Origin of the sequence: Sphaerisporangium sp. NPDC005289, assembly GCF_040607455.1 — a bacterium.
Taxonomy (GTDB): Bacteria; Actinomycetota; Actinomycetes; order Streptosporangiales; family Streptosporangiaceae; genus Sphaerisporangium; species Sphaerisporangium rhizosphaerae.
The window spans coordinates 1-115,343 of record NZ_JBEXGS010000019.1; the positions used below are offsets into that span (position 1 = coordinate 1).

98 protein-coding genes, 1 tRNA gene and 1 pseudogene (1 of these 100 running past the window's edge) are annotated in these 115,343 nt (G+C 69.6%); 60 read left to right on the forward strand and 40 right to left on the reverse strand.

Translation table 11 applies throughout. The features are described from left to right. Positions 1-91: 91 nt before the first annotated feature. The gene (locus ABZT47_RS28255; RefSeq protein WP_354848404.1) at positions 92-649 is read right to left on the reverse strand and encodes a thioredoxin family protein; all 558 of its coding nucleotides are present in this window, start codon (positions 647-649) and stop codon (positions 92-94) included. Between the two features lie 308 nt (positions 650-957). Here ABZT47_RS28255 and ABZT47_RS28260 point away from each other — a divergent pair, with 308 nt between their 5' ends. Beyond that, positions 958-1,332, forward strand: coding sequence for a VOC family protein (locus tag ABZT47_RS28260; protein WP_354848407.1), 375 nt, complete (start codon positions 958-960; stop codon positions 1,330-1,332). Between the two features lie 208 nt (positions 1,333-1,540). Here the strand turns inward: ABZT47_RS28260 and ABZT47_RS28265 are convergent, their stop codons facing one another. Beyond that, positions 1,541-4,057, reverse strand: coding sequence for a DNA topoisomerase IV subunit A (locus ABZT47_RS28265; protein ID WP_354848409.1), 2,517 nt, complete (start codon positions 4,055-4,057; stop codon positions 1,541-1,543). A 234-nt stretch (positions 4,058-4,291) separates the two neighbouring features. Here ABZT47_RS28265 and ABZT47_RS28270 point away from each other — a divergent pair, with 234 nt between their 5' ends. Continuing rightward, a complete protein-coding gene (locus tag ABZT47_RS28270) occupies positions 4,292-6,547 on the forward strand; it encodes a DEAD/DEAH box helicase (RefSeq protein WP_354848412.1) in 2,256 nt (751 codons plus the stop codon). A gap of 79 nt (positions 6,548-6,626) precedes the next feature. Here the strand turns inward: ABZT47_RS28270 and ABZT47_RS28275 are convergent, their stop codons facing one another. Further along, a complete protein-coding gene (locus tag ABZT47_RS28275) occupies positions 6,627-7,520 on the reverse strand; it encodes a sugar kinase (protein WP_354848415.1) in 894 nt (297 codons plus the stop codon). Between the two features lie 153 nt (positions 7,521-7,673). On the opposite strand from ABZT47_RS28275, the gene ABZT47_RS28280 reads away from it, so the two are divergent. The 3 genes from ABZT47_RS28280 (at position 7,674) to ABZT47_RS28290 (ending at position 12,689) form a co-directional block, all read left to right on the forward strand. Further along, positions 7,674-10,451, forward strand: coding sequence for a GNAT family N-acetyltransferase (locus ABZT47_RS28280; RefSeq protein ID WP_354848418.1), 2,778 nt, complete (start codon positions 7,674-7,676; stop codon positions 10,449-10,451). A 520-nt stretch (positions 10,452-10,971) separates the two neighbouring features. After that, positions 10,972-11,562 (forward strand): DUF5998 family protein, encoded by a 591-nt coding sequence (locus tag ABZT47_RS28285; RefSeq protein WP_354848421.1) that lies wholly within the window; start codon positions 10,972-10,974, stop codon positions 11,560-11,562. Between the two features lie 323 nt (positions 11,563-11,885). Beyond that, entirely contained in the window at positions 11,886-12,689 is an 804-nt protein-coding gene (locus ABZT47_RS28290) for a sulfurtransferase (RefSeq protein WP_354848424.1), read from the forward strand. Between the two features lie 63 nt (positions 12,690-12,752). Here the strand turns inward: ABZT47_RS28290 and ABZT47_RS28295 are convergent, their stop codons facing one another. From ABZT47_RS28295 to ABZT47_RS28315, 5 genes are all read right to left on the reverse strand, one after another. After that, positions 12,753-15,038: a polysaccharide lyase 8 family protein gene (locus ABZT47_RS28295; RefSeq protein ID WP_354848427.1), complete on the reverse strand. Its 2,286-nt coding sequence runs from the start codon at positions 15,036-15,038 to the stop codon at positions 12,753-12,755. 208 nt (positions 15,039-15,246) lie between these two features. Then, entirely contained in the window at positions 15,247-17,865 is a 2,619-nt protein-coding gene (locus ABZT47_RS28300; protein ID WP_354848430.1) for a CHAT domain-containing protein, read from the reverse strand. Beyond that, the gene (locus ABZT47_RS28305; protein WP_354848433.1) at positions 17,862-18,554 is read right to left on the reverse strand and encodes a hypothetical protein; all 693 of its coding nucleotides are present in this window, start codon (positions 18,552-18,554) and stop codon (positions 17,862-17,864) included. The genes ABZT47_RS28300 and ABZT47_RS28305 overlap by 4 nt, the downstream gene beginning before the upstream one ends. Beyond that, entirely contained in the window at positions 18,551-19,096 is a 546-nt protein-coding gene (locus ABZT47_RS28310; RefSeq protein ID WP_354848436.1) for a sigma-70 family RNA polymerase sigma factor, read from the reverse strand. Before ABZT47_RS28310 ends, ABZT47_RS28305 begins: the two co-directional genes overlap by 4 nt. A 43-nt stretch (positions 19,097-19,139) precedes the next feature. After that, on the reverse strand, positions 19,140-20,168 hold the full coding sequence (locus ABZT47_RS28315) for a S8/S53 family peptidase (RefSeq protein ID WP_354848439.1): 1,029 nt from the start codon (positions 20,166-20,168) through the stop codon (positions 19,140-19,142). 203 nt (positions 20,169-20,371) lie between these two features. Between ABZT47_RS28315 and ABZT47_RS28320 the strand changes: the two genes are divergently transcribed. Beyond that, positions 20,372-20,866: a DUF3145 domain-containing protein gene (locus tag ABZT47_RS28320; protein WP_354848442.1), complete on the forward strand. Its 495-nt coding sequence runs from the start codon at positions 20,372-20,374 to the stop codon at positions 20,864-20,866. 188 nt (positions 20,867-21,054) lie between these two features. Here the strand turns inward: ABZT47_RS28320 and ABZT47_RS28325 are convergent, their stop codons facing one another. The 9 genes from ABZT47_RS28325 to ABZT47_RS28365 all read right to left on the reverse strand — a co-directional run bounded on the left by ABZT47_RS28325 (position 21,055) and on the right by ABZT47_RS28365 (position 29,514). After that, positions 21,055-22,461: a carboxyl transferase domain-containing protein gene (locus tag ABZT47_RS28325; protein WP_354848782.1), complete on the reverse strand. Its 1,407-nt coding sequence runs from the start codon at positions 22,459-22,461 to the stop codon at positions 21,055-21,057. Between the two features lie 33 nt (positions 22,462-22,494). Then, the gene (gene fabF, locus ABZT47_RS28330; RefSeq protein WP_354848445.1) at positions 22,495-23,727 is read right to left on the reverse strand and encodes a beta-ketoacyl-ACP synthase II; all 1,233 of its coding nucleotides are present in this window, start codon (positions 23,725-23,727) and stop codon (positions 22,495-22,497) included. Positions 23,728-23,806: 79 nt separating this feature from the next. Further along, on the reverse strand, positions 23,807-24,046 hold the full coding sequence (locus ABZT47_RS28335; protein WP_347632694.1) for an acyl carrier protein: 240 nt from the start codon (positions 24,044-24,046) through the stop codon (positions 23,807-23,809). A 73-nt stretch (positions 24,047-24,119) separates the two neighbouring features. Then, a complete protein-coding gene (locus tag ABZT47_RS28340; protein WP_354848785.1) occupies positions 24,120-25,067 on the reverse strand; it encodes a beta-ketoacyl-ACP synthase III in 948 nt (315 codons plus the stop codon). A gap of 5 nt (positions 25,068-25,072) precedes the next feature. After that, positions 25,073-26,017: an ACP S-malonyltransferase gene (locus ABZT47_RS28345; protein ID WP_354848448.1), complete on the reverse strand. Its 945-nt coding sequence runs from the start codon at positions 26,015-26,017 to the stop codon at positions 25,073-25,075. A gap of 117 nt (positions 26,018-26,134) precedes the next feature. Continuing rightward, positions 26,135-27,244 (reverse strand): helix-turn-helix domain-containing protein, encoded by a 1,110-nt coding sequence (locus tag ABZT47_RS28350; protein ID WP_354848788.1) that lies wholly within the window; start codon positions 27,242-27,244, stop codon positions 26,135-26,137. 128 nt (positions 27,245-27,372) lie between these two features. After that, positions 27,373-27,822 carry a DUF350 domain-containing protein gene (locus ABZT47_RS28355; RefSeq protein ID WP_354848451.1) on the reverse strand — a complete coding sequence of 150 codons (450 nt, stop codon included), beginning with the start codon at positions 27,820-27,822 and terminating at the stop codon, positions 27,373-27,375. Between the two features lie 86 nt (positions 27,823-27,908). Further along, positions 27,909-29,063, reverse strand: a complete 1,155-nt coding sequence (locus tag ABZT47_RS28360; protein WP_354848454.1) for a glutathionylspermidine synthase family protein — start codon at positions 29,061-29,063, stop codon at positions 27,909-27,911. Position 29,064: 1 nt separating this feature from the next. Further along, positions 29,065-29,514: a hypothetical protein gene (locus tag ABZT47_RS28365; protein ID WP_354848457.1), complete on the reverse strand. Its 450-nt coding sequence runs from the start codon at positions 29,512-29,514 to the stop codon at positions 29,065-29,067. Between the two features lie 167 nt (positions 29,515-29,681). Between ABZT47_RS28365 and ABZT47_RS28370 the strand changes: the two genes are divergently transcribed. Together ABZT47_RS28370 and ABZT47_RS28375 are read left to right on the forward strand one after the other, a co-directional pair. Further along, positions 29,682-30,713: a PHP domain-containing protein gene (locus ABZT47_RS28370; protein WP_354848460.1), complete on the forward strand. Its 1,032-nt coding sequence runs from the start codon at positions 29,682-29,684 to the stop codon at positions 30,711-30,713. A gap of 157 nt (positions 30,714-30,870) precedes the next feature. Beyond that, positions 30,871-31,545, forward strand: coding sequence for a WYL domain-containing protein (locus tag ABZT47_RS28375; protein ID WP_354848463.1), 675 nt, complete (start codon positions 30,871-30,873; stop codon positions 31,543-31,545). Between the two features lie 64 nt (positions 31,546-31,609). On the opposite strand, the gene aceE is transcribed toward ABZT47_RS28375, so the two are convergent. After that, positions 31,610-34,366, reverse strand: coding sequence for a pyruvate dehydrogenase (acetyl-transferring), homodimeric type (gene aceE / locus ABZT47_RS28380; RefSeq protein WP_354848466.1), 2,757 nt, complete (start codon positions 34,364-34,366; stop codon positions 31,610-31,612). 401 nt (positions 34,367-34,767) lie between these two features. Here aceE and ABZT47_RS28385 point away from each other — a divergent pair, with 401 nt between their 5' ends. Genes ABZT47_RS28385 through ABZT47_RS28400 form a run of 4 tightly spaced genes read left to right on the forward strand, consistent with a single transcriptional unit; the run spans position 34,768 to position 38,535 of the window. Further along, entirely contained in the window at positions 34,768-35,286 is a 519-nt protein-coding gene (locus tag ABZT47_RS28385; protein WP_354848469.1) for a hypothetical protein, read from the forward strand. Then, positions 35,286-36,338, forward strand: a complete 1,053-nt coding sequence (locus ABZT47_RS28390; RefSeq protein WP_354848472.1) for a peptidoglycan-binding domain-containing protein — start codon at positions 35,286-35,288, stop codon at positions 36,336-36,338. The genes ABZT47_RS28385 and ABZT47_RS28390 overlap by 1 nt, the downstream gene beginning before the upstream one ends. After that, positions 36,335-37,321 (forward strand): ABC transporter ATP-binding protein, encoded by a 987-nt coding sequence (locus tag ABZT47_RS28395; protein WP_354848475.1) that lies wholly within the window; start codon positions 36,335-36,337, stop codon positions 37,319-37,321. The genes ABZT47_RS28390 and ABZT47_RS28395 overlap by 4 nt, the downstream gene beginning before the upstream one ends. Continuing rightward, the gene (locus ABZT47_RS28400) at positions 37,318-38,535 is read left to right on the forward strand and encodes an ABC transporter permease (RefSeq protein ID WP_354848478.1); all 1,218 of its coding nucleotides are present in this window, start codon (positions 37,318-37,320) and stop codon (positions 38,533-38,535) included. Before ABZT47_RS28395 ends, ABZT47_RS28400 begins: the two co-directional genes overlap by 4 nt. Before the next feature lie 29 nt (positions 38,536-38,564). Here ABZT47_RS28400 and ABZT47_RS28405 read toward each other — a convergent pair whose 3' ends face one another. Then, on the reverse strand, positions 38,565-39,227 hold the full coding sequence (locus tag ABZT47_RS28405; protein ID WP_354848481.1) for a response regulator transcription factor: 663 nt from the start codon (positions 39,225-39,227) through the stop codon (positions 38,565-38,567). Continuing rightward, positions 39,224-40,894: an ATP-binding protein gene (locus ABZT47_RS28410; protein WP_354848484.1), complete on the reverse strand. Its 1,671-nt coding sequence runs from the start codon at positions 40,892-40,894 to the stop codon at positions 39,224-39,226. Before ABZT47_RS28410 ends, ABZT47_RS28405 begins: the two co-directional genes overlap by 4 nt. Positions 40,895-41,016: 122 nt before the next feature. Between ABZT47_RS28410 and ABZT47_RS28415 the strand changes: the two genes are divergently transcribed. From ABZT47_RS28415 to ABZT47_RS28445, 7 genes are all read left to right on the forward strand, one after another. Then, complete coding sequence (locus ABZT47_RS28415; protein ID WP_354848487.1) at positions 41,017-41,211, forward strand: DUF1918 domain-containing protein; 195 nt, start codon at positions 41,017-41,019, stop codon at positions 41,209-41,211. 10 nt (positions 41,212-41,221) lie between these two features. Then, a complete protein-coding gene (locus ABZT47_RS28420; protein WP_354848490.1) occupies positions 41,222-41,629 on the forward strand; it encodes a secondary thiamine-phosphate synthase enzyme YjbQ in 408 nt (135 codons plus the stop codon). 135 nt (positions 41,630-41,764) lie between these two features. Beyond that, on the forward strand, positions 41,765-42,193 hold the full coding sequence (locus tag ABZT47_RS28425; RefSeq protein ID WP_354848493.1) for a DUF3052 domain-containing protein: 429 nt from the start codon (positions 41,765-41,767) through the stop codon (positions 42,191-42,193). 287 nt (positions 42,194-42,480) lie between these two features. Continuing rightward, a complete protein-coding gene (locus tag ABZT47_RS28430) occupies positions 42,481-42,939 on the forward strand; it encodes a peroxiredoxin (RefSeq protein ID WP_354848496.1) in 459 nt (152 codons plus the stop codon). A 114-nt stretch (positions 42,940-43,053) separates the two neighbouring features. Further along, entirely contained in the window at positions 43,054-43,329 is a 276-nt protein-coding gene (locus ABZT47_RS28435) for a hypothetical protein (RefSeq protein ID WP_354848499.1), read from the forward strand. 409 nt (positions 43,330-43,738) lie between these two features. After that, entirely contained in the window at positions 43,739-44,812 is a 1,074-nt protein-coding gene (locus ABZT47_RS28440; RefSeq protein ID WP_354848502.1) for an ROK family protein, read from the forward strand. A 37-nt stretch (positions 44,813-44,849) separates the two neighbouring features. Next, positions 44,850-44,924 (forward strand) — tRNA-Val (locus ABZT47_RS28445). Between the two features lie 508 nt (positions 44,925-45,432). Here the strand turns inward: ABZT47_RS28445 and ABZT47_RS28450 are convergent. The 10 genes and pseudogenes from ABZT47_RS28450 to ABZT47_RS28495 form a co-directional block, all read right to left on the reverse strand. Beyond that, positions 45,433-46,599, reverse strand: a complete 1,167-nt coding sequence (locus ABZT47_RS28450) for a tyrosine-type recombinase/integrase (RefSeq protein ID WP_354848504.1) — start codon at positions 46,597-46,599, stop codon at positions 45,433-45,435. Then, positions 46,596-46,952, reverse strand: coding sequence for a helix-turn-helix domain-containing protein (locus ABZT47_RS28455; RefSeq protein ID WP_354848505.1), 357 nt, complete (start codon positions 46,950-46,952; stop codon positions 46,596-46,598). The genes ABZT47_RS28450 and ABZT47_RS28455 overlap by 4 nt, the downstream gene beginning before the upstream one ends. Beyond that, the gene (locus ABZT47_RS28460; RefSeq protein WP_354848508.1) at positions 46,924-47,697 is read right to left on the reverse strand and encodes a DUF2637 domain-containing protein; all 774 of its coding nucleotides are present in this window, start codon (positions 47,695-47,697) and stop codon (positions 46,924-46,926) included. The genes ABZT47_RS28455 and ABZT47_RS28460 overlap by 29 nt, the downstream gene beginning before the upstream one ends. Positions 47,698-47,899: 202 nt before the next feature. Further along, positions 47,900-49,672, reverse strand: a complete 1,773-nt coding sequence (locus tag ABZT47_RS28465) for a ParB/RepB/Spo0J family partition protein (protein WP_354848510.1) — start codon at positions 49,670-49,672, stop codon at positions 47,900-47,902. A gap of 258 nt (positions 49,673-49,930) precedes the next feature. Next, complete coding sequence (locus ABZT47_RS28470; protein WP_354848513.1) at positions 49,931-50,329, reverse strand: hypothetical protein; 399 nt, start codon at positions 50,327-50,329, stop codon at positions 49,931-49,933. A gap of 778 nt (positions 50,330-51,107) precedes the next feature. Then, positions 51,108-51,707: a transposase gene (locus ABZT47_RS28475; RefSeq protein WP_354848516.1), complete on the reverse strand. Its 600-nt coding sequence runs from the start codon at positions 51,705-51,707 to the stop codon at positions 51,108-51,110. Between the two features lie 101 nt (positions 51,708-51,808). Continuing rightward, complete coding sequence (locus tag ABZT47_RS28480) at positions 51,809-52,729, reverse strand: ISL3 family transposase (protein ID WP_354848519.1); 921 nt, start codon at positions 52,727-52,729, stop codon at positions 51,809-51,811. Between the two features lie 233 nt (positions 52,730-52,962). Then, entirely contained in the window at positions 52,963-56,424 is a 3,462-nt protein-coding gene (locus ABZT47_RS28485; RefSeq protein WP_354848521.1) for an AAA family ATPase, read from the reverse strand. After that, positions 56,421-57,656, reverse strand: a complete 1,236-nt coding sequence (locus tag ABZT47_RS28490; protein WP_354848524.1) for a DNA repair exonuclease — start codon at positions 57,654-57,656, stop codon at positions 56,421-56,423. The genes ABZT47_RS28485 and ABZT47_RS28490 overlap by 4 nt, the downstream gene beginning before the upstream one ends. A gap of 282 nt (positions 57,657-57,938) precedes the next feature. After that, positions 57,939-58,834: pseudogene (locus ABZT47_RS28495) on the reverse strand (IS5 family transposase). Between the two features lie 152 nt (positions 58,835-58,986). Here ABZT47_RS28495 and ABZT47_RS28500 point away from each other — a divergent pair. The 3 genes from ABZT47_RS28500 (at position 58,987) to ABZT47_RS28510 (ending at position 61,540) form a co-directional block, all read left to right on the forward strand. Continuing rightward, positions 58,987-59,301 (forward strand): hypothetical protein, encoded by a 315-nt coding sequence (locus ABZT47_RS28500; protein WP_354848527.1) that lies wholly within the window; start codon positions 58,987-58,989, stop codon positions 59,299-59,301. Between the two features lie 349 nt (positions 59,302-59,650). Continuing rightward, positions 59,651-60,334 carry a hypothetical protein gene (locus ABZT47_RS28505; RefSeq protein WP_354848530.1) on the forward strand — a complete coding sequence of 228 codons (684 nt, stop codon included), beginning with the start codon at positions 59,651-59,653 and terminating at the stop codon, positions 60,332-60,334. A 459-nt stretch (positions 60,335-60,793) separates the two neighbouring features. Further along, positions 60,794-61,540: an abortive infection system antitoxin AbiGi family protein gene (locus tag ABZT47_RS28510; protein WP_354848532.1), complete on the forward strand. Its 747-nt coding sequence runs from the start codon at positions 60,794-60,796 to the stop codon at positions 61,538-61,540. A gap of 96 nt (positions 61,541-61,636) precedes the next feature. On the opposite strand, the gene ABZT47_RS28515 is transcribed toward ABZT47_RS28510, so the two are convergent. The 5 genes from ABZT47_RS28515 to ABZT47_RS28535 all read right to left on the reverse strand — a co-directional run bounded on the left by ABZT47_RS28515 (position 61,637) and on the right by ABZT47_RS28535 (position 64,855). Further along, the gene (locus ABZT47_RS28515) at positions 61,637-62,071 is read right to left on the reverse strand and encodes a helix-turn-helix domain-containing protein (RefSeq protein WP_354848535.1); all 435 of its coding nucleotides are present in this window, start codon (positions 62,069-62,071) and stop codon (positions 61,637-61,639) included. 104 nt (positions 62,072-62,175) lie between these two features. Beyond that, positions 62,176-62,865 (reverse strand): C40 family peptidase, encoded by a 690-nt coding sequence (locus tag ABZT47_RS28520; RefSeq protein ID WP_354848538.1) that lies wholly within the window; start codon positions 62,863-62,865, stop codon positions 62,176-62,178. A 323-nt stretch (positions 62,866-63,188) separates the two neighbouring features. Continuing rightward, entirely contained in the window at positions 63,189-63,686 is a 498-nt protein-coding gene (locus ABZT47_RS28525; RefSeq protein WP_354848540.1) for an MAB_1171c family putative transporter, read from the reverse strand. A gap of 52 nt (positions 63,687-63,738) precedes the next feature. Further along, positions 63,739-64,071, reverse strand: a complete 333-nt coding sequence (locus tag ABZT47_RS28530) for a hypothetical protein (protein ID WP_354848543.1) — start codon at positions 64,069-64,071, stop codon at positions 63,739-63,741. 352 nt (positions 64,072-64,423) lie between these two features. Beyond that, the gene (locus ABZT47_RS28535; protein WP_354848546.1) at positions 64,424-64,855 is read right to left on the reverse strand and encodes a helix-turn-helix domain-containing protein; all 432 of its coding nucleotides are present in this window, start codon (positions 64,853-64,855) and stop codon (positions 64,424-64,426) included. Between the two features lie 262 nt (positions 64,856-65,117). Between ABZT47_RS28535 and ABZT47_RS28540 the strand changes: the two genes are divergently transcribed. The 13 genes from ABZT47_RS28540 (at position 65,118) to ABZT47_RS28600 (ending at position 80,511) form a co-directional block, all read left to right on the forward strand. Further along, positions 65,118-65,441, forward strand: a complete 324-nt coding sequence (locus ABZT47_RS28540) for a hypothetical protein (protein ID WP_354848549.1) — start codon at positions 65,118-65,120, stop codon at positions 65,439-65,441. An 18-nt stretch (positions 65,442-65,459) separates the two neighbouring features. Next, on the forward strand, positions 65,460-66,209 hold the full coding sequence (locus ABZT47_RS28545; protein ID WP_354848551.1) for a hypothetical protein: 750 nt from the start codon (positions 65,460-65,462) through the stop codon (positions 66,207-66,209). 52 nt (positions 66,210-66,261) lie between these two features. Then, a complete protein-coding gene (locus ABZT47_RS28550; protein ID WP_354848553.1) occupies positions 66,262-67,749 on the forward strand; it encodes a hypothetical protein in 1,488 nt (495 codons plus the stop codon). A gap of 3 nt (positions 67,750-67,752) precedes the next feature. After that, complete coding sequence (locus ABZT47_RS28555; RefSeq protein ID WP_354848556.1) at positions 67,753-69,309, forward strand: SCO6880 family protein; 1,557 nt, start codon at positions 67,753-67,755, stop codon at positions 69,307-69,309. A gap of 218 nt (positions 69,310-69,527) precedes the next feature. Further along, positions 69,528-70,808, forward strand: coding sequence for a type VI secretion protein (locus ABZT47_RS28560; protein ID WP_354848559.1), 1,281 nt, complete (start codon positions 69,528-69,530; stop codon positions 70,806-70,808). 1 nt (position 70,809) lies between these two features. Continuing rightward, a complete protein-coding gene (locus tag ABZT47_RS28565; RefSeq protein ID WP_354848562.1) occupies positions 70,810-72,675 on the forward strand; it encodes a TraM recognition domain-containing protein in 1,866 nt (621 codons plus the stop codon). Beyond that, a complete protein-coding gene (locus tag ABZT47_RS28570) occupies positions 72,659-73,474 on the forward strand; it encodes a hypothetical protein (protein WP_189163234.1) in 816 nt (271 codons plus the stop codon). The genes ABZT47_RS28565 and ABZT47_RS28570 overlap by 17 nt, the downstream gene beginning before the upstream one ends. 102 nt (positions 73,475-73,576) lie before the next feature. Then, positions 73,577-74,590 (forward strand): DnaB-like helicase N-terminal domain-containing protein, encoded by a 1,014-nt coding sequence (locus ABZT47_RS28575; RefSeq protein ID WP_354848566.1) that lies wholly within the window; start codon positions 73,577-73,579, stop codon positions 74,588-74,590. Between the two features lie 75 nt (positions 74,591-74,665). Further along, entirely contained in the window at positions 74,666-74,926 is a 261-nt protein-coding gene (locus tag ABZT47_RS28580) for a hypothetical protein (RefSeq protein ID WP_354848569.1), read from the forward strand. Continuing rightward, positions 74,923-76,644, forward strand: a complete 1,722-nt coding sequence (locus ABZT47_RS28585; RefSeq protein ID WP_354848572.1) for a sigma-70 family RNA polymerase sigma factor — start codon at positions 74,923-74,925, stop codon at positions 76,642-76,644. Before ABZT47_RS28580 ends, ABZT47_RS28585 begins: the two co-directional genes overlap by 4 nt. Before the next feature lie 21 nt (positions 76,645-76,665). Then, complete coding sequence (locus ABZT47_RS28590; protein WP_354848574.1) at positions 76,666-78,351, forward strand: hypothetical protein; 1,686 nt, start codon at positions 76,666-76,668, stop codon at positions 78,349-78,351. Positions 78,352-78,669: 318 nt separating this feature from the next. Further along, positions 78,670-79,218 (forward strand): NUDIX hydrolase, encoded by a 549-nt coding sequence (locus ABZT47_RS28595; RefSeq protein ID WP_354848577.1) that lies wholly within the window; start codon positions 78,670-78,672, stop codon positions 79,216-79,218. Positions 79,219-79,500: 282 nt separating this feature from the next. Beyond that, entirely contained in the window at positions 79,501-80,511 is a 1,011-nt protein-coding gene (locus ABZT47_RS28600; RefSeq protein ID WP_354848580.1) for an NAD-dependent epimerase/dehydratase family protein, read from the forward strand. Here ABZT47_RS28600 and ABZT47_RS28605 read toward each other — a convergent pair. Beyond that, entirely contained in the window at positions 80,508-81,860 is a 1,353-nt protein-coding gene (locus tag ABZT47_RS28605; RefSeq protein ID WP_354848583.1) for a hypothetical protein, read from the reverse strand. The two genes, ABZT47_RS28600 and ABZT47_RS28605, sit on opposite strands and share 4 nt — an antisense overlap. A gap of 589 nt (positions 81,861-82,449) precedes the next feature. Here ABZT47_RS28605 and ABZT47_RS28610 point away from each other — a divergent pair. The 15 genes from ABZT47_RS28610 to ABZT47_RS28680 all read left to right on the forward strand — a co-directional run bounded on the left by ABZT47_RS28610 (position 82,450) and on the right by ABZT47_RS28680 (position 100,284). After that, positions 82,450-82,638: an FxLD family lanthipeptide gene (locus ABZT47_RS28610; RefSeq protein ID WP_354848586.1), complete on the forward strand. Its 189-nt coding sequence runs from the start codon at positions 82,450-82,452 to the stop codon at positions 82,636-82,638. 62 nt (positions 82,639-82,700) lie between these two features. Beyond that, positions 82,701-84,728, forward strand: coding sequence for a lantibiotic dehydratase family protein (locus ABZT47_RS28615; protein ID WP_354848589.1), 2,028 nt, complete (start codon positions 82,701-82,703; stop codon positions 84,726-84,728). Next, positions 84,725-85,786, forward strand: a complete 1,062-nt coding sequence (locus ABZT47_RS28620) for a lanthionine synthetase C family protein (protein ID WP_354848592.1) — start codon at positions 84,725-84,727, stop codon at positions 85,784-85,786. Before ABZT47_RS28615 ends, ABZT47_RS28620 begins: the two co-directional genes overlap by 4 nt. A gap of 36 nt (positions 85,787-85,822) precedes the next feature. After that, positions 85,823-87,865 (forward strand): methyltransferase, FxLD system, encoded by a 2,043-nt coding sequence (gene fxlM, locus ABZT47_RS28625; RefSeq protein WP_354848595.1) that lies wholly within the window; start codon positions 85,823-85,825, stop codon positions 87,863-87,865. Between the two features lie 16 nt (positions 87,866-87,881). After that, positions 87,882-89,009, forward strand: a complete 1,128-nt coding sequence (locus tag ABZT47_RS28630) for a hypothetical protein (protein WP_354848598.1) — start codon at positions 87,882-87,884, stop codon at positions 89,007-89,009. Positions 89,010-89,230: 221 nt separating this feature from the next. Continuing rightward, complete coding sequence (locus tag ABZT47_RS28635) at positions 89,231-89,833, forward strand: NUDIX domain-containing protein (protein WP_354848601.1); 603 nt, start codon at positions 89,231-89,233, stop codon at positions 89,831-89,833. Continuing rightward, complete coding sequence (locus ABZT47_RS28640) at positions 89,830-90,150, forward strand: hypothetical protein (RefSeq protein ID WP_354848603.1); 321 nt, start codon at positions 89,830-89,832, stop codon at positions 90,148-90,150. The genes ABZT47_RS28635 and ABZT47_RS28640 overlap by 4 nt, the downstream gene beginning before the upstream one ends. Before the next feature lie 549 nt (positions 90,151-90,699). After that, a complete protein-coding gene (locus ABZT47_RS28645; protein WP_354848606.1) occupies positions 90,700-92,139 on the forward strand; it encodes a hypothetical protein in 1,440 nt (479 codons plus the stop codon). Continuing rightward, on the forward strand, positions 92,139-92,951 hold the full coding sequence (locus tag ABZT47_RS28650) for a hypothetical protein (protein WP_354848609.1): 813 nt from the start codon (positions 92,139-92,141) through the stop codon (positions 92,949-92,951). Before ABZT47_RS28645 ends, ABZT47_RS28650 begins: the two co-directional genes overlap by 1 nt. Continuing rightward, positions 92,952-97,601: a hypothetical protein gene (locus ABZT47_RS28655; RefSeq protein ID WP_354848612.1), complete on the forward strand. Its 4,650-nt coding sequence runs from the start codon at positions 92,952-92,954 to the stop codon at positions 97,599-97,601. It begins immediately after the preceding gene. Further along, entirely contained in the window at positions 97,598-98,695 is a 1,098-nt protein-coding gene (locus tag ABZT47_RS28660; RefSeq protein WP_354848615.1) for a Wadjet anti-phage system protein JetD domain-containing protein, read from the forward strand. The genes ABZT47_RS28655 and ABZT47_RS28660 overlap by 4 nt, the downstream gene beginning before the upstream one ends. 72 nt (positions 98,696-98,767) lie before the next feature. Then, positions 98,768-98,905, forward strand: a complete 138-nt coding sequence (locus ABZT47_RS28665) for a hypothetical protein (protein WP_354848618.1) — start codon at positions 98,768-98,770, stop codon at positions 98,903-98,905. After that, positions 98,902-99,570, forward strand: a complete 669-nt coding sequence (locus tag ABZT47_RS28670; RefSeq protein WP_354848621.1) for a YdcF family protein — start codon at positions 98,902-98,904, stop codon at positions 99,568-99,570. Before ABZT47_RS28665 ends, ABZT47_RS28670 begins: the two co-directional genes overlap by 4 nt. A 16-nt stretch (positions 99,571-99,586) precedes the next feature. Further along, positions 99,587-99,952 carry a WbqC family protein gene (locus ABZT47_RS28675; RefSeq protein WP_354848624.1) on the forward strand — a complete coding sequence of 122 codons (366 nt, stop codon included), beginning with the start codon at positions 99,587-99,589 and terminating at the stop codon, positions 99,950-99,952. A 53-nt stretch (positions 99,953-100,005) separates the two neighbouring features. Further along, positions 100,006-100,284, forward strand: coding sequence for a hypothetical protein (locus ABZT47_RS28680; RefSeq protein WP_354848791.1), 279 nt, complete (start codon positions 100,006-100,008; stop codon positions 100,282-100,284). 19 nt (positions 100,285-100,303) lie between these two features. Here the strand turns inward: ABZT47_RS28680 and ABZT47_RS28685 are convergent, their stop codons facing one another. After that, the gene (locus tag ABZT47_RS28685; protein WP_354848627.1) at positions 100,304-101,008 is read right to left on the reverse strand and encodes a haloacid dehalogenase-like hydrolase; all 705 of its coding nucleotides are present in this window, start codon (positions 101,006-101,008) and stop codon (positions 100,304-100,306) included. A 95-nt stretch (positions 101,009-101,103) separates the two neighbouring features. Here ABZT47_RS28685 and ABZT47_RS28690 point away from each other — a divergent pair, with 95 nt between their 5' ends. The 10 genes from ABZT47_RS28690 (at position 101,104) to ABZT47_RS28735 (ending at position 112,971) form a co-directional block, all read left to right on the forward strand. Next, entirely contained in the window at positions 101,104-102,312 is a 1,209-nt protein-coding gene (locus tag ABZT47_RS28690) for a helix-turn-helix domain-containing protein (protein WP_354848630.1), read from the forward strand. Positions 102,313-102,413: 101 nt separating this feature from the next. Continuing rightward, entirely contained in the window at positions 102,414-102,863 is a 450-nt protein-coding gene (locus ABZT47_RS28695) for a hypothetical protein (protein ID WP_354848633.1), read from the forward strand. A 109-nt stretch (positions 102,864-102,972) separates the two neighbouring features. Further along, the gene (locus ABZT47_RS28700) at positions 102,973-103,779 is read left to right on the forward strand and encodes an SAM-dependent methyltransferase (protein ID WP_354848636.1); all 807 of its coding nucleotides are present in this window, start codon (positions 102,973-102,975) and stop codon (positions 103,777-103,779) included. Between the two features lie 412 nt (positions 103,780-104,191). Beyond that, on the forward strand, positions 104,192-105,181 hold the full coding sequence (locus ABZT47_RS28705) for an ABC transporter substrate-binding protein (RefSeq protein WP_354848639.1): 990 nt from the start codon (positions 104,192-104,194) through the stop codon (positions 105,179-105,181). Further along, the gene (locus ABZT47_RS28710) at positions 105,178-106,248 is read left to right on the forward strand and encodes a methyltransferase (protein ID WP_354848642.1); all 1,071 of its coding nucleotides are present in this window, start codon (positions 105,178-105,180) and stop codon (positions 106,246-106,248) included. The genes ABZT47_RS28705 and ABZT47_RS28710 overlap by 4 nt, the downstream gene beginning before the upstream one ends. A 200-nt stretch (positions 106,249-106,448) precedes the next feature. Continuing rightward, a complete protein-coding gene (locus tag ABZT47_RS28715; RefSeq protein WP_354848644.1) occupies positions 106,449-109,298 on the forward strand; it encodes a Helicase associated domain protein in 2,850 nt (949 codons plus the stop codon). Beyond that, entirely contained in the window at positions 109,295-110,191 is an 897-nt protein-coding gene (locus tag ABZT47_RS28720) for an endonuclease/exonuclease/phosphatase family protein (RefSeq protein WP_354848648.1), read from the forward strand. Before ABZT47_RS28715 ends, ABZT47_RS28720 begins: the two co-directional genes overlap by 4 nt. A 133-nt stretch (positions 110,192-110,324) precedes the next feature. Beyond that, positions 110,325-111,704, forward strand: coding sequence for a cytochrome P450 (locus tag ABZT47_RS28725; RefSeq protein WP_354848651.1), 1,380 nt, complete (start codon positions 110,325-110,327; stop codon positions 111,702-111,704). Then, on the forward strand, positions 111,701-112,783 hold the full coding sequence (locus ABZT47_RS28730; RefSeq protein WP_354848654.1) for a cytochrome P450: 1,083 nt from the start codon (positions 111,701-111,703) through the stop codon (positions 112,781-112,783). The genes ABZT47_RS28725 and ABZT47_RS28730 overlap by 4 nt, the downstream gene beginning before the upstream one ends. Then, complete coding sequence (locus ABZT47_RS28735; RefSeq protein ID WP_354848794.1) at positions 112,780-112,971, forward strand: tyrosine-type recombinase/integrase; 192 nt, start codon at positions 112,780-112,782, stop codon at positions 112,969-112,971. The genes ABZT47_RS28730 and ABZT47_RS28735 overlap by 4 nt, the downstream gene beginning before the upstream one ends. On the opposite strand, the gene ABZT47_RS28740 is transcribed toward ABZT47_RS28735, so the two are convergent. From ABZT47_RS28740 to mobF, 3 genes are all read right to left on the reverse strand, one after another. Continuing rightward, positions 112,968-113,783: a hypothetical protein gene (locus ABZT47_RS28740; protein ID WP_354848657.1), complete on the reverse strand. Its 816-nt coding sequence runs from the start codon at positions 113,781-113,783 to the stop codon at positions 112,968-112,970. The genes ABZT47_RS28735 and ABZT47_RS28740 overlap by 4 nt on opposite strands. A gap of 161 nt (positions 113,784-113,944) precedes the next feature. Further along, the gene (locus tag ABZT47_RS28745) at positions 113,945-114,190 is read right to left on the reverse strand and encodes a hypothetical protein (protein WP_354848660.1); all 246 of its coding nucleotides are present in this window, start codon (positions 114,188-114,190) and stop codon (positions 113,945-113,947) included. A 312-nt stretch (positions 114,191-114,502) separates the two neighbouring features. After that, a protein-coding gene (gene mobF, locus ABZT47_RS28750) for a MobF family relaxase (protein WP_354848664.1) crosses the window boundary here: on the reverse strand, positions 114,503-115,343 show its end. It continues 3,362 nt past the right edge of the window; 841 of the gene's 4,203 nt are visible here — the last part of the coding sequence; its start codon lies beyond the right edge, outside the window — the gene reads right to left on this strand; the stop codon is at positions 114,503-114,505.

Below are 115,343 nucleotides of genomic sequence, written 5' to 3' on the forward strand. Positions count from 1 at the left end.
AGAACCCCAAACCCTTCGTATGGACCAAGACCGCCGAAGAGATCCTCGAATCACTCGCTAAATATTTGGGACGGATTTCTGGCGCATGACACTAGTCGTTCCCCGGCTTCCACTTGATGCCGCAGCCGAGGCTGGGGTTCTGCGGGCCGGGAACCGGCAGTCCGGCGAGCACCGCGTCGATGGCGCGGCGCAGCGAGGAGCCGGTCACCGGAACCTGGTTGGACGGCCGCGCGTCGTCGAACTCGCCGCGGTAGGCCAGGCGGCGGCCGGCGTCGTAGAGGAAGAAGTCCGGCGTGCAGGCGGCGTGGTAGGCCCTGGCCACCTCCTGCGACTCGTCGACCAGGTAGGGAAAGCCGAAACCGGCGCGCTCGGCCTGCTCGGCCAGGTGCTCGGCGTCGTCGTCGGGGTAGTTCACCACGTCGTTGCTGCAGACGGCCACCGTGGTGACCCGGCCGCTGTAGTCGGCGGCCAGCGCGCCGATGCCCTTCTCGATGCGGCGCACGTAGGGGCAGTGGTTGGACAGGAAGACCACCAGCGTCGCCGGGGTCTGCCGGAGCCCGGCGAGCGACACGCGGCCACCGTCGACGGACGGCAGGTCGAACTCGGGTGCGGGGGTGCCCAGCGGCACCATGAACGAGGTGACGGCCATGCCGCCATTCTCCCGCACCGGCCCGGCCGAGATCCCCGTCCGCACCGGCCCGGCCGGGATCCCTGTCGGCGCCGGCCCGGCCGACATCCTCGTCCCCACCGGATCGGCGGGATCCCGTCCCTCTCTCGCTCGCCGCCGCCGGGTCCCGCTCCCGGGACGCCGTTTGACCTTCTCCCGTCGGGTAGGCGGGTCACGGCCGCGCTCGGTCGAGCCGGCCGGACAGGTGAAAACGAAATGCCGGTTCCGGCGACACCACTGTAGGGCGCTCGCTGGTGCCGCACGGGTACGGCGGAGAAACGGGAGTGACAATGGCGGAGATCGCGCGCTTGCGGAATATCGTGCTCGACTGTCCCGACCCCAGGGCGCTGGCCGAGTTCTACGCGTCCGTGATCGGCTGGAAGGTCGCCCACGAGGACGACGAGTGGGTCAGCCTCAGCGACGGCGGCCAGGTCAAGCTGTCGTTCCAGCGGGCCGAGAGCTACCAGTCGCCCAACTGGCCGAGCGCCGAGCATCCCCAGCAGGCGCACCTGGACCTCACCGTGGACGACCGCAAGCAGGCCGAGATCGAGGTGCTCGCCCTCGGCGCCGTCAAGCACCCGCACCAGCCCGGCGAGTTCGACGGCGACTTCACCGTCTTCCTCGACCCCGCGGGCCACCCCTTCTGCCTCTGCGACGCCGGCTGACCCTTCCGCGCGCCGGCCGGCCGGCGCGCGGCTCACCGCCGCCCCGGCCCCGGCCGCCCCGGTTTCACGCCGAGGAGCGGCCGAGCCCGGCTCAGGTTGACGCCGAGAAGCGGCCGAGCCGGCTCAGGTTGACGCCGAGAAGCGGCCGAGCCTGGAACCCCTCACGCTCATCTCACCGGGCCGCCGGCGGGCGTCCGGCGGCCGGCGCTCAGGGCGTCTCGGCCGCGTCCAGGGACCGCCCATCGGCGGGGGAGGCGTCCAGGTCGTCGTCCGCGGCGCTGCCGAGCGCTCCGCCGATGGCGGCGACCGGAGCGCTCAGGCGCACGCCCGAGCCGTCGCGGCGTCCCAGCTCGACCGGCAGCTCGACCGGCTTGCCCGTGGACGACACGGCCTTGATCGGGGCCGGGCCCGCCCAGGCGAGGATGAGCACGTCCTCGCCCTTGAGGAAGCGCTGGGCCCGCACGCCGCCCGTGGCGCGGCCCTTGGGCGGGTACTCGGCGTAGTCGGAGACCTTGGCGCCTCCGATCTCTGTGCCGGGCAGCGCCGTGGCCGCACCGGCGACGGTCACCACGCGGGCCTCGCGCGCCGGGTCGACGACGCCGAACCAGACGACCTTCGCGCCGCCGTCCAGCCGGATGCCGGTCATGCCGCCGGCCGGGCGCCCCTGCGGGCGCACCGACGAGGCGGAGTAGCGCAGCAACTGGGCGTCGGAGGTGATGAACACCAGGTCGTGCTCCTCCGAGGTCAGCTCGACGGCGCCGACCACGCTGTCGCCGGGCTTGAGGCCGATGACCTCGAAGTCGTTGCGGTTGGCCGGGTACTCGGGCACGACCCGCTTCACCATGCCCTGCGCGGTGCCCAGGGCCAGCCCCGCGCCTTCCGGGTCGAGCGAGCCGAGGCCGACGACCAGTTCGCCGGCGTTCAGCGTCACGTACTCGCTGACCGGGTGGCCGCCCGACAGCGACGGCGGGCTCGCCGACGGCGGCAGCGTCGGCAGGTCGACCACCGACACCCTGATCAGGCGGCCGGCGGAGGTCACCACCCCCACCTCGCCGCGCACGGTGGAGCGGACGACCGAGACCAGGACGTCGTGCGCCGAGCGTTCGTCGCCCGACCCCAGCGGCGAGGCGTCCGCGGTGCGGGCCAGCAGGCCCGTCGAGGACAGCAGCACCTGGCACGGGTCGTCGGCGACCTCCAGCGGGATGGCGCCCGGCGCCGTCACCGGGCCGCCTTCCAGCAGGACGGTGCGGCGAGGGGTGCCGTAGGTCTTGGAGACCTCGGCCAGCTCGTCGGAGACGACCTTGCGGAGGCGGTCCTCCGAGGACAGGATCGCGGTCAGCTCGGCGATCTCGTCCTGCAGGGTCTGCCGTTCGCGCTCGAGTTCCAGCTTGTCGTAGCGGGTGAGGCGGCGCAGCGGCGTGTCGAGGATGTAGTTCGCCTGGATCTCCGACAGCTCGAAGATCTGCATGAGCCGCGAGCGCGCCTCGGCGGAATCCTCCGAGGAGCGGATGACCTGGATGACCTCGTCGATGTTGAGCAGGGCGATGATGAGGCCGTCGACCAGGTGCAGGCGGTCCTCGCGCTTGCGCCGGCGGTAGGTGGAGCGGCGGCGCACCACCTCGATGCGGTGGTCGACGTAGACCTGCAGCAGCTCCTTCAGGCCCAGCGTGCGGGGCTGGCCGTCGACCAGCGCCACGTTGTTGATGCCGAAGGTCTCTTCCATCGGGGTGAGGCGGTAGAGCTCGGCGAGCACGGCCTCGGGGTGGAAGCCGTTCTTGACCTCGATGACCAGGCGCAGGCCCTTGTGCCGGTCGGTGAGGTCCTTCAGGTCGGAGATGCCCGAGAGCCTCTTGGAGGTCACCAGTTCCTTGATCTTGGTGATGACCCGCTCGGGGCCGACGTTGAAGGGCAGTTCGGTGACGACGATGCCCTTGCGGCGCGGGGTGACCTGCTCGATGGTCGCCTTGGCCCGCATGCGGAAGGTGCCGCGGCCGGTCTCGTAGGCGTCGCGGATGCCCGCCAGGCCGATGATCGACCCGCCGGTCGGCAGGTCGGGGCCCGGCACGAACCGCATCAGCTCGTCCAGGGAGGCGTCCGGCCTCTTGATCAGGTGGCGGGCGGCGGCGACGACCTCGACGAGGTTGTGCGGGGCCATGTTGGTCGCCATGCCGACCGCGATGCCCGCCGCGCCGTTCACCAGGAGGTTGGGGAAGGCGCTGGACAGGACCGTCGGCTCGGTCTCCTGGCCGTCGTAGTTGGGCTTGAAGTCGACGACGTCCTCGTCGATCGACTGGACCATGAGCATGGCCGCGGCGGCCAGGCGCGCCTCGGTGTACCGCATGGCGGCCGGCTGGTCGTCGGGCGAGCCGAAGTTGCCGTGGCCGTCGACCAGCGGCAGCCGCATCGAGAACGGCTGCGCCATGCGCACGAGCGCGTCGTAGATCGCGGTGTCGCCGTGCGGGTGGAGCTTGCCCATCACGTCGCCCACGACGCGGGAGGACTTGACGTGCCCCCGGTCGGGGCGCAGGCCCATCTCGCTCATCGAGTAGAGGATGCGGCGCTGAACCGGCTTCAGACCGTCGCGCGCGTCGGGAAGGGCGCGCTGGTAGATCACGGAGTAGGCGTACTCCAGGTAGCTGGTGCGCATCTCGGTCGAAACGTCGATGTCGACGATTCGCTCCTCGAAGTCCTCGTCTTGCGGGGGCGTGGTAGTCCGTCGGGCCATATCGAACATTGTGCCGAAGCCCAGAGGCACTCCGCGACACGAAGCCCTTTTACCTCCCGGCGCACCGCGGATCCCTGGCGCCTTTCCCTCCGCCCTTCCAACCTGCGCCACCGCCGTTCCACCGCCGCTTCACCGCCGTTCCACCGTCCGGGGACGGCGCCTGAGGGGCGTGGGTCGTCCACAGGCGTGGCGCGGGCGGCCGGAAAGGTCGCCCGGACCTGATAGCAAGGAGTCATGGTTGACGACAGTGGCCTGCGGGCCGAGGCCGAGCTGAAGCTGCGGGAGCTCGCGGGCGATCACGCGGCTCTGCGCGATGACCAGTGGTCCGCCATCCGGGCGCTGGTCGTCGATCGGCGGCGCGCGCTCGTGGTGCAGCGCACCGGGTGGGGCAAGTCGGCGGTGTACTTCATCGCGACCGCCCTGCTGCGGACGCGGGGCGCGGGGCCGACGGTGATCGTCTCGCCGCTGCTCGCCCTGATGCGCAACCAGATCGCCGCCGCCGAGCGGGCGGGCGTCCATGCCGCCACGATCAACTCGGCGAACATCGACGAGTGGGACACCGTCCACGCCGAGGTCGAGGCCGGCGAGGTCGACGTGCTGCTCGTCAGCCCCGAACGGCTCAACAACCCCGACTTCCGCGACTTCATCCTGCCGAAGCTCGCGGCCGGGGCCGGCCTGGTGGTCGTCGACGAGGCCCACTGCATCTCCGACTGGGGCCATGACTTCCGTCCTGACTACCGCCGGCTGCGCACCCTGCTGGCCGACCTCCCGCCGGGCGTGCCGGTGCTCGCCACCACCGCCACCGCCAACGCCCGGGTCACCCGCGACGTCGCCGAGCAACTGGGCACCGGCTCCTCCGCCGGCGCTCCTTCCGGCGCCTCCGGTGCCCTGTCCGGCGCCCCATCCGATGTCATGTCCGGTGCCTCGTCCGGCGCCTCATCCGATGTCGTGTCCGGTGCCTCGTCCGATGCCCTCTCCGACGCCTCGTCCGACTCTTCGCCGCAGGCGCCTTCCGGCGCGTCCGACGGCGGCACGCTCGTGCTGCGGGGCCCGCTCGAGCGCGACAGCCTCCACCTCGGGGTCGTCCGGCTGGGCTCGGCCGAGCAGCGGCTGGCCTGGCTCGCCGAGACGCTGCGCGACCTGCCGGGCTCGGGCATCATCTACACCCTCACCGTCGCCGCCACCCAGGAGATCGCAGCCTACCTGCGCGACCAGGGGCACGAGGTGGCGGCCTACTCCGGCCAGACCGACCCGGCCGAACGCCTCGCCGCCGAGCAGGCCCTGCTCGGCAACCGGCTGAAGGCCCTGGTCGCCACCTCGGCCCTCGGCATGGGGTTCGACAAGCCCGATCTCGGCTTCGTCATCCACGTCGGCGCGCCGGCGTCGCCGGTGGCGTACTACCAGCAGGTCGGCCGGGCCGGGCGCGGGGTCGAGCGGGCCGAGGTGATCCTGCTCCCCGGGCCGGAAGACCGCGACATCTGGGCCTATTTCGCCTCGCTGGCGTTTCCCCCCGAGCCGGTCGTGCGGGCCACGCTCGACACCCTGGCCGCAGGGGGCATGATGTCCACGGCCGCGCTGGAGACCCGGGTCGATCTCAGTCGCAACCGGCTCGAGATGATGCTGAAGGTCCTGGACGTGGACGGCGCCGTCAAACGGGTCAAGGGCGGCTGGCAGGCCACCGGCCGGCCGTGGGCGTACGACGCCGACAGGTACGCCCGGGTCGCCGCAGAGCGGGCGGCCGAGCAACGCGCCATGCTCGGCTACATCTCCACCACCGAGTGCCGCGAGGAGTATCTCCGCCGTCACCTGGACGACGCCACCGCCAAGCTCTGCGGCCGCTGCGACAACTGCACGGGCGCGCACCGTCCGGTCGAGATCGCCTCCGCCGCCGTCCACCGGGCCCGCGAGCGGCTGCACCGCCCGGGCGTGGAGGTCGAGCCGCGCCGCCAGTGGCCCACGGGCCTCAAAGAGCTCGGCCTGTCCGGCCGCATCCGCCCCGAGATCGCGGCCGAGCCGGGGCGCGCCCTCGGCCGGCTCACCGACATCGGCTGGGGCAACGTCCTGCGGCGGCTGCTGGCCGAGGGGGCGCCCGACGGGCCGGTGCCCGACGAGGTGTTCGACGCGGTGGTCGCGGTGCTGAGCGCGTGGCGCTGGGCCGAGCGCCCGGTGGCGGTGGTGACCATGCCGTCCGCGGCCAGGCCGGTGCTGGTCTCCACCCTGGGTGAGCGGCTGGCCGCCATCGGCCGGCTCCGCCACCTCGGCTCCCTGGCCTACCGGCAGGGCCCGCCCGGCCGCCAGCACAACAGCGCCCAGCGGGTGCGCGCGCTGCGGGGCACACTGGCACCGCCGGAGGCCGATCTCGCCGGCGGCCCGGTGCTGCTCGTGGACGACCGCGTCGACACGGGGTGGACCATGACCATCGCGGCCGCCCTGCTCCGCCAGTCCGGCGCCCCGGCCGTCCTGCCCCTGGCCCTCGCCACCACCAACTGACGGAGATGCCAGAGACGCGGTCAGGAGACGCCGAGGCGTGGGTGGGAATGGTCGGTGCCGGAGGTGTGCGTGGCGGGGGTCAGAGGCGGGGGCGGGCGCCGAGGTTGCTGATGGCCTTGGCTGCCAGGGCGTTGCCCGCGGCCAGCGCGTCGGCCGGCTGCTTGCCCTCCAGCCACGGCTGCAGGAAGCCCGCGGTGAAGGCGTCGCCCGCGCCGGTGCCATCGACGATCCGCTCGATGTGATCGGCGGGCGCGCGGACCGGCTCGGGCCGGTTGTTGGTGTACCACAGGGAGCCCTCGGCGCCCATCTTGATCACGACCTGCGGGAACCAGGCGGTGAGCACCTTGGCGGCGGAGGCGGGGTCGTCGCGGCCGGTCAGCACCTTGGCCTGGGCGTCGTTGGCGAACAGCAGCTTGGCGCTGTGGGTCCACTCGAGGAACGGTTCGGCGCCGGTGCGCTCGAGCGGGGCCGCCGAGGCGCAGTCGATGGAGATCGACATGCCGGCGCGGCGGGCGTGGTCGAGCGAGGCCAGCCCGGCGTCACGCGAGCCGTCGTTCAGCAGGGTGTACCCCGAGACGTGCAGGTGACCGCCCTGGGCGAACAGGTCGCGCGGCAGGTCTTCGGGGGAGAGCGCGGCGTTGGCGCCCGGGTCGGACAGCAGGGTGCGCTCGCCCTTGTGGGTGACGAGCACGACGCAGGTGCCGGTCGGCCGTTCGGGATCCATCACGAGGCGGGCGTCCACGCCGTACCCCATGAGCTCCATGTCACGGTTACGGCCGGTGATGTCGGCGCCGCGGCGGCCGACGAACGCGACCTCGGCGCCCTCGACGGCGAGCCAGGACGCGATGTTCGCCCCGGAGCCGCCACCGTGCATGGTGACGACGGCCGGAGTGTCGCTTGCCCTGGCGAGAGGGTAGCGGGCGCGTGCGACCGCATCGGTCATCAGATCGCCCACCACGACAACCCGGGTCATGATGTCACCACCTTGCTGGCACTACAGGAGGCTGCTGACAGAAAACCTAACAGCTTCAAGCCGGGGCGTGGGGCATAGAGCGGACACCCGTGCACAGTCGATGCACAAGCGTTGCCCAACGAATCGGACAGACAGCCGCTTACCCTCATCAATGTGGAACCTCACTACCCGGCCCACTGGGAGGCCGACGTCGTGCTCGCCGACGGGGGCACCGTACACGTGCGTCCCATCCGGCCCGAGGACGGCGACATCCTCCGCGCCTTCTACTCCCGGCTGTCTGAACAGTCGATCTACTTCCGGTTCTTCGGCCCGCGTCCGCGGCTGTCGGACCGCGAGGTGGCCTGGTTCACCACCGTCGACTACGTGGACCGGGTGGCGATGATCGCGACCCTCGGCACCGAGATGGTGGCGGTCGTCCGCTTCGACCGCCTGGACCGGCAGGACGCGGCCGAGGTGGCGTTCCTCGTCGAGGACGCCCACCAGGGCAGGGGCGTCGCCTCGGTGCTCATGGAACACCTGCGGGCCGCGGCGCGGGAACGCGGCATCAGGTCCTTCATCGCCGACGTGCTTCCGGCCAACAGCCGCATGATGGCGTTCTTCCGTCACGCGGGCTACACGGCGCAGAGCCAGTTCGAGGACGGCGTCGTGCGGATGACCCTGGACCTGGCGACCACGGAGACCTCCCGCGAGGTCACCATGGCACGCGAGCACCGGGCCGAGGCTCGCTCGATCGAGCGGCTGCTCACCCCCACCTCCGTCGTCGTCGTGGGCGCGGGCCGCGAGGCCGGCGGCATCGGCCAGACCGTGCTGCGCAACCTCCTCGGCGCCGACTTCAACGGTCCGGTGTACCCGGTGCACCGCGAGGTGCGCGCGGTCGCCGGCGTCCGGGCCTACAAGAGCGTCTCGGCGATCGACGGTGACGTGGACCTGGCCGTGGTCGCCGTCCCCGCCGACGCCGTGCTGGACGTGGTCGAGGAGTGCGCGGAGAAGGGCGTCAGGGGCCTGGTGGTCGTCTCCTCCGGCTTCGGCGAGACCGGACCCGAGGGCCGTGCCCGACAGGACGAACTGGTGCGCATCGCCCGCGCTTACGGCCTTCGCGTGGTCGGGCCGAACTGCCTGGGCATCGCCAACACCGACCCCAAGGTCCGCCTGAACGCCACCCTCGCCGCCCGGCTGCCCGGCAGAGGGCGGGTCGGCTTCTTCAGCCAGTCCGGCGCGCTCGGCACCGCGCTGTTGCAGCGGGTGGCGCAGCGGGGCATGGGCATCTCGACGTTCGTGTCCGCCGGCAACCGGGCCGACGTGTCCGGCAACGACCTGCTGCAGTACTGGGAGCAGGACCCGGCCACCGACGTGATCCTGCTCTACCTGGAGTCGCTGGGAAACCCGCGCAAGTTCGCCCGGCTGGCCCGGCGGACGGCCCGCGAGAAGCCGATCGTCGTCGTCAAGAGCGGCGGCGTCACCCAGGGCGTGCCGGTCGGGCACGCGGCCCCGGTGCTCGGGCTGCCGGACACCGCGCTGACCGCGCTCTTCGAGCAGGCCGGGGTGATCAGGGTGGACGACCTCGCGCAGCTCTTCGACGTCGCGCAACTGCTCGCCTACCAGCCGCTGCCCGAGGGGCCGAGGGTCGGGGTGGTCAGCAACTCCGACGCGATGGCGCTGCTGGCCGTGGACGCGTGCGTGGCGGCCGGGCTGGAGCCGTGCCCGCCGGCCAACCTCGGCGCCCGCGCCGGGGCCCTGGACTACCGCCGGGCGCTGGCGGACATGGACTGCCAGGTGGACGCCATCGTCGCGATCTACATGCCGCCGGTGCCGGGAAACGCCGCCGAGGTCGCGGCCGAGCTGGTCCGGGTGGCCGAGGAGACCGGCAAGCCGCTGCTGGCCACCTTCGAGGGCCGCATGGGGATGCCGGAGGAGCTGCGCGTCCCGGGGGAGGGCGGCGACCCGGGCAAGGGGTCCATCCCGTCCTATCCGGCCGCCGAGGAGGCCGTGCGCGCCCTGGCCCACGTGGTCCGCCACGCCCTGTGGCGCCGTACGCCGCCCGGCACGCCCCCCGGCCTGCCGGACGTCGACACCGCTGCGGCCAGGGCGGTGGTCGACCGCGTGCTCGCCTCTCCCGAGGCGCATGACGGCGCCCGCGGACAAGACCGGCAGGAGCCTTCACGGCGGCCGCCCGAGGAGGGGGCCGCCGATGGGGAGACCACCCCGCCACAGGGGCCGGCGTCCCTGGTCGCCCGCGAAGGGCCGGCGGCGTCGCCGGTCGCCGGGGCGGTGGAGGCCGACGCCACCGAGTTGCTCGCCTGCTACGGGGTGCACGTCTGGCCCTCACGGATCGTCTCCTGCTCGGAGGAGGCCGTCGAGGCGGCGCGGGAGCTGGGCTGGCCGGTGGTGGTGCGCGCCGACGACCCGGAGATCTCCCACCGGGCGGGCACGGTGCGGCTCGGCCTGTCCGACGCCGGCGGCGTCCGGCTGGCCTACGACGACCTGGCGGCGCGGCTCGGACCCGGGGTGAGGCTGTCAATCCAGCGGATGGCGCCCCAGCCCGCCGTGGCGACCGTGGTCAGGGCCGTGGACGACGCCGACTTCGGCGCCGTCGTGTCCTTCGGGCTCGGCGACATCACGGCCCGGCTGCTCGGCGACGAGGCGTTCCGGCTGGCGCCGCTCACCGCGGAGGACGCCGCGGCGCTGGTGCGGTCGGTCCGCGCCGCGCCGCTGCTGTTCGGGCGCCACGGGTACCCGCCCGTGGCGGTCGGCGCGCTGGAGGACCTGCTGATCCGGGTGGGACGGCTGGCCGACGAGCTGCCGGGAGTGGTGCGGCTGGTGCTGGACCCGGTGCTGGTGGGGGAGTCGGGGGTCAGCGTGGTCGGCGCCCGCGCCCTGCTGCGGGGCGGCGTCGGCCCGCGCCCGGACCGGGGCCCGCGCCGTCTCCGATGAGCCGGACACCTCCGGCGAAGAGGTCCGGCTGGACGGCTCGCCGGCCCCGGCCGCCCCCCCGCATCGCCTGAGGAGTGATGCCCACCGCCCGTCGTCGCCCGAGGAAGCCCCCATCGCCGAGGAAGCCCCCCTTCGCCTGGGGAAGCCGACGCCCGCCCGCTGTCGCTTGAGGGAGCCGACGCCGCCTGCCGTCTCTTGGGCAAGCCGTCGTCGCTCGCCGTCGCCGGGGCTCGCCCGCCCGACCGCCCGCCGTCGTCTGGAGGCGCGGCGCCGTCGGCCTCGTCCGGGGGCGCGGTTCCGCCGGCCGTCGCGCTGTTCGTTTCACGACCGGACGCCGCGCGAGCCACGCTCGCCCTGAGCGTAGAAGGCCGCCCGTGGAAGTGACGGCGGACGTCTGCTGTGGTGGAAGCGGCGGATGGTCGCCGATCGAGGCGCGGCGCGGGCTCTCCCAGGCCGAAGGGCGCCCAAGGTGAGCGCCCATGAGGTGAAACACCGTGCCGAGACAGGGCAGGATGGACCCATGAGGGAAACCCGAGTCTCGGCCGCTGGTTTGCGCGAGGCTATCGAACGCAGCGGTTACTACCCCGATCTCGTGGCCGACGCGGCGGAATCCGCGCTGGGTAAGGAGCAGGTGACGGCGTTCGTCGTCCACCATGAGGCCACATTCGACCCTGCGATGGAGGTCCGCAGGCATGTCACCGTCGTGATCCTCTCACCCACGCGGCTCCTGGTGTGCCACACCGACGAGCACCCGCCCGCCGATGGCATGCCCACCTCTCACGCCTCCACCACCACCGAGGCGGTGCGCCTGAGCCGCGTCCAGTCGGTGGCGGTCACTCGGGTGGTCCCCGACCCCGCGGCGTACGTGCCGGGGGTGCCGCCGACCGAGGTGACGCTCACCATCGGCTGGGGCGCCATCTCCCACGTCGATCTCGAGCCGGCCACCTGCGGAGATGAGAACTGCGAGGCCGACCACGGGTACACCGGCGCCATCACCGCCGACGACCTCTCGCTTCGCGTGAGCGAGGCCGCCGACGGACCGGAGGCCGTCGGCAACGTGCTGGCCTTCGCCAAGGCCCTGTCCGAGGCGACCGCCCGCTCGGCGAGCTGACACCCTTCGGCGCCCGCGCGGCGCCGGCCGCGCGCGGCGCCGCCCGCCCGGACCGCCGGGACCGCCGAGGTCCCGGCCCGTCCCGGCGGGCGGGCCACCGTGACGCCTCCGTAGGGGTGCCACAGACGACACGCCGATCACCTGGTGCGGCGGACGCCCGGCGTGGTTGACTCCGGGAACGCGGGCCGGTGACCTTCTCACCACCGGTGACGGCCGCGACCAGCAGGGGGCGAGCCGGAGACCGGCCACCACACGCACACGAGAAGGAGGCAAGGGGCTACCTCCCATGGCCGACACGGCAGGGCGTCCGCCCCGGAATTCCCATGAGCCCGTTGATCAGTCCTGGTGACCTTGGCGACGCGACGATCCTCGATGTGCGGTGGCGGCTGGTAGGCGCGCCCGGCATCGACTCCTACCGCGAGGGGCACCTCCCCGGCGCGGTCTTCTGCGACCTGGACCGCGACCTCGCCGCCCCGCCCGGCGCGGGCGGCCGCCACCCGCTGCCGGACGCCGGCGCCTTCCAGGAGGCCATGCGCCGCCTCGGGGTGTCGGCCTCGCGAAGGGTCGTGGTCTACGACGAGGCCGACTCCACGGCGGCGGCCCGCGCGTGGTGGACGCTCCGCTACTTCGGGCACCCCGATGTGCGCGTGCTCGACGGCGGCTACCACAGGTGGGCCGAGGAAGGCCACCCGGTGACCAAGGAGGAGCCGGCCGTCGAGCCCGGCGACTTCACCGCCCGTCCGGGCGGGATGCCGATGCTGGACGCCGCGCAGGCGGGCGCGCTGGCCGGGGAGGGGGTGCTGCTCGACGCCCGGGGCGCCGAGCGGTACCGCGGCGAGGTCGAGCCGATCGACCCGGTCGCCGGGCACATCCCCGGCGCCGTCAGCGCGCCCACGATGGAGAACGTGGACCCGTCGGGGCGGTTCCACCCCGCCGAGTTCCTCCGCGAGCGCTTCATCTCCTTCGGGGCCCTGCCCGAGGTGCCGGTGGGCGCGTACTGCGGCTCCGGCGTCACCGCCGCCCACGAGGTGCTGGCGATGGAGATCGCGGGCGTCCACGCCGCCCTGTACGTCGGCTCCTGGTCCAACTGGGTCGCCGACTCCTCCCGCCCGGTCGAGAAAGGCTGACCGCCCGGGCCCGGCGCGTCCGTACGGCGGCCCGTCCGCCGTACAGGGCCGGCGCACCGGCGGCTAGCCGAGGCGCACGGTGATCGTGTGGGAGGCGCCTTCCCGGTCCGCGAGCCGGCCGAGGCCGAGGGTGAGCGCCGCGCCGGTCCGCGCGCCGGTCACCAACGGGTGCCCGTGGAGGACCTCCGCCACCGGGCGGCGCCAGGTGACGGTGAGTTCCGTGAGGTCCCGGCGGGGGTCGGCCACGGTGACCGTGGCCGTGCCGTCGCCGGGCTCCCTGACCAGGACGGCGCACGGCGCGGAGGCGGACAGCCCGCCCGCGGCCCCGGCGTCCCAGAAGTTGACGGCGGTGATGCCGAGCGAGGGGACGTGGACGCCCTGCAGGCGCGGGGTGTTGGCGAGCACCTGTGCCCAGCCGGGGTCGGCGGCGCGGGCCCGCGTGGTCGCGAGGCTCGCGCCCGGCAGGAGCAGGTACACGTAGCCCGCCGAGACGGGGTCAACCCCGTGGTCGAGCCACAGCGTCACGTAATCCCGTTCGGCCGGTTCGGCGCCCTCGCTTCGTCGTCGCTCTCGCGCCGTGCGCAGGGGCGCGCCGCCGGGCAGCACGTAACCACCATGCTCGGTCAGATGCGCCCAGGTGGCCTCCACCATGAGCGCCGCGCCGGTGCGGCGGTTGTCGACGATCGTCTCGACCGGGACGCCGTCGCGGGAGGTGATCCCCGCGCCCAGGCACACCACGGCGTCGTCCAGGAACACCCAGGACTTGAACGCCTCCATCGTGCTCTCCAGGCCGTTCAGATGCTGGCCGACCGTGGCGTACACGCCGTCGGTCGCGCCGCCCACCCAGCGCCCCGGCGGGCAGGTGTCGCCCCATCCCTCGCCGGCGCCGTCGGCCAGCCGCCGGGTCGAGACGGTCGTGCCGGGCAGCCGATAGGGGTCCACGGTCGGCCAGAAGGAGTCGGAGTACTGGTCGCCATGACCCTCGGCCCACCAGTAGAGCATCCCCGAGCCGGTGTGCCAGCCCCGCAGGTTCTCGCCGTTGCCGTGCTCGTAGTGGCCGATGCGCGAGGAGGCCATGCTCAGCCCCGCGCACCAGCCGGGCCTGCGGTGCACCGCGCGGGCGCTCATCGCCATCAGCCGGTGCCCGACCGGCTCCGCGGCCGCCGGGACGGCGTCGTCGGCGAGGACCGCGGACAGGCGGGCGTGGAAGCCGAGGTCGACCGCCTCGGCCGTGCCGAGCATGGGCACGCAGGTGTCCCGCAGCGCCCACCCCTTCACCATGGCCCGCCAGCGCGCCCGTTCGGCGGCGGAGGCGGACTCACCGAGCAGCAGGGTCGCGGCGGCGATCTCGTGCCCCCTGCCGTGGTCGCCGTACGGCCTCCTGGCGACGCCGCGTCCGCGCACCATGTCCATGCAGAAGCCGTCGTGCACCACCGGTGCGAACGAGTTCTCGACGCTGTCGAAGATCACCTGCGCGTTCGGGTCGTCGATCTCCCAGGGAGATCCGCGCAGCACGGCGAACAGCGTCGCCAGGCCGGACAGCAGCGATGCCCCGTACGCGCCCTGGTAGGGGACGTAGGTGTGCTGGATGAAGGAGCCGTCCCGGTAGAACCCGTCACCGTCGCGGACGTAGGGGAAGACGGGGGACAGGGCCGAGACCGCCAGGGCCGCCTTGCGCGGGTCGGACCTCAGCATGGCGCGCAGCAGCATGACCACGCACAGGTCCACGCGGTTGGCCCCGGTGCTGGTGCCGCTGTAGGAGGCCAGACGGCGCTCGGGGACGAAGTGATCGACCGCGTCCCTGAGTGCCCTGCTCTGCGCGTCGGTGAGGTGGGGGCCGATCAGGACGGCCGCGTCCAGCAGTCGCTTCGGGACGCCGATCTGCCAGTGCCACCAGTTGCCCACCTCCTCGGCGTCCGCCGCGTACACGCGCCGCCGGTAGTGGTCGATGCCCGCCGCCACCGCGGCGGCCAGGCCGGGGTCGCCGGTCAGCCCGGTCCCTGGCAGGGCGTAGGCGCGGGCCATGGCGCGCAGCCGCTCAAGGGTGGAGACGAACGACGGGAACGGCCGGTCCGGCCACACCCACGCGTCGGCGGGCGCCATGGCATCCCGGTGCCGTGCGGCCCGCGCCCCGAGGGCGGCCAGCCGGGCGCGGTACGGCTCGGCCGCGGGATCGAACCCCGTCCCGGCCGTCACCTCGCGCCACCGTCGCCGCAACCGGGCGAAATGACCGGCGAACAGAGCGGTGAGGGCGCCTTCCCCCACCGGCCCCGCCGACCCCGGGACCACGAGCCCGGCCGCGACCATCCCGCCGAGCCGAAGAAACGACCGCCTGCTCCGCCCTCCCACGCATGGATTATGACCTGATCTTTCGACCTTTACGGCCCTTCCCGGCTCGATGCCCGGCACGTGGCCCCTGTCCGGCGAGATCCGGCGACCGTCGTCTCGACGGGCCGTGCAGGGGAGGGACGCGGCGTCCTGGAGGAAGAACGGCTTCTCGGCGGCCGTGTGGCCACAAAGGGCGGCGCCCCGGTGTCGTGCGTGTAGGGAGTGCCCCTCATCGGTCGTGCGACCGGAGGGGGTGGCCGAGGGAGCCGAAGCAGGCGAACCCGTGCACGCCGGTGCGCTCCGACGCGATGGCCAGCGCCTCGGCGGGAGCGTGCCCGCGCACCAGCAGCTCGTGCAGCAGCGTCATCAGGGTCAGCGCCTCCTCGTCGCGCACGGGGACCAGTCCGGCGATCACGCAGGCCGAGCCCTGGTCGAGGAAGGCGCCGGCCAGCCCCAGGGCGGTCCCGTCGACCGGCGCGTGGGCCATGCCCGCGTCACAGGCCGACAGCACCACCAGCCACGGTGTCCGGCGCAGTCCCAGCAGGTCGTACGCCATCAGCGCTCCGTCGTCCAGGGCGATGCGCGACAGCAGCGGGCTGCGCGCCGAGAAGAACCCGTGGGCGGCGATGTGCACGACCTCGGCCCGGCCCAGCGCGGCGAGCACGCCGGCCGTGGTGGCGGCGACGCGCACCGCCGTGGCGGCCGGGTCACCGGGCGGCCGGCGGGTCGTCGCGGTGCGGGCGGCCTCCTGGTAGGCGCGGACGACCCTCGCCGCCTCGGTGCCCGCGTGCTCCAGCCCCGGCCCGGCCACGGCCGCCACCAGCGGCGCACCCACCACAACAGGGCCGGCGACACCGTCGGACGGTGGTACCGGCGCGGGGGACGGCCGGACGCCGGAGGGCGGGGCAGGGTGGCGGGAGGTGGCGGTGAGCCAGGCGCCGGCGCTGGCGGCGACGCACAGGGCCCGGCCGTGCAACGGCGGCAGCGTCGCCCATGGGAGCGTGTGAAGCGCTCCGGCCGGCACGATCACCAGTGGGCGATCGGCGATGTCGGCGGCCAGCGGGTCCACGAGCCGTGCCGCGAGGGCCCCGGCCTCCACCGCCACCCCGGGCGTGCCGGAGCCGGTGTCGCGCAGGCCGGCTCGCCGCAGGCCGTACCGCAGCCGGATCGTCGCCTCGGCCGCCTCGGTGTAGGAGCCGAGCGACCGCAGCACGCGATGTTCGGCGGTGACGACCACGGCGGCGAGCAGGTCGTCGTGGCGCACCAGTTGCACCAGCGCGGCGCCGCCCAGCGCGGCGCGCAGGTGATCGATCGGCATGGCCTCCCCGGCGTGCCCCCGGGCGACCGCGCGGCAGTGCTCGGCCCAGCCGAGGACGGTGTCCGGCCGCCCGTCACGCAGGGCCAGCGACAGGCCGAACGCGGCGAGCCGCTCACCCGCCCGTACCGCGTGCGCCCGCACTCCGGGGTCGTTCAGCCGCTCGCTGCCCGCGGCGGCCTCCCGAAGGCCCTCGCGGAGCGCGGAGAACGCGGCCGGCGGATCGCCCCGGAGACTGTGCCGGAGCGCCACCGCATGATGGCGCACGACCCGATGCGCCCTCCCCGCCGCCGGCGCCCCGTTGATGACGAACTCCAGATCGCCCTCCACCACATCCGACACCGGACCTCCGGCGTCGGTGGGCCCGGCCGTGGTGAGCTCCGCGGCGGTGAGGCGGAGGGCGGCGGCGGGGGCGGGCCATCCGTGGGCGGCGAGCCGGGCGGCCAGGGAGCGGGCCTCCTCCGCCAGCCGTGGCGACGGCCGCTCGACGGCGATGCGCGAGCGCAGGATCACTTCCTCGGCCAGCGGGACCCAGGCGTCGCGGCCTTGGCCGTCCAGCTCGCGGGCCGCCGCCTCGGCGGCCGCCCGCGCCTGGTAGGGGTCGCCGACGAGCAGTTCGACCTGCGCCAGCAGCAACCGTGACTCGGCCAGCGCGACCAGGGCCCCGGTGGCGGCGAGGTCGGGGACGGCCTGCCTGAGCAGCGCGCGGGCCTCCCCGGGGAGATAGGCGGCCAGCAGCGCGCCCGCGAAGTCGGCGCGCATGGCGGCGAGCCGTTCGGGATATCCCGTCAGCGCGCGCTCGGCGGCCTCGTAGCCGGTGAAGGCGGCCTGGACGTCCCCGCGCCGGGCGGCGACGAACGGCACGTTGGCCTCGGCGAGGGTGGCGATGTGATCGAGCCCGGCGTCCCGGGCGAGGGCCGCACAGGCGGACAGGTCGCGTGACGCCGCGTCGTAGTCTTCGAGGAAGGTGTGCGCGAGGCCCCGGTTGAGCAGCGCGCCCGCCAGGAAGCGGGGGTCGCCGGCTCCGGTGAGCCGTTCGACGGCCCGGTCGCAGTGCGCCACCGCCTCCCCGGGCCGGCCGAGGCGCACCAGGGCCACCGACCGCTGGACGCCGAGCCGCGCGGCGTCCAGGCCGCCGAGGCCGTCCTCGGCGAGGTCGGCGACGCGCAACGCGCCGACGGGGTCGCCGAGTTCCGTGCGGACCGCGACCAGCGACATCCGCGCCTGGGCCGCGCGTCCGGGCAGGTCGCGGGCCACGCGGACCGCCTGGTCCAGATGGTCGGCGGCGGGCCGGAGGTCTCCCAGCTCGCGCGCGGCCAGGCCGAGCGCCCGGTGGGCGATCGACTCGGCCTCCCGGCAGCCCCACGCCCTCGCCATGTCGAGAACGGCTAGCGCGTCCCGGCGCGCCCGTTCGGGGTCGGCCCCCGAACCCTCGACCGCCCGCTCGGCCGCCGCGACCAGGTGGCGGTACTCGGGCGGCTCGGTCGAAGGGCGGCTGAGGGGGGCGGTCGTCGTCAGAGGGTCGGGGGTCATGGGCGGACGCACTGCCAGCGGGTGGCCACGGGTGGGGCGCCGGTGCGGTGGTACACGACGCTCACCCATCCGTGGGGCAGTCCTGTGGTGGCGAACTCCCCCGTCTCGGTGGGGAGGCGCATCTTGCTGACGTGGGGTGTCCTGATCTCGACGCGGGCCCCCGTGCCCGGGGCGGGGAGCACCTGGCCGGCCAGGTCGAGATGGGAGTCGCAGACCGTGATCTCGACGTCGATGGTGAGCTCCTCGGCGGCGAAGCGCAGCAGGCGCGGCTCTCCCTCGGACGCGTGCCCGTCGGAACGCACCCCGGCCGGCGGCCTGGCCCGCGCGAACGGCGGCCGGACGCCGGAGACGGGCGGCCGGGTGCCGGACGGCGGCGGCCGGGTGCCGGAGAAGGGCGCCGCGCCGAGCGGGCGGCCGAACCGGGGCGCGGACCTCCCCTCGCCGGGTGATCCTGGTGGACGGCCGTCGAGCAGGCGATGGACCTCAACCGGGGAGACGTCCCGGTGCGGCGGCGAGACCTCGGCCTCGGGCCCGGGTGGCGAGTCGTGGAGTGGGACCAGGTCGGCGATGACGGCGTCGGGCAGGCGCAGGGCGTGGACGGCCTGAGCGTCGGTGATGACATGGGCCGGGACGGGATCGGCGCCGGCCGCGAGACGAAGGGCGGCCAGCAGGTGGTCGTCGTCGGTCATCGCTGGTCCTCCACGAGTGATCTCAGGCGCTTGAGGCAGCGGATGCGGGTGGGGCCGATGCTGCCGATGGGCATGCCCAGCCGCCGGGACAGCTGGGCGTAGCTGGCGTCGGGCGCCAGGACGATCAACCGCACCAGGGCCCCGCACGGCCGGGGCAGGGTGTCGACGGCCGCCCAGAGCCGCCGTCCCTGGTCGTCGCTGAGCAACGCCGCGACCGGATCGCCGCCGCCGGAGGCCGGCGGATCGGCGCCGCTGGGGGGTGGCAGGTCGGTGGGCAGGCCGGAGGGCCGGGCGCCCGCCCTCGCGCGCCCGATGCGCATGGCCTCGTGCCGGGTGGTGGTGATCAGCCAGCCGCCGACGCGCTCGGGGTCGCGGATGGTGTGCCCGCTTTCGAGCAGGCGCAGCCAGGCGGCCTGGACGGCGTCGCCCGCGTCGGCGGGGTCGAGCCCGGTGGCCCGGGCCACGGCCCACATGCGGTGCCCGAAGCGGGAGACCAGGTCGCGCCAGGCCGTCTCGTCGAGGAGGTCGAGGTCGTATGACATGGGAACACTTCGCGTGATGGGGGAATTACACTCGGTGATCAGACTAGCGAGGACCGGCGACATGGACCCCGAGATCGGGAAATCGGGTGCCGGTGGCGTGCAGGATCTGGTGTGCCGCCTCGCCGGGCGGCATGCGGCGTGCGGCGGCGGCGATGGCCCCGCCCACGACGGCGGCCGCGAACGACGTACCACTCCACATGGCATAGCCGTCGAATGGGTGAAAGTCCACGAAACTGCTGGTCAAGGCCTCGCCACGCGCGCACGCGTCCACCCAGGGGCCGTAGGCGGAGAAGCGGGCCCGGGTGACCTCGGCCGAGTCGAGGGCGCCCACGGCGATCACTCCGGGCAGTGCGGCGGGCCAGAAGGGCCGCGAGGAGGCGGTGTTGCCCGCGCAGGCGACGACCACGGTGCCGGTGAGCGTGGCCAGAGCGCGTTCCACCAGAGGCGACGCCCGGTCGTCGTAGGTGTGGCAGCCGAAGGACAGCACCAGCACGTCGACGGGCGCCTCACGCAGGGCGCCGAGGGCGCGCAGCACGCCGGCCTCGTCGCCCACGCCGTGGCTGTCCAGAGCCCGCACGACGCGCAGCCGGATGCCCGGCGCCTGGCGCAGCAGCAGCCCCGCGATGAACGTGCCGTGCCCCGCCTGGCCGTCGAGAAGGCCGTCGCCGTCGGCGTCGAGGACCTCGCCCGGCTGGCCGGGGAACCAGTCGGCGCCGGCGAACCAGGGGTGCGGGGCGAGGCCGGTGTCCAGCACCGCGGCCGTCACCCCGGACGGCTCGCCGCCGCCCAGGGCGAGGGCGGGCGCGGGACGCGGGGCGCCGGAGGGGCCGCCGAAGAACAGCGGCTGCCCCACGACGACATGGTTGGGCGAGGCGTCCTGCCCCCTTTCACGCAACGAGGTGGCGATCTCGCACGGGTCCGCCCCGTGCGACAGGCGCAACAGGAACAGTCCGTCGGTGTGGTGCGCCGACTGGGTCCACCGCCCGGCGGCGTCGGGGGAGCGGGCGAGCAGCTCGCCCGGGCGGATGAAGGCGCGGCGGCCGGGGAGGTGTTCGACGGCCTGCACGTTCACGGGGGGACTCCTTATAGGGAGCGCATAGGGACGGCAATCACGGGATGCATCTTTCCCTATGCGGAGAGTTGCCAAGCGTGATTAGGTATGACCCGGCTCTGGTGCCCCGCCACGACGGACGGTAGTCTCTCCCTCAGTCACTTGTGATCATCCCAGTATGAGGACGTTGGGGAAGGCGCACCTCGTACGAAACGGGAGGTCCGGTGTCTGCTCGTGGCGTGCTGTACGTCCACTCGGCTCAGCCCGCGCTGTGCCCGCACATCGAATGGGCGGTCGCGGGTGTCCTTGGCATACCCGTCGACCTGTCGTGGACCCCTCAGCCAGCCCAGCCTGGCACCGTGCGCACACAGGCCGAGTGGGAAGGTCGTCCCGGCGCGGCCGCGGCGATCACGTCGTCCCTCATGGGCTGGCAGCGCATCCGTTTTGAGATCACCGAGGATGCCTCGCCGGGCGTGGACGGCTCGCGGCATGCCTACACGCCGACGCTCGGCGCCTACACGGCGATGATCGGCGTGTCCGGCGACATCATGGTGCCCGAGGACAGGCTGCGCAACGTGATGCTGATGGCGGCGCAGGGCCGGGTGGTCCTTGAGGAGGAGCTCGACAAGCTGCTCGGCAAACAGTGGGACGAGGAGCTCGAGCCGTTCCGGTACGCCGGCGACGGCGCCCCGGTCCGGTGGCTGCACGCGGCGGTGTGACGCGGCGGTGCCGTCCGGAGTCCCACTGACATGGCGGGCGGCGGCGAACAGCAGGTTCGGCTGCCACTCGGCCGCCGGGAGGCCGGCGGTGTGACGCGGCGATGTGAGAGGGTTCCGCAACCGGAACGCCGGTGCGGATCCTTCTTCGTGAGGCCCGGTGAGCCTCGGAAAGCAGGGGCCGTTCCCGGCTACAGCGGGATGTTGCCGTGGGCGCCGCGTGCGGGGGTGGCCTGGGCGAGGACCCTGGCGATGGCGCCGCGGGTCTCGGCGGGCTTGATGACCTCGTCCACCACGCCGATCTGGATGGCCCGGTCGAGGCCGCCTGCGATCTTCTCGTGCTCCTCGGCGAGCCGCGCCTCCACGGCGGAGCGCTCCTCCTCGGGGGCGGCGGCGATCTCGCGCCGCTTGAGCACGCGCACGGCGGCCAGGGCCCCCATGACGGCGACCTCGGCGGTCGGCCAGGCGAACACCCTGGTGGCGCCCAGCGCCCGGGAGTTCATCGCGACGTACGCCCCGCCGTAGGCCTTGCGGGTGACCAGCGTGACCCGGGGCACCGACGCCTCGGCGAAGGCGTGCAGGAGCTTGGCGCCGCGCCGGACGACGCCGTCGTGCTCCTGGCCGACGCCGGGAAGGTAGCCGGGGACGTCCACCAGGACGACCAGCGGCACCCCGAAGGCATCGCACATGCGCACGAACCGGGCGGCCTTCTCGGCCGAGGCGGAGTCGAGGCAGCCGGCCAGCCGCATCGGGTTGTTGGCGATGACGCCGACCGTGCGGCCGCCGAGGCGGCCCAGCGTGGTGACGATGTTGGGCGCCCACTTGGGGTGCAGCTCCACCCCGGGCTCGTCCAGCAGGCCGGTGACCAGGGGGTGCACGGAGTACGCGCGGCGCGCCCGGTCGGGCAGCAGGCCGGAGAAGTCGACGTCCTGCACCGACTCGGGGCGCAGGCGGCCCTGGTGGCCGAGCAGCACGGCCAGGCGGCGTGCCTGCAGCAGGGCCTCGCCGTCGGTCTTGGTGACGACGTGGACGACGCCGCTGCGCCTGCTGTGCGGCTCGGGGCCGCCCAGGGCGGCCATGTCGATCTGCTCGCCGGTGACGCTGCGCACGACGTCGGGGCCGGTGACGAAGATGCGGCCCTGGTCGGACAGGATCACCAGGTCGGTGAGGGCCGGCCCGTAGGCGGCGCCGCCGGCGGCCGGGCCGAGCACCACGGAGATCTGCGGGACCAGCCCCGAGGCGCGGGTCATCGCGGCGAAGACCCGGCCGACGGCGTGCAGGGACTCGACGCCCTCGGCGAGCCGGGCGCCGCCGGAGTGCCACAGGCCGACGACCGGGACCCGCTCGCGGACCGCGACGTCGTAGGCGTGCACGATGTGCTCGCAACCGGCGGTGCCCATGGCACCGCCCTGGATCCGCGCGTCGCTCGCGAACGCCACCACCGGCACGCCCTCCACGCGCCCCATGGCGGCCAGCGTGCCGCTGCGGTCGTCGTCGGGGGAGAGCGGCTGGACCGTGCCCTGGTCGAACAGGGCGGTCAGACGCGCATGCGGATCGCGAGGGTCGGCAGGCTGCTGTTCGTGAGCCTGGGCCGTCACCCCGTCGTCGAGCACGGTCACGGGCTCTCCCACTCAGGCGCTGGTGAAGGCCACGGCGACGTTGTGCCCGCCGAAGCCGAACGAGTTGTTGATCGCGGCGATCTGGCCTTCGGGGAGCTTGCGCGGCTCGCCGCGCACGATGTCGACCTCGACTCCTTCGTCGAGGTCGTCGATGTTGATGGTGGGCGGGACCACGCGGTCGTACAGGGCCTTGATGGTGAAGACCGACTCGATGCCGCCGGCGCCGCCGAGCAGGTGTCCGGTGGAGGACTTGGTGGCCGTCACGAACGGGTGGTCACCGATGATCTCCTGGATGGCGACCGCCTCCACGACGTCGCCCGCGGGGGTGGAGGTGGCGTGCGCGTTGACGTGCAGGATGTCGCGTCCGGTGAGCCCGGCGTCCTCCAGCACCTTGCGGGCCGCGCTGCGGATGCCGGCGCCCGTCGGCTCGGGCTGGGCGATGTGGTGGGCGTCGGAGGAGTAGCCGACGCCGGCGGCCTCGGCGTAGATGCGCGCGCCGCGGGCCAGGGCGTGCTCCTCGGACTCAAGGACGATGATGCCCGCCCCCTCGCCCAGGACGAACCCGTCGCGGCCGGCGTCCCAGGGACGGGACGCGTGCGAGGGGTCGTCGTTGCGCGTGGACATGGCGCGCATGGCGGCGAAGGAGGCGATGTTCAGCGGGTGGATGGCGGCCTCGGTGCCGCCGGCCACGACGACGTCCGCCCGTCCCGTCCTGATCATCTCCATGGCGTAGCCGACGGACTCGGCGCCGGTGGCGCAGGCGCTCACGGTCGCGTGGACGCCGGCGGTGGCGCCGAGTTCGATGCTGATCCATCCGGCCGAGCCGTTGGGCATGAGCATGGGGACGGTGAAGGGCGACAGCCGCTGCCAGCCCTTCTCCTTGTAGGTGTCGTAGGCGGCCAGGATCGTGGTGATGCCGCCGATGCCGCTGCCGACGACGACGCCGAGCCGGTCGGGCGCGACCTTCGGCGTCCCGGCGTCCCGCCAGGCCTCGCGGGCCGCGATGAGCGCGAACTGCTCGGCACGGTCCAGGCGGCGGGCCTCGGGGCGGGGCAGCACCTCACCCGGTTCGACGGCGACCTTGGCGGCGAACTTCACCGGCAGGGTGTCGACCCAGTCCTCGGTGAGGGGCCGCACGCCGGACTGCCCGGCGAGGAGCGCCGACCAGGACGAGGCGACGTCTCCGCCGAGGGGCGTTGTCACGCCGAGCCCGGTGACAACGACACGTACTCGATCTCTGCTCACGTGGGGCGCTCCTTGTGGTTCGAGGTGAAGCGTGGGGGGCTCAGACGCCCGGTCGTGCGGCCGGACGCCTGAGGTGGATCTAGTTCTGGATGAAGTTGATGACGTCCTTGACGGTCTTGAGGTGCTTGAGCTGGTCGTCGGGGATCTCGACGCCGAACTCGTCCTGCGCGGCGACGGCGATCTCGACCATGGAGAGCGAGTCGATGTCGAGGTCGTCCACGAAGTTCTTCTCGGGGGTGACCTCGGTCGCCGGGATGCCCGTGATCTCGTTGATGATCTTGCCGAGGCCCGCGAGGATCTCCTGCTCGGTCAGTGCCATGTCGCGATTTCTCCTTGGATTCGGGTGCTTCTCTTGGTGTGTACGGCGCGCCGTGCGGGCCTTCCGTACAAGCTCAGGGGATCTCTATCACTTGGCCGGCGTAGGTCAGGCCCGCGCCGAAGCCGAGCAGCAGCGCCAGGCCGCCCGACTGGACCTCGCCGCGCTCGATCATGCGGCTCAGGGCCAGCGGGATCGAGGCCGCCGAGGTGTTGCCCGCCAGGACGATGTCCTTGGCGATGACCGCCTTGTCCGCGCCGATCTTGCGGGCGATGGCCTCGATGATGCGCAGGTTCGCCTGGTGGGGGACGAAGGCCGCCAGCTCGGAGGGGTCCACGCCGGCACGCTCACACGCCTGCCTGGCGACCGGGTGAAGCGCGGTGGTGGCCCAGCGGAACACCGTCTGGCCTTCCTGGTGGAGGAAGGAGTCGCGGTCCCTGACGATGATCGCGTCGGACTTGTCGCCGGCGCTGCCCCAGACGACCGGCCCGATGCCCGGGGTCTCGGAGGGCCCGACCACGGCCGCGCCGGCGCCGTCTGCGAAGATCACGCAGGTGGCACGGTCGGTCCAGTCGACCCACTGGGAGAGCTTCTCGGTGCCGACGACCAGCACGTTGGTGGCAGAGCCCGCGCGGACGGCGTCGCCCGCGGCGGCCAGGGCGTAGCAGAAGCCGGCGCAGGCGGCGTTGACGTCGAAGGCGCCGGGGGAGTCGATGCCCAGGCGGTGGGCGACGCGGGCGGCGGCGTTGGGGATCTGCGCCTCGAGGGTGCAGGTGGCGACGACGACCAGGTCGATCTCGTCGGCCGACAGCCCGCTGGCGGCCAGCGCCTTGCCGCCGGCCTGCACGGCGATGTCGATGTCGGTCTCTTCGGGGCCGGCGACCCGGCGTTCCTTGATGCCGACGCGGCTCTGGATCCACTCGTCGTTGGTGTCGATGGTCTTCGCCAGGTCATCGTTGGTGACGACGCCGGCCGGCTGGTATCCGCCGAAGGCGAGCACCCTGGCGCCCGGGGCGCCTCGCATGATCCTCACTGGCCGGTCTCCTTGCTGATAAGGGCGCGTGCGGCCTCGAGGTCGCCGGGGGTCTTGAGCGCGACCGTCGCGACGCCGGGCAGCGCGCGCTTGGCCAGGCCGGTGAGCGTGCCGCCGGGCAGCAGCTCGATGACGGCGGTGACGCCGAGCCCTGCCATGGTGGCCATGCACAGGTCCCACCTGACCGGGCGGGCCACCTGGTCGACCAGCCGCCGGACGAACTCGCCGCCGCCGGCGACGGCCTGGCCGTCGGCGTTGGACAGCAGGGTCGCGCGCGGGTCGCCGGGGGTGACGCCGGCCGCCTCCGACCGCAGGTGCTCGACGGCGGGCGCCATGTGGCGGGTGTGGAACGCTCCGGCCACCGACAGCGCGCGAAGCCGCGCCCGCGCCGGAGGCTCGGCCGCGAAGGCGGCGAGCTGCTCGGTGGTGCCGGCCGCGACGATCTGCCCGGCTCCGTTGATGTTGGCCGGGGTGAGGCCGTGCCGCTCGATGGCCGACAGGACCTCCTCCTCCGCGCCGCCGAGCACGGCCGTCATGCCCGTCTCGGTGACGGCGGCGGCCTTGGCCATCGCCTGGCCGCGCTGCGCGACCAGGCGCAGGGCCTCCTCCGGGGTGAGGACGCCGGCCAGGGCCGCGGCGGTGAACTCGCCGACGCTGTGCCCGGCGAGCACGTCCGCGGCGGGCGCCGTCCCTGCGGCGCCGTCACCCTCCGTGGCCGGCAGCACCTCGGCGACGGCGAGGCCGGCGGCCACGAGCAGGGGCTGGGCGACGGAGGTGTCGCGGATCTCCTCCGCTCCCGCCGTGGTGCCGTAGGAGATCAGGTCGAGGCCGACGACGTCCGACCACGCCGACAACCGGTCGCGCAGACCGGGGATCTCGAGCCACGGGGAAAGGAAGCCGGGAGTCTGGGCGCCTTGCCCGGGAGCGACGATGACGAGCACAAAATCCACCATGCCCTGTAGGAGTTCACCACACTGCTAATGATCCGTACGAACTTTGTCGGTGGGTCTTTGTAGGAATCCTCTATCAGAGGTTTCCGGACCGTTACCGAACCCTGGTTAGGTCGCGGTTGCCCGCGAGAGCCTGCCGAGGATCAGGCCGACCTGCAGAGTGAAGGCCGACCGGCCCTCGGTGGGCTGGTAGCCCGTCAGTTCTGTGATCTTTTTCAGACGGTAACGCACGGTGTTCGGGTGGACGAACAACAGACGGGCCGTGGCTTCCAAAGATGTGCCCTGCTCCAGGTAGGTCGCCAGTGTGTCGAGCAGCGGAGTGCCCTCCAGGGGCTTGTACACGTTCTCGATGAGCTGCTCGCGGGCGTCGGTGTCGCCGTCGATGGCCCGCTCGGCGAGCAGATCCTCGGCGAGCACCGGGCGGGGGGCGTCCGGCCAGCCCTGCGCCGCCCGCAGGCCGGCGACGGCCGCGCGCGCGGAGCTCGCCGCCGCGTGCAGGTCGGGCACCTCGGGACCGATGACGATGGGCCCCGGGCCGAAGCGCGGCACCACGTGCCGGGCGGCGTCCTTGATGCTGTCGGCCCCGCCCACGATGACGATCAGGCGGTCGCCCTGCACCCCGGCCAGCAGGTCGTGGCCGAGCCTGCGGCCCTTGTCGCGCATGCCGTCGATGACCGTCTGGGGGTCGGCGTCGGGGGCGTAGCCGGCGAGCACGACGACGGGGGAGGAGGTCCAGCCGAGCGCCGCCGCCCACGAGTGCAGCCCTTCGTCCACCTCGCCGCGGACCAGCGCGTCCACGATGAGCGCTTCCAGGCGGGCGTCCCACGCGCCGCGCACCTCGGCCTCGCGGGCGTAGACGTGGGCGGCGGCGAAGGCGACGTCGCGGGTGTAGCGCAGCATGGCCTGGCGCAGCAGCTCCTCGCCGCCGGGCGCCGCGAGCTCCTGAACCTCGGCCTCGACCACCTCCACGACGATGCGCACCAGGTCGACCGTCTGCTGCAGCGAGACCGACCGCTTCAGCTCGCGCGGAGCGGTGCCGAAGATCTCGATGCTCGGCGTCGGCCTGCCCTCGTCGGCGTGCTGGAACCACTCGACGAAGGCGGCGATGCCCGCCTGCGCGACCAGCCCGACCCATGAGCGGTCCTCCGCCGACAGGGCGCGGTACCACGGCAGCCTCTCGTCCATGTGGGTCATCGCGGCGGTGCCGAGACTTCCCATCGCCCGCTCCAGCCGTCGTGCGGTGTCCTCGCGTACCCGGTCATTCACATCCCTAGGGTGCCAGGTCAGCGTGAGTGCGACAGCCGGAGGTGCGGTATGTCACCGCCGGTGCGGCGCGCGGTGAGAGGTCAGATCACCGCGACGGCGGTGATGAGCCCGATCGCCACGTGGGTCACGGCGAGCAGGACGGCGCCCGGCTGCAGCCCCGGCTCGCGCACCAGGTCGCGCACCGAGATGCCGGCCACCCGGTCGAACAGCAGCATGCCCAGGGCCTGCACGACGATGCCGGTGACGCCGAACACCAGGGTGGCCAGCAGCCCTTCCTGCAGGGCGCCGCCGGAGGACCAGATGGACGCCGCGACGATGAGGCCGACGGCGGACAGCCCCGACGAGGTGAGCAGCGCCGCGTTGGGGTTGCGGTCCTGCTGGATCACCTTGCTGAGCCGGCCGGGGGTGGCCAGGTCGATCACGTAGAAGCCGGCGATCATCAGCAGGACGCCCAGGACCGCGTACGCGAGGATCGCGAGGGCTCCTCGGCCGAGCGCCTCCCCGAGGGGACCGGCGAGCGCGATGGTCATGTCTTGTGCTCCTTGGGCTGTGTCAGGCGGGGGGTGGGGACGCCGCGCGGGCCGCCCTCGGGGGCGGCGGCGCGGCGGTCACGGGGTCAGAGGGCGATGCGGTGCGGGACGAACGAGGAGGTGTCATCGGTGATCAGGCCCGAGGTCTCCCGGATGCCGAGCCCGGCGGCCTCGTCCCCGACGACCCAGGCGCCCAGCACCGGGCGCCAGCCGTCGAAGTCGGGCAGCGCGCGGAACTCCTGGTAGACGTAGCCCTCGGCGCCGTAGTCGCCCTCGGTGCTGTGGGCGCCGTCCGGGGTGACGACGCGCATGCTCGCGCCCTCGCGGCCGAGCAGGGGCTTGGCGATGTGGGCGGGCAGGTCGCGCGGGCCGTCCAGGTAGGCGGGGAGCAGGTTCGGGTGGCCGGGGTGCAGCTCCCACAGCAGGGCCAGCAGCGCCTTGTTGGACAGCAGCATCTTCCACAGCGGCTCGATCCAGGTCATCGAGACCTGCCCGCGCACGGCCCGCGGCCCGAACGGGTCGGCGACCGCCCACTCCCACGGGTAGAGCTTGCACAGCGTGCGGATCACCCGGTGCTCCATGTCGACGAAGCGCAGCGCCCGGGAGTCCCAGCCGATGTCCTCCATGGCGATGGCGACCGTCGCCCGGCCGGCCTGCTCGGCGGTCTCCTGCAGGTACCCGAGCGTCATGGCCTCCTCGCCGGTCTCGTCCATGTTGGTCCAGGCGAAGTGCGCGGGGCCGGTCTGCAGCGGCAGCTCGCGCCACCGGTCGACCAGGCGTTCGTGGATGGAGTTCCACTGGTCGTCGGCGGGGTGGACGTCCTTGAGCCAGAACCACTGGACCAGCGAGCTCTCGACGAGGCTCGTCGGGGTGTCGGCGTTGTACTCCAGCAGCTTGGCCGGCCCCCGCCCGTCGTAGCGCAGGTCGAAGCGACCGTACACGTGCGGGTCGCGGCGCCGCCAGGACGCCTCGATCTCCGGGGCCACCCACTCGGGGATCGCGAAGTCGCGGTAGCGGCCGGCGGCGACCACGTGCTCGACGGCCGCCAGGCACATGGCGTGCAGCTCCTCGACCTGGCTCTCCAGGGAGAGGACCTCCTCCATGGTGAAGGCGTAGTGCACGCCCTCGTCCCAGTAGGGCCGGTCGAGGCCGGACGGGTGCGCCGAGCGGTGGTAGGCCAGGCCCTGCGCCTCGATGGTCTTCTCCCAGCCGTCCCGCCGCGCGGACCTCTGCCTGCGCACCTCAGCTTCCCCCGACGCCGCGGCCGCCGAAGCCGCCGCGCTGGAGCACGGCGCCCGATCTGCTGCTGACGTGGGCGTTCGGCGGCCTGACGGTCGTGCCGCGCAGCACCCGGCCGGCCTGCCTGACGCCCCCGTAGTACCAGCCGAAGGCGCCGCGCGACCCGTAGTAGCCGGAGCGGTGGTCGTCGCAGTGGTCGTCGTCCACGACCTGGTAGGACCCGTCGGCCGTGCGGCTGCGCAGGTCCACGCAGTCGGCGGTGACCTTCTCGGCGAAGGTGCCCTGGGCGGCGCAGAAGCCGACCACCAGGGTGGAGAGCAGTCCCATCGTGCCCAGCGTGATCGCGGTGGAGGACAGCTTCCTGCCGCCGGGCGGCGGCGTCGCCGCGGACCTCGCCGCGTCTTTCGCCAGCGGATGTGGCGGTCGTACGGGCTTGGGGCGGGGTGTCGCCATCGGGGTCCGTCTCTCGAAAAAGTGTGCAAAGCCTACGTTTGCCCGGTTAACGCGGCAAGCGCGGCAGAAGTTTCTGATGCCTGATGAACAGCGTTATTTCAGTGCTTATCGGACCACAGGCCGTGCGACGCGGGAACGCTGGGTAGATTCGCAGCTGTGGAGCAGCAGTGGAACCGGTAGAAGCGCTGAAGCGCATCGCCTTCCTCCTGGAACGGGCCGGCGAGCCGACCTACCGGGTGCGGGCCTTCCGCGGCGCCGCCTCCGCCATCGGCGACCTCCCGCGCGACGAGCTCGCGCGGCTCGCCCGCTCCGGCGGGCTTCAGGAGCTCAAAGGCGTCGGCAAGGTCACCGCCCTGGCGATCACCGAAGCCCTGGACGGGCACGTCCCCACCTATCTGCGCCGCCTGGAGGACACCGCCGGCCTCGACCTGGACGAGGCGACGGCCGCCCTGCGCGCCGCCCTCAAGGGTGACCTGCACAGTCACTCCGACTGGTCCGACGGCGGCTCGCCCGTCCAGGAGATGGCCGAGGCCGCCCGCGGGCTCGGCCACGACTACCTCGCCCTCACCGACCACTCGCCGCGGCTCACCGTCGCCCGCGGCCTGTCCCCCGAGCGGCTGCGCGAGCAGCTCGACCTGGTCGCCGGGCTCAACGACAAGCTCGCGCCGTTCCGCATCCTGACCGGCATCGAGGTCGACATCCTGCCCGACGGCTCGCTCGACCAGGAGCCCGAGCTGCTCGACCGGCTCGACGTGGTGGTCGCCAGCGTCCACTCCAAGCTGCGCATGGACGCCGGCGACATGACCCGCAGGATGGTCACCGCCATCGCCGACCCCCGCGTCGACGTCCTCGGCCACTGCACCGGCCGCATCGTGCGCGGCGACGGCCGCCGCGGCGGCCTGCGGCCGGAGTCGGCGTTCGACGCCGAGATCGTCTTCGAGGCGTGCCGCAGGTTCGGCGTCGCCGTCGAGATCAACTCCCGGCCCGACCGGCTCGACCCGCCCAAGCGGCTGCTGCGGCTGGCCTACGAGATGGGCTGCCTGTTCTCCGTCGACTCCGACGCCCACGCGCCCGGGCAGCTCGAATGGCAGCACTTCGGCTGCGAGCGGGCCGCCCGGTGCGGCGTCGAGCCCGCCCGCGTCGTCAACACCTGGACCCTCGACGCCCTGCTCGACTGGACCGCCGCCGCCTCCGGCTGAACCCGCAGGGGCGCTCCAGCGCTCCTGCCGAGCTTCTCCATGGTGGCCAGGGTCGCGGCCGGCATGGAGACGGCCGCACGCGGCCGGACCGCCCGGCCCGCCCGGCCCGCCGGGCGCGTGCGGCGCGAATGTCGGTGCCCCGGCGTAGGTTCGGGATGTGAACCGTACCGATCGGCTCTACGCCCTCATCGAGGAGCTGCGCGCGATCTCCCCCCGGTGCCGGTCCGCACGGGAGCTGAGCGAGCGATTACAGGTGGGCGCCCGCACCGTCGAGCGCGACATCGAAGCGCTGCGCGCCGCCGGCGTGCCCGTCCGCGCCGAGGACGACGGCTACGCCCTCGACGAGCCCGCCGCGCCCTCGCCCCTCGACCTCACCTCTGACGAGGCGGTGGCCGTCGCCGTCGCCCTCAGCAGGGCCGGAAGGCGTCCCCTGGCGGGCGGCGCCCGCAGCGCCCTGCGCAAGCTGATCGCCGCGACGCCGCCGCCTGGCGCGCCCGCGGCGCGGCCTGCCGCGACCCCCGGCGGGCGGGCCGCGGTCGCCCGGGTCATCGACGAGGCGCTGCTGCACCGGCGGGTGCTGCGCATCACCTACGACGCCAAGTCGGGCGAGACGACCGAGCGCGATGTCGAGCCCGGGGTGTTCATCGGCGGGCGCGGCGGCTTCTGGTACCTGGTGGCGTGGTGCCGTCTCAGGCAGGACGTCCGGGTGTTCCGGCTCGACCGCATCGCGAGCGCCGCGCTCACCGAGGAGGAGGCGCTGCCCCGCCCGTCCCTGGAGGAGTACGCTCCGCGCATCCCCGACCTGATCGCCCAGGACCAGACCCCCGGTTGAGCACCACCGCGGCGGGCCCTCGCGCGAAGTCGCGCGAGGGCCCGCCGGAGACGCCGCTGAAGGGTCAGACCCCCATGGACTGCGTCTCGTTGCTCTCAGGGGTCGCCTGGGCGACGACCTCGGTGACGCCGTTCTTCAGGTGGTAGCGCGCGATGGCCTCGCGCAGCACCTCCTGCTTGACCTCGCCCCGCCTGGCGAGCTCGGTGAGCACCGCCAGCGTGATCGACGCGGCGTCCACGTGGAAGTGGCGGCGCAGCGCCGAGCGGGTGTCCGACAGGCCGAAGCCGTCGGTGCCCAGCGAGGTCCAGTCGCCGGGGACCCAGCGGGAGATCTGGTCGGGGACCGCGCGCATGTAGTCGCTGACGCCGACGAAGGGGCCACGTGCCGTCGAGAGCACCTGGGTGACGTAGGGCACCCGCTGCTCGGCCTCGGGGTTGAGCAGGTTGTGCTCGTCGCACGCGAGCGCCTCGCGGCGCAGCTCCGACCACGACGGCGCCGACCACACCGCGGCCGCCACCCCCCACTCTTCGGCCAGCAGGCGCTGGGCCTCCAGCGCCCAGCGGCCGGCCACGCCGGAGGCCAGGATGTTCGCCCGCGGGCCCTCGATGTCGGGGGCCGCGGCGAAGCGGTACAGGCCCTTGAGCACGCCCTCGGCGTCCAGGCCCTCGGGCTCGGCCGGCTGCGGGTAGGGCTCGTTGTAGACGGTGAGGTAGTAGAAGACGTCCTCGGGCTGCTCGCCGTACATGCGCCGCAGGCCGTCCTGGACGATGTGGGCGATCTCGAACGCCCACGCCGGGTCGTAGGACACGGCGGCGGGGTTGGTGGAGGCGATCAGCGGCGAGTGGCCGTCCTCGTGCTGGAGGCCCTCGCCGTTGAGGGTGGTGCGGCCGGCCGTCGCGCCGAGCAGGAAGCCACGGCTCATCTGGTCGCCCATCGCCCACATCTGGTCGGCGGTGCGCTGGAACCCGAACATCGAGTAGAAGATGTAGATCGGGATCATGTGCTCGCCGTGGGTGGAGTAGGCGGAGCCGGCGGCGATGGCCGACCCCATGGACCCCGACTCGCTGATGCCCTCGTGCAGGATCTGACCCTCGGTCGACTCCTTGTAGGACAGCAGCAGGTTGCGGTCGACCGCGTCGTAGGTCTGCCCGTGCGGCGAGTAGATCTTGGCGGTCGGGAACATCGCGTCGAGACCGAAGGTGCGGGCCTCGTCCGGGATGATCGGGACGAAGCGCGAGCCGATCTCCTTGTCGCGCATGAGGTCCTTGAGCAGGCGGACGAAGGCCATCGTCGTGGCGACGTTCTGCTTGCCCGAGCCCTTCTTCAGGTCGGCGTAGACCTTGTCGCCGGGGAGCTTCATCGGCTTGGCCCGCATGACGCGCTTGGGCAGGTAGCCGCCCAGCGCCGCGCGCCGCTCGCGCATGTACGCGATCTCCTCGTCGTTCTCGCCCGGGTGGTAGTACGGGGGCAGCTCGCCCTCGAGGTCCTTGTCGGGGATCGGGAGGTAGAGGCGGTCGCGGAACTCCTTGAGCTCGGCCTTGGTCATCTTCTTCATCTGGTGCGTGGCGTTGCGCGCCTCGAAGTCCTTGCCCAGGGTCCATCCCTTGATGGTCTGGGCGAGGATGACCGTGGGCTGCCCGACGTGCTCGCGGGCGGCCTTGAACGCCGCGTACACCTTGCGGTAGTCGTGGCCGCCGCGCGACAGCTTGCGGATGTCGTCGTCGGACAGGTGCTCGACCATCTTGCGCAGGCGCGGGTCGTCGCCGAAGAAGTTCTCGCGGATGTACTCGCCGGACTCGACGGAGTAGGTCTGGAACTGGCCGTCAGGGGTGGTGTTCATCTTGTTGACGAGCACGCCGTCGACGTCGGCGGCCAGGAGCTGGTCCCACTCGCGGCCCCATACGACCTTGATGACGTTCCAGCCCGCGCCGCGGAAGTACGACTCGAGCTCCTGGATGACCTTGCCGTTGCCGCGCACCGGCCCGTCGAGCCGCTGCAGGTTGCAGTTGATGACGAAGGTGAGGTTGTCGAGCTCCTCGCGGGAGGCGAGGCCGATGGCGCCGAGCGACTCGGGCTCGTCCATCTCGCCGTCGCCGAGGAAGCACCAGACGTGGCTGCGACTGGTGTCCTTGATCTTCCGGTTGAGCAGGTAGCGGTTGAACCGCGCCTGGTAGATCGCCCCGATCGCCCCGAGGCCCATGGAGACCGTGGGGAACTCCCAGAAGTCGGGCATGAGGCGGGGGTGCGGGTACGACGGCAGGCCCTGGAAGCCCTGGGACAGCTCCTGGCGGAAGGCGTCGAGCTGCGACTGGTTCAGGCGGCCCTCGAGGAAGGCGCGGGCGTAGATGCCCGGGGCGGCGTGGCCCTGGATGAACACCTGGTCGCCCGACTCGCCGTGGTCCTTGCCGCGGAAGAAGTGGTTGAACCCCACCTCGTACAACGACGCGGCTGAGGCGTAGGTGGCGATGTGGCCGCCGACGTTGGTGCGGGCGTTGGCCCGGGTCACCATGACCGCGGCGTTCCACCGGATGTAGGCCCTGATGCGCCGTTCGACGTACTCGTCGCCCGGGAACCAGGGTTCGCGCTCCGGCGGGATGGTGTTGATGTAGTCGGTGCTCCGCAGCCCCGGCACCCCGACCTGGTGTTCTCGGGCCCGCTCGAGCAGGCGCAGCATCAGGTAACGGGCTCGGGTGCGACCCTCGGTCTTGACGACGTTGTCAAGCGACTCGAGCCACTCCTGGGTCTCGCTTGGGTCGACATCAGGCAGCTGGCTGGGTAGGCCGTCGCTGATGATCGAGAAACGCTGGCGTCCGGAAGCCACTGGGTCTCGCCTTCCGAGGATGGACGGGTAAGCCTCTTCTTCGTGGTCTAGGTCGTCTTCCATCCTGGCTGCTTACTCCGGAAAGTGCATCTCTACCGTCCGGTAACCAAGATGTCCCTGCTGGCAGGGCGACATATGGCCTAGACCATCGATCGCAGGACGATGTTCGCGGGACGTAACAAATCATAACGATCCGGGGGTCGGTCCAGGTCACCCCTGGGGGACCCCTGTAGGCCCCCGTTCCTCCCTGCCTCCCCCTCCGGAGGGAGTTCCAACCCCGCTCGCGCGCGATGTGCGGCACGGCCCCCGCCGCGAGCCTTGGAAGCGCCACCTCGCCGGCCGCCGCGCGCCCGAGCCGGGCCGCGGCGCCGGCCCCGACCTCCGACAAGGCCAGGGATCCCATGATCAGACGAACCACCGCGTTGCTCGCCGTCGCCGCCGCGCTCGCCGGATGCGGCTCCGGGCAGGGAACGCCGGCCGCCACCTCGGCCCCCACGGCGACCCCCGGGCGACTCGCCGTCTACCGGGAGCTCACCCAGTGCATCCGGACCCACGGCATGCCCGGCTTCCCCGACGTGATGCCCGACCCGCGCACCGGCAAGATCACCCTGCCGCCCGGCACCCGCGAACCCACCGCCGCCGTCATGCGGGCATGCCGGTCCATCGCCGACCGCCTCCCGCCCGAGGGCAGGTCCCGGCCGCCGGTGACGGCCGCCGACGCGGCGAAGCTCCGCCGGTTCGCCGCGTGCATGCGCTCCAACGGCCTGCGCGACTGGCCCGATCCCGACGCCGACGGCGACTTCCCGCTGTCCAGACGCCTGCTGGGCCTGGGCAAGAAGGGCATGAAGCGCCAGCTCGAGGCCTGCAAGGAGCACTTTCCCGCGAACGGGTTCTCGGTCAAGAGCCCGGAGGGCTCCTGATGGCCGGCGCGCTGCGGGCGTCGCTCGCCGGGGCCGTGGTGCTGGCCCTGGCGGGCGGCGGCTGGGTCCTGCTGCGCGACACGCCGGCGGCCCCCGCCGCCGCGCCCGTCGCCACCGGCACCGTCCCGGTGACCGTGGGCGACGTCGCCGCGCGGGAACTGGCGAACGGCACGCTCACCTACGCGGCCACCTACTCGGTCAACGGCGCGGGGGGCGTCCTCACCCGGCTGCCCAAGCTCGGGGCGAGGATCACCCGCGGCCACGCCGTCTACGAGGCCGACGGCGGCAGGGCCATCCTCATGTACGGCCCCCGCCCCGCCTGGCGGGCATTCGCGCTGGGGATGACCTCAGGGGCGGACGTCGAGCAGCTCGAACGCAACCTGCGGGCGCTCGGCTACACAGGCTTCACCGTGGACCGCACCTATGGCCTGTCGACCTACTACGCCGTCCGCAGGTGGCAGCACGACGCGCACCTGCCGGTCACCGGCGCCGTGCCGCTGGGACAGGTGGTGTTCCTGCCGAGGCCCCTGCGCGTCACCGGCCACGACGCCCAGGTCGGCGACGCGGCCGGCGGCCGCGTCCTGCACGGCACCAGCGCGGTGCCCATCGTGTCGGTCCAGCTCGACCCGAGCATGGCGCCGAGGGTCGGCAAGGGGGACAGGGTCACCGTCATCCTCCCCGACGGCCGCAGACGCGGCGGCCAGGTCGCCACGATCAGCACGGTCGCCGTCACCCCGGACCAGCCTCAACAGGACACCGACCCCGCGCAGTCGTACGTGCCGATCACCATCACGCTCTCGGGCAGGCCGGTGCGGGCGCTGGACCAGGCCGTCGTGCAGGTCGAGATCACCGTGGAGCGGCACAAGGACGTCCTCACCGTGCCGATCCTCGCCCTGCTCGCCCAGCCCGGCGGCAGGTTCGCGGTCGTGACCGTCCAGGGGAGCCGCCGCACGACCGTCCCGGTCGAGACCGGGCTGTTCGACGAGACCGAGGGGACCGTCGAGGTGACCGGCGTCCCCGAGGGCGCCCAGGTGGAGGTGCCGAAAGAATGACGCCCGCACGCACGCCGCGCCCCCCGGCCGGGGCGGCGCCACCTGAGGGCGGGCCGTCCGCGGACCGGGCCCGCCCGGTCGGCGACCCGGGGAACAGGGACGTCGCCTGGACCGGGCCGGTGCTGGAACTGGCCGGCGTCCGCAAGGTCTACCCCGGCGAGCCCCCCGTCGAGTCGGTGCGCGGCGTCACGCTGAGCGTGGCCGCGGGAGAGATGGTCGCCCTGCTCGGCCCGTCCGGGTCGGGCAAGTCGACGCTGCTCCACCTCATGGCCGCGCTCGACCGCCCCACCTCCGGCACCGTACGGCTGTCCGACCACGCTGTGGAGTCCTGCGGGGACCGGCGGCTCGCCGGGCTGCGCGCCCACCACGTCGGCGTGGTCTTCCAGCGGTTCTTCCTGCTGGAGAGCCTGAGCGCGCTGGAGAACGTCGCCACCGGGCTGCTGTACCGGGGCGTGCCCGCCGCCGAGCGCCGCCGCCTGGCCGCCGACGCGCTCACCAGGGTCGGGCTCGGGCACCGCGTCCGGCACCGCTCGGCCAAGCTGTCCGGCGGCGAGCGCCAGAGGGTCGCCATCGCCCGCGCGCTGGTCGGCCGGCCGTCCATCGTCTTCGCCGACGAACCCACCGGCAACCTCGACTCGGCGAACGGCAGGGAGATCGTCGCCCTCCTGCGCGAGCTCAACGAACAGGGAACCACTTTGATGATCGTCACGCACGACGCCGGGATCGCCGCCGCCTGCCCCCGGCGGATCGACCTGCGCGACGGCCGGGTCGTCGGCGAGCACCACGACGACGCCCCACCGCACGGGGCCGGCGGGCCGTACGGGGCCGGTGGACTCGACAGGGACGCCCCGCCTCGCGGGGACGTCGTGCCGGGTCGAGACGCCGTGCCTCGCGGGGACGTCGTGCCGGGTCGAGACCCCGTGCCCGGCGGGGACGTCGCACCACGCGGGGACCGCGGGCCGCGCGGGGACGGCGTCCGATGAGGGGCCCACGTCCGGCGGCCGGCGCCCCCGCCGGCCGGTTGCGCGCCGTGGACCTGCTCGCGGTCGGGACGCTCGGGCTGCGCGCCCGCAAGACCCGCGCCCTGCTCTCCGCGCTCGGCATCGCCATCGGCATCGCCGCCATCGTCGCGGTCCTCGGCGTCACCCGCTCCAGCCAGGCGGCGCTCCTGGAACAGATCGACCGGCTCGGGACCAACCTGCTGACCGTGGCCAACGGCCGTGACCTGGGCGGCGCCGAGGCCCTGCTGCCGGTCGGCGCCACCCGCATGCTCCGCCGCGTGGACGGCGTCACGGGCGTCGCGCCCACGACGCAGCTCACGGACAAGAACGTCTACCGCAACGACCACGTGCCGGAGGGCATGACGGGCGGCCTGGCCGTGCGGGCCTGCGACACCACACTGCTGGCCACCCTCGACGGACGGGTCCGGCAGGGCCGCTTCCTGGACGCCGCCACCGCGGGCTACCCCGTCGTCGTGCTCGGCCACCAGGCGGCCCAGACCCTCGGGATCAGCCGCGTCGACGCCTCGACGCGCGTCTGGATCGGCGGCCACTGGTACACCGTCTCCGGCATCCTGGACCCCCTCGTCCTGGCCCCGGAGATCGACCGGTCCGCGCTGGTCGGCTTCCCGGTGGCCGCGCGGCTGCTGGGCTACGACGGTCACCCCAGCCGGCTGTACGTCCGCGCGCGGCAGGAACGCGTGGAGGCCGTGGCCGGCCTGCTCGCGCCGACCACCAACCCCGTCCACGCCGAGCAGGTCCAGGTGGTCCGTCCCTCGGACGCGCTCACCACGCGCGTGGCCGTCGCCGCGTCCTCCGCCACGCTGTTCCTCGGGCTCGGCGCCATCGCGCTGCTGGTCGGCGGCATCGGCATCGGCAACATCATGGTCATCTCGGTGCTGGAGCGCCGCGGGGAGATCGGCCTGCGCCGGGCCCTCGGGGCCACCCGCCGGCACGTGGCCGGGCAGTTCCTGACCGAGTCGCTGGTCCTCGCGGCCATCGGCGGCGCCGGGGGAGTGGCGATCGGCTGCCTGTTCACCCTCGTCCTGGCCCGCACCCGGGGCTGGACGGTGCTGGTGCCGCCGGAGGGGCTGTGGGGCGGCTTCGGGGTCGCCGTGGTCGTGGGCGCCCTGGCCGGCCTCTACCCGGCCCTGCGCGCCGCCCGCCTGCCCCCCACCGAGGCCCTGCGCACCACCTGACGGGGTCGTCGCACCTCTGGACGGGGGCGCTACTCCTTCGGGGTCTCCGGCTCCAGCGCCTCTTCCAGGGGGACCAGGCCGTGTTGCAACCCGAAGATCGCCGCCTGGGTGCGGTCGGCGACGCCCAGCTTGGCCAGGACGCTGGACACGTGCGTCTTCACCGTCTCCTTGCCCAGTGAGAGCGCCCGCGCGATCTCGCTGTTGGAGCGGCCACGCGCGAGCGCGGTCAGCACCTCGCGCTCGCGCGGGGTCAGGAAGTCCAGCGGGGTGCGCCGTTCCCCGCCGCGCACCTGGCGCACCAGCAGCGCGGCGACGCCCGGCGCGAGGACGCTGCCCCCGTACGCGGCCGCCCGCACCGCCTCGACCACCCGGTCCACCGCGGTGGTCTTCGGCAGGTAGGACAGCGCGCCGAGCCGGACGGCCGCCACGACCCGCTCGTCCTCCTGGAAAGAGGTCAGGACGATCACCGCCGGCCGGTCCGGTCCGAGGCGCCGCAGCACCTCCAGGCCGTCCATGCCGGGCATCACCATGTCGAGCAGCACGACCGACGGCCGCACCGCGCGCACGGCGGCCAGGGCCTCGGCCCCGTCGCCGCACTCGCCGACGACCTCGATGCCCTCCTCCTGGTCCAGGACGAACCGCAGTCCCTGCCGCACGACCTCGTGGTCGTCGACGATCAGCACCCGGATCACGGCGCCTCCGCCGCCGGCGCCGCACACGGGACGGGCGGCGCGGACGGGGCCGGCGGGAACGGCGGCACGCCGAACGCGAGCACGGGCGGCCCGACGGGGCGGACGGGCAGGGACGCGCGGACCACCGTGCCGGCGTCCGGCCCGCTGGTGACCGAGAACCGGCCGCCGAGCTCCTCCACTCTCTCGCGCATGAGCCTGAGCCCCATCCCGTGGCTGAGCGAGGGGCGCGAGGGGTCGAATCCGCGGCCGTCGTCGCTGACGACGATCTCGGTCTCGCCTCCGGCGCGCCGCAGCCGCACCTCGATGGCGGTCGGCGCCCCGTGCCTGATCGCGTTGCCGACGGCCTCCTGCGTGAGGCGCAGCACCGCGTGCTCGGCGGCCGGGGTGAGCGGCACCGTCTCGAGCGACGCGCGCATCGTGATCCCGAGACGTGTCTGGTAGGCGTTGCACAGTTCCCGCAACGCGGGGACCAGGCCCGCGTCCTCCAGCGCCACCGGGCGCAGCTCCAGCAGCAGGGCCTGCATCTCGCGCATCGTCCGGGCGGCCGTCCGCTCCATCGTCTCGGCCTCGCGCCGCAGCTCCTGCGGGGCGGCCCTGCGCATGCCCGCCGCCAGCAGGCTCAGGGAGAACAGGTCCTGGGAGATGGAGTCGTGCAGTTCGCGGGCGATGCGCGTCCGCTCGGCCTGGCGCGCGTCGGCCCGCGCCGAGCGCCGTTCGGCCTCCACGGCCGCTCCGAGCCGCTCGGTCATCCGGTTGAACCCCGCCTCCAGCTGCCCGACCTCGTCGGCGCCGCGGACGCCCACCCTGTGGCCGAAGTCCCCCCTCGCCACCGCCGTCGTCACCTCGGCCAGCCGGGTGATGCGGCCGATCAGCCGGCGGGTGCTCAGCATGCCGAACACCACGCCCACCGGCACGACCAGCGCCAGGACCAGCGCGCCGGGCGCGAGCAGCGGCACGGTCGCCTTGGCCGAGGCGGTCGCCTCGTCGAGGTCGGGCGGCGCCTGCACATAGACGTATCCGACCGTCTGCGGCGCATTGCCCTTCCCGGACGGCTCCCAGGGGCCGGTCTCGTCTTCGACGACCACGGAGTCGCCGTCCGCGAACAGCTTCAGGGTCCCGCCGGCCGACGGGCCGAAGACCGGGCTGATCCACCACGCCGCGGCCCCGGCCGCCGTGTCGCTCTTCCCGCCGAGGCCCTGGCCGCCGGTGGGCAGCCGCACCGGCAGCCGCCCGCGTACCGGGTAGGAGGCCGTCGCCGTGCTGGTGATGATCACGCCCTGGGCGTCGAGCAGGACCTCGACCGGGACGCGGTCCGCCTTCCCCGTCACCCTGCGGAGCGGCACGCTCTGCTCGGCGTCCCGTGCCGAGCCGCCGAACCCGGTGAGGCCGTAGGACGACTTCACCGCCCTGGCCAGCAGGTGGGGCAGGTCGTCGCCGGGCGACACCGTGGCCAGCTTGGCGGCCGTCGCGCTCAGGATCTTCGCGTCCTTGCCGGCCTGGTCCTGCAGGCGTGCCACCAGGTCCGACCCGCTCGCCGAGGAGATCACGAGCCCGAGGAGGACGGCCTCCACGATGAGCACGGCCGCGGTGGTGACCAGGACATAGGAGGCCGCCGTGCGCGCCCGGAGCCCCAGCCGCCCCGTCCTCCGGAGCCAGAAGCGCCACATCCTCGCAGAGTAACGTTTCGGTCTTTATTTCCCCTCCCTCCGCCGGGGGAGGGTCTCTCCCTCTTTTCGCCGGGAACGAGCCGTATGAGTCTGGAAGCGGCCGTGAGGAAGGAGGGATCTTCGTGTACGCGACCATTGGGGACCGGCTCCTCGTCCACGGGAACGCTGTGGGAGAGAGGGACCGGCCCGGCTTGATCATCGAGGTGCGAGGGCCGGACGGATGCCCGCCGTACGTCGTGCGTTTCGACGACGGACACACCGGGTTGGTGTTTCCCGGGCCGGATGCGGTTGTCGTCCCAGTTCAGCGGGGATCATAAGATCCGTCAGGTGAGATCTCAGACGTTCGAGGTGAGGACCGGGAACAAGGAACGGGTGCACGACATCACCCGGCAGTGCGAGGAGTTCGCGCGCTCGTGCGGGGGAGACGGTCTGCTGAACGTCTTCGTCCCGCACGCGACGGCGGGGGTGGCGGTGCTGGAGCTCGGCTCCGGCAGCGACGACGATCTGCTGAACCTGCTGGACGATCTGCTTCCGGCCGACGACCGATGGCGCCACGCCCACGGCTCGCGCGGTCATGGCAGGTCACACGTGATGCCGGCGCTCATCCCGCCGTACGCGACCGTCCCGGTCCTGGGCGGGCGGCTGGAGCTGGGAACATGGCAGTCGATCGCCATCGTCGACCTCAACGTCGACAACCCGGAACGGCGTGTACGTTTGTCGTTTTTGTCGGACTAGCAGATAACGGTGCGGGTCACCGGTCGTGGCGACCGTTGACGACGATGGGTCACAGCGTGTGGACTGTGCCGAAGCGGCCTCACAGGGGCCGGGTAAACCGCGTAACGCGGGGCCATTCAAGCAGGAGGGATAAACGTGAGCGCGACCGCGGGTCAGGCGCAGGGCGAGCGCGGCCTGGCCGAGCGACTCGGTCTGAAGCCGGGTCAGGTGGTGCAGGAGATCGGCTGGGACGAGGACTCCGATGAGGAGCTTCGCCAGTCGATCGAGGAGCTGACCGGCAACGAACTGGTCGACGAGGACTCCGAAGAGGTCATCGACGTCGTGCTGCTGTGGTGGCGCGACGGGGACGGAGACCTGTTCGACGCTTTGAGTGATGCGATGGCCGGGCTGGCCGACGGCGGCCAGATCTGGCTGCTGACCCCGAAGGTCGGACGAGACGGTCACGTCGAGCCGAGCGACATCGGGGAGGACGCCGCCACGGCGGGTCTTTCGCAGACCAGCAGCGTGAGCGCGGCCCGCGACTGGTCGGGCACGCGACTGGTCACTCCCAAGGGCCGCCGATAGCCCACCGGCCGTCGCCAGGGTCTCCGGCCGTCTCCATGACGTCCGGGACGTCGTCGTAGTGGCCGGGTGCCGGGCTCCGATCACCGGGGGGTGTCCGGAGCGGCCGGCCGTTCCCACGCGACCGGTCCCGTCGGGTCCGTCACGACGCCGCCGCAGCTCAGCGACTCCGCTTTCCCCTGCCGTACGGCGCACACCGGCCGTACGGCAGGCCCGATGCGCTCGCCGTGCTCGACGCGCGTTCATCTTCTATGCACCTTCTAGGCGTTTTCGGCGGGGAAAGGACCGGCATGGCGGTCGACGTGGGAGACAAGGCGCCGGACTTCGAGCTGAAGGACCAGCACGGCACCCCAGTACGGCTGGGCGACCTTCGCGGTCACCGGGTGCTGCTCGTGTTCTACCCGCTGGCCTTCAGCGGCATCTGCCACGGCGAGCTGTGCGCGATCCGCGACGAACTCGTGACCTCCGTGCCCGATGATGTACGGGTGCTGACCGTGTCGGTCGACTCCCTGTTCAGCCAGCGGGCGTGGGCCGACAAGGAGGGCTTCACCTTCCCGATGCTGTCGGACTTCTGGCCGCACGGCGAGGTTGCGCAGGCGTACGGTGTCTTCGATGAGCAGGGGGGTCGCGCCCTTCGCGGCACCTTCCTCATCGACGGCGAGGGCGTGGTCCGGTGGAAGGAAGTCAACCCGGTGCCCTCGGCGCGCGACATCTCCGGGTACCGCAAGGTGCTCGACGAATTCTCATGAACCGCGCCGGGCGGCGGCCCGGCGAAGACGGAGGCGGTGGCGACGATGCCCTGCTATCGGTGCGGCGTCCGGCAGACGGACCCGGTCCGGGGCGCGAGCCCTTGGCGCCGCGGCGTGCGGCGTGAACGGCAGGTGCTCATCTGCCCGTCCTGCCAGCGCGAGCACGACCTCGATCTCGACCTCGACCGCTGCGGGTCGTGCGGCTCCACCAAGCTGATCTGCAGGCTCGGCGAGGTCGAGTGCCGCTCCTGCGGCGCCGTACGGCTCGCCGACGGCGAGGACGCCGATCCGGACGACCGCCCGTCCCTGGTGCGCGCCGGCGCCCCCGGCCTGTCCGAAGAGGTGGAAGCAGCCCTCAACCGAGTCCTCGGCCGCCGCCCCTCCCCGTGACCCCGCCGGCCCACGCGCTACGGCCACACCAGTCGCAGCACGTACGGATCGGCTGCAGTACAGAGGAATCGGTCACAGTACGGACGGATCAGCCACGGTACGGGCGGACCAGTCACGGTACGGGCGGACCAGTCACGGCATAGGCAAACCCGTCGCCGTACGGGTGGACCGGCCATGATACGGGCGGACCGGTTCGCCTTACGGGTGGACCGGTGACGGTACGGGCGGACCAACCGCCGCATCACCTCCCGTGGTTTTGACTCATGCACCCATTTGGGCAAAACTGCGCGTGAATGCGCATTTCACTGGGCCGTCCGGCGGCCCGCCCGGCCGCGGAAGTGGGGAAGAACCCGGTGCTCGAGTCCAGCCACCAACCCGTCCACCGGAGCGTCGGCGTGGGAGCGGCGGCATGAGTCCCAAGGCCTACGTCGTCGCCCTCGATGTCGGCGGCACCTCCATGAAAGGCGGGCTCGTCACCTCCGGCGGCGAGGTACTGCTCACCGACCGCCGCCCCACCCCCCGCGACGAAGGCCCCCTGCGCGTCATCAAGGCCATCCGCGCCTTCATCGACCATCTCGCCGAATCGGGCCGAGCCCTCCTCACCTCCACCGATCCCTCCCACCTGTACCCCGCCGGAACGCCGTCCCCCTATGGCGCGCCGTCCATCCATGGTGCGCCGTCCGGGATCGGGCTCGCCGTGCCCGGGCTGGTCAACACCGACACCGCCCTCTACTCGGCCAACATCGGCTGGAGAGACGTGCCGGCCACCGACTTCACCTCACTCGACGTCCCCATCCGGCTCGGACACGACGTCCGCACCGCAGGCCTGGCGGAACGGATCCTCGGCGCCGGCCGATCGGAGCCGGACTTCCTGTTCCTCCCGATCGGCACTGGTATCGCCGGCGCGTCCATCGTGCACGGCGAGCCGTACGGCGGGTCCGGAGGGTGGGGAGGCGAGATCGGCCACATCCCCGTGTTCCCCGACGGCGAGCGCTGCGCCTGCGGCCAGATCGGCTGCCTGGAGACCTACGCCTCCGCCGCCTCGGTGGCCCGCCGCTACTCCGAACGCCTCAGCCGCGCGGCCTCCGTGCGTCCTTCGACGCCGCCGCCCACCGGAGCCGGTCCGGCCGCCGAGGACGTCGTGGCGCTTGCCATGCGTGGCGACCCCCACGCCTCTGCCGTCTGGGACGAGGCCCTGGAGGCGCTTTCCATCGCCCTGGCCTCCTACACCCTGCTCCTGGACCCCTCCTCGATCGTCATCGGCGGGGGACTGGCCGAGGCGGGCGCGGCGCTCTTCGACCCGCTGGGCGAGCGCCTGCAGTCCAGGCTGGCCTTCCGCCCCGCTCCTCCGCTGCGCCACGCGGCACTGGGCGTCAACACCGGGATGCTCGGCGCCGCCCTCCTCGGCTGGCAGGCGGCCGGCGTCCCCGACGCGGGATCCACCTGGGCGCTCAATGTGCTCAGGTCCCCTTCCGTACCGTAAGGTGTAGCCCACCCGCCCTTCACGACCAAGGGCACCCGGGCGCTTAGCTCAGCGGTAGAGCACTCGCCTTACAAGCGAGGGGTCACTGGTTCGAACCCAGTAGCGCCCACCAGCCAAAACGCCCCGTCTCTGATCTAGGAAACGGGGCGTGGGTGACTAACTGGGTGACTAAGGATTTCGGGCCTCGGGAAGATACCGACCCTGGCCGCCGTGTCCTCCTGGATGACCGGCATGGCATGGTCTGCCCAGACACTTTCGGTGATGGCATTGGTGCAGTGCGGTCAGCAGAAGGCCTCCGGCCGGCTGCCGGGTTCCGGGACGGGTCCGTCGACGCGGATGAGCGTGTCAGGTGGGTGCCGGGTGCTGTCGCCGGACATGCCATTCACATGATCGGGGTCAGTCAGGCCCGCGTCGTGGTCAGCGTGCCATTACCGTGCCATTAGCCATGCGGTGAGACGGTCGGGTGCCCTACCCGAGTTGTGCTCGCCCGCAGCTCATGGCCGTGCCGCGGGACGCGGGCTCCTCACCAGGCGAGGATGGCTGCCTTCCATCGAAGGGCTACTTGCGACAACGCCCCGTTCCTGATCTCAGGAACGGGGCGTGGAAGACAGGCTGGGAGGCTACGGGTTTTCGGGCATCGGGAAGATCCCGTCCATCGCCCGTGCACCCTCCTGGATGACGGGGCTGATCTGGTGGCGGTAGACGGTCTCGGTGACGACGGTGTTGGAGTGTCCGACCAGCCGGGAGATGTCCTCGATGGGGATGTCGTGGTCCGACAGCAAAGACACGAAGCTGTGCCGTAGCTCTCTGGGTGCCCAGTCCTTTCCGTTGAGTCCGGCATCGTCGAGCACCTTCCGGAAGTCGCGCCGCATGTTGTGGGCAGAGACGGGGGAGCCGCTGCTGGTCGAGAAGATCAGTTCGCGTGTGCCGTCTTGGGCTTGGTGCAGGGTCTTCAGTGCCTCCACGCAGCGTTTGGGCAAGGCGAGGCTGCGGCGGGATCTTGGTGTCTTGGTGTCGCCCTTCTTGCGTACCGAGCGCCAGACGTAGACGGCGAAGTCGGTGTGGTCCCAGCCGGCCTCGCCCACCGGCAGCCACGCCTGGGCCTGCTGGTCGTAGGTGACGACGTGACTCCAGGCGATCGCCCGTACTTCTTCGGTTCGCGCTCCGGACAGCAGGGAGACCACGATGTAGGCACGAATGCGTGGCGGCGCGGCGTCGGCCGCTTTCAGGACGGCTTCGGCCTGGGTGAGGGTCAGGGCCTTGGAGGGCCGGCCTGCTCGTCCTTCGGGTATCTCGCACAGTTCCACGACGTTGCGCTTGACCTTGTCGCGGCGCATGGCGTTCTTCACCGAACGGTTGAGGATGTTGTGGATCAGCTTGAGCGATCGGGTGGAAAGTTCGCCGGCCTTGCCCTGCAACCATCGGTCGACGTCTTCCACGGACAGCTCGCGGAGCTTGCGGGCGCCCAGGTGAGGGATCACATGGTTGCGGGCGTAGATCTGGTACATCTTGATCGTCGATGTGTCTCGTCCGTGGAGGCCGTTCTCCAGCCAGTAAGTCACCGCGTCTTTCACGGTGTAGTTCGGTGGAAGGGTGGGCTGGCCGTCCTCATGGTCCCTGATGATCTCCTTCAGCTTGTTCTTGGCTTCGGTCTTGGTCTTGCCGGTGGCCTTCTTCACGATGCGTTTCCCGGCGGCGGTGTAGCCGAGGGTCATGGTCGCGATCCAGCGTTGCCGTGCCTCGTCCCAGCGCAGGCCGCCGTCTCCTCGGCTGCGTCGCGTGGTCATGAGTTCTGCGCCTCTTGTTCCAGGAGCACGATGTAGTCGGTGATGGCCGAGGAGGGGATGAGCCGGGTGCGGCCCTGGGTGACTGAGCGGAGGCGCCCGGCCCTGATCAGTTCGTAGATCACGCTGCGGCTCAGGCTGAGCATCCGCATGGCATCGGAGACGCGATACAGCCGCGGAGTGTCCAGTGTCAGGCCACTCGTCTGGCGATGGCTGCGTGGCGGGGGTGGAAGGGGGGTTGTGATTGTGGCGGTGCGATGGATGCGGTGGTCGGTCAAGCTGGCTGCCTCCGGCATGCTGAGGTGAATGAATTGTCGATAAATATACTCATATATATGTCGCGTGTTGAGCAGCATGCCCGTTTTGCGTGGTGGTGCTGGTGGGCTGGGCCAGGACGGCGTGGATCCGTGTCGCCTTGGGATGGCCGATCCGCAGGTCGCGTTTGATACGGCGAATGGAAGGGATCTCGCCGTCGCTGAGCTCGTCGGTGTAGAGCGTGATCGCCGCGCGGACGTCCGGATCGAGGATCGGTGGCGGGGCGGCTGGAGCGGCGTCGTCGGGTGGGCGTGTAGGAGCAGGTTGTTCCGTTGTTCGGGAGGCGGGCGCATGGTCGGTCGTCCGCTGCGTGGAGGTGGGGCGGCCGTCTCGCAGGAGGCGGATCAGCAGCTCGAAGGAGCCGACCGCGACCAGGGCCGGCCAGCCGGCGACGATGGCGCCGACGATGCCGTGTCCGAGACCGTTGGCGACGTTGGCGCCGACGGTGGCGCACACGCCGATGACCAGCAGGCCCCAGGCGTGCCAGGGGGCTCTGCGGCTTTTGCGGGTGTAGTGCAGGATCACCAGGGAGCAGGTGGCGACCAGCCCGTCGACGGTGAGTGGGAGGGCTTGGGCGGTGGCGCCGATCTCCCCGTAGTGGGTGACGAGCCGGTAGGCGTGTCCGTAGCTGATCACGGCGGCGATACCGGTCACCACGAGGACGGAGAATGCCGCTCCCCAGCGGATCAGGCGGTCTCCGGTGCTCTCGGTGGCGGTGCCGCGGCGCGGGAGCACCGGTTCTGCGATGGGGACGGCTTCTGTGGGCTGTGCGGGGTCGTTGGTCAAGCAGGCGCTCCATGGGTTCGGGACAGGGGAGGAGCTCCCGGCGGCCCGGGAGCGGTTGACGGCGTGTTCGGGATCGGGACGGGGAATGGTTCCGATGGCCTCTGGGCCGGAGGACGGCCCGGAAGCGGGTTATGGGGAGGGCCGAGCGGCAGAGGACGACCGGGTGTGGTGCTGCCGCCCTCTGCCGGCAAGCCATGTGGAGTTATGCGGCTTTCGCCTGCACGTCATCGGTGTCGGCCTCGTCGGACCGGACCTCGGCCATCGCGATGTCCGAATCCGTGGCAGCGTCCAGTTCAGCAGCGGTGTCCGGCGCCGATGACCGGTACGAGGAGCGGGCGTTCACGCCGGTTGCACCGGGTGCCGGTTCGGACATGTCGAGAGGCGGGTCGTCGTGCTCGTCGTGCGATTCCGGTGCGGTGGACACCGCCCCGGATCTGGTCTCCTCGGTGGTGGTCTCGTCGGAGATATCTTCGGCGGGATTGTCACCGCGGTAGGGCACACCGTCGGCGACGGCCTTCTCGATCGGGCTGGGCTCGTAGCCGTGTGAGGCGCCGATCTCGGTGATGAACCGCAGCCAGGCGCCGGCGTCGGTTCGGGTGCAGGGGGAGTACTTGTCCTCGCGCCAGGTGTTGCGTCGTTCGCCGTCTCCGGTGATCTCGCGTTCGTAGGCGGTCGCGATCGGTGCCAGGGCGATCATCCAAAGGCCCTGCTGGCTGCTCTTGGCGACGTTCAGGGCGGTAGGGCTGCCGAAGGTCTCGAACACCTGCGTGTGGCGGGCTCCAGCCAGTGCGCGGCACAACGGTTCCGGCATGGTGACCAGTTGCTCGGTTACGAAGCGGGCGATGGTGGCCGCGACGTTCTTGGGTGGGGTCTTGTGCGCCAGGAACTCGCGCAACCACTGCTGGCGCACCGTGGCGGCGGCGGCCCACGCCTTGTTCCCCTCGACCACGATCTTGCGCTCGACGGCCGGCTTCACCGGCTGCGCGGTGGGCGTGGGTTCCGCCGGGGGCGGCGGGTTGGTGGTGCCGGTCTCGGCGAACACGTGGCCGTAGGCGACCGGGTCCAGGCAGTAGTGATTGGGAGAGGCTCCGGTCCAGGGGGCAAGCCATGCGCCCCGGCCCGGACAGGTGGCGTGCGCGTCGGCGTCCATCTCCTGGTCGCCGTTCATGAGCCGGCGCAGTGGCATGGCGCCGTCGGGTAGGTCGGCGGTGATCGTGATCCCGGACTGCTCCAGCTCCGCGATCATCTTGGCGCGGCGGGCCTTGGCCTCCCGTTCGTCCAGCAGGCGTTGCACGGTGTACTTGAGCGGGCCGTACCACCTGCGGTGGATGGCCTCCAGCGCTTCGGGGTCGTCCTCGAACGGCTTGAGCAGCGCGAGTTCCTCCAGCGTCCACTCGTAGTCCATCCCCGCGGCGAGCTGCTTGGCCGCGCCGCCCAGACCGCCGGCCCGTACGCCGGCCTTGACCTCGCGGGAGGACAGGCCGGTCACCCTGCGGATCTGGGTCCGTGTCATCCCGGCCTGCGCCGCTGAGAACAGCGCTTGCGCCTCCTCGTGCACCGACAGGCTCGTGCGGAATCTGCTGGTGATGAGCATGTGCAGGTACTGCAGGCCCTCGTCGTCGGCGGTGTCGGTGGAGAAGAAGTACGGCACGGCGGGCAGGCCGACCTTCAGGGCGGCGTCCAGGCGGACGTTGCCGTCCACTACCCGGTACCCGCCGTCCGGCTCGACGGTGATCTCCAAAGGCGTGATGATCCCGGCCGCGGCGACCGACCGGCAGAACTCCTCACTGGCCTGCCGATCCTGGCGGACGTTGCCGGGGTGGGCTACCAGCAGGTCAACCGGGATCATCGGCCGCTCGGTATAGACGGTTTCCCCACCTCGCGCGCCCTCGCCCTCAGAGGTGGGTGCGGCCGGGATGTCGACATCGGCGACCGGGACATCCACGATGTCGGGACTGACGGCCACTTCGTTCATGCGCCCTCCACAGGCTCATCGAGCCGGGCCGACCAGCCGATCGCGGCGGCTGGGGGACACGAGGTCCGGTCCCTGCCCGGCCCGATGTCACCGCGACGCACGCGGCCGGGAACGCAACCCGGCGGTCCCGGCACGGCCAAGATGTTGTCCGACGAAGGAGGAGAAGATCTTTGGCCGAGCCGGGACGAGCGCAGCGAGAGCCGGTTGCGGGCACGGCAAGGACGTCGCACTCTCACAAGCCGGGCAGGAGACCCGGGTTCACCCGCGCATGCTCTGGCCGGCGCCACTGGAAGGGCTGTCGCCGGGAAAGTACGATGGCGGCGAGTTCTCCTGCTCCGCGCTGAGGTCTCGGTCCTCGCAGGAGACGATCAGTGGCTGCCGGTGAATCACGGCGAAGACGGGAGTCGAGGGACCGGCGTAGGCGCCGGTGATGTTGTAGCCGATGTACTCCTCGGCTTCCTCCTCATCCATGCCCCAGCTCATGAGGACACGGACGCACAGGGACAGGTCGTACAGGGCGACGACCCGATGGGAGGTGCCGAACCAGCCTTCCGCCGTGCCGATCAGCGCGTCCTCCAGGCCGTCGGCCAGCAGCGCCTCACCGTCGCTACGCTCGACCAACTCCTGGCGGATGTCGTCGAAGGAGAGGTCAGTCATGCGCCCCTCCGTCTTTGCGCCGCTGCCGGGATCGATGCACCGGATGACCGGCACACCCCTGCGGAGCCAGTGCCAACGGCAACCCGCTCCTGACATCGAAGGGCTGCCCCGTCATCACTGCGGCCTGAAGCTGGTCCCGCAGCTCCCGCGCCGCCGCGAGAGAGTGGAACAGCCGGAGCCGCCGATGGCCGGCCACGGTCCAGCACACCCGGTGTACTGGACCGCGCCGCCCCTCATGACGGCTGATCCAGCCGCAGATCCAGATCTTGTACGTGACCCCCTGCTGGCGGCCACGAGAGTGAAACGTCGAACGGTCGATGGGGGATGCATTCATGGTGATAACAGCTCTCTCCTGGATAGGGCCTGCCCCAGAGCAAAGCCGCACGCCGACCCCCACAGGTGAAGGGACACGGCGAACTTGCCGCCGTCGACGCGACGACTCCGCTTCTATACCGATGTTACTTGCTTGCCCTTAATTTATACTGAGATATATAGACTGGTCAATGACACCCCGGGCGAGGCGGGCGGAACCCATCCCCGTACGCAGGGTCTGTCCAGAGGCCAACGGCTCTGTCGCAGATTCGGTGGTGACGGAAGGTTCTACTGCCTCACAGTGAGTCATGCTTGATCTTGACGTGCTTGTGAGCGCAGTGTTCTCGGGGTTGTCGCCGCTGGTGGTGAACGATGTGCAGGACGAGGGTGAGCGAATCCGGGTGCTTGCGCGTCTCGACGACGGCTGAATGCTGGCTCTGGCACTGATTCCGTGCGTTGACCCGCCTCAGTCGGCGAGGAGGATGCGTTTGCGCAGGAGGTCGGGGTTGGCTCGGCCATACATCTGGCGTTTGAGCATCTTGATGCGGTTGACGTGGCCCTCGACCTTTCCTGAGCTGTGAGACAAGGTCAGGCCGGCTTTGGCGGCGTCGAAGTCGCGGCGTAAGCCGGTGACGAAGGAGTGCAGTTCCGGCAGGTCGTCGGCCTGGACCCGGTTCATCCACCGCTCAAGGTGGCCGCCGCGAAGATTCATCATCATGTCGGCGAAGGCCCGGACGTGATCGCGGACGGCGGCCAGCGCCGGGCAGGCAGCGGTCAGGGCCCGCAGGTGCTGTTGCTCGTTGGTGTCGAGGTCATCGGGATTGCGCAGGAACCAGCCGGTGGCTTGGCGGACGGTGGGCGGCGGCGAGGGCCGCAGACTCACCGTGGTCTGGGCCCTCCAGGGCCGCAGATACTGGCGGACCGTGGTGGGCCTGCCGCGGTAGCCCATGGCTTTGATCTCCTGATAGAGCTGTTCGGCGTTGGTGCAGCCCTGCTCCCAGCGGTGCCGCAGGTAGACGGCGAACTCCTCCACCGCCCGGGGACGCTTGCCGGTGCCGTCGTTCACCAGCAGCTCCTCTGGGCTGCTCGCGCGGGCGAAACGCCGGATGGTGTTGCGGGCCAGCCCGAGTTCGTGGGCGATCGCTCGCAGGCCGCGGCCTTGGGCGATCAGCTGGTGGACCAGGGTGTGCCGGTGGCGGGTCCGATCGGCCAGACGGCCGGCCCGCGGCTCGGTGTGAGCGGCCCCGGCCGGCAGGTGCGCGGTGGTCGATGCCCCGGCAAGGGAATGTCGATGGGCCGGGTGGCGGGGGTGAGGTCGCGTAGGTGGTGGCGATGCTTGGCGATGGCGCGCTCGACGGCGTCGCCGAGGTTGCGCCACATATGCCAGCGGTCGGCAACTTGGATCGCCTGCGGTGCACCCCGGGTGGCGCCATCGGCGTAGCACCCGGCCCGGTCCCGGCAGACGACCTGCACACCGGGCCGTCTGCTGAGCCACGCGGCCAGCGCGTCCGCTGATCGCTCCGGCAGCATGGCGACCGGCCGGCTGGTGGTGACGTCGATCAGGATCGTGCTGTAGGTGTGGCCGCGGCGCAGGGCGAAGTCATCCACTCCGAGCACCTGGGGACCATGTCCCGACTGCGGGTCGGGCAGGGATCGAACCAGCCTGATCAGCGTCATTCGGTTCACCGCTGCCGCCAGGCGGTGGGTGAGCCGGGCACCGGCCCGGCCGCCCAGCGCCAGGCCGATCGTCTGCAGCAGGCTCCGCAGCGGGGCGCTGTAGCGGCCGTAGTGGACGGTCAGCCCGGGTACCTGCTCGGCGAAGGTCTTCTTGCCGCACTCGTCGTTACCGCACCAAAACCGCAACACCCGCAGGTGAAGCACCGTCTGGTGGCCGCTTACCGCGGTGTCGCACACCCGCCGCCCATAGCTGCTGTGCACGCGCTGGGAGACCATCCCACACTGCGGGCAAGCAGCCTGTGACGTCCTGGTCCTGGCCCGGATCCGTACCGATCTCCCCGACCGGCCCATATGGTCGATCTGCAGGCAGGCCAGGTGAGGGAACAAGACCGTCAGTAACTCCGAGGTCATCACCCAGCATGATCAGCAAGGCTGGCAGTCGACCGGCGGAAGATCACGAAATTGGTGCCAGAGCCAGGATTCAGCCGTCGTTGAGACTTGATCAGCCATGGTCACAGGTACGACGTGGCCGGTGCCTTCGGGCACTCCGCTACCCCGTTTCTATAAGCCACATTCGCGTGGGGTGAACTGGCTATCCTCGCCCGGCTGAGGAATCAGCTGGGCTCTTCATGTTCGTCGAAGTCTCAGCCGCTCGCGGTCATGGCGGGCGCGAAGCGCGGCAGTCGGTGCACGTGTAGGCGGTCGCTGGGAAGTTCTGCCTGAGCGAGTTCGGCCAGGTGGTCGTGGTGGGTGAAGACGATCGTCTGGAACCGGTCGGACATCTTGTCCAACACTCCCAAGGCGGCACGGGTTCGTTGGTCGTCGAAGGTCATGAAGATGTCGTCGACGATGAACGGAAGTGTGCGATTTTCCTCGGAGTAGCGCTCCAAAGAAGCCAGCCGCAGCGCCAGGTAGAGCTGGTCACGAGTGCCCTCACTGAGTCGGTCGGCGGTCAGCAGCTCAGAACCGCGTCGTGCCAGTACGATCGGTGAATCCCCGTCCTCGTCGAGTTCCAGTCCGCCATAGCCGCCGAGCGTCAGATGCTCGAACAGCAGGCTCGCCCGCGTGAGCACCGGGTCCTGCTGCGCTTGCCGATACTCCTCCATGCAGGACAGGACGATGTTCCGGGCAACCTGCAGTCGGAGGTACTCCTCGCTCTCCTCTAGAAGCGCGGCCGCAGTGGTCTCTACGCTCGCGGCCGCCTGTATGGCGGTGGCGGAACCATCAAAGCTGGCGAACTCAGTCTTCTTCTCGCCGAGTAGTTGGGACTGGCGGGTCCGTTGGTCGTCGAGGTCGGTGACGTGATCGGTGACTGTGAGAAGTCGAGCCTTGAGTTGGTCCTCGTCGGTTTCGGGGATCTCCGCCATGAGCGTTTCGGTGTTGGTCGGAAGCGCCGCGGTGACCTCAGCGAGGCTCGCCTGTAGATTTCTGTGGGATTCACTCCGTTGGACGGCTTCGCTGAGGGCGTCGATGCCGTCCACCCCAGACCTTTCACACAGCTGCGCGAGTTCGGTCCGCAACCCCTTGAGGGCCTCTCTAAGGTCACGGGTCGCGGTATGTAGGTCGGCCTGATCGCCGAGAAGAACGGCTCGCCGATCCACTATGGAACGGTTCTTTTCGGCATCCCGGTAAAGACTGCCCACAAGCTGGTGACGTTCGATCTCGTCGGTCGGCATCGCACGACCGCAGGCGGAGGCGGTGGCCGCAAGCAGTGAGTGGAACCGGTCAAGTGCGGTGGCGGCTTTCTCAGAGTCACGCTCGTTCTTGGCCGCATCCGATACCCAGGTGGCAACTTGTCCGAGCCGTTCCAGATCGGTGAGGGCGGCGGCGGTGTCCCGGTCTGTTGGCAGACTGGCCTGCTCGAGCAGCTTGTGCCAAGTGGTCTCCCAGCCGGCCAGGCTCCGTTCGTGCTCGGCGACTTCGGCTTCGGCGGCAGCGAGCTCCTCGCGGGCCGCGACAAGCTGGCCTTCATGCGCGTCGTGCGTACGTGCCAGTTCGTCCTGCTCGGCCAGCCGCTGCTCGGCGACCTCGCGTAGTTCGGGAAGTTCTGCCAAAGCATTTTCAGCTCCCAAGGACGGAACCTCCTCCCGCGACCTCAGCACTTCACGGAGCCGTGTGATGTGCAGGGCGGCCTGCTCCCGCAAGGAGGAGAGGCGAGCTCGGGCGTCACCCAGTTCCCCGAGACTTCCGCGGAGTCTCTCGACACCGTCCAATGTGGATGCGGCGCCACCGAGCTTGGGCGCGGGGCCCGGAAACCCTTCCCACAGGCGGTCCCATTCTGCGTCCAAGCAGTCGGCCCGGTTGTCCTGGGCAGCGTGCTCTTCGTCGAGTGCGGCCAGCGCCTTCTCGTCATGGCCGATCTCGAGTTCCAGCCGGTAACGGTCGGCGATCCGGGACGCGTCCCGACGCATCCGGTCGGCGATCTGGTCGGTACGGTCGAGGGCCAGTTCGAAATCTCCTGCTCGGTCGTGCTGCCCGTCGCGGATCACGAGCCAGAGCTCATGCCGGACGGACCTAGCCTCCGCGAGCTCTGCTTCGGTGGGGGGCGGGTCACCGCTCAGCAGGGTTGCCAGGTTGACGCGCTTGCCATCCAGCCTGGCGATCAATGCTTTCCGCTGCTTGGCCAGCTCGCACCCGTCCCGCTTCAGGTCCTTGCGCGCCTCCACGTGCTCGTCGATCTCAGTCCGGGTGGGCACGGTCATCGCGTCGACATGCTGTGCCGGGATTCGCAGCTCCAGCAGTATTCGCTCGACGATGCTGTCTAAACGCCGGACGTCTTCGTCGGCAGCGGCCATGCGGGTGAGCAGGTCTTGGGGAACGGCGTTGAGCGCAGCATGGAGCGGCTTCGTATCTTCAAGCGTGGCAAGCTCGCTGAGCCGCTTCTCCGCCGTCTCCAGGTTGCGTCGGCGCTGGTCTACCGCCTTACGGTCCCGCGCTAGGGCCGTGTCGATGGCGGTGCGCTGGTCGTGCAGGTCTTGGATACGTCTCTGCACTGACGTGGGCACCGTGTAGAGGTTGGTGTCGTCCAGCGTCGCGTCCACATGGACCTGGGTGAGAGCGGAGAGTGCCTGGTCACGGAGATCCGTGACGGTGTCGGAGGAGTTCGCGAGCCGTTCGGCGGCTTCCTGAGCCGCCTTGCGCTCCTGGTAGAGGGTGTCAATCGCGTCCTGTGTGGAGAGGAGATCGTCGTCGACGACCAGTTCCTTCAGTTCGCCCACGACATCATCGAGGCGCCGCTGCGTGTCAGCCAGTTTGTTCTCCGCCAGCCGCAGGTCCTCGCGCAGCTGGGGAAGGCGTACGGCGATCTCCGCCGGGGCGATCGCCCCGGCGGCTTCCAGAGCATTGAGGTCGGCTAGCAGGGCGGTTCGTCGGTTGAGTGCCGGTAGCGCCCCGACAAGCCGCTCCACACGGGATTGCTCGCTCCTGAACTGCTCCAGTTCCTTGGTGAGCGCGTTCAGGGCTTGCTCGGCGTCCTTGACCTCCTGCTCCCTGTCGAGGTACTCCTGCGGGCGCAAGGTTGCCGCGCGGACCCGGTTCTGCGCCTGCTTCAACTCGGCCAGGAGGGCGTTAATCCGGGGGTTCTGGCCCCGCCGCTTGTAAAGGTCGCCCAGACGCTCGTCGATCGTGCGCAGAGCGTCGGACAGGCGGCCTCCCGACCGGGTGGCGGCCAGCGCCTGCTTGAAGTCTCCGCCTCCGCGCGCCAGTGCCTCACCTCCCCGCCGCAGCTCGGCACTGCCTAGAGCGAACACCGAGGTGAAGGTTGACCGGTCGATGCCTCCCAGCATCGTGTTGAGCACCGACTGGTCGAGCGGCTCTCCGTCGATGCGGCGGAGCGGCGTCTTGCGTGCCTTGACCCTGATGAACTCCAATGCGGTACCCGCTGAGCCCCGCACCAGCGCACTCAGCTGTAGCGCGGCCTTGTCATGGACGAAGTCGTAGCGCGATCGTTCGTCGATGCCATAGAGGAGCTGGTCGAACGCGTGCAGCGCGGTCGACTTGCCGGCCTCGTTCGGCCCGGCGATCATGTGGATGCCGGGTGCCGACAGATCCAGCACCATCCCGCTGAAGGGGCCGAACGCGATCAGGTCCAGCCGGTCGACTCTCATCGGGTTCGTCCCTCCGTGAGCATGGATTCCAGCAGATCGATGGCGTCGTCGCCGAGGCGCCGCAGCCACTCCGGGTCATTGGGGAGGATCCCGTCCTGGTTGTGCTTGTCCGGCGGTAGCTGAGGGTAGAGAGGGTCCTCGGTGACCATCCGCTGCAGAGCGGCGGTGTCCGAGCGGAGCGCCGACGCCGTACGCCGGAGATCGGCGAGCAGCCCCATGGTGCCTTCGCCGGGCGTCTCGGGCAGCCGGGTCTCGATGCGCACCTTCTCCACCCACAGGTCGCCGAGGTCGTTGGCGACTGAACGGATCTCGTTGACGAACTGATGCCGTCCGTTCCACAACTGGAGGTGAGCGCTGCTGCGGCCCACGAGGCTGACCCGTATGGCCTGCAGCTTGCCGGAGGGCAAGCCTTTGAGCTGGGTCTGCACAAGATCTGCGACGGCATCGAGATCTCCGGCCAGCGAGACGTCGATGCGCAAATGCTCCCAGCGTGCCACGTCAAGGTCGTGATGGACGGCGGAGCGCACGCGCAGGTCGTCGCCGACCGTGACCACGGTGCAGCCCTTCGGTCCTGTCTCCCGGGCATGGCGGCCCTGAATGTTACCGGGGAAGACGATCCACGGATCCTCCTGGACGACCTCGCGGTTGTGTACGTGGCCGAGGGCCCAGTAGTGGTATCCCTTTCCCGTGAGGTGATCCACCGTGCAGGGGGCGTACCTGTCGTGGCCGTCGCGGCCGTTCAGTGCGGTGTGCAGCAGCCCGACGTTGAAGAGATCCCGGCAAGGAGGGGGATAGCCGAGGGCGAGGTTGTCGGTGATGTCCCAACGGGGGAAACCCTGCCCGTGCACCGCCAGCCCGATCTTCTCATCGCGTACGGTCTCCGGCGCTTCGACGTCGAGCATGCGCACGTTATCCGGTAGCGGCAGCCGACGGGTCATCTTGTTCTGCGCGTCGTGATTCCCTGAAACGAGGTAGACGGTGATGCCCTGCGCACGCAGCAGTGACATCTGCTTGCCGAAGAACAGCCCGGTCTGGAAGTCGGGCCAGTCGCCGTCATAGATGTCGCCGGCGAGGAGGACACCGTCGACCGACTCTGAGATCGCAAGCTGAACGAGGTTCTCCAACGCCCGCCGAGAGGCGATGCGCAGTTCCTCGGCCGGTGCGCCCTCGTACACTGACAGGCCACGGAGCGGGCTGTCGATGTGAAGGTCGGCGGCGTGGATCAGTTTCACGCGTTCTCCTCCGGAACTGGTTGATCCTCTGATGATGACGTGTACGTAAGGTGGAGGTGGGGCGGTAGGGGATATTGATGGGTACGTTCCAATGAGGCGCGACTAGGTGAAATGTGAGCTGCCAACTGTGTGAGGCATCCTGGTCTGTCGTGGCAATGGCCAGGAAGTCAGTCCCTGTGAGGGGTGCGCGCTCATGATCAAGGACCAGGAACGTACCATCTGGTGCCTTGGTCGAGTAGATGTGGGGAGGCCGCTCGTCGCTAGGGCCTGTATCGAAGCCGGTCAGAGCCATTCGTTGATCGCGGCGACGAGGATCGTGGCTTGGTAGCGCACGGCGAGTTTGTCGTAGCGGGTGGCCACCGCGCGGTGGCGTTTGAGTCGATTGATACCGCACTCGACAGCATGGCGCTGTGTGTAGAGCTCGGGGTCGAAGATGGGTGGCCGCCCGCCCTTGGATCCCTTGGCTCGACGGTTGGCGTCCTGGTCAGCCTTGCTGGGAATGGTCGCCTTGATGCCGCGCCGCCGCAGGTAGGCACGGTTGGCTGTGGAGGTGTAGGCCTTATCGGCCAGGACGCGGTCCGGGCGCGTGCGGGGAGGTCCGCCGCCCAAGCGGGGCACCCGGATGCCGCCAATGACCGCGGTGAACTGCGGGCTGTCGCCGCGCTGCCCGGCGGTCAGCACGATCGCCAGCGGCTTGTACCCCTGCTCGCAGGCCAGATGTAGTTTGGTGGTCCACCCGCCGCGGGAGCGGCTCAGTGCGTGATCGGCCGGTTCGTCACCGTCCCGGCCACCCGGCGGCTCGGCCTGCAGGTCCCCCTTATCCGTGCGCCCGCGGCGTGCTGATGCGCGCGGGCGACCGTGGAGTCCACGCTGACATCCCAGGTGATCTGCCCGGCCGCGTCCGCCCGCGCCTACAGCGCGGTCATGATCTGCTGCCAAGTGCCGTCTCGCTGATAGCGCCGGAACAGGGCGTACACCGCTGGCCAGGATCCGTAACAGGCAGGCACGTCGCGCCAGGGCGCGCCGGCCCGGACCCGCCAGCGGATCCCGTCGATCAACTGCCGTTTGCTGAACGACGACGGCCGCCCTGAGCGTTTCGGTGCAGGTAGCAGCGGTTCCAGCACCGCCCACTGCGCATCGGTCAGGTAGAACCGCCTCGTCACCGCTAAGGTGGCCAACGAGGTCTCCGGTATTCAGGTTGTTCTTGGTCGATCAACCCTCTTACCGGAGACCTCATTCGTTGTCGATCTCCATCGCCCCACACGAGCTTCGGAACGGCAGAGCCGCCACAGCAGGCTTTGATACAGGCCCTAGTTGAGAAGATGAAGACGTGACCTACAACCCAGACGGCGACCCCGTCGCGTTCAATCCTACTGACCTCGACTCGGTGGACGCCTGGCTAAACAACCCGGTCGTGAACGCGCTAGATGAAGATCTCGGACGACAGTTCCGTACGCTGCCACCAGAGCAACAGCTGGCCGAACTCGCCCCAGAGTTGGAGAAGGCGCAGGCCCAGTACGAGCACCTCGCTGGCACCATCGCTGGAGCGCCCGCCGACGATCCCCGCCGGTTCCTGCTCATGATGATGGGTGGCCAAGTAGAGAACATCCGCGCGCGGATGAACGAACTCGGCGGCAGCGTCTAGCGTCGGTGATGTGCGGAACGAGATCAATACCTTCTTCAGCCTTGCCCAGGCGTCGGTGCTTGATCACGGGGGATCCAGAACCTCCGACCCTACGGGCTGACACGAACAAGCTGTCGTAGGCGATGATGGTCGGATGTCGAACGCCTCACCTAGCACTGGGCCGATTGAGCATCGCCCCCCTAAAGAAGGCACTATCAAGCAACTGTATGGAACCGCATGGAGGTGCGGGGAGCCTTCCTGCGCAAAGCCCCTATATCGCCTGAACGATGACACCGGGGAGTACATCCTCAACAGTAGGATCGCCCACATCCACGCCCGTAGCCGGGGCGGCCCACGCTGGGACCCGGACATGTCCGAGGAGGCTAACCGGGACGCGTCGAATTTGATTCCACTGTGCGAGACGCACGCTTGGGAGATTGATCAAACTCCGCAGCACTTCACCGCTGACATGCTGCGCGAGTGGAAGAGGGAACAACTCGCCGAGTATCAGACTCTGCAACGTTCCTGGACGCTGACTGACGCCGAAGTGACCGAAGTTTTTACAGTGTCCTTCACCAAGATGCTGGAAGAACGGCTCCTCAGCGGCATCTATGCGGCTGCGGAATCCGCTCGGCAAGAGAACCGACATCAACGACAGCGGTCGCTCATTGCAGACATGGTCCATGCCGCCAATAGCTGGACCGATACCTTACAGATACTCACCCTCAGCACCGCAGGCAATCGGTGGAGGATGAGCGACATTATCGAATGGGCGAACACCGATAGTGGGCGTGCGATGGCGAGTAACATGGAGCTCATCAAGACGAACGCACGAAAGCTACGCTTCGAAACAAGGCACCCTGATTTGCTGGCGGCACTCGATGCTGCGCAAACTGCCGTGGGCAACCCCGAGATCTTTGATCCGATCTGGAGTGGATCTGCTAGCAAAGCCGAGGCGCGGGCAGTCATCTACCAACATCTCAACCATGTCAAACGAGTCTTCCTAGATCTCGAAGAGATCGGGATCGCGGTACTGGCCGACCCGCCACCATAGACCACTTGTATCCGGCCTCCAGTCGGTATATCTGGTCCCACTGTGAGGTGGCGCGGTTTGTACACAGAGGTGACGACGTTGTTGAGGCGTTTCGACATGTAGAACGCCGGCCCGGGAATGTCGCAGGGTTGGATCACGTCCGCGGGCCGGACGGGCATTTGAGGTCGGTGGGTGTCATTGTCCCAGGGCATGCCGGATGTGGCCGTCACCGAGCACGAATACGCCGGTAAGACCATCCGAGCGGCCTGTTCAGCCTCCCCGAGGCCGCCCACCTCGCCATGATCTCCAAGTTGGACCGCATCGGTACCGAGCGCGGATACGAATTCCCTGACGTCGCCCTGGTCAGGTTCGGCGCCATGTTCGACCCCGACCAGAACGCCACCCCAAGCCGTTCAGCTGCCTTGTCGGAGGGGGCCACATCGGATGCTGGGGTACGGGGGAAACGCCGAGTGGCGCGACATGTCGGAGTACCTGGTCCACCTGACGGTACAGGAGGCCCTCCAGGAGATCCTCGACATCGGAGTGGTCCGGCCAGGGCCGTCGGCGGTCGGCGCCGCGACCAATCTCACCGAGCTCAATGGAACCCAGCACGCAGTCAGCCTGTCGGAGATTCCGCTGGACCGGCTCGACCGGCTGGTCGCACGGCACGGGGCGTACGGCATCGCTTTCACCAAGACCTTCATCAAACAGCAGCGCGGAGCTCCGGTCTGGTACCTGGCCCGCGACACTGAGGGCTTCGCTGCATTCAAGGAACTCGTCCGCACCCACGTGATGGGCGGGGTGAACCCCGCCCATCCGCTATGGAAGCTGACCCCGCTTGTTGACTACCCGGGTGTGGGGGAAACCTGGCGCTACGAGTTCGAATGGGAACGTGAATGGCGCATCGTCGGCGATCTGCCTTTCACCTGGTACGACGACGTGGGGTTCGTTATCGCTCCCGATGCCGCCCACGCCGCGCTACGAGATATGGACCTATGCGCGACGCGCCGGATGACGTCCTGCCACCATTCATTGACCTCACCTGGGAACTTCCTAGACTCCAGCAGGCGCTTGCCGTCCACCAATTGTCGGGAACCTGCGGCGAGACGGACGCGCGGTAAGCGTCAGGCTGCGGCTGGGAACAGGGTGGAAAATCTGTGTTCTCAGCGTGCAATCAGCGGGCAGTCAGAACCCGGGATCCGCTGGCCAGAAGGGTTTCATTGGTAGCCAAAGTAGCCCCGCCCGGCTGCCGGGGATGAGCGACAGGCGACGTCGCGATGCAGGCGGTGACCTTCTTGCTCGCAAGCGTGATCAGCCGTGTCTTCATTGTTCTAGGGCGGGGAGGCCTTCGAGGGTTCGGGCGCGGTCGATCATGTCTTGGATGGTTTTGAGGGTTTCGTCGGAGAGGCCGGCGGCGCGGAGGGCGACCTCTTTGACCGCGTCGTCCTTCAGCGCCAGGTCGAGTTTGGTGGCGGGGGCGGTGGGGTGGTCTGTGTCTTCGTCGTCGAAGAAGTACAGGACCGAGACGCCGAAGAAGGCCGCGAGGGCGGCGAGGTGGCGTTTGGTGGGGTTGTCCTTGATGCCCTTGCGCAACTGCCATACGTAGGCTTGGGAGATGACCTTCTCGCCGGCGGCGGCGTTGATCGCTTCGGCGACTTCGACGTTGGTGTAGGGCTTGCCGCCTTTGGGGTGGACCGTCTGGAACAGGTGCTCCAGGCGACGCGCCAGAGGGCCGGGATCGGAAGGCGTGGCGCTCATCGGTGGTCCCACTCCCTCGGGTGTGTGGTCGGTGGCGTGGCGCTGGGTGCGCTTGGCGTAGACCGTGGTACTGATCAACGAGGATACGTATACGTGGGTATATCTTAGCCGGTGATGCGGGCGCCTGCGATGAAGGTCTGGTACCGGTAGGTGCCTGGTGCCATGGAGTCGAAGCGGAGCTTGGCGCCGGTGAACGGCGCGTTGAAGAAGCGCTGGTCGCCGGCGTAGATGCCCACGTGTGACGGCGCGCTGCGGGTCCCTGAGCTGCCTGGCCAGAAGACCAGGTCGCCGACCTGGAGTTGGTCGTAGGGCACGTGCCGCCAGCGGCGGTCTTGGAACTGGGTGGCCGCGGTCCGGGGAAGGAGCACCTTGCCGTTGGTCGCCTGGTGGACCGCCCAGACGGTCAGGCCCGAGCAGTCGAAGCCCGGCTTGCCGCTGCCGTTGGAGTTCGTCCCCACTGTCGGGCCGTTCTGGTCGCCGCCGCCGTACTGGTAGGCCAGTCCGATCCATTTTTGCGCCTGGGCCAGGATGGCTGTGCCGGTATCCCCGGGTGGGACCGGTGGGGGACAGGTGGGCGTCGCTGCGGTGAGGGTGGCCTGCGTGGAGGTGGCGTCGGGCATTGCGCCGCCCGGCATCTGTGTAGGTGGCCGGGTGGTGTCCTGGCATGCGGGCTCGACGCCGAGGGGTGGCGAGTTCGTTGGCGTGTCTGACGCCGAGCCGAGTGCGATTCCCAGGACCAGCGTGAGCGGTGCGCTGACGAACACGACCGCGACGATGACGACCCTGCCGCTCACGAACGGGTCCGGGCACGCGGAAGAGAAGGGATGGCGGGCATGTGGAAGTCCCTCGCGCATTCCGGGAGTCGAGCCAGGCGAGCTGACGCTGTTTGCCGTGGCAAACAGACGAAAGAACGGTACTGATATCACCGATATGGCGTCAACTGTGGCGAACAACAAGCGTCTGACTGTGATGGTCGCGTTTGCCGGCTTGGTGTTGCGGTCGGCCGTACGGCTCCCGCCCTGGTGGTGTGGCCACTGCTCGGACAGCTCAGACTGCTCTGGCGGCGTCGCGGCTACGAGCAGGTGAGAAGCTGCCGCGTGCGTGTTTTAGGGGGAGGTCACCGCTGCCGTTTGGCCATCCGCTGGTCGAGTTCGTGGAGGACGGTCGCGGCTGCCCGGGATCGGCGTGCGTGTTCGATGAGGCGCAGCCAGCGGACCTCGCTTGGCAGGTCGCTGCCCCCGTGGGCTGGTCTGGCGGAAGGCGGGGTGAAAGCCGTGCCGCGATGCTTGGCGGTGACTGCGGCGGTGAGCCAGACGGCTTCGACGGCCGCGTCGAGTTGTTCTCCCGCGAGCCCGCGGCCGGTGAGTGTGTCTTGGATCCACTGGTAGTCCTCGTCGGTGACATAGCCGCGCAGTGCCAGCCGGGCGTCGTGTATCTCGATGGTGCGGCGCAGTAGGCGGAGGCGGAGATCGGTCAACGAAGCCAGATCGGTGAGCCGGCTGGGCGGGGTGAAGAGGATGACCTGGGGGACGGCGCCGGTGAGGTGCCGCCACAGTGGGCGCAAGGCGTTGAGGCTGCGGTGATCCCGTTGAGCGGCCAGGAGGGTGCTGATCAATGGGGTGGAGTCTTCGGCGAGGCGCTCTGTGAGCCGGTCGAGGGCCGGTGGGTCATGGTCGGCCGGCCCAGCGGGAACGGGAACGGGTGGTGGCTCGCTCCAGGATCAAGGTGGAGAACAGCTCGGCCTGAAGCTCCTGGGTGGTGGGGGCGACGAGGCCGGTGTGCCGGCCCAACCAGTACCGGACCTTCGCCGGATCGACATCGGGCAGCATCTCGGCGAGGTCGGCCACGTCGGAGGGGTGGCCGAGCAGCATGTGGGAGACCTCGTGCAGGATGATCGCGGCCTGATGTAGAGGGCTGGTGTTCTGCTCGTAGTAGATGTGATCGGCGTGGTCGAAGCCGACCCACAGGCCGTAGGGGCAGGAGTCCGCGGTGGGGGTCATGGGGGCCGCTGTCAGGACCAGAGGTTTGCCGCGCGTCAGGGACACCGACTTGCAGAACGCGGTGATCTCAAAAGGATGTGGAACCGTCAGCTCACGCAGGCGTTCCTCGCAGAGGACCCGAAAGCTCTTACGCACGTTCACCCCGAACTTCCCCCGGCTCGGTGGAGAGGGAGGCCGACAGGATTGGACTCCACGGCACGATTGCGGCAATCCACCCTCTCCGAGTAATGGGAGAGTAAAGGAGATCGCGGGCGTTGCGCACCTGGTGAACGCTTGCTTGCAGCGGAAACGCCGTGCTGAGCGGGGGATCCGAGTCAGGTAGATCTTTACGAGCGCGGTTGCGGAGGGCCGATCACGGAGTCGGATCGTCGTCCGGCAGTCCTTCGATCTTCCTGGCCTGCTCGACCATGCTCAGCAGGGCCTGGAGGGTCTCGGGGGAGAGTCCCGCGGCTCGCAGGGCCAACCGGCGCACGCCGTTGTCGCGGACCGCGTTGATGACCGCGAGCTGGTTGTCGGTGCGCTCGGCCACCTCGTCGTCGGTGAAGTAGGTCACGTCAACGCCGAAGAAGCGGGCGATCGCCGCAAGGCGCTCGTGGCTGGGATTGGTCTTCTCACCCGTCCGCAACTGAGACAGGTAGGCGGCGGAGATGACCGATCTGCCCGCCTCGTCGTTGATCTCTTTGGCCGCCTCGCGGAGCGTGTAAGGTTTGCGCCCCTTGGGGTGGACCGTTCGGAACAGATGGTCCAGGCGTTGGGCGAGCATGCCGGGTTCGCTGTCGGTCATGTCGCCGTAGCCCTCCGTCGGCTCACCATCGCAAGATCGGTGTCCGATCCATCATGCAGTGTTCACTGCAGCGGGGCAAACCATCCACCTACCCCTACCGGTTGTTTGCCATGGTTGACAGGCGCTGGTCAAGCGCCCTATAACCGTTCCAGGTTGTTTGCTGAGCAAGCATCGCAGGTCAGATTCCTCTTCCGTTGCGATCGAGCCGCTCCCGTACGCGTACCGACGGGCGAGCGGGCCCTGTCCCCCCAAGGAGCCCGATATGTCCTTGTTGTTGTCTCTGCATGATGGCGTCCATACCGCTGTCCAGACCTTGGCGGCGGACATCGACAATCCCGCACCGCAGGACCCGACCGCCGGCAGCAACGGCGTCACACTTCTGCTGGCCTACGCCAAATGGGGAGCCTTGATCGCGTGCGCGGTCGCGGCCGTGGTCTCCGGCGGTTTGATGGCCGTCGGCGCTCTTTCCAACAGGCCTGATCACGCGGACAAGGGCAAGCGTGCCCTGGTGTGGAGCCTGGGGGGCGTGGTGGTCACGGCGATCGCGATTCCCATGGTCAACACGGTCTTCGGTGCCGCTTCCTAGCGCGACGCGACTGAGTACATGAGTGACATCTTCCTCCGGCGGCGGAGACCAGTCGTCTTCTACCTGTTCGTGATCGCGCTCGGCCTTGTCACCTACGTGGTCGTTGGCTTGGTAGTCCAAACAGCCCTGATGCCCAAGCGACCTTCGGACCACCGCGTGCCTGCGGCGGCCCCCATACCTGGATGGGTGGTCGGCATTCATCAGGATGGTTCGCTGGTCCGGTTTGGGGAGCATCCGCCGCCGTTGCAACTTCTGCCGGGAAGCCGAATGGTGCACGAAGTCTCAGTCGGATATCCGCACTCGATGCTCGGTGCGGTCTCGGCCGCGGTGGAGTACTGGGGGCAGATCGCCTCGACGCTCGACGCGGCCCGTGCGGCGCAGGTCGGCACCGTTATCGCCGATCCGGTCTGGAAGACCGCCGCCACGAAGCTGTCCGAAGGGCCGATCAACACTCGCAGGCGGCTGGGCCTGCCGACAAACGGTCCGGTTCCTGATGATGCGTCGGTGCTGCTGACTCCCGTGTCGTATCAGATCCGGCAGATCGCCCCCGATTCGGTGACCGTCATTTTGCTGGGTTACTACCAGATCACCTTGCCGGGCCAGGATCCGCAGAACCGCATCGGTGTCTTCCCGCTACAGATGCGCTGGGTCGCCGGGGATTGGAAGATGCCCTCCCCCACATTGAGTGCCGACTACTCGGGTCTACAGGCGTTGCCGGGTTCGGATGAGGCCGCCGTCTTCGGGTGGTTGCCGTTGGCCTCGCGATGACATCGAGGCACTGTGATCGATCGTCTTTGTTCTGCTGTTCAGGAGGCCAACTATGGAGTGTCCTGCCTTCGACCCGGCTGGCTGCATCGGTGAGCTGGTCGGTGGAGGCGTCGCTGGCATCACCAGTACGGCTTTCAATGCGATCGTTCACAGCTTCATGGTTGCGGCGAACACCCTGCTAGAGGGCTTCGGCGCCGCGTTCGTCGCTATTCCACCGGTGGACCCCATGTCCCCGGGGATCCACAGTGTCTACCTGATCTCGATCAGCATCGCAGGTGTGATCGCCGCCCTGCTGCTGTTGGGCCAGGTCATCAAAACGGCCGTCACGCATGACGGCTCTGCGCTGGCCCAAGGGCTGATCGGTGTCGGTAAGGCAGGACTTGCCTTCCTACTGACAGCGGTCATCACCGGAGCCTCCCTCAGGGCCGCGGACGAGTTGACGAGAGCCATCGTCGTAGAAAGCTTCGGCAGCACGCGGGACCTGACGGCGAGGTTCAGGGATCTGATCCCTTGGAACGGCGTTGGGCAACAGGCTGCTCTTCTTCTGCTCCTGGCCGTGATCGCGATCCTGCTCACGCTGGTGTTGTGGTTCGAACTGCTGTTGCGCAACGCGGCCGTCGCTGTGTTGGTGGCGACTTCGCCGATTGCTGCAGCGGGACAGGTGTCAGAGGCGACGAGGGGCTGGTGGACGAAGTTCGCGGTGGCAACCGGGCAGCTGATCGTCCTCAAGCCGATCATTGCGCTGGTCTTCGCTGTGGGATTCGGGCTGACCGGAAAAGGCAAAGACATCCAGTCCCTTCTTGCCGGCATGCTCGTGCTGATCCTGGCCGTCTTCGCCTGGCCGGCCATCGCCCGGTTCTTCTCCTTCGCCAGCGTCGAGGTCGGCGGCAGCACGGGACTTGGCGCTCTTCTCGGGTTCGCCGCCGGTAGGGCCGGTTCGGGTGCGGGGAGTGGTGCACCGATCGGCGTCGACCCCGACGAGTTCAGCCAGGTGTCCGAGGCCCGCACGATGGCGTCGTTCGCACAGTCCGGCGATGGCGCGTCAGCGGCCGCGGGCGCAGGTGCGGCGGCTGCGGCCGGTCCGGCAGCCGTGGCTGTTTCGGCTCTCCAGGCGGCTCAGAGGGCGATCAACAGTCTCAGCGGTGGCATGGGCCAGATGGCGGCACATGCAGGAATGGGTGGGAGACCCGCCGCCTACGCGGCGGGAGCACCGCCGTACGCCGGTCGCGGCCGCTATCGGCACCCCTATGGCAGCGGGACTTCCGCTCCTGGGAACGGCAGTCTCGGCGGCGTCCCCGCTCCCGTACCCGACTCGAGCGTGCCGGGGGAGGGGGGGCTCGTGGCGAATTCATCGTGGGTGGAGCCCTCTGCGCGGCAGCCGTCCGCAGCGGAGGCGTCGGCGGAAACTCCGGCAAGCCAGACTCCGTCCGAAGAGGCCGCGCCCGTTCTGCTGGATCGGTCCGCTGCCGCGGAGGTCCCTCCAGCGCCGCAGCCGCAGCCGGACTCTGCCGACGACAGCCACGAACCCGAGGGGAGGTGAGGTATGTCCACCGGTAACGGCAGCGGTGCGCCGGCCTCGCGGACGTATTTCGGCTGGCAGCAGGAGAAGGTCGCCTTCATCTTCGGAGTGAGTGGTCAGCGTGCCGCGATGCTCGCCGCCGGGGTGCTTTCGGCCGCGTGGCCGTTGGCCGTCTCCGACATCACTGCGGGCGCGGTGTGCTGGCCGGTCGCCGGTGTGCTGGTCACGCTGGCGTTCATCCGTATCGCCGGCCGCACTGTCGATGAATGGGTCGTGGCCGCCGCGTCTTTCTGGCTGCTGCGCTCTCGTGACCAGAACAAGTTCGCCAGCGGCGCGTTCGCGCCACGCTCCAAGGTTCGTCCCAACGCGCCCGCGCGGATGGACCTGCCGGGCATTCTGGCGCCGTTGACCATCATGGAGGCCGGTTTCGGGAACGGCGCCGCCTTGGCGGTGGCGCACAATCGGTACGAGCGGACCTTCACCGCGGTGGCCATGGTGCGCTTCCCGGGTATCGGGCTGGTCGACTCGGCGCGCAGGGATCTGCGGGTGGCGGGATGGGGCGGCCTGTTGACGGGTTTGTGCACCGAGGGCAACCCGATCGTGCGGGTGCAGACATTGCAACGGCTGGTCCCGGAGTCGGGTGCGGCGCTACGCCGATGGCATGGCGATCACCTGAGCGTCGATGCTCCGCCGGTTGCCGCGCAGATCACTCGGACGCTGCTGGAGACCTCGACGCTGGCGACCTCCCAGCGCGAGGCGTTCTTGGCCTTCACCATGGACCACAGGCGGGCGGCGTCCCAGATCAGGGCTGCGGGCGGTGGCGCCGCCGGCGCGGCGGTCGTCCTGGTCCGCCATCTCAGGGCGCTGACCTCCGCCGTCAGCGGTGCCGATCTCCACGTGGAGGGCTGGCTCGCTCCTCGCGAGCTCGCCGAGGTGTTGCGGACCGCCTTCGACCCCCACTCGGCCCGCGTGCTGGCGGAGCAGCGTGCCGGGGCGCTGGCCGCGGTGGCGGCCGGTGTAGGTGACGGTGATCTTGCGGGCGTCGATCCCGCCTTGGCGGGTCCGGCGGCGGCTGAGGCCCGGCCGGGTTCCTATCTTCACGACGGCGCCCAGACGGTGAGCTACGTGGTCCATGACTGGCCGCGTCACCAGGTGTACTCCACTGCGCTGGCGCCGTTGCTAGGCGAGGGCGACCACCGGCGCGCGTTCTCCTTGCACGTTGAGCCGCTCGGCCCGCGCAAGGCCGAGCAGGAGGTCATGCGGGAGCGCACCGCTCGTGATGTCGCGATCAGGATGCGGCAGCGCACCGGCCAGATCGTGCCCGAGCACGAGCGGGCCGCCCTGGACCGTGCCCGTGCCCAGGACCGGGAACGCGCGGCCGGGCACGGGCTGGTCCGGTTCTCGGCCTATGTCGCGGTCACCGTCACCGATCCGGCCAAGCTGGATGATGCCTGCGCCGCGCTGGAGGCCGACGCCGCGGCGGCGCGGATCTCCATCCGCCGGATGTGGATGGCCCAGGACATCGGTTTCGCGCTCAGCGCGCTGCCGCTCGGCATGGGCCTGCCGCGGAAGAGGTGGTGACCATGGGCATGAGGAAGAGGAACCGCACCACCCTGCCGACGTTCGACCTCGCCGAAGTCGTCGGTACTCCGGCGGCTGAAACGAAGAACCACCCGGATGGAGCCAATCGGCAGCACCACAAAGCTTCGAGTCCGCCTCGTCGTGGTGACGCCCGTCCGTTCGGGGGACGTGCTCCTCGTTTCCCGGACATCCCCGTCTTCCGGGGGAGTACCGGCCAGGTGCAGGGCCTGTATCCGTGGCTGTACGGGGCGAGCATGCCGCCGGTAGGCGTGTACGTCGGCGTCGATTGCCTGTCCGGTGGCGCCTTCGCCTGCCATCCGATCGAGTGGCTGCGACGCGGTTTCATCACCAACCCGAACATGCTGATCACCGGGGTTCCCGGGGCGGGGAAGTCGGCCACGATCAAGGCGCTGATCACTCGGCTGAGCGCTTATGGCGTCAAGTCGTTCGTGCTGGGTGACATCAAGAACGAGTACGCGCCTGTGGCGCGGGCGTTCGGTGTTGCGCCGGTCGAGCTCGGCCCGGGCCTGGGTGCCCGGCTCAACCCGCTGGACGCCGGGCCGCTGGGGCAGAGCCTGCCGCGGGATGCCGGGCAGTTGCGGGAGCGGTTGGAGGAGGTTCACCGCCGCCGTATCACGCTGCTGTCCTCGCTGCTGGTCATGCGGCTCGGTAGCGATCTCACCCCGACCGAGGAAGCGGCGATCAGCCTGGCGATCAAACACGCCTCCGGGCAGGCCGCTGGCGCGACCGTTCTGAAGGACCCGACCATCCCGCAGGTGTGGCAGCTCATGCGCGACCCGCTGCCGGAGATGGCCGGCGAGCTGCGGGTGCGGGGCCAGGACGTCGGAGAGCTGCGCGAGATGATCCGGCGCGCCACCGACGCCCTGGGCAATATGGTCCGCGACTCGCTGTCGGGGCTGTTCGACGGGCCGACCAGCGTCCGGCTCGACTTCGACGCGCCCATCCAGACCGTCGATCTGTCGCGGATCGACGGCCGGGGGGATGAGACCGTGGCCATGACGCTCGCCTGCGTCTCCTCCTGGGGGCAGGCGGCCATCGACGAACCCGGCGGCCCGCTTCGCCTGGTCGTCCGCGACGAGCTGTGGCGCGCCATGCGTATCCCCGCCATGATCCGAAAAGTCGACTCCGACCTGCGGCTGTCCCGCGCGCAGGGCACCATCCAGGTCCTGGCCACCCACCGGCTCGCCGACTTCGAGGCGGTGGGCCCGGAGGGGTCGCAAGAGGTCACGATCGCCAGGAACCTCATCGCGAGCTGCGATGTGCGGATCTGCCTGCGGCAGGACACCGCTCCGCTGGCGATGACCCGGGATGCGATCGGCCTGACCGACACCGAGTGCGCGCACATCGCGGCCTGGTCCGGTGAGCAGCTGGGCCGGGCGATCTGGAAGATCGGCCGCAGCGCCAGTCACGTCGTCCAGGTCGTCTTGACCCCGCTGGAGCGGCGGTTGTACTGGACCAACGAGCGCATGGCGGTCTGAGATGGCACGCAACGAAACCGTCGCCGGCCGCGGCGTCCTGGATGGCCCCACCGACTTGCTGCTCTTCGGAGCTCTGGCATGCCTGGCCGCCACGCTCGTGTGGGTCTGGATGACCGGGCAGGTCGCCGGTCTGCTGTTCGCCTTCTCCTGGCCGGACACCGGCCTGGGCGACTGCCTGGCGATCCTGCGACGGCTTCCCCATCACCTGTCCGACCCCAGGCAGGCATGGCCGGCCGCGGCACGCGGCTCCCTGCCGGGGTGGCCCGGTTTCCTCGCCTCAGCCCTGCTCACCTTCGCCGCTCTGGCAGCCGCGACGGTCGCGACCGCCCGCCGGATCGGCGCCGGACGCTCCCACCGCGGATTCGCCTCCCGTCGCGAGCTCGCCCGATCGATGTCGCAGCAGGCGGTCCTCGATCGAGGGCCGGTCGTGCGCCCCAGCGTCGCCGGCACTGACTTCACCGTGGAGGACGTCGGCGTCCGCCTCGGCCGCGCTCGAACAGGCGGCATGCCGCTGGCCGTCAGCTCCGAGTCGTCGGTCCTGCTGATGTCCGCGCCCCGCCAGGGCAAGACGAGCATGGTCATCATCCCCTGGCTGCACCGCTGGCCGGGGCCCGCCCTGGTCACCTCGGTTCGCAAGGACGTGGTCGAGGCCACTGCGCTGCTGCGCGCCGAAGACGACCGCCCCGTGCTGGTGATGGCACCCACCGGCATGATCGGCTGGCCCGACCTCGTGCGCTGGTCGCCCACCTCGGGTTGCGAAAGCTTCGAGAAAGCCCGGGCACGGGCGGATGTGATGGTCACCGTCGGCAAGAGCGGTGCCCACCAGGATTCGGGTAACGCCGCCTACTTCGGTATGACGGCCACCAACCTGCTCGCCGGCTGGTTGCACGCCGCCGCACTGTCCGGCCGCTCGATGGACGACGTGCTGCGGTGGGCGTTGGACGAACGCCTGGACCAGCCGGTGAAGATCCTGCGCGATCACCCCGGTGCGGCGCCGGGCACCGCCGCGATGCTGGACGCCGCCTACCGGTCCCCCGAGGGCACCCGCTCCAATCTATGGACCACCGTGCAGACGGCCGTGGCGCCGCTGCTGTCAACCGCCGCGCGCGCCACCTTCACCCCACCGGCGGGGCAGGGTATCGACCTCGAGGCCTTCCTGGGCCGCCGCGGCACGATCTATCTGCTGGTCTCGGAGAAGCAGGCCAGCGACCTGGCGCCGTTGATCTCGGCGTTCGTTGACGAGCTCACCGAGACCGCCAAGAGGCTCGCCGACGCCTCACCGGGTGGCCGGCTGGATCCGCCGCTCGGCCTGATCTGCGACGAGGTCGCCAACGTCGTCCCGCTACCGCACCTTCCCGCGCTGATGTCGTACGCGGGCGGTTCGGGCATCTTCATCGTCGCCGTGCTGCAGAACATGGCCCAGGCGGAGAACCGGTGGGGCCGCGAGGGAGCGGCCATGCTGTGGGGCGCCTCCACCGTCAAGATCGCCCTCGGTGGCCTGTCCGGCGATGAGCTGCGGGATCTGTCCACGCTGGCCGGTGAGTACCGCGAGCTCCTCACCACTCACCAACGCGGCAGCAGCGGCCATACCGTACAGTCCACGCTGCACGATCGCAAGACCCTTCCGCCCGAGGCGATCCGCACCCTGTCGGAACAGCGGCGGGAGGCCCTGGTCATCCACGCCACCACCCCGGCCGTGCTGGTGCGGATGACCCGGCACTACGAAGGCGCCGACCGTGACGCCTACGCCCGCTCCGCCGCCGCGGTCGCCCAGCTGATCCACACCGCCGAATCAGATCCACCCGCGACCCGTCCCACACCGCAGCCGACCACACGCGAGAGAGCCGACGATGACCCAGCCGCCTGACCACACCGCCAAAGTCCACGTCTCCGTACCGGTCAGGTTGTCGCTGGACACCGGCTACCGCGACCAGCACGTGAGCACCTTGAAACGCGGCCCCCGCAAGCCCCGGCACCGCCGCCCGCGCCTGGTCGAGTGGCACCGCATGGACCCCACCCAGCGCCGCACCAGCTGGAGCGAACTGGTGGCCTGGGTCACCTGGCTGCACGACCGGTACGAACTCGGCGTGGAGGAACGCCTGCCGTACTGCTGGGCGCACCATCCCGGCCTGATCGAAGAGCTGTGGGCGCTCAAAGCCTGGCGCGAGGAGATCTACGACGCCGACCAGCCGTCCGGTCAGGCGGCACGCTACTGGCACGCAGAACTCCGCCAGACCATGCACGCCGCCATCACCTTCTACGCCGCCGGCTGCCGCGCCGGACACCGCGGCGCCGACGGCACGGCCGCCGAAGACCCGGCCCTGCAACGGCGATGGCAACAAGCCGATCCCGCCGCCGGCATCCCCGCCCACCGCCTCATCGCCGGCACCCCTGCACCCGGGCGCCGTGACGGCTACCTGTTCCTGACCCCCGCCACCATGGACACCCACCGGCAGAATCGCACCGCCGTCCCGTTGAGCACGACCGTCACCGACCTGCTCCGTCATGACGGCTCCTGGTGGGTGCCCGGCCAAGGCGGCTGGCTCCGGGTCACCGACCCCGAACTCGCTCACCGCCTCGACCAACGCCGCGTCGCCCTGGCCCTGGCCGATCGCAGCGTCGAGCACCGCCGCGCCGGCCGGACGGCACGCGGGGGACCGCGATGACGGCCGGGGACCCCGCCCTCGCGAGGGCGCGCGGCGCCATTTCCGTGGACCTGCCGGCCAGGAGGTCCGGCGGGTCGGACAACGACAGAAAGCCCGGCAAGGATGCCTGATCTGGTCCACCGCACCGAAGAAGCACTCATCGGCGCGCTCATCTACGACCCCAGCCTCGTCAACGACGTGCCCTACCTGCTGCCCCGGCACTTCCACCGCCTCGACCACCAGGCCGTCTTCGCCGCATTCCTCGACGTCCACGCCAATGAACCGGCCATCTGGGGCGCGGCGTTGGCCGACCGGATCATCGCCCACGCCAACGTGCCCGGAATCGACGCCACCCGGCTCGCCACGCTGGCTCTGTCCGGCCCCGACGTCTCCTCCATCGCCGTGTACGGCCGCATGATCCAGGAAGCCTCCCTGCATCGGGAACTCCTCGGCCACGCCGACCGCTTGGCCGAGGCGGCCGGTCCGACACGCGGCCTGGACGCCGAACGCGACCACATGGCACTGCTGTCACAGGCGCTTCGCTCCAACGCCGTCCGCTTCGACATCGAGACCGACGCTGCCCTGCCCGCGCAAGCCGTCCGGCAGGATCTGCGGATCCTGCGGGAGGAGGCGCTGCTGGCCGATCTGATCCAGCACCCCGAGCACCTGCGCGGGGTCGCGGCCTGGCTCGATCCAGAGGTGTTCACCAGTACCGACCGCCGCGACATCTACGAGGCGATCGTCGCCGTCGACCGGTACGGAGAACCGGTGCAGGAGCTGACGCTCACCTGGGAGCTGGCCCGCGCCAGATCCGCCGCCCCGCCTGTGACGCACGAGACATCAATCCGCCCGGACGGTTCGCCGGCCGCCTCGGGATATGTCGCCCGCCTGGCCCGCACCGCGGTGGAGCCGGGCATCGCAGTGGAGATCGGACGTGACCTGCTGGCCGACCACACCCGCGCCGAGTTCACCGCCGGCACCGCGCCGCGCACCACCAACACCGAAGTCACCATGAGCGAGCACGCCACGCGCGAGGCACTGCAGCGTGAACATGGACTCAGCAGGGCACCGGCAGGACCCCACCTTGCGCCTCCCCATCGAACGCTCGGCCTCGACGGCCCCGAGCTGCGCCAGTAGAAGGAGCAACCCGCCATGTCGCTCCCCGCGCACCCCGCAGACCAGCCGTCCTCTCGCGAACCGGACACTCTGCCCGTGATCATCAGTCACGCCGACATGAACAAGGCGTTCGACCGCGGCCTGGTCTCACCCCTCGGCCAGACCATCGCCTACGCCGTCCGCTACCAGGACACCTGGTGGATCCATTTCGAGAAGGGATGGATCCGCACCGACAAGAAGCTCGCCGACATGCTCGACGCCGAAGCGGCCCGCATCACCGCCCAGGACGCCATCGTCGCCCGCAACGCCGCCATCCGCGCCGCCACTCAAGCCGACCCTCAGGAACGACAGCAGTGACACACTCCCTCTCTGGCGCAGCTCCACAGCCCGCATCAGGATCCGCCACAGCGCACGCCGACGCCCCCGACACGCTGCGAGATCTCTGCCGCGAGTACGCAGACCGTCTCTACGACTACTGCCGCTCCCTGCTGGCCGACGACGAAGCCCTGTCGGCCACGGTGGGCACTTTCCACGGCGCCACCGCTCACGCCAGACGGCTGTCCGACTCCCGGCTTCAGCGCGCCTGGGTGTACGCGCTGGCCCGCGCCGAGTGCCAGGCCAGACTCGCCGGCACCACAGGAACCGGCGGGAACATCGGTCCGGCCAATGACGGGCCCGCCGAGCTTGCCAATGAGGTACTCGCCTGCCTGGACCCGCGCGAACGCGAGATCCTCGACCTGACCCTGCGCCACGATCTCACCCTGGACGAGGTCGCCCGGATCCTCGACATCGCGACCGACGCCGTGGCCGCAGCGGCGCTCCAGGGCAGACGCAACGCCGAACGATGGCTCGCCGCCGTCATGGACGCCCGCCGCCCCAACCCTCGATGCACCCTGCTGGCCGACCTGGTCGCCGCATGGATGACATCACCCACACGGCTGATACGGGCCCACATCAGCCGGCACGTACGCGCCTGCCCCAACTGCCAGGCCGCACCGGCCAAGGCGACCATCACGACGCTGCTGACGCGCCTGCCCATCCTGGCGAGTCCGCTACCACCGGACCGGATCCTCACTGCACCGAAGTCATCGACGGCCACCGCTGAAACCGGCGGCGAAGGCTGGCACCCCGACGGATTCCCCGTACAACCCGACGCACTGGAGAACCCGCCACCGCCTGGCCAGCCGCTGACCATGGACGAAGGCTTCACGCCAGAGCGCCCCACCAGGGGACCGTCGCCCGCGGACTTCTGGGAGCCCGACCTGGACGCCGCGGACCCGGAAAGCCGCATCCGATGGGGGCGCCTGAGCCTGATCACCGTGGCCGCGCTGGCCGCGACGGCGGCCACCTGGTCACTGGTCTTCGCACCCGACACCGGCAGGCCAGCCCGTGTGACCGCAGCCGACGACGACACGCTCGTCGTGACGCCCGGCGACCGGTTGCCCCCCGTCGTGGACTCCCCACCTCCGCCGCCACCGCCGGTGACCACCGGCACGGACGTCTCCCACCCCACCACCACGCCGTCCCTCACGCCGCTCGCGGCATCCCGCCCGACCACACGCCGTCCACCACCCCCGCCCTCTGCACATCCCACCAAGCCGAGCAGCACGCCCAGGCGTAGCAGCCCGCCGCCCCTCGGCACCGGCCCCGACACCCCGCCGCCTCCGCGCAGCTCCACGCCACCGAAAACGTCCGCCACGCCGACACCCCAGCCACAGATCAGCACCCCGCCGCCCCCACCACCTCCACCGTCGCTCTCCGCCTCCACCTCCTCGGTCGACCTGGGCACCAGCCGCCAGGGAAGGGTGACGCTGGCCAGCCGAACCGGGGCGATCACCTGGCGCGCCGGCGGCTCCAACCTCGCGACGACACCCGGGAGCGGCAGCATCGGCGACGGCGACAGCATCACCGTCGATTTCTCGCTCCAGGTCGGACTGGGAACCACCTCCGACTGCGGCAAAACCCTCAGCACGTACCTGTCCATCTCGTGGTCCGGCGACAACAAGGGCACCAAGGGCTCCGGAACCGTCGGCGTGACCGTCACCTACACCAAGACCTGCCCCCAGCCTCTCTGAGCGACCAGGAGAACACCGGCCATGCTCCACCTCCGTAAACGCGAATGGATCATCGCGCTCACCGCCGTGCTCCTCACGCTGACCATCGGCATCCCCACCGGCATCGCCCTGGCAGCTCCCAGCACCGACGACATCTCCAACAGCGAATGCGACGACATCCTCGGCACCGGCACCCCCGAGTACATGTACTGCTCCTGGATGGCCAAGACCCCCAAGGACGCCCTCGACATCGTCCGCTTCTGGGCGCGTAACGACGGCGAGAAGCTCAAGGAGGGCGTGCCGTACCCCGGCCCGGTGCTGTTCTGCACCGACTCCTCCAACAAGGGCCCCGGCATGCAGGACTGCGCCGATAAGGACCAGGTGCTGTGCAAGTACGACCACAGCGCGGGCAAGTACGTCTGCAAGGACGTCGACGGCAACATCACCAAGCCGCCGGCCAAGGCGTGCCAGGGCGGCGAGTTCGACTGCTCGGGCGGCGGCGGCTCCTCCGGGACGTCGTCGACCACCTCGGGTGAGACGACCGCCTCCCCCGGTCCCGACGACACCACCCAGAACCAGCAGAACCAGCAGACCCAGGCGGACCCGGACGTCCAGACGCTGGAGGATCCGAACGCGCCGCCCGCCGACACCCAGACCCAGGGTGAGCCGCGGACGCAGAGCGACACCAATGGCGAGGACGCGCCGAAGGTGGAGACCTCCACCGCGCCCGAGCAGGACGAGGTGACCCCGCTGTCCGACGACCCGCAGCAGCCGGACACCACTCAGCCGCAGCCCGATCCCTCCACCGCGCCCAAGCAGCAGCAGACGGCGCCGAAGGCGAACCAGCAGACGCTGACCGCGCCGAACGACGCCACCGGCAAGGCCGCCGCCGCCGCGATCAAGCTCGGCATGCGGGTGTGGATCGAGAGCGAGCTGGCCCCGGCCTGGACCGCGGGCAAGGACCAGTTCGACGCCGCCGTCGCCTCCATGGCGGCGCAGGCGAGCAGGCCGGGCGTGGTGGGCGTGAAGTTCGCCCAGGACCTCGGCTACTGGGGCTTCAAGACCGCCACCGACGTGCGCAAGTTCGTCAAGGACGCCTCCACCGCGCTGCGCGCGGCGATGCCCGCGGGCAAGCAGCTCGCGGTGGATGTGGTGGTGCCCGAGATGGGCTGCGGGGCCAACGAGCCCTGCCAGGCCGCGCTGCGCACCAAGTACCCGCTGATCACCCGGGCCAACGTCGAGAAGTACGTGCTCACCGGCGACGTGGACCACGTCAATGTGTCCAGCGGCCTGTTCTCCAGCGAGTACGCCACCTACAAGATCACTCCGGACAAGGCGCTGCGCAACCAGTGGATCGGGGTACGCGCCCGCGGCTGGGACACCCGCGTGCACGTCGGCGCCCGCGAGGTGGGCCTGGCCCACAGCGGCGCCAACAAGCTGACCGCCGCGCAGGCCGAGGCCGCGGCCAAGCTGCGCGTGGACCTGCCGCTGCAGGCCGGTGTGCAGACGGTGATGCTATGGACCCACCGCCAGGAGTGGGACGGCGCCACCTGGCGCCTGCTCGACCAGGGCCTGGCGACCAACACCATGTGGAAGGCCCTGCAGGCCCGCAAGGGGCTCGGCCGGCTCTCGGTCACCTTCGACGCCAGCGACCCCGAGGAGGGCATCACGCAGGACCTCACCAAGCTTGCCGAGGTCTTCGACGAGGTGTACATCCACTCCCAGTAGAACCCTAAAGGCCCATGCCACCGAGAGGGAGGCGCCCAACGGGCCCGAGCGGCACGGAGGGCGCGCAGGGGTCTGCCGGGTGCTTCGTGCCTGGGCTGCGGGTCTCGGGTCCTTCTTCTCGCGGCTGGTCGGCGCCTGCCGGAGGAGGACTCGCCGGTGAGGAGTCCTGCCAATGGCTGGGCGTGGGGTGGTCTGTGGTCGGTAGGATGCCTGCACTGGTGAGCGTGGAGGGGCTGGAGGTTCATCAGATCGTTCATCGGCGGAAGGCGTCCCATGCCTGGCAGGCAGCTTGACCCGCGGCTAGTCGTTCGAGACCTCGTGCAGTCCGTCGTGCCGTATGACGAGCGAGAGTCCGCCGATCAGCGCTGGATGCTGGATTGGATCGATGCTGGTCATCCGCTGTTTCGTACGGCCAAGCCGGCAATTCCGGACCGGCATCTGGCGGTCTATGCCGCGCTCTTGGACGAGGCGGCCCGAACCGTCCTACTCGTGGATCACGCGAAGGCGAAGGCTTGGCTCATGCCCGGTGGGCACGTCGACCCTGAGGAGAATCCGCAGGTGACGGTCGTCCGCGAACTGAATGAGGAGCTGAAGATCGCGCCGCCCTTTCATGCGCGTCTTGGCAGCGATGCGTTCTTCCTGACCGTGACCGAGACTCGGCCTCCACACTCCCACACTGATGTGACTCTGTGGTTCGTCTTCTCGGCCAGTCAGCAGATGGAGATCGTTCCCGATCCGGCGGAGTTCTCGGCATGCCGATGGTTCGCCCTGGACGACGCTGGGGCATGGGCCGGGGACTCTGACCCGCAGATGCATCGGTTCATGGCCAAGCTGACCAGCGCGCTGGAACTCGCCCCGGTCGGCTAGCGCTAGCTAGCTGCTCCATCTGGAGGTCGGCGAGCGTCGGCAGCATGCCGTGCGGAGTCCGGCTGCACCACGGCTGCCGCCCGGCAGGCGAACGCTGCGGCTTGTTCGGCGGCCGTCCCTTGGCTCAGCGCGTGGATCAGTGCGGCGCTGAAGGCTGATCCGGCCCTCTGCACTTGCTGGGCGGCAACCGGCAGCGCCGGAACCGTGAAGCGGTGGCCCATGCGAGCGTGGCCGATGGCGCCGCTCTATCCGCCGCCGCGCGGATACGTCAGGATCGTGGCCATGCGACTGCTTATCCTTGGTGGTACCTGGTTCCTCGGCCGCGCCATGGTTGAGCAGGCTCTCCAACGCGGCCACGAGGTGTTCACCTTCACTCGGGGTAAGTCCGGCCAGGACGCCGCCGGAGTCTCCGCGATCCGCGGGGACCGGACCTCCAGGCATGATCTCGCCGACCTTGCGACGCGCGGCCCGTACGACGCCGTCATCGACACCAGCGGCATGACCCCCGACATGGTGGAGGCGTCCGCGAGCGCCCTCCGCGACCAGGCCGGCCACTACATGTACGTCTCCACGGTGAATGTCTACACCGGGTGGCCCACCGAACCCCTCACCGACGACTCACCCGTCCGCCGCTGGTCGTGGAGCGGGCCGCCCGGCGAGTCCGGCGCCGACCAGTACGGCCGCGAGAAGGCCGGGTGCGAGGAGGCGGTGACCCGCGCCTTCGGCGCCGGACGCTCCCTGCTGCTCCGGCCGGGCGTCATCATCGGCCCCCACGAGTACGTCGGCCGCATCCCATGGTGGCTGCGCCGCGTCGCCGAGGGCGGTCGGGTGCTCGCGCCCGGCATCCCGGATTGGCCGATCCAGCCGATCGATGTCCGCGACGTCGCCACGTTCGCCCTGGACGCCGCTGAACGCCACCTCGCAGGAGCATGCACGCTGGCAGCGCCGATTGGTCACGCGACGTTCGGCGATCTCCTGGAAGCATGCCAAAAGGCGACCGGCATCCCGGTCGTACTGGAATGGGTGCCGCACGACTTCCTCATCGGCAAGGGCGTCCGCGAGTGGACAGAACTGCCGCTGTGGCGGCCGTACGCGGGGACGTGGCAGATCGACGCGGCCCGCGCCCGCGCTGCCGGTCTGGTGTGCCGCCCTCTCGCCGAGACGGTGGCGGACACGTGGGCGTGGCTCCAGACCGGCCCTCAACTCGACCACGAGCGCGCGGCTGAACTCGGCATCACCCCGGAGCGGGAGGCGGCCGTCCTGGCGGCCTGGATCAACCAGCGCGCGGGCTAGGTGCCGGCGGGCAGTGCCCGCACGGTGGACGCATCCATGAACGCCATCAGCTGGGAGTTCAGAGCCCGTACCTGCTGCGTCTGCTGCGCATGGCCCAACTGCTCGTGCAGGCACTTGAGCCGGTACACGACGGGGAAGGTGCGCATGTTCTCGGGCAGCTCCAGGACGGCGGCCAGGGTGTCGTGGGCGTTGGCCAGGTCGCCGAGGATGACGAACGCGGTCGCCGCCTCGATTCCGATGGTGGCCTCAACCGTCGCCGACCGCTGATCGGTCGGGAGGGCCCGAGCATCCGCGAGCGCCGCGCGCGTATGGTCCAGGATCCGCCCGGTGAAGTCGTGCACGGCGGCCGGATCGAACTCGCCTCGACGCACCAGGAGCAGCTGCAGCAGAGCCGAGGAGAAGCCCCGCTGTTCCCGAACGGCGTCCCAGTCGAACACGCCGCCGATCTCCTGCAACTCGTCCCCGCCCCGGTCAGCGGAACGAGCCTCCATCGCCGCGTGGATCGCCGCCACAGTGCGGTCGGTGTCCCCCAGGTGACTGTAGGCGCGGGCTGCGATCGAGTAGACCCGGGCGGCCGCGATCCCTACCGGCCGGTGCTGCTCGGCCCGGGTGATGGCGGTGACGGCCTCGCGGGCACGGCCGGACCAGTATGCGCTGGTGGCCATCATGCCGCGCGCCCACACCGCTAGCGGCACGTTGTCGATGCTGTTCGCGTACGACCAGGCCGCGCGGGCGTGGTCCACGGCGTCTCTCGTCTGTCCGAGGTCAATGCTCGCCTCGGCGAGGAGGACACTCGCGACGCCGGCCATAAAGTTGAGGTCCTGGAGTTGGCCGGGCCGTGCGGTCTCGTTCCTCCTGGCCAGTATTTGAGCGCGCTTGGCCACCAGGAGCGGGAACACCTCCATGGGTGAACGCTGCAAGTACGTGCGCGCCAGCTCCACGACGTCGTCGTGGAGCTGCTCCATCGTCGCTGGGCCGACCTGGAGTTCGGCCTCCTCGGCGGCCTCCCTCGACTGGTCGGCTGCTTCCATCATCATCTCGTAGATCTTCCTGGGCTTGACGGGCGCGGCGATCACGCCGACTGCGACACGTTGCCCGTCTCCTGTGCTCGTCGCCAGTGCGAGCAGCTCCGTGACCGGCCGGTGGAACATGCTCTCCAAGACTGCGCATGCGTTCGGGTACGGCGCCGTTCGGAGGTCGCCGGCGAGCCAGCGTTTCCACTGCCGTGGCCCGAGCCACATCGAGCCGAAGCCGAGGCGTACGCCTTCCTCCTGGTAAGCGCGCAGGAATTGGCGGTAGGCCAGTAGTCCCCTGGCGTGAGCGAGTTGCCTCAGCACAGTCTGTTCCATGCTGGCCTTCCTGCCGGACGCGACAACTCTTGCTCTCAAGGTAGGGCCGACCAGGAAGCGCCGGAAGCTGCCCGCAACCCGGAAGTCTGGACAAGTCCGGCAAACGTTTGGGGGAAGTCCGCGAGGACCCCTTGCACCGCCTAGTGATGTCCCTCGCAGCACAGAGACGATGCACAGGCCACCCAGTCCAACCGCTGCTCCGAAGGGCTTGAACGTGAAGCTGACCGCCCGAGGATGGGCCGCCATGATCGAGGCGGCCGTAGGCCATTGGTGGCTGGTTCTTGGGGAGCCCGGCGGGCAGCACCTCAACGCCTACTACCGGGCCACTGCCACCACGAGGGGCGGACGCCTGCGGACTTGTGGCCGCTCCACGTGAAGACGCAGCGTGCCGCCGCCCACGCACTCCGGCGCGGGCCGCAGCCCCATCTTGCTGTCCCGCGCCACCTACTACCCGCAGGCCCACGAGGACGTCGTCCAAGTGTACGCCGCCGACCCGTAAGTGGACCAGGCGGACGCGGGCTGAGATGGCCCGCCCGGCCGACGTGGACTCCCACGTCAGGAATCCGAAACAAGACAAGGAGTAGAGGACATGAACGCTCCGACCATCCAGCAGACCATCACAAAGGAGACCGCCACGGTCGCTGCGGAAGAGACCTTCGACCCGTTCGACCTCGACATCACCTTCATCGAGAACACCCCGGCGGCCGACACGGTGCTGTTGTGCAGCACCGGCGACAACTGCGGGAGCTCCTGCCCGAGCGCCTGCACGACTTCCTAGTCCGCGCGGCGCGGGCCCGCCCGGCCCGCGCCCTCGTCTTCCCCGGGAACGGAGCGTGAGCGATGACACGGTCGCGGCGGACCCTGTACCGGCGCACGGGCGCCGGAATGCTGCGCGCGGCGGTGAACCTTGCCGCCCCCGCCCTGCCGCATTGGCCCGGGCCTACCGCGACCGTCGACCAGTGGCGTTCCTGGCTGCATCCGATCTGGGCCGATGACGCCTTCCGACGTACGGTCTCCAATGCGAGCCCGGACCTAGCCCGCCAGGTGGAGGCGGTCCTGGACGGCCGATCGGCGAACGGCCGTGCGGCGCGCCGCGCCGCGCTCGCCATCGCCCGGTACGCCATCAGATACGAGTATCGGTCCACGCCGTTCGGGTTGTTCGCTGGCGTCTGCCTGGTCGACTTCGGCGAGACATCGGCCGTGTTTGTCGGGTATGAGCACGAGGTCGTCGCCCGAGCCGACCCCCGGGCGCTGGACAAGGTGATCAGTGCCGTAGAAGCTAGCGGCGCGTCGATGGCGGCTGTCGAGGTGTGCGTCAACAACCTGGCGTACGTGCGCGGCGGCCGCGTCTTCGTGCCGTCCGAGGGCGCGTCGGAGTTCTCCCTCGCTCTGACGCCTGCGCTGGCGCTCGTCCTCCAGGTGGCCCGGTCACCCATCGGGCATGCGGCGCTGGCGGGCAAACTCGCCGCAGAGTTCCCGCAGGTGGAGGCACGCCGCCAGGCCGCGTTCCTCGCAGAGCTGCTGCGCCTTCGCGTTCTGCGGTCGGCGCTGCGTGCCCCTGCCACGATCGTTGACCCGGCTGCCGTCCTTCCTGCGGGCTCCTTGGAAGCCTGCGAGCGGGAGGACTGCGTGGACGTGCGCCTGAACGCCGAGGTTCGGTTGCCGGAGACAGTCGCGGTCGAGATGGAGACCGCGGCGACCGTGCTGGCCAGGCTCGCGCCCTACCCGGCCGGAACCAGGGCATGGCGGCGCTACATCGAGCGGTTCTCCGCCCGCTGGGGTGAGGGCGCCGAGGTGGGTCTGGAGCAGCTCGTTGACCCGGACAACGGGTTGGGCCTGCCTGACGGGTTCGGCTCGGTGTCCGAGCCGCCACGACCGATGTCCCGGCGCGACCGGTTGCTTTTGGATCTCGCAGGGACCGCCGCCGTTGAAGGCCGCCGGACGGTGATCCTGTCCGAGACGCTCATCGAGGAGTTGGAGGCCGCCGGCGAACCGCCCACCTGCCTTGCCCCGCACTTCGAGCTGTGCGCAGAGGTCCAAGCCGGTTCGCTCCCGGCGCTCGACCGAGGCGACTTCCGCGTCCGCGTACACACCGTCTCCAGAGCGGCCGGAACGATGACGGGACGATTCCAGCACCTGTTCCCGGACACGGCTGACAGGCACACGGCCCTGCCCACGGTCGATCCCGTGGCGATACCGGCTCAGTTGTCCTTCCATCCCTCACGCGTCGAGGCCGACCTGCTCACACGCACGCCGCAGGTCCTGCCGAAGCTGGTCAGCGTCGGAGAGTTCCGCGGCGGCGACACCACGGTGATCCTCCCCTCCGATCTGGTCGTCGGTCTGCGCGGTAGCCACCTCTACCTCGCGGTAGCCGCCACCGGGGAGCGTCTGGAACCGCTCACGCCGACAGCGATCAACTTCGTGTGGAACAACTTCACCCCGCCACTGGTCCGGTTCCTGGCCGAGATCAGCCGCGCCGCGACGCCGCAGGTGACCTGGTTCGACTGGGGCGCCGCATGGACGTTGCCGTTCACCCCGGCGCTGCACTACCGGCGCAGCATCGTGGTTGCGGCCCGCTGGCAGCTGCGGGCCCGCACACTGCCCGCCCGTACGGCGTGCCTGGAGGAGTGGGCCGATCAGCTGCATGCCTGGCGCGGCCGGGCGGGTGTGCCTGACCGTGTGCTGCTGGCCATGGACGATCAACGCCTGCTGCTGAATCTCACCAGGGAGATGGACCTCGACCTGCTTCGCACGCACCTGTGCGGCTCCTCCGTCGCGGTGCTCTACGACGCGCCGCCGCCGGACGCGAATGGGTGGATCGGCGGGCGCGCCCACAGCATCGTCGTCGCGGTCAGGGCGGACCGATGACCCCGCCCAGAACGCAGGCCTTGGCCGAGGGCGCGCTAGGGATGGCGCTGCTGCACATCGAGCGCGGCAACCTCGCCGTAGCGCGGCCCCTGCTCGCCGAGGCGGTCGTGGGCGGCGTCAGCACCGGCTCGAACGCTTCCCTGTTCCACGGCGCCCCCGCGCTGGAGTTCGTGCTCGGCCGCGCCGGACGCGCCGACCACTCCGTTCAGACAGCCGTCGACCGGGTCGTGGCCGCTCGGCTCGCTATGGCCCGCCGCCGGCGAGAAGCGGCGCGACCTCCCACGCTCGCCGAGTTCGATCTCATCCGTGGTCTCACCGGGCTTGGGGCGTTGCTGTTGGCCCGCGCAGGCTCGCCCCGGCCGCTGCTGCAGGAGGTGCTAGCCCACCTGGTGACGCTGGCGGTCCCGGCCGAAGCCGAAGCCCGGGTCCTGCCCGGATGGTGGGCGTCGGACAGCCCCCCACATGAGGACATCGCCGGTGGCCACGCCAACAACGGGGTGGCACACGGCATCGCCGGGCCATTGGCGCTGCTGTCTCTCGCCGCCCGCCGCGGCGTCCTAGTGGAGGGCCAGACCGGCGCCATCGAGACGTTCACGGCCTGGCTGGAGGAGTTCGGGTCCTTCTACTGGATCACCTTGGACCTACTCGCCGACGAGCCACAGCAGGCGCCACCGCTGCGTCCCTCCTGGTGCTATGGCGACCTTGGTATCGCCCGCACGCTGCAACTGGCAGCCTGCGCGCTCGGTGACGACGCCCGTAGGCGGAAGGCCGAGGAGCTCGCCGTCACCGCCCTCACCGACCCCGCCCGCCTGGACCGGGTTACCGATGCGTCCCTCTGCCACGGCTGGGCGGGGTTGCTGACGGTCACGACCGCTATCGCCGCCGACAGCTTCACCCCCGACCGGTTCGCCGAGCCCATCCGGCAGACCCGCCAGAGACTGGCCGCGGGGATCGCCGCGCTTTCCAAGCCAGGGTTTCTGGAAGGCAGTGCCGGGGCGGCGTTGGCGCTGGAGGGCGCCAATGTGACCGGCTGGACCCGCGCGTTGTTGATCGACTGACCCGCCAGCACGACCGAGCAGGAGCGAACCGAAGACATGAACTGGGACGACGAGAATCTGCCGCTTCCCGATGAGCCGGTTTGGCGGCAAGCCACCATCCGCTTTCCCGAGGATGCAGGAGCGACCCCGAAGACGGCGGCCGCACTCGCGGCCGCGCTGTCCGGGCAGCGTTTCCACTTCATGCGCAAGGAAGGCAAGCTCCGGCTGCGCACCGAGCGGTCCGCCGCCGACCTGCTCGACCAGTTCGTCGCTGACGAGTTCGCGGCCGGTTGGGTCGCCGGAGTCTACGAACCGGAGACCGAGGCGTTCGGCGGCGCCCAGGGCATGGCCATCGCCCACGAGGTGTGGTGCGCCGACAGCCCCGCGGCCTTGGCCGGGACCGGCAGCCCGCACGCCCGCGAGCGGTGCATCCTGCTGCTGTCGGCCATGAACCGGGCCGCAGGGCTCGACCCGTTCGAGATCGGCGACGTGTGGGCGAAGGTCGGCGACCTTCGCCCGGCGGTCAACCCGCCGCATGCGTCCCACCGGGCGTCTGCGATCACCGCCATGCGGCGCCTCATGAACGCCGACGCCGCCCAGCGCGACACCACCGAACCCGGCTGGCCTGACCGCGTCGCCGCGTTCGAGGACGCCGGCCGACGCCTGGCCCGTCTCGCGGCTGGCGGGCAACTCCGGCGAGGGCTGCGCGCGGTCCTCGCCCACCACGTGATCTTCGCTTTCAACCGCGCCGGCATATCCGTGGCCGAGCAGGCCGCCGCGGCCTGGCTGGGCCAGCACGTCGCCTTCGGAGACGACGAGCCGGCCGTCGTGTCCACCGGCCAGTCCGCACCCGCAACCCCTACCTTCGAGAGGATGGAGAGCACCATCACCACGACCGATCCCACCGAGCTGCGCAACGCCATGGTGGACAAGTTCACCGGCTCGGGCCACCTGCGCACCCCCGCGATCATCGACGCCTTCCGGGAAGTCGAACGCCACCACTTCATCCCGGAAGCCGACATCGCCGCCGCCTACGTCGATGACGCCGTGTCGGTGAAGCACGGCCACGACGGCGAGATGATCTCCTGCATCTCGGCGCCGTCCATCGTCGCCACCCAACTGGAGCAACTGGGTGCACAGCCTGGAGACAAGGTCCTGGAAGCGGGGGCGGCCACCGGGTACAACGCCGCCCTCCTCGGGCGGCTCGTCACCCCCGGCGGGCACGTGTGGACTGTGGACGTTGACACCGACCTCGTCAACACCGCCGCAAAGCACTTGGACGCCGCCGGCGCGTCGAACGTGACGGTGATGCTGGCCGATGGTGCGGCCGGGCTGCCCGAGTACGCCCCGTTCGACCGGATCCAGTTCACCGTGGGCGCCGGTGACATCCCCCTCCCCGTCCTGGACCAGCTGGCCCCTGACGGTCGGCTCGTCATCCCGATGCGGATCCGTGGCAGTATCTCCCGATCCTTCGCCTTCGAGCGTGACGGCGGAACCTGGAAGACCGTGTCATGCGAGATGGCCTCTTTCGTCCCGCTACGTAAAGGCGTATGTGACGACGTCCGGACCGTGGTCACCATGACGGGAGAGGGCGACGTCCGGCTGGAGACCTACAGCGAGCAGCTCGTGGACCGAGAGGCGATGCGGACCGTCTTGGACGCGCTCTCCCACAAGCAGTACACGGGCGTGAAGTTCCGGCAGGGCTCGGCCTGGGAGTGGGTCTACCTGTGGCTGGCGTGCGTCCTGCCCAACGGCCTGTCCCGGATGCCTGGCCGGCGGCCCGGGTTCGCCCCGCACTTCGGATGGGGTTCCATGGCGGCCCTCGACGGCGACAGCCTGGCCTACCTGACCGTCCGCGAGGGTGAAGACAGCGACGGCCGATTCTGGGAGATCGGAGTCATCGGCCACGGCCCGCGCGCCGCCTCCCTCGCCGAGCATGTCGTCACCGAGGTCCAGGAGTGGAACCGCGACTACGGCAACGACGCTCCGGCCCCCGGCTTCCGCATGGCCACCGCCGCCAACCGCGACCTGCTGAAGGCCGCTGACCCACGCTTCATCATCGACAAGCCCAACAGCCGACTCGTCATCGACTGGCCGTAGAAGGGGAAGCAGCGTGATGAACCCTGCGATCGCCCGCCGTATCCCGCTCGTCTGCCGGCCCAAGCCGCCTGGGCTTCCACTGGACAGGCGCATTGCAGAGCTCACCGCGCTGACCGTGGACATGCCCGGCGCGGGCCACTCCCAACGGGTGGCCCGCGCGAGCGGTGTCCTCAACATGGCCGCGCTCATCGCCTCTGACAGCGGAATGCCCGACCTCGCGGCCGAACTGTGCTGGAGGCAGCACAAGGTCTTCGCCGAAGCCAGGAGTCTCGACCAGGACATCGCCGTGATGTCGCTGATGCCGCTGGTGAACATAGCGCGGCTGCTGATCCGCGAAGGTGACGGCACCGCCGCCTTCGCGGTGCTTCAGGGGCTGTACCGGGCAGCCCAGCAGCGCGGAGCCACCGTCATCCGAAACCACGACGTCGACCTTTCACCGCTGATCCGGACCGTCGCAGATCACCGCAAGATCTGTACGGAGCTGTGGGTCGCCCTGCTGGTCGACGGCGCCAGAGCCCTCGCGAGTGTCGGCCGCTGGACCGAGGCAGCCGAATCCATGGCCGCGCACCACGGCGTCGGCCAGCGGCTCCTCGACGGCCGCCAGATCGCGATCATGTCGCTGATGGAACAGGACCTCCCGCAGCAGGCCGCCGCCATGATTGACTCCAGCGTTCCCGCAGAGCCCTGGGAGAACGCCGTCGCCGCCATCTTGCGCACCTACTGCCGTCCTCCGGCCACGGCGGCATCACAGGACGAACTGGCCCACGTGGCGCGCGAAGCCCTCACGGTGATCGCCGAGCCTGCGCCGTTGACCGCGGCGTTCCGAACTCGGCTCGGCCTGACCGCGCTCGATCTGACTGCCGGCCGACCCACAGCACACGACTCCGGCCTGCGGTCCGCTGTCACCGACGTGGCCTGCTCAGACGCCTACGCTGCCCGAGAGGTCCTAGGGCACCAGGGGATAAGCTCCCGCATGACCCCACAACAGGAACAGGTGGTCGCCGACGTGCTCACCGCCTCGGGGTTCGGCGCCGGCAGCATCCCGGCCGTCCACCTGGATACGCTCACTGCCGCGGCTCGTCAAGGTGAGGACAGCCTGCGCGACCTACTCGGCACAGCCACCCTCCAGAGCGGCCCTGCGTGACTTCGAACCGCGCGCCCGGCCGTCTACCCGTGAGACCGCCCAGGGCCTGCCTGATGAGGACCGTGCGATTTCAGGTCACCAGCAGCAGGAGTGACGCCTGTGTCAAGCTGGTTCCGGTGGCAAGCGTTCGCACCGCATCCGCGCGTGGTCGTGCCCCCCGCGAGGGAGGAACGTGATGATCAAGCGTTCGACGGCCTCTCCGGCTGGTGCGGGGGTGCCTTGTGGCGATCAGTGACGCGGACATCTCAAGCACACTTTCCGTCTACCTTGAGCGGTACCCGGACGAGGCCGTGCTGCTGTCCGAGCCGGTGCAGTTGCTGTCTCAGGGGCAGGATTTCACCTCGCGACGGACCTTTCCGATGCACGTGACCGTCGGCGCGCTGCTGGTCCGTGGTGACGCCGATGACGCCGAGATTCTGCTTGTCGAGCACCTCGCTTACGGGATCATGTTGCAGCCAGGAGGCCACCTTGAGCCGACCGACACCACACTGATCGACGCGGCAGTGCGCGAGCTGGCGGAGGAGACCGGTTGTGACCCCGGCAAGGTCTTCCCGGCGTCGCAGACCCCCGTCTACGTCGAGTACGCCAGGGTTCCGGCACGACCGGAGAAGGACGAACCGGATCATTACCACCTCGACCTCGGGTACGCCTTCGTGACAACGCATGCGGACGTTGGGCGTATCCAGGAGTCCGAGGTGACGGGTGCCGCCTGGTACCCACTTGCCGTGGCCGAGCGCCTTGTCGGGCACCGTATTGCGCGGGCGCTCAGCGTACCGACCGGGATCGGTCGGCCGAGCCCGTCGGATGCTTCCGGCCGGAGTTGAACGATCAGATGTGGTCGGCGGCACCGCTGGTGGCGGTGGACCTGAGGGGCACCGGCGCCCAGTACTGCGACAATGAGGCGATCCTGGAGATCGGCGTCGTCTCGCCGGTTGACGGGCGTCCCGAGCGGCACGTGATGCACCGCCCTTGGTCACCGCCCGGTCTGACCAACGAGAAGCCGGCGCTCGGCCCGAAGCTGCGGCAGATCCTCTCCGAGTTGGCGGCGTGGCTGGATGGCACGTGGATCGTTGGCCACACCGTCAGCGTGACTGGCGGTTGCTGTCGATGCGCTGTCCCGCGATCCGTCCTGCCGCGCTGATCGACACGCTGCAGCTGGCCAGGGCGGTCCGCACATGGGAGCGGCGCAACAGCCCCAGCGCGTTGCTGACGCACTTCGGCCTGGTAGAGGCGCCGGCCGCGCCTTCACCCACCCGCAAGACCTGATCACCGCCGTCCGCCAAGGCCTATGCCGACTCCAGTATCGCCACGACGTTCTTGACGGCGGCCTCGTCGGTACCGGCCTCGTCCTCCACCCGCTCTGACTACATCACGCTTTCAACCCCTATAACAGGATTCCTAATCCATCCATTGGCCAAAATGGGCGAACGGTACGCCCGAATTACACCGAACAAATTTTCGGCTTGCCGAGTTCGAGTTCGAAACTGTGCGTTGGCCCGGAAACGTCAGACGCTTCAGGTAACTTTTGGCGGGTTGAACGGCGAAGGCAAGCGCTGCGCACATGGGGTGGACAAGGGGATTGTCGGTGGAATGTGCTGGAACGGAGAGCCCGCCGAGCGGGCGTAGTCTTACACCGGCTCTGACGAGTTTTATGTCTGCGTGGCAGCCTCGGCAGCGTCGAACTGCGGGAATGCAGGCGTTGTTGTTCAACCGTATCGACAGCTTGGGGCGGGTGCATCCGGAGTGGGCGTCCTACGACCTGATCACCCACACGCTCGCGGCCCTGCACCTGGTGATTGAGAACGATCGGTTGACCGGGGGGCACACCCAGACGCAGATCATCGACGAGTTGTCGGCGCTGGTGTCGCTGGAAGGGCCCGAGGACTCTCCGGAGATCCATCGGGAGCTGGCCGCGGCAGTGGTCGGGGTGCTGTTGAACTCGCGGGACCGCCAAGCCCGCTACCGCGGGGAGTACCTGCGTTACGACGCAGAGGCGGGGACGGTCAGCCATCCTCCGCTGTCGTTCCGGCTGGTCGAGACCGTCGGCCGGGACGACGACGTGGAGCCGACGCTGCGGGCGACACCCGAGGCGATCAACATCTTCCAGAATCTCATCGCCTTCGATCCCTCCGATCGGGCGGCCGCAGAACGGTATCGGTCTGAGCGGATGCTGGAGCGCAAGGACTACGACGAAGTCCTGCATTCGGTCAGCCGGCGGGAGACCAGTGTCCACGGTTTGCAGAAGGAGTTCGACGCCCTGCTCCGGCGGATGGAGCGGCGCGTCCGTGACGTCGACTACGCGGTTGATGTCGCGCCGAAGCTCGATGAGGCGGCCGCGCTGATCCGTGAGCAGGTCGACGCCGAACAGCGGTTTGCTGACACAGTCGCCGAGCACATGCACCTGCACGCCCCCGACCACGCACGCTTGCAGCGGATCACCGATCATCTGCGAGAGCTGATCCACGCACTGACCCGGCTGTTGCGCACCACCAGCCTTGCGGTCCGGACGTTCGAAGAGCAGCAGGACCGGCAGCTGTTCACCTATCGGCGGATCACCATCAATCCGACCTCTGACCTGCTCGGTCCGCTGATGCATGCCACGCCCGGCCAGCTTGAGCAGCTCTTGCGCCAGCGGCTCGCGGTGTTCCTCAGCCCGGCTCCCCGCAGAGTCCTCAACTTGCAGACCGTGCTGGAGAAGACGGCTCCGGCGGAGCGGACTCCGTCCACCGGCTCAGGCGTCGACCCTTTCGCTCTCGGCGAGGTCCGTGCCGGTCACGACGACCTCGATCCCGAAGTCCTCGCAGCGGTGACCGACATCCTCGCCAGCGTCACCGAACCGACCTTCTTGTCGCAGCTGCTGGCCACGCTCCATGAGCGGGCCGACCTGCAGCGGCTCACGCCCAGGCAGCGGCTGCGGCTGCCGTGGACGCTCGCCGTCGTGGTGACGTCGTCCTACTTCGCGACCGATATGCCTGAGGCCGGTGCGGACCCCGAACCGTTCGATCGGGCCCGCTTCGCCCTCGCCCATCCTGGACGGACATTCCAGCACGACTCCGTCGGCGGCGACGACCTCCTCGTGCTATCCAGATCCGCCCCCGCCTACCTGACCCCGCCCTCTGAGGAGACCTGATGGATTCCGTGGACGCAGGACGGCTGCTCGCCCTGGCCACCGACTTCACCGTCATCCCCGGCCGCAGCGGCCTGTCCGCCGAATACCGTCGGCTCGTCAACCGGTATGTCACCGAGGCGTCGTTCAAGATGCTCATCGACGGGCTGCTGGAAGGCGCCGAATGCGAGGCGACATACGCCAGCGAGACCGAAGGGCTCATCGTGCGCGCCGACGCCGACAGCCCGTGGTGCTGGCCCGCCGCATCCGGAGATCTGCCCTGGAACACCAAGAAGTACCGGGGAGAGGAGGCGGCGTTTCAGCGGGCGGGGCGGCTGCTGGTCATCCCAGCGCTCCTGGCCTACATCGCGCCCTCGGCGGTCGAACTCGACGACCTCATGACCGACCCGACTCTCCTGCCTCCTCCCGTGCCGGTCCGCGAGCTGGAAAAGCTCATCCGTGACTTCGCCGAGCACCTCGAGGCCGAGGACCCCGGCCTTGACGGGAACGAATACCCGATCTGGTGGCACTGGCTGCAGGCCTCAGGCGAATCCTCGACCGGGCGGGCCGCACCCAAGACCACCAGCTACATGGTCAACGACGTGCTGCAGTTCCTGCGCGAACGCGGGCTGTTGACCAGGGTCTCCGAGTCCGGCACCGACACGGTCTACCAGCCGCGCCGCCGACTGATCTTCCACTACACCGACCTGCTCATTGACGGCCTGTTCACCGACCTGCAGCAGTTCGCCGCGCGGCAGCAAGCCGACGCGCCTCCCGGCACCTGGGGGGAAGCCCTGGCGGACGACAGCTTCAGCAACGATGAAAGCGAAGACTGAATGGGACCGATCACCGGCTTTCGGATCGTGAACCTGCGCGCGCAGGCGAAGGTCGCCTATCCCGACCTCACCGTCAACCTCGACAACCGCGCCCACACGGTGGTCGGGCAGGAGAACGGTGGCGGGAAATCGACGCTGATCGGGTTCCTGATCCACGTGCTCCTCCCGAACGCCACGGAGTTCCTACCACGCAAGGCTAAACGCCGCCAGGAGAAGAAGGGGGAGGACAAACGCGTCGAGAATTACGTGCCCGGCGGACCGCCCACGCACGTCGTCCTGGAGTTCGACCTGCCTCACCGCGGCACGATCACCTCGACTACCCCGACCCGGGTTCTGGTGGGCGCCTGCCTGTACAAGCCTGATGGCGCTGGCCCCACCGTAAAGGCGGAAGAGTTTTTCTGGTCTGCCCGCTGCGCCTCTCCCGAACTGACGTTGCCCACGTTGCCGCTGCGTGACGACGACGGCGGCCTGCTGAGCCACCAGCGGTGGCGCCACCACCTGAACGTGCTAAAGGAGCAGCTACCTGCCGCTGAGATCGTCATTCACGGAGATCAGAGGAGGTGGGAAGCCCACCTCAAGGACGACCTGAAGATCGACGTAGGGTTCGCCCGGTCCTGGCTGCTGACCATGAATGAGGATGAAGGAGCCGCCGACCGGGTGTTCACCTACGCCTCCTCCCGGGAGTTCCTCAACAGCCTGGTCGGAGCGATCGCTGACCCCACTTCCCTGTCCGATATCAAGGCCACGCTGCGGATGCAGGCCGCGGACGCCGACCGGTGCAGGCTCGACCGGCGCCGAAAGAAGCTCCTGGAACTGCTCGTCACCCAAACCGACCCGCTCGCCGACCTCAGCGCGCAACTCACCGCGATCGACACCAGCCGCCGTGACCTCATCTCCGGTGTCCTATCAGCCCGCCGGTCCTTGACGAAGAGCGCGGCTATCGCCAAAGGCCGCGCCGAGACCGCGCAAGGTCAGAAGCGCCGTGCCGATGAGGAGGAACGCGCGGCCGCGCATATTCAAGCAGAAGCGCGCGGCCTGGAGATCGCTGCCCGCCTCCAGGTCGCGGACCTCACCTTGAAGGAGACGATCCGACAAGTCGAGGATGTCAATAAGTCCATAGCCGCCCAGGAGAAGATCTCGCTGGTGTGTGGCGTTGCCGGCCACCTCGCCGAGCGCGCTTCCCTCCGGACACGGATGAGCGATGCCGTGCGCATACTGGCGGACAAGTCCGCCGACGCCGAGCCCGCCCGCCGCGCGGCCAGCTCTGCGGCATCCGCGTGGGTCGCCAGCCTGGAGGCCGAACTCGAGACCTTGGCTCAAGCGCAGACAGGGCAGAAGACCGTGCTGGCGAAGGCCCGGGCCGCGCTACACGACGCCGCCGGCCGCCGTACCACCGCCGACCGGCGCATAACGACGTTGCAGGCCTACATCGAGGGGGAGCAGAAGGCTCTCCACCGCCTGGACCAGCTTCTCGAGAAGGCTCGCAAGGACGGGCTCGTCGGTCACGATCAGTTGCCCGCCGAAGCGCTCACCTCCCGCAAAGAGGAACACGACCGTCTCGACGGCGACCTGACGACGGCCGAGGAACAGCTCGAGGGCTTGCAGGAACGGCTCCAGTCACTCAACAAACAGGCGGCAGCCCTTCAGGGAAAGCTCGGTGTCGCGGCAGCCGCCACCGAACAGGCCCACCGCCGATGGCAACAGGCCAAAGACACCACCAACAAGCTCATCGATGACATCGCCGGCAGCGGCTTGCTCGACCTGGAGGTCATCAACCTCGATGACAGCGCACCGCTCGTCTTGGACCTGCTGAACGCGGTCATGGACTCCGCCCACAAACGCATTCTCACTGCGGCGGTCGATGCCGCGGCCGCCACCCGCGCGGCCAAAGCGCTGCATGACACCCGGTTGATGCCACCACGCCCCGACATCGAGCGTGTGTGCAAAGAGGCTGCTAAGGCGGGGTGGGGAGCTCGGCCTGGCTGGGCTTACCTGGCCCTCACCCCGGCCGCCGCAATAGGTGCCGCGACGCGCCACCCCGCGCTCGCCGACGGCATCATCGTCAATGTCCCCGAGGACCTGCAGCAGCTGATCGACTATGTCCAGTCCCAGCGCGATACCTTAACCGGGCCTGTCTGTATCGGCCCGCCCAGCGCCTTCGCCTTTCCAGGCAACGAGGACGTCACCGTCGTCCTGCCCCACGAGAGCTATTGGTCGACGGATGCAGCCGATCGGCGACTGGACCGTTGTGAACGCGACGAACAGATCCAGCACAGCGCCATCCAGGCTCAGACCCAGCGTCAGCGCACCGCGCAGGCTCTGCACAACAGCGTCACCGAGTGGACGGCGATGCTCGGCCCGGGCGCCGTCGACGCCGCTGAAGAAGAACACAGCACCCGGGAAGCCGAGCTGGCGGAACTCACCCGCGACAAGACCACGCTTGAGGCGCAGATCGAGGAGATCCGCCAAAACGTGAAAGACACTTCCTCCCTTACCACCCAGCTCCGCACCCAGCTCACCGACCTGAAACTCACCGTGGAGCGGCTGACCCTTCTGAAGGAGCAGTGGGCGCAGCGGCCTGCGTCCGAGGAACGGGTGCGGGGCTGGGAACGCGATCTGGACGCCGTGACCCAAGACCTTGAGACCGCACAGCATGATCACGGAGCGGCCGAGGCCGACCAGCAGGCGGCCACGGATGCCATCAACCAGATCGTTATCACCGTCGGGGGCCTGAACAAGGAACTCGCGAAGGCTCGCCTCTGTGTGGCCGAGATTGCCCGGCTCGGAGATGAGATCAGCCCGGATGACAGAGCCGCCAGTCGCGAAACACTCGCCGTACTCACCGAGCAGCGCTCTCAGCACTACCGGGGGGCGATCAGCGACGCCCACCTCGAAGCCGAAATCTCCCACTGCCGGCAGCGGATCGACCCCATCGAGTCGGCCTTGGCCGAGCGCGCTCCGGAGCGGTCCGACCTTCGCGTGAAGGCCGATGAACTACTCAGGGAGCGGCCTACCGCGATGCCAGCCGACTTCGCTCAGAAAGCAGACACCGCCCGCGCACGCGTCGGTGAGCTGAAGGAGTCCCGTGGCGAACTGCGGCACCAGCAGGCCACGCAGCAGAAGACGCTGGAGGCTATCCGGAGCGAGGCCGACAAGGTTCCCAAGGTCACTCTCACGGATGAAGACTCGACCGCGGACTTGGCGGAAGCCGAGACGATCGTCCAGCGCCGCCAGGCGGTGCTCGCCGAAGCCGAGAAAGTCCATGGCCGAGCCGAACGCGCACGCAGCGACGCCTCGCGCCAAGCCGACCGTGCCATTGCCATCCACGATCTGGTCACCACCACCCGTGACCGGATCTACGGATCGCTCGTTTCGCTGTCCGCTCCCGGCCTGCTGCTCCCGTCGATCGATCTCGAAACGGCCGATTTCGACACGAAAGACCTCGACCTGGACAGCCTCCCAGCACCGCTTACCCGGTTCCTCGCCCTGCTCACCTCGACCGACGACCACACCTCCGAAGAGTTCACCGCGGCCGCTGACCAAGCGGTCGACGACCTCACCGGGCTGATCGACCTGTTGTCCGCCCGACGGTCCACCACCGAGAGCAGCACCAACCGCCAGCTGGAGACGGTCGAGGTCGTGCTGCGCGGCGCGGATGAGGAGATCCGATCGGGCGACCAGATGCTCCAAACCCTCTACTCTATGCCTCGCACCACGTTGATCCAACAGGCCGTCACCATCAATAACGACGCCACCCAGCGGCTCGCGCTGCTCGCCCACCGGCTCGCCAACTTTGACGGTCAGGTCGCCAACACCGCGAGGACCACTTTCGCGCACCTGAGCCACATCGTGACCGCTGTCCGCCAGACCGCCCGCGACTCTCTCCTTCCCACCACCCCCGCGCTCGGCCGGTGGGGCAACACCCCCCTGCTCAAGTTCGGCGGACTCGACATGAGCAAAGCCGATCAGCAAGCACACATCCTCGCCACCATGCAGGAATGGTTCGACCCCGACCGAACGGATCGCCCCAGCTTCGACGCCGACACCACGATCTACAAACTGCTCGAAGCGATGACACCCCGGTTCAGCGCCCGGCTCCTCATCCCTTCCGACCCACTCGATCCCGACCACAAGCCCGTCGAGAAGATCGCCCTCAACACCTCCGGCGGTGAAGGCGTCACCATCGCCCTTATTCTTGCCTCGCTCCTGGCTGCCCGCCGCGCCAAGGACAACGGCCACCAGCACAGCACGCTCATCCTCGACAATCCCTTCTCCAAAGTCACCAAACCGATGTTCCTGCGGCTGGTCCGCGACGTCGCCTCCTCCCTCGGCGTCCGCCTCATCTCCTTCACCGGCATCCGAGACAGCGGCGCTCTCACCGTCTTCCCTTCTTTCATCGGCCTACGAGTCTCCCGCCGCCACACCGCCAACATCGTCGCTCCCCAGCACATCGATGATGACGACCTCCAAACCCTCCTGCGCAACGGCACCCTCTATGTCTCTCCCATCGAACGAGACGCCGCCACCGGCGGCGGCGACCACCTATGGCCGGTGATCTCCGCCGCCGCCATCACCTACGACACCCAACTGCAGCTCTCCGACCTGGACGAACCCCTCACCGGCGACGATCCTGGAGATGTCCCGTCATGACGGACCAGAACGTCCCCGCGCCGTCATCAGAAGCGCTGCGCGCGTTCGAACAGGCGCTCCTCGACCACGGCAAGGCACGTGTGACCAGAGCCGATCTGTGGCTCCTCTGGAAGACTGCGGACCTCGCTCTGCCCGCCAGTTGGGCAGCCCGTCCCCGCCTCGCCCACGCCCTCACGCACTTAGCCGACGAGGGCGTCATCGAACTTCCCAGCCGCAGTGGATCCCTGTGGGACCATGGCCTGTTCCCCTTGCCCGAGCGCATCACCGTGCCGGCCAACCGCCGCACTGCTGCTCGCCTCCTCGACCCCGCGCATGAGCCTTGGGCGCCGGCGCTCAGCTGGATACCCGCCTGGATGCGGGAGAACCGGCCACCCCAACAACTCCGGCTGGACGCCGTGGCCGTGAACCGGTGGATACTGGCCACCACCGGTCTCACCCCTGCTCGCGTCGCCCGGGAAGAACGATCGCTGCACATATTCAACGATGAGAAGCGCCTCGCCCACCTCGCCCAGGGACCGCTGTTCAGCGGCGGCCGACTCACCCTCGACCTACTCGCCTGCGAGGCCCCGCTCGGCGGCCTGCGCATCGCCAAACTCCGCGATGCCGGCCCCGTCCTCATCGTGGAGAACAAATCCACGTTCGACTCATGCTGGCGATCTCTGCGCGCCAGCCCGGACCCCGGTTACGCCGCCGTCATCTTCGGCGGAGGCGATTCCGTCGCCAGCCTGATCGACGACCTCGTCCATCTAGCAGAACTCCACCAGATCGTCGTGACGGAACTCCACTACGCGGGAGACGTCGACATCGCTGGCATCGAAGCCGCTGCCTTGTTCGCCGACGCCGCCAACACCGCCGGCCTGTCCAGCCGTATGTCGATCCCGCTGTGGAATGCCGTCGCGCGGGCCGAGCCCACCGGCGATGACCTCACCGCGAGCCCTGCACGCAAAACCCCCGCGATTAGCACTGCCCGCGAACTCGACCTTCCCGACACTGTGATCACCCACCTGCTCGCAGGAAGACGCGTTCCTCAAGAGCGTGTCGATCGGACCCAGCTGGCCGACGTGCAATGGTGGCATCCGGATGCAGCCTGGTGAGCGGAGCCAGGTCACCGTCGTCGCCAGCGGACCGGCCAGCTTTCCGACCGGGGCACCATGGATGATGGGCCGATGATCCTCGACCGTTCCGCACGGGAAGCCGCGCAGCACGGGCTCGCACACCAACTGCGCAGCATCGAGGGCATCCAGCGGACCATCCAGGGGAGATCCGTCTCCCTCTGCCACGGCGATCAGGGAGCAGCCAAGTGAGCGTCAAGCAGCAGGTCATCACCGACGAACAGTGGCGGCACGCCCGCACCATCTGGGACTACCACCAGATGCACCACGACCTGCGCCACTGCGACGTTGCCATCGGCCTGGGCAGCCACGATCTGGGAGTGGCGAGAGCAGCGGCCGAGCTGTACCGCGCCGGATGGTTCCCACTGCTCGTCTTCTCCGGTGCCACCAGCCCCACCACCGCGGCCCGCTTCCCCCGCGGCGAGGCCGTCCACTACCGCGAGCATGCGCTGGAACTCGGCGTGCCCGACGAGGCCATCCTGCTGGAGCCGAACGCGACCAACACCGGCCAGAACATCGGCCTGTCCCGCCAGGTACTGGCCGATGCGGGTATCCACCCGGGTTCGGTACTCCTGATCTCCAAGCCGTACATGGAGCGCCGGGCGTACGCCACGGCGCGGAAGGTGTGGCCCGAGGTCGAGGTGGTGTGCGCCTCGGAGCCGCTGGAACTGGACGATTACGTCAGCTCGATCGGCGATCCGAAGCTGGTCATCGACATGCTCGTCGGCGACCTCCAGCGCGTGATCGAGTACCCCAGGCTCGGCTACGCCGTCGAGCAGCCCGTCCCAGGAGAGGTCCATGACGCCTACCAGGCTCTTCTCCGCACCGGATTCGACAGCAGGCTACTTACGCCCTGACCTGCGGTACGGCGAGGTGTGCGCCATCCACCGGCCCAACCTCTTCCCTCGGCTGGCGACCCTGGCCAAGCTGTTCACCGCCGACTACTGGATCGTCCTGGACGACGTGCAGTTCGCCCGCAGGGACTACCAGCACCGCGCGCGCCTCGCCTCGCTCGACAGCTCGGGGAAGACGCGGTGGCTCTCGATCGCCACCCACCTGCCTCACGGCCGCCGCACCTCCATCCGCGGAGCGCGCCTGGCAGATCCTGCCCGCTGCCGACGCCGTGTCGCCCAGCTCCTCGCGGACCACTATCGGCACAGCACCTACTGGCCGGCGTTCAAGCGGCGGCTCGACCGGTGCTCGCCGCCTTCGAGAGTACGGATCGGCTGGCAGACGTGACGGAGTTGTCCACGCGCCTGCTGTCGGAGGAAGTCGGTTGGTGAGGACGGATCCTGCACAGCAGTGATCTGCTCGCCGGCGGTGAACGCTCGCACCGCCTGTCCGACCTAGCTTGGCTGACGGGCGCTACGACCTACCTGTGCGGAACCGGAGGGATGCGGTACGTGGATCCGGCCGCGTTTCGGGTCCGCTCGATCGACGTCCTTCCCTTCCAAACCCCCGGCTTGCGCATTTGGACAACCGCCCGGGAGGCCAGCGCGGTACATGCCCTGATGCTCATCGGGTCGCGTGCCCTGAGGCATGAACTGAGGGCTCTGCGCGGACGAGCTTAAAGGGCGATCGCCTGCCTGGCTAGACCTGGATGCCGTTCATCATTTCAATGAATACGGCGGTATTTTCAAGGGTGGGCAGAACTCTAACAGCCCCAGCATTTCGGAGTTCGTCGGTGGAACTACGGCCTGACGCTACCGCGATAGCCGGAACGCCAGACTCAAGCGCGGCCTCGATGTCGGCGGGAGTGTCTCCAATCAAAACGGCGTTGGCTGAGGAAGTCGGCCCACCGAACGCCGGCGTCGCCCGCCGCAAAGCGATTCGGACCAGCTCGGCGCGAATGTCGTCGTCTTCACCGTATGCGCCGATATCCCAGCGAATATGACGGTCGAGGTCGAATACTTGCAGCTTGATCTCCGCGACCCGGCGAATGTTCCCAGTTAGGACGGTCTGGATGATATCCGGCATTGAGGCGAGGGCATCCAAAGCGGCCGCCGCTCCGGGGAGGGCCTGCCCGCGATCGCGTAACTCGGCTGAGCGATCCATGTGGGCTTTGGTGAGAGCCTCAGCGAACCGTTCGAAGTCGTCACGAGTGGTCGTTAGGCCGTGCAGCTTCGCGGTCTCCCGGAAGATCACAGACTCGGTGATGCCGTCGATTTTCGCCTGTTTCTCCATCGGCAGGCCCGTCACCTCCTCAAACGCCTGCGCAGACAGTTCGCGCCCCACGCCCCGGGTGTCGATGAGAGTGTGGTCGATGTCCCAGAGGACTAGCCGGCGAGCTGCCATGTCTTCCTCCACTCTTGAGCCGATCTGCTTCAGACTGTCATAGTTGCCGCGCCCGCGGTCGCAGAGCTCAACCGTCAGTCATGAGAGGTGCCGGTATGGCGTTACCCGAACTTCCCGTGGGCGAACGGATCCGCTACTGGCGAGAGAAGAGGCAGCGTAAGCAAGCTGCGGTCGCTGGGCTATGCGGCATAAGCGAGGAGTACTTGTCGCAGATCGAGCGCGGCCTGAAAATGCCGTCTCTGCCAGTGCTCCACGCCATCGCTACCGAGCTCGGCGTTCCGGTTGCGGCCCTGCTGCAGGAGGCGCCACGGATGGCTCCTCTTGACGCGCAGGAGGGCGTCGACGCGCGGGTAGCCAAAGCACTGATGGGATACGGCATGACGGGCACCCTTCAACCGGTGTCACCCGAGCTGTTACGCGAGCGGGTCGAGGCGGCATGGCGTACCTGGCAGACCAGCCCCACCCGGTTCACCGACGTGGCCGCAGTACTGCCGGAGCTCATCGCCGACGCCGAGTATGCCCTACGAGCGGTCCGCCGCACTGGTGACTCTCTTGCCCGGCGCGATGTCCTACGCGCCGCGGCCGACCTGTACGGGATGCTTCGCTCCTACTGCCGTCGAGCTGGGCGGGTCGACCTGTCCCTCATGGTGGCTGATCGAGCGCTACGCGCAGCCGAGGAGGCTGACGATCCGATCCGAGTTGGGGCAGCTCGCTGGAACCTAGGTCACGCCCTGCTGGCAAGTGGAGAGCACGAGGGCGCTGAACAGGTTGCGCTTCTCGGTATTGAGCAACTCCTCCAGGACGCCCCCGCGCACTGCAGCGCCGTCGCCCTAGTGGGCGCGCTGCACTTGGTAGCGGTCGTCGCTGACTCTCGTCGCAAACGCTGGGACCTCGCCCGTGATCGCTTGTCGACTCAAGCGGCACCGAGGGCTTTCCAAGTGGGTGAGGGCAACGTTATGTGGACCGTTTTTGGACCCACGAACGTCGAACTGCACATCGTGAGCATCGACATGGAGGCAGGTAAAGCCGCCCAGGCGCTGCGCATGGCCGACCAGATCGACACCAGCCAACTGCCGTCGATCGAGCGTCGCTTCACCTTCCTGCTCGAAGTCGCCCGCTGCTATGACTTGCGCCGCGAAGACCCAGCCGTTCTGGTCCATCTACTGGACATTGAGGAGATGGCGCCGGAAGACCTGTCTCGGAGCCCCCTCGCCAGGGACATGGTTAACCGTCTCCGGCGTCGAGTGCGGCCAATCTATCGACGGCAGGTGGACGCCCTCGCGGTACGGCTGGGCGTCCTATGACTTGCCGACCTGTTGGTTACCCGAACTGACAGTTCGGGTAACACGCTGCGAGATTGTCTACCGTCACTGCCACGTCCACACGCTGGATAGGAGCAGTGACCATGCGCCCGATCGTCGACGTTGTAAGCGAGCTGGTGGGTGCCAGCACGGCCCGGTGGGACGCCATCCGTGTGCCCCGGCACATCGGGCTTGCCACGCTCAAGCAGCTCCCCATCCACGATTTGCCGATCATCATCGATCCCGACGAGCGCATGGTCGACTTCTTGGTGCCGGCCCGAGTCGCTGACCATTGGACACTACCGAGTAGGCGAATCTTGGTTGGCGCACTGCATGTGGCGCTCCCTCCCGCGCACCAGCGGACGCCGCCCGGACGGTACTGGCTCACCGAACCGGTTGATTCTGTGTGCCTCACTTCGCCCAGGGTCCTGCACAAGGCGCTGGAATGCGCGTACGGAGAAGCGACGGTTCGCCATGGCCGGCTCCATCAACCGGAAGCCGATAGCTACGGATATCCCTTTTGGTCGCAAATGGTTCCACGGCATCGGTTCTGACGTAAAGAAACAATGCGGGACCCGCAGGTGTGGCGGCGCCGTATGGGTCCCTTAATCGCACAAGCGGAGGTCGGGCCTGTGAGGCAGAGTAAATGGAAGGGGGATGCGGGTGAATAACTGGCAGCTGCACCCCCTAACCGATCAGGAACGGGCGGACCTGGCTAATCAGCCCACACCGGCTGGGATCTACGACTACCTGCTCGGAGGTAAGGACGCCAAATCCAGCGAGAGAGTGATCGCCGAGCAGCTTCTGGCGATCAATCCTCAGATCAGGGTGATGGCCAAGCGGAACCGGGCGTTTCTCCGGCGGGCGGTCGCTGCCGTTGCCGGCGAGGGCGTGCGCCAGTTCGTGGACATCGGCAGTGGCCTCCCTGCCAGCGACAACGTTCACCAGGTCGCGCAGCGCGTCGATCCGGACGTCACCACGGTGTATGTGGACAACGACATACGCGTGGGCACGCATGGGCGGGCACTGCTCGCCTCCGACCGTCGCACGCACTTCATCGACCATGATGTGCGGCATCCCGGAGAACTGCTCTACGTGATCCACGCGGAGAAGCTGATCGACTTCAGTCGTCCGGTCGGTTTGATCATGTCAGCGATCCTGCACTTCATCCAGGATGACGAGGATCCAGAAGGGATCGTGGACACGCTGGTGTCCGCGCTGGCACCCGGGTCATTCGTGGTGATCAGCCATGCCTTGGACGATGAGCAACTGCGCACGGTCGCGAGGGAATATGCGGCTGCCGGCGTCTCCTCGGCGCCGGTGCTGCGCACGGCCAAGGGCATTGAGCGGTTCTTCAAGGGTCTTCAACTTGAGGAGCCCGGCCTGGTCTTGGTGGACGAGTGGCGGCCGGAGGTGCCCGGTCTGAGTGAGGGCGTGCCGGTGCTCGCCGGTGTGGGACGCAAGCGGTGATGGCTGCCTCGCTGTCGGGTGGGGATGACCGTGATGTGCGGCCGGAGGATCAGCATGCCGCGGTACGTGGCACGGCAGCCCGGGCGAGCGAGGCGGTCCATGCCCTGGTGCAGGCCCGCCGTCAGCGGGACGCCGCTGTGGACCTGATCCTGAGATGGGACCTCAGCCGGGAAGAGATGAACGTAGCCGCCCGGCGTGGCGGACTTCCCCCGCCGACGGATGAGGAGTGGGCGCAGATCGAGCGCGATTGTCGAGCGCTGGCTCCTGGCCCCGGCGCGGTGACCGGCAACAGGTAATCATTCCCCTTCTGAACTCCTGGCCGAATGTGCATGCCCGCCGCTGCGGGCCGGTCAGGTTCCCCCGTGAAGGTTCCCCGGGGGCTTATTCGATCACTGAGAATCCGGACGCCTATATGACATTACAAAAAGTACTATCCGTGTCGCTCTTGGTGGCGTTGCTGGGATTAGCGGCCTGTAGCGGTGGAGCACCATCAGCGGTCCAGGACGCGACGAAGCGCCCGGAGCAGGCGACGATCACGGTCGGTGCAATGACGATTCCCGACTGCGCGACCGTGTACATCGCCAAGGCCAAAAGGTACTTCCAGCACGAGGGCCTGACCGTCGACATCAAGACCATTCAGAGCGGTGTCGTGGCTCTGCCGCAACTCCAGGGCGGCACTCTGGACTTCGCGATCGGCAACTACGTGTCGACGCTGTCGGCGCAGGCCAAGGGTGCGGGCCCGTTCGTCTTCGTCGCAGACGCCTACGAGGCGACGCCGGGCATTTTCCAGCTCATGGTGCCCGCCAAGTCCAAGGTCAAGGACCTGACCGAGATGCGGAGCACGCGGATCGCGGTCGCGGGGCTGAACAGCATCAGCACCCTTGGAGCGGAGAACGCGCTGAAGACGGCCGGCATGTCGGCCAAGGACGTCACGCTGGTCCCGATGGGGCTGCCCCAGATGATCAGCGCCATGGAGACGCGCCAGGTCGACGCCGCGGTGCTGGTCGAGCCGTTCATCACCGAGTTCGCCACCAAGTACGGCGGCCGGATGGTCGCCGACCTCATGACGGGCACCATGGCGAACTTCCCCATCGCGGGGTGGATGACCACGGAGAAATTCGCCAAGACCAACCCGCGGACCGCCGCGGCGTTTCGCCGGGCGATGTCCAGCGCTCAGCAAGGCGCGGCCACTGATGACCGCGTGGTCCACGACGCCCTCCCCGCCTACACCCCGATCAGCCGAGAGGTGGCGGCCCAGATCGCCTTGGGGAACTTCCCCCTGACACTGGACCGGACACGGATCCAGCGTGTCGCGGACCTGCTGCGGGAGTTCGGCTACATCCCCGGCCGGCTCGACGTCGGCGCCATGCTGGCCACTTCCGCCACAGGTGGTGCGTCATGAGCGGCCTGCCCCGCCGCGGCCGCGGGGACGGGCAGCCTCCGGCGCGGCACTTCGATGTGTCCCCGGCTGACACCATCCAGGAGATGATCGCGGCGGCCTGGCGCGTGCAGGCGCTGCGCACATTCGTGACCTACGGCTGCGCGCAGCAGTTCGCCCACTACGGCAAGATGACCGCAGGCGAACTGGCGGCGCGGGTCACGGCGGTCGCGGCGGCTCTGGAGCCGATCTTGGCGGCTTTGGAGCCGTACGGGGTGGTGCTGCGGGACGACGCCTCTGGTGAGTACCTGCTGGGGCCGGCCGGTGAGTATCTGCTGCCGGAGCACCCGCACTCGATGCTCCCCGCGGTGGAGTGGGACGCCGTTCCGGTGGTGGAGCAGGCGATGGAGGATCTGCCCGCCACCACGGCCCACGGCCGCTCCGCGGTGGTCGAGGCAGCCGGCGGCCTGTACGGGTACCTGGAGCTGCGCCCCGAGCACCGGGAGCTGTTCGATCGCACCATGGCCGGCCGGACCAGCCGCATCGCCCCGGTCGTCGCACAGCGGGAGTTCGGGGACCAGATCGTGGACCTCGGGGGCGGGGTCGGCGTCCTGCTCGCGCATATCCTGCGTGCCCATCCCCAAGTCCGCGGACATCTTGTCGAGCGTGCTGAGGTGGCCGAACGCGCGCAGAAGTATCTCGCCGCCGAACAGGGCATCGAGGGCCGCTGGCAGGTGCACGGCGGTGACATCTTTAACCCCGCGCACATCCCCCTCGGGGCGCCTGACTACCTCGCCGCGAGCATCCTGCACAACCTGACCGATGACAGGGCGCACCAGCTGCTCACCGCGATCGGCCGCGTGATGGCTCCTGCCAGCCGGTTGTGGCTGGTGGACATGGTGGTACCGCCGGGCGGTGAGCCACACCCCGGCAGGGATCTCGGCCTGCGGATGCTGGGGCTCTTCGGTAGCGCAGAGCGGCGGCTGGACGCCTACAACGCTCTGCTGACACGGGCGGGACTCCGCGTCGCCGAACGCATCCATCCTCTGCCCTGGGGGTTGTCCCTCATCGTGTGCGTCCGCGACGAATGATCGCTTGCCGTCAAGGCGGCAGCACAGACCCCCGGTGGCGGCTCGCTGGAGACTGCTTACCTCCGGCTGGAAGCCCCGCCGGGTACCGGTGCGGGGGAGGCACCCCTCCTCCCTCTCCCCGCACCACATTCCAGCCTCGTTCCGCGACACCCAGAAGGACCTGTGGACAGAGTCACGACCCTGTGGCCGTGGTGGCACAAATGGTGATGGACACGACCGGCGACCGGTGGGCGTACCAGACCGAAGCGGTCAACGCGCTGAGCCGGGCGCTGGGCAGTGGTGGGCGCGCGACCCTGGAGATGGCCTGCGGGACAGGCAAATCCGCGGTTGCCGCCAAGACCGTTGATCAGTTGGCTCCGTTCGGGCGGGCGCTGATCGCGGTGCCGAACCTGGAGCTGATCACGCAGATGGTCGCCACCTTCCAAAGGCACGGCCTGACCGACCTCGGCCAGGTGATCGGAGTGTGTTCCAGCTCGGAGATCCGCTACCTGCCCCGCGGTGCCGGAGGCTTGTCGGCGCATGCGCGGGTCACCACCACGGCGGCTGAGCTGGCCGCGTGGTCGGTGGTGAGCCGGCGGGTCACGGTGCTGACGACCTACCACAGTCTGCCGGTGATCGCTGCGGCGCACGCCAACCACGGCCTGCCCGCGTGGGACCTGCTGATCGCCGATGAAGCCCACCGCACCGCCGGCCGGGCGGGCGGTCCGTGGACACAGATCCACGACGATGTCGCCGTCCCCGCGGCGCGTCGTCTGTACATGACCGCGACCCGGCGCATCCACGAGGGCCGCACCGACACCCCCGCGGTTTCGATGGACGATGAGAAGGTCTTCGGGCCGGTGGCCTACCGGCTGTCGTTCTCCGAGGCGTACCAGCGCGGCCTGGTCGCCGACTACCAGATCGTGGCGGCCACGGTGACCGACACCGACATCAAGGCCCTCACCGACGACCCCGACGTCCGGCTGAAGCTGGCCCGCGCGGCGATCAGCCCCCACGTGCTGGCGACACAGATCACCGTGCTACGTGCCGCCGCCGAATACGGCGTTCGCAGGGCGATCACATTTCACAACCGAGTCGCCGACGCACGCGGCTGGGCTCAGACCATTCATCAGGCATGGAACATCATGCCGCCTCACCACAGGCCCACCGCGGTCAGCGCGTCCTTCATCCACGGCGACCAGGATCCCAAGGTCCGCAGGGCCGCTCTGCAACGCCTACGCGACCACTCCGACAATGACCCTGGCGAGCTGCGCGTCGTATGCAACGCCAGAGTGCTGACCGAAGGCGTCGACGCGCCGGCGGTCGACTCGGTGGTGATCGTCGACCCGCGCAGCTCGGTGGTGGACATCGTCCAGTCGGTAGGGCGCGCCCTGCGTGCCGACCGGCCCGGCAAGATCGCGCGGATCATCGTGCCGGTGCTCATGGCCCCGGGAGACGACCCCGACGTGGTCGTGGAGAACTCCGACTTCGCCAAGGTGTGGCAGGTGCTGCGCGGCATGCGCGCGCATGATGACCGCTTAGCCGCCGAGCTGGACACCGCACGGGTCCGCCTGGGTGGCACGCACATCACCCAGCCGGAAGCCGATTCCGCAACCTTAAGCCCCAATGCCCGAACCTCCGGCACCATGCCCACGTGGCTCGCGTTGACCGGTATCCCGGTGCCGCCAGGGTTCGCCGAAGCGATCACCTTACGCGCCGTGACGGCCGGCTCATCGAGTTGGTGGGAGTTCTATGGAGCGGTCAAAGAACTCCACGACCGCGGGCACAGCCTGGACCTGCCGGCCGGCTACGTCACCGAGTCGGATCTGCCCCTGGGGCAGTGGCTGCGCAACCAGCGCCGGCACCGGGCCTCACTGCCCGCCGAGCGGATCGATCTGCTCGACCAGATCGGCATGGTCTGGGACAGAAAGCGCCATACACGAGACAAGGGCCTGGCCGCCGCCCGAGCATTCGCCGCCGGCAACAACAACAGCCTGCACAACATCCCCAAGTCCTACATCCATGACGGTGTCCGCCTAAGTCAATGGCTGACCTTTCAGCGCCAGCGCCACCGCGCCGGCACCCTCCCGGCACAGCTGAGGTCGGCGCTCGATGCGATCGATCCCACCTGGCATGACGGCGGCCACGACAGCACCGTCGACTGGGAAGCCCATTTCCGTGACGCGCAGGACCACTTCACCCGGCACGGACACCTGCGCCCGCAAGCCGACCATCGCACGGCAAGCGGACGAGACTTGTCCTTCTGGTTGAACCGGCAACGCTACGAGCACCGCGTCGGAAGGCTGTCCACCGAACGCCAGACCAGGCTCAGCGAGATCGGCATGGTGTGGTCCATCTTCGGCGGCGACTTCGAGCAGGGCCTGGCCGCGGCCACGGCTTACGCCCAACAGCACGGCGACCTTGACGTCCCCTCAGCCTGGATCACCGAGGATGACTTCCGCCTCGGGTCCTGGCTGCACAGCCGACGTCACCGCGCGACCCGGCTACCGGCCGAGCAGCGTCAGGCCCTGGAAGCGCTCGACCCCCACTGGGCGTCACGACGCAAGAAGGCAGACACGTGGAACCGCTACTACGCCGCGGCGAAGACCTACGTCGACCAACATCAGGTCCTGCCTTCGCAGGTCACACGGAACCATCTTCCTCCGCCCGAGGGACTCGATTTCCGTGACTGGCTACGGGACCAACGTCAACTAGCCCGCCAGGGCAAACTCTCGCGCGAACGTCGGGCCAAACTCGAGGCCCTGGACCCCGCCTGGTGCCCGGAGCAGACACAGCAACAACTCTGGGACAGCAAACTCCAGGCCGCCGCGGCGTACGTCAGGCAGCACGGCCGGTTGCCCTTCGGCCGGTATGTGCCACGCCCTGAGGGGGATGACTTCCGCACCTGGCTGAACAGCCAGCGCGGGCTGGCCCGGGCAGGCAGCCTTCAAGAGCATCGGCGCCAGGCCCTGGACGCGCTGGATCCCCACTGGCTGGACGGCCCGCCCAAGGACCCTGATCCCTCATCTGCTGCCGAACATCCAGAGCGGCATCCTAAGGCGCCGTCGTGAGCGGCAACCTGACTGTCCTCTCCCTGAACCTGGAGGCCGGCGGCTGGGACGACCACCACTGGCGGCGCCCCCGGCTGAACATGCTGCCCGACCTGGTCGGCCAAGTCCCCGGCGGAGTCGACGTTCTGATGTTCCAGGAAGGCAAGGAGTACGGCTTCCACGGTCAACACCTGCGGTTCCACGCCGAACGTCTGCTGGCCCCGTTCGGACTGCGCAGCTTCATGACCCGCAGCGTCCGCGGCGAGCTGCACGAGCTGCTGTTCGTCCGCTGGCCCAGGCTTCAGCCGCTGTGCCACTACACCCCCGATCTCCCGGGAGTGTTCCACGATCAGGTCGGATGGCTGCGGTTCCACGTAGAAGGACTGGGCAGCGTGCTGGCGGTCCGGTCGGTGCAGTGGGCGAGCTGGAACGGCGACATCCGCTTGGACGAGGCACAGAAACTCACCCGGTACGCCGCACCCGGCGTGGCTGCGATCATCGGCGGAGACTTCAACTCGTTGTGGCCGGACTGCCCCGGCCATAAGGAGTTCGAACCCGACTGGGAGGCGTTGCCGCCGCACAAACGCACCCACAAGACCCTGGCCCCCGGTCTGCGCCCGGATGGGCGGCTCCTCTCCGATCGGCGTGCGCTGACGGTGCTGGCCGAAGCCGGGTTCGTCAACGCCGGATGCCTGGCCGGCGACCCGACCCCGACGGTGCACAGCGACGTCGATCACGGGCAGGGCTCCCGCATCGACCACATCCTGTTCAGCCCCCTGCTGGCACCGGCGGTCATCCCGAACTCCTACCGGGTGTGGGCCAACGACCTGGGGGAGAAGATCAGCGATCACCGGATGGTGTCGGTCCGTGTGGATCTGACCCGGCTGTCCAAACCGGACCGGCTGCCGCCATGATCGCCTGGCCATGCGCCCCGGCCGGCCTCTTGATCTCCGCCGGGATGAGCCCTTCCCTACGCCGCCGAACAGACGCCCCGAACAAGCCCTGATCAAGCCCTGATCAAGCCAACGAGTATTGCGGAGCAGCACAGTGACCCACCCCCTCTCTCCCAACGGTGCCGGAAGGTGCCCGATCAGCGGCGGCGACCGTACGCCGCTGTACGACGAGGCCTTCCACGTCGACCCGGCCACGGTGTTCCGGCACCTGCGCGACACCCAGGGACCCGTGGCCAAGGTCTGGCTCGAGCCCGGCGTCCCGGGGTACATCATCGTCGATCACCAGACGATGCTGGAGGTGTCCCGGGACGACATCTGGTCGCACGACTCGCGGCTGTGGCAGGAATGGCGAACCGGACGCATACCGGACCATTCCGAGCTGGTGCCGATGATGATGTGGCGCCCCAACCTGCTGTTCGCCGACGGCTCAGACCACACCCGGCTCCGCCGGGCGGTGGCCGACAGCCTGGCCGAGATCGACCTGCGTGCGATGGAAGCGGATATCGTCGCCATCGCCAACGGTCTCATCGACGCTTTCGCCGCGCAGGGCACGGCAGATCTGATCACGCAGTACGCCGTTCAATTGCCGCTGCTGGTGTTCAACCGGCTGTTCGGCCTGGACGACCGTGCGGGGCGGGCTCTGGTGGCAATCCTGCGCCGCATCTGGGACGGCAGCGACGCCGTCCGCGCCAACGCCGAACTCGAACGCATGATGGGCCGCCTGATCGGCGCCAAACGCCGTACCCCAGGCAGAGATCTCACCACCTCACTGATCAACCACCATGCAGCGCTCGACGACGAGGAACTCATCCACCACCTGGTCGTCATCATCGGCGCCGGCAACACCCCGGTAGCCGATCTGATCGGCAACACGCTACGCATGATCATGACGGATCGGCAGGCCGGCACCAACGTCGCCGGTCTACGCGACCACCTCACCATCCCTGAAGTGATCCACCGGGTGCTGTGGCTGGATACCCCGATGGCGATCTACCCGTGGGTGTACCCCCGCCGTGACACCCGACTGGGCAACGTGATCATTCCCGCGGGGTCGGCCGTCGGCATGGCGCTGGCCGCAGCTAACCTATCCGTGGCCGAACAGCGCAACGGTGCCCTGCTGCGAGGCAACCGGGCCTACACCTCCTTCGGCGTCGGACCCCACAAATGCCCGGCCGACGACCTGGCGCTGCGCATCGCCGCCATCGGCGTCCAGACCGTATTGCACCGGCTACCCGAGCTGCGCCTGGCCGTGCCCGCTCCCGCCCTCGGCGGGCGCAGGTCGGTGTTCGCGCGTGCGCTGACGGCGCTGCCCGTGCAGTTCACTCCCCTCGGCCACCAGTCCTCCCGGGAAGGCACATGGAACCCTTCATTCTCGACCCCCATGCCGACGTCCACGACCAATCAGCGACGCTCCGCGAGCTCGGGCCCGTGGTCGCTGTCGAACTTCCGGGCAAGGTGGCGGCGTGGGCGGTGACCACTCACAACGCGGTGAACCGGGTACTCGGTGACCAGTGTTTCGCCAAGTCCCGCGAGCATTGGCGCGACTGGCAGCGCGGACGCATCCCCGCCGACTGGCCGCTGATCTCCTGGGTCGCGGTCGACAACATGCTCACCGCGGACGGCGCGGACCACCGACGGCTCCGCACGCTGGTATCGGCGGCATTCACCACCCGCCGCGTCCAGGAACTACACCCGCGCATCGTCGCGATCACTCGCGACCTACTGAACCGAATGGCCGACATGGACGGCCGTCACGTCGATCTCAAGAACGCCTTGGCGCTGCCGCTGCCATTGACCGTGATCAGCGAACTGTTCGGGGTCCCCACCGACAAACGCCAACAGTTACAGAACCTGTGCTCGACCGTGTTCGACCAGACCATCAGCCCGGCCCAGGCGGCGTCCGCCCATCAAGGTCTGCAAGACACCCTGGCCGACATCGTCGCCGCCAAACGAGCGGACCCGGCCGAGGATCTGACCACCGCCCTGATCGCCGCCCGCGACGGCCACGATCGGCTCAGCGAGACCGAGCTGATCTGGACGCTGGTCCTGATGATCGGCGCTGGCTACGAGACCACCACGAACCTGATCACCAACGCGGTACGGGCTCTGCTCACCCACCCCGACCAACTCGCCTTGGTGACCAGCGGCCGGCGCCCGTGGGATGCGGTCATCCAGGAGACCCTGCGCTGGGACCCGCCCATCGCCAACATGCCGCTGCGCTTCACCACACAGCCAGTCCAGATCCAACGCGTACGCATCCCCAAAGGGCAAGCGATGCTTCTGTGCTTCGCCGCGGCCGGACGCGACCCCGCCCAGCACGGCACCGACGCCGACCGCTTCGACATCACCCGCACCCAGCGACGAAACCTCGCCTTCGGCCACGGCCCACACGCCTGCCTCGGCGCCGCGCTCGCACAGCTCGAAGCACGCATCACCCTCCCCATGCTGTTCGACCGCTACCCCGACCTCGCCCTAGCCGTGCCGGAAACCGCGCTTGAGCACCTGTCGTCCATCGTCGCCAGTGGCCTGGCTGCCCTTCCAGTTACCTACTGACCCGCCAGCGGTCCAATGCCAAGGCCACCCGCGTCGCGGTCCGGACGCACCTGCTGCGGCACACCGCAGCGACGACCTTGCTACGCGAGGGCGCCCCCCGGGATGTGGTCCAAAAGTTGCGCGCGAATCACGGTCAGATGACGCGAAAACCGCAGTTCATAGCACGAAGCCAAAGCCAATTCCGCTAGGCCAGCTTTCGGGCGATGTCCCTGACCACCTCCTGCGCGGCCTGGGGAACGAACTCTCGGAGCTGGCGTTCCATAATCATCCGGACCCCGCTGTCGGCGGCGACGTCCGTCGCGATGGCTTGGACCGTGTCACGGGCCACCACTGCAGTCGCCTCCTGCATCTTGCGCCGGAGGGTCATGGCGATCATGCTGTCGGCGGCGACGTCCGTCGCGATGGCCTGGACTGTGTCACGGGCCACCACCGCTGTCGCCTCCTGCATATGACGCTGCAGAGTCCATTCAACAGGACCATTGAGCCGAGAGAAGGAACCCCCGACGGGGGCGCGGGAGGACACCTCACCGGACCCTCCCCGCCTGCTGTCGCTCAGCCGCGCCACGGTACGTGACAGCTCCTCCAACGCCCTCTGCTGATTGGCGACAGTCAACTGAAGCTCGGCGATGGTCTCTCTCAACTCCGCCACTTCGCTGGGCCGGGCCGGCATGGCTGAACGACTTTCAGCTGCCGCCACGCGAGCCCACGCAGCGCCCCACGCAGCGAGCTCGGGCTCGGTGGCCCCAAGTTCGACCGCCAAGGCAATGATGATCTCCTTGGTCCCCAGGCGTTGCCCCTTCAGCACACTGGACGCTGTTGACTTGGAAATACGCACCTTCTTCAGCCTGGTGCGTTTCTCCAACTCACGATAAGAGACGCCACCACTGCGCAGCATCCGCAGTTCAGCCAGGGCTTCGACGAGTTCCTCTCGCGTCTTCACAGTCGTGAGGTCGATCGTGAGATCGTCCGGGATGCTCTCTGGGTCGTAAGGGTGATCCATCTCCGGCCTTCTTGTAGTCCTTGGCGGCCGCTAACCAGCATAAAGCAGGGTGTCCCGTGATGGCCGACAGATTCTGGGACACCATGAGTACTGTCCCGTGATGGCTGCCGTTCGCCCGGAATTGGGATGAAAGTGTCCCCTCATCTGGTCGGACACCCTTGTCAGACGCTCTTCTGGAGATCGTTCAATCCATCCAGCGGATCGCACCTCGCACCGCTCAATCTCCGGAAGAGCACATGCAGACGCTTGAAATTCTCAATGGACTGATGCAGTTGGCCGCCACAGGCGCAGGTCTGTTCACTGCAATCGTCGTGGCCCGCCGAACCATCAGGCGGCGTGGCGATAAGCGAGACGGCCAGCACCCTGCAGACCAGTAGCAGCAGGAAGCCGAAGCAGCGAGGCCCCATTCAGCAATGCTGCAGGGGTGGAGGGGGACGGAACGGAGGAGGCGCAGGGCAGAGACGATCAGGTCCGCCCTGGCCTCTCCTCCTTCACCTTAGATGCCTCAGCCCGGCATGTCGGGCACCGACAACCTCAGGCAGTCGTGCCATCGCGGCGCGCGAGCTGCTCCCTAGCCTTCTCCGGCAGGGCGTCATACAGAGCCTGGGTGTGTTTGGGCCTACTGATCATCTGGTCGACAAGAGGCCCTAAGGCCCACTCTGTTCTGAGAGCCATGCGCGGGACGCGCTGCGGCGTATTGCGCCCTGTTGCCATGGCGTTCACCGGCCGAGGCGGCGTTCCTGGCGTTGGTCGAGCTGGGGGGCCGGTGCTTGGAGCTGTTGGGATGGCTGAGCGCGGTGGACGTGGCGGCGGCGTTGCTGGGCGCGCTGCTCTTGCCGGCTGCGACGGGCTTGTGCTGCCTGGCTGGACAGGCGAGCCCGCTCTTTGCGGGCCTCGCGTTCGGCGTCCCGTTGCGCTCTTCGTTGGATGGCCGACTCCACTTCCACCGGCTGCGGCTCGGTCGTAGGTGCGCCTTGCGATGGCTCGGCTGCGCGCTGGGCGATGGTCGTCGAAGGGGCGGAGAGGTGGCCGCGTTCGAGGAGGATCTGTCGTAGGTCTTGGGTGTAGACCGGTCGGGTGACGGCGTGGTCGTTGATGCTGTGCCGGTCGCCGAACCAGAGTGCTCCTCGTCGGCGGGCGAGGTCGGTTTGGACGGCGGCCCGGCTGTCATCGGGGAGTGCGAGGTAGGCTTCGGCCGCCTCCTGGAGCTGCGTGGAATTGGGGACGGCGGGCCGTGGTCGTTCCAGGCCGGCGATGGTGCGGGCCGCGACGATGGAGTCGACGGCGTGCCAGTACGCGGAGTGCTCGGGGCCGCCGGGCCCTGGGTAAGAGCCGAGGATTTGGTTCGGATCGTCGGTGGTCACCTTTTGCTGGTCGCGGTAGGCGGCGACGACCCCCAAGTGGCGTTCCCATTGGTGACGTTGGTGCGAATCCGCGGGCGCGCTTCCGAGCGGGGTCGACCATACCGGCCGGGTACTGATGGTGATGCCGGTGAGGTGCCGGACACGTGCGGAGATCAGCTCGTCTGCCTCAGCGACGTAGCGAACGAGCTGGGGGTCG

What these genes read in the sequence shown, in the direction of transcription:
- ABZT47_RS28255 (WP_354848404.1), bottom strand. Translation starts at nt 649, where the DNA reads ATGGCCGTCACCTCGTTCATGGTGCCGCTGGGCACCCCCGCACCCGAG.
- ABZT47_RS28260 (WP_354848407.1), top strand. Translation starts at nt 958, where the DNA reads ATGGCGGAGATCGCGCGCTTGCGGAATATCGTGCTCGACTGTCCCGAC.
- ABZT47_RS28265 (WP_354848409.1), bottom strand. Translation starts at nt 4,057, where the DNA reads ATGGCCCGACGGACTACCACGCCCCCGCAAGACGAGGACTTCGAGGAG.
- ABZT47_RS28270 (WP_354848412.1), top strand. Translation starts at nt 4,292, where the DNA reads ATGGTTGACGACAGTGGCCTGCGGGCCGAGGCCGAGCTGAAGCTGCGG.
- ABZT47_RS28275 (WP_354848415.1), bottom strand. Translation starts at nt 7,520, where the DNA reads ATGACCCGGGTTGTCGTGGTGGGCGATCTGATGACCGATGCGGTCGCA.
- ABZT47_RS28285 (WP_354848421.1), top strand. Translation starts at nt 10,972, where the DNA reads ATGAGGGAAACCCGAGTCTCGGCCGCTGGTTTGCGCGAGGCTATCGAA.
- ABZT47_RS28290 (WP_354848424.1), top strand. Translation starts at nt 11,886, where the DNA reads ATGAGCCCGTTGATCAGTCCTGGTGACCTTGGCGACGCGACGATCCTC.
- ABZT47_RS28300 (WP_354848430.1), bottom strand. Translation starts at nt 17,865, where the DNA reads ATGACCCCCGACCCTCTGACGACGACCGCCCCCCTCAGCCGCCCTTCG.
- ABZT47_RS28305 (WP_354848433.1), bottom strand. Translation starts at nt 18,554, where the DNA reads ATGACCGACGACGACCACCTGCTGGCCGCCCTTCGTCTCGCGGCCGGC.
- ABZT47_RS28310 (WP_354848436.1), bottom strand. Translation starts at nt 19,096, where the DNA reads ATGTCATACGACCTCGACCTCCTCGACGAGACGGCCTGGCGCGACCTG.
- ABZT47_RS28335 (WP_347632694.1), bottom strand. Translation starts at nt 24,046, where the DNA reads ATGGCACTGACCGAGCAGGAGATCCTCGCGGGCCTCGGCAAGATCATC.
- ABZT47_RS28340 (WP_354848785.1), bottom strand. Translation starts at nt 25,067, where the DNA reads ATGCGAGGCGCCCCGGGCGCCAGGGTGCTCGCCTTCGGCGGATACCAG.
- ABZT47_RS28350 (WP_354848788.1), bottom strand. Translation starts at nt 27,244, where the DNA reads ATGGGAAGTCTCGGCACCGCCGCGATGACCCACATGGACGAGAGGCTG.
- ABZT47_RS28355 (WP_354848451.1), bottom strand. Translation starts at nt 27,822, where the DNA reads ATGACCATCGCGCTCGCCGGTCCCCTCGGGGAGGCGCTCGGCCGAGGA.
- ABZT47_RS28365 (WP_354848457.1), bottom strand. Translation starts at nt 29,514, where the DNA reads ATGGCGACACCCCGCCCCAAGCCCGTACGACCGCCACATCCGCTGGCG.
- ABZT47_RS28385 (WP_354848469.1), top strand. Translation starts at nt 34,768, where the DNA reads ATGATCAGACGAACCACCGCGTTGCTCGCCGTCGCCGCCGCGCTCGCC.
- ABZT47_RS28390 (WP_354848472.1), top strand. Translation starts at nt 35,286, where the DNA reads ATGGCCGGCGCGCTGCGGGCGTCGCTCGCCGGGGCCGTGGTGCTGGCC.
- ABZT47_RS28395 (WP_354848475.1), top strand. Translation starts at nt 36,335, where the DNA reads ATGACGCCCGCACGCACGCCGCGCCCCCCGGCCGGGGCGGCGCCACCT.
- ABZT47_RS28400 (WP_354848478.1), top strand. Translation starts at nt 37,318, where the DNA reads ATGAGGGGCCCACGTCCGGCGGCCGGCGCCCCCGCCGGCCGGTTGCGC.
- ABZT47_RS28410 (WP_354848484.1), bottom strand. Translation starts at nt 40,894, where the DNA reads ATGTGGCGCTTCTGGCTCCGGAGGACGGGGCGGCTGGGGCTCCGGGCG.
- ABZT47_RS28430 (WP_354848496.1), top strand. Translation starts at nt 42,481, where the DNA reads ATGGCGGTCGACGTGGGAGACAAGGCGCCGGACTTCGAGCTGAAGGAC.
- ABZT47_RS28440 (WP_354848502.1), top strand. Translation starts at nt 43,739, where the DNA reads ATGAGTCCCAAGGCCTACGTCGTCGCCCTCGATGTCGGCGGCACCTCC.
- ABZT47_RS28450 (WP_354848504.1), bottom strand. Translation starts at nt 46,599, where the DNA reads ATGACCACGCGACGCAGCCGAGGAGACGGCGGCCTGCGCTGGGACGAG.
- ABZT47_RS28455 (WP_354848505.1), bottom strand. Translation starts at nt 46,952, where the DNA reads ATGCTGCTCAACACGCGACATATATATGAGTATATTTATCGACAATTC.
- ABZT47_RS28465 (WP_354848510.1), bottom strand. Translation starts at nt 49,672, where the DNA reads ATGAACGAAGTGGCCGTCAGTCCCGACATCGTGGATGTCCCGGTCGCC.
- ABZT47_RS28470 (WP_354848513.1), bottom strand. Translation starts at nt 50,329, where the DNA reads ATGACTGACCTCTCCTTCGACGACATCCGCCAGGAGTTGGTCGAGCGT.
- ABZT47_RS28480 (WP_354848519.1), bottom strand. Translation starts at nt 52,729, where the DNA reads ATGACCTCGGAGTTACTGACGGTCTTGTTCCCTCACCTGGCCTGCCTG.
- ABZT47_RS28485 (WP_354848521.1), bottom strand. Translation starts at nt 56,424, where the DNA reads ATGAGAGTCGACCGGCTGGACCTGATCGCGTTCGGCCCCTTCAGCGGG.
- ABZT47_RS28505 (WP_354848530.1), top strand. Translation starts at nt 59,651, where the DNA reads ATGTCCGAGGAGGCTAACCGGGACGCGTCGAATTTGATTCCACTGTGC.
- ABZT47_RS28510 (WP_354848532.1), top strand. Translation starts at nt 60,794, where the DNA reads ATGTCGGAGTACCTGGTCCACCTGACGGTACAGGAGGCCCTCCAGGAG.
- ABZT47_RS28515 (WP_354848535.1), bottom strand. Translation starts at nt 62,071, where the DNA reads ATGAGCGCCACGCCTTCCGATCCCGGCCCTCTGGCGCGTCGCCTGGAG.
- ABZT47_RS28530 (WP_354848543.1), bottom strand. Translation starts at nt 64,071, where the DNA reads ATGACCCCCACCGCGGACTCCTGCCCCTACGGCCTGTGGGTCGGCTTC.
- ABZT47_RS28535 (WP_354848546.1), bottom strand. Translation starts at nt 64,855, where the DNA reads ATGACCGACAGCGAACCCGGCATGCTCGCCCAACGCCTGGACCATCTG.
- ABZT47_RS28540 (WP_354848549.1), top strand. Translation starts at nt 65,118, where the DNA reads ATGTCCTTGTTGTTGTCTCTGCATGATGGCGTCCATACCGCTGTCCAG.
- ABZT47_RS28545 (WP_354848551.1), top strand. Translation starts at nt 65,460, where the DNA reads ATGAGTGACATCTTCCTCCGGCGGCGGAGACCAGTCGTCTTCTACCTG.
- ABZT47_RS28550 (WP_354848553.1), top strand. Translation starts at nt 66,262, where the DNA reads ATGGAGTGTCCTGCCTTCGACCCGGCTGGCTGCATCGGTGAGCTGGTC.
- ABZT47_RS28555 (WP_354848556.1), top strand. Translation starts at nt 67,753, where the DNA reads ATGTCCACCGGTAACGGCAGCGGTGCGCCGGCCTCGCGGACGTATTTC.
- ABZT47_RS28565 (WP_354848562.1), top strand. Translation starts at nt 70,810, where the DNA reads ATGGCACGCAACGAAACCGTCGCCGGCCGCGGCGTCCTGGATGGCCCC.
- ABZT47_RS28570 (WP_189163234.1), top strand. Translation starts at nt 72,659, where the DNA reads ATGACCCAGCCGCCTGACCACACCGCCAAAGTCCACGTCTCCGTACCG.
- ABZT47_RS28575 (WP_354848566.1), top strand. Translation starts at nt 73,577, where the DNA reads ATGCCTGATCTGGTCCACCGCACCGAAGAAGCACTCATCGGCGCGCTC.
- ABZT47_RS28590 (WP_354848574.1), top strand. Translation starts at nt 76,666, where the DNA reads ATGCTCCACCTCCGTAAACGCGAATGGATCATCGCGCTCACCGCCGTG.
- ABZT47_RS28600 (WP_354848580.1), top strand. Translation starts at nt 79,501, where the DNA reads ATGCGACTGCTTATCCTTGGTGGTACCTGGTTCCTCGGCCGCGCCATG.
- ABZT47_RS28605 (WP_354848583.1), bottom strand. Translation starts at nt 81,860, where the DNA reads ATGGAACAGACTGTGCTGAGGCAACTCGCTCACGCCAGGGGACTACTG.
- ABZT47_RS28610 (WP_354848586.1), top strand. Translation starts at nt 82,450, where the DNA reads ATGAACGCTCCGACCATCCAGCAGACCATCACAAAGGAGACCGCCACG.
- ABZT47_RS28615 (WP_354848589.1), top strand. Translation starts at nt 82,701, where the DNA reads ATGACACGGTCGCGGCGGACCCTGTACCGGCGCACGGGCGCCGGAATG.
- ABZT47_RS28620 (WP_354848592.1), top strand. Translation starts at nt 84,725, where the DNA reads ATGACCCCGCCCAGAACGCAGGCCTTGGCCGAGGGCGCGCTAGGGATG.
- fxlM (WP_354848595.1), top strand. Translation starts at nt 85,823, where the DNA reads ATGAACTGGGACGACGAGAATCTGCCGCTTCCCGATGAGCCGGTTTGG.
- ABZT47_RS28630 (WP_354848598.1), top strand. Translation starts at nt 87,882, where the DNA reads ATGAACCCTGCGATCGCCCGCCGTATCCCGCTCGTCTGCCGGCCCAAG.
- ABZT47_RS28645 (WP_354848606.1), top strand. Translation starts at nt 90,700, where the DNA reads ATGCAGGCGTTGTTGTTCAACCGTATCGACAGCTTGGGGCGGGTGCAT.
- ABZT47_RS28650 (WP_354848609.1), top strand. Translation starts at nt 92,139, where the DNA reads ATGGATTCCGTGGACGCAGGACGGCTGCTCGCCCTGGCCACCGACTTC.
- ABZT47_RS28655 (WP_354848612.1), top strand. Translation starts at nt 92,952, where the DNA reads ATGGGACCGATCACCGGCTTTCGGATCGTGAACCTGCGCGCGCAGGCG.
- ABZT47_RS28660 (WP_354848615.1), top strand. Translation starts at nt 97,598, where the DNA reads ATGACGGACCAGAACGTCCCCGCGCCGTCATCAGAAGCGCTGCGCGCG.
- ABZT47_RS28665 (WP_354848618.1), top strand. Translation starts at nt 98,768, where the DNA reads ATGATCCTCGACCGTTCCGCACGGGAAGCCGCGCAGCACGGGCTCGCA.
- ABZT47_RS28685 (WP_354848627.1), bottom strand. Translation starts at nt 101,008, where the DNA reads ATGGCAGCTCGCCGGCTAGTCCTCTGGGACATCGACCACACTCTCATC.
- ABZT47_RS28690 (WP_354848630.1), top strand. Translation starts at nt 101,104, where the DNA reads ATGGCGTTACCCGAACTTCCCGTGGGCGAACGGATCCGCTACTGGCGA.
- ABZT47_RS28695 (WP_354848633.1), top strand. Translation starts at nt 102,414, where the DNA reads ATGCGCCCGATCGTCGACGTTGTAAGCGAGCTGGTGGGTGCCAGCACG.
- ABZT47_RS28705 (WP_354848639.1), top strand. Translation starts at nt 104,192, where the DNA reads ATGACATTACAAAAAGTACTATCCGTGTCGCTCTTGGTGGCGTTGCTG.
- ABZT47_RS28710 (WP_354848642.1), top strand. Translation starts at nt 105,178, where the DNA reads ATGAGCGGCCTGCCCCGCCGCGGCCGCGGGGACGGGCAGCCTCCGGCG.
- ABZT47_RS28715 (WP_354848644.1), top strand. Translation starts at nt 106,449, where the DNA reads ATGGTGATGGACACGACCGGCGACCGGTGGGCGTACCAGACCGAAGCG.
- ABZT47_RS28740 (WP_354848657.1), bottom strand. Translation starts at nt 113,783, where the DNA reads ATGGATCACCCTTACGACCCAGAGAGCATCCCGGACGATCTCACGATC.
- ABZT47_RS28745 (WP_354848660.1), bottom strand. Translation starts at nt 114,190, where the DNA reads ATGGGGCCTCGCTGCTTCGGCTTCCTGCTGCTACTGGTCTGCAGGGTG.